The organism is Helicobacter pylori NQ4053 (assembly GCF_000274605.1).
Classification (GTDB): Bacteria; Campylobacterota; Campylobacteria; order Campylobacterales; family Helicobacteraceae; genus Helicobacter; species Helicobacter pylori_CV.
Window position 1 is genome coordinate 1 of record NZ_AKNV01000001.1, and the last position, 115343, is coordinate 115343.

Below are 115343 nucleotides of genomic sequence, written 5' to 3' on the forward strand. Positions count from 1 at the left end.
TGCATAAGCCTCAATAAGATTTTTAGCGTAAAAAGAAGTTTTGAACGCTTCCAGATCCTTTTCTTCTTCAGTGATCGCCCTAAAAGCTTCACTCAAACCATAATACTTATAGGACAGAATGGGTTCAAGGTTGATTAAAGAATACTTTGGGTCTTTGTTTTGGGTAATCTTGGCTAAAAGACCCAGTAAAATCAGGCTTGTAGCCAATCGTTGCTGGCCGTCTATGATTTCAAACGCGCTGCTTTCAAGCTCATTTTCAGTCTCTCTTAAGGTTAAACTATGCATGTAATGGAATTTATCTCCCAGCTTAGAGACATGCTCTAAATCGTTCCAAAAATCCTTCAATTGCCTATCCTGCCATGCATACCCCCTTTGATAGCTGGGGATTTCAAACACGCCTTTTTCAATCACTCCGTCTAAATTTAACAATTCCATTAAAATCCTTTCATAAATTTATGGGTAAAAACCCATAATTCTTTAATTTTTTCGCTCAATCAATTTTGGTTGTCCAAGTCGGGTGCTGTGCGTGAAATGCCAAGTGTTTTTATTGACTAATTCTTCGTATTCTTGGCTCCCTTTTTGAGTGCAAACGCCCTCAACCTTTAGTGCTCCCTCTTCATCAATCCCAATAGTGTAATGGTCAATCTTTAGGGCAAAAACGCTCCGTTGGACTTCAGTCCCTCTAGTCGTTGAATCCTCATTCACAATGCCAATGATATAATCCGCTTTACGCATGAGTTCAAAATGCTTGTGCTGAGCCGCTTTGCCCATTCTTGGACGAAAACCTGTCAAAGTGCATTCATCGCACCACTCTTTAAAATCCTCATTTCCTGGAATGGTTCCTTTATACGCGCCTGAAACCATGCACAACAACAAATTGTATTTTTCATGCGCTTTCAAATCTTCTAACTGAGCCATCGTCTCTCCTTTGAATTTAACTCTGTAAGCCCCACTGGTTTAAAAATGGGGCTTATGGAATCAAATTCTTTAAAAAGATTGCGGTGTGGGTTAATGAAAAGGTTAATAATAGAGGGAATAATAAAAGGTAAAAGATTTTAAATCGGTTTTGGTAAAAGTTATGGTAGCGTTACTTGATTACTTGATTGCTTGGGTGATTGAATGATTGAATGATTGAATGGTTGAATGATTGAATGGTTGAATGATTGAATGCCATTTCTACCCCTTTTTTGAAAAAAAGATGACTTAGAGTGTTGTATCTAGTGGTATTTAATCAATGGTTAATGGTGCGTTTTATCTTATTTTAAATGATGATGCGTTTTATCTTATTTTAAATGGTGATGCATTTGTTTTATTTTATGATGCATTTGTTTTATTTAATGATATGTTTGATTTAATTTAACGATGTGTTTGATTTAATGATGTGTTTATTTTAAAGCTTTATTCTCTACCCCCTTAATTCCAATCACTCCCCAATCATTTCCAATAACTTTTATCCATTCCTTCCAAACTCTAAAATTCCTTCCAAACTCTAAAATTCCTTTCCGACTCTCAATTTTCTTTCAAACTCTAAAATTTCTTTCACATTCCAAAAACTTTAAGCAAACTTTAAGCATTACATGTCTATAATTACATTTCGTTTTTAAAGACAAGCTTTAAAAGTTCTTTAATTTGAAACCACTCAAGCAAGTTCTAAAAGCTAAAAGCTTTAATATAAAGCCCACTAGCTGATTAAACTTGGCGATCAAAAAAGATTAGGGATCAAGCATTTTTAGTCTTCTTAAAGGGTTTAACATTCAAGAGCGATTATAGCAAGTTTTTAAAGAAAAACGAAGTTATTTGATTTAACATTGTTAATAGCCTATGTAAAAGTAAAGTAAAACTACAATAACTCTGTCTTATATTCATTAAGGCAGTGGTAGCGCTGAAGAATATTCGTGCAATTGTCGTTATTCATTATAAAAGGGCGGGTTTTAAAGGATATTTTAAAATTTAAAACAAGCTTTTAAGAGCAGATGGCGGATGCCTTGCCAAAGAGAGGCGATGAAGGACGTACTAGACTGCGATAAGCTATGCGGAGCTGTCAAGGAGCTTTGATGCGTAGATGTCCGAATGGGGCAACCCAACTAATAGAGATATTAGTTACTCTTTAATAGAGAGCGAACCTAGTGAAGTGAAACATCTCAGTAACTAGAGGAAAAGAAATCAACGAGATTCCCTAAGTAGTGGCGAGCGAACGGGGAAAAGGGCAAACCGAGTGCTTGCATTCGGGGTTGAGGACTGCAACATCCAAGAGAACGCTTTAGCAGAGTTACCTGGAAAGGTAAGCCATAGAAAGTGATAGCCTTGTATGCGACAAGGCGTTCTTAGGTAGCAGTATCCAGAGTAGGCCAGGACACGAGGAATCCAGGTTGAAGCCGGGGAGACCACTCTCCAACCCTAAATACTACTCTTTGAGCGATAGCGAACAAGTACCGTGAGGGAAAGGTGAAAAGAACCGCAGTGAGCGGAGTGAAATAGAACCTGAAACCATCTGCTTACAATCATTCAGAGCCCTATGATTTATCAGGGTGATGGACTGCCTTTTGCATAATGATCCTGCGAGTTGTGGTATCTGGCAAGGTTAAGCGAATGCGAAGCCGTAGCGAAAGCGAGTCTTAATAGGGCGAACAAGTCAGATGCTGCAGACCCGAAGCTAAGTGATCTATCCATGGCCAAGTTGAAACGCGTGTAATAGCGCGTGGAGGACTGAACTCGTACCCATTGAAACGGGTTGGGATGAGCTGTGGATAGGGGTGAAAGGCCAAACAAACTTAGTGATAGCTGGTTCTCTTCGAAATATATTTAGGTATAGCCTCAAGTGATAATAAAAGGGGGTAGAGCCCTGATTGGGCTAGGGCTGCTCGCCGCGGTACCAAACCCTATCAAACTTCGAATACCTTTTATCGTATCTTGGGAGTCAGGCGGTGGGTGATAAAATCAATCGTCAAAAGGGGAACAACCCAGACTACCAAATAAGGTCCCTAAGTTCTATTCTGAGTGGAAAAAGATGTGTGGCTACTCAAACAACCAGGAGGTTGGCTTAGAAGCAGCCATCCTTTAAAGAAAGCGTAACAGCTCACTGGTCTAGTGGTCATGCGCTGAAAATATAACGGGGCTAAGATAGACACCGAATTTGTAGATTGTGTTAAACACAGTGGTAGAAGAGCGTTCATACCAGCGTTGAAGGTATACCGGTAAGGAGTGCTGGAGCGGTATGAAGTGAGCATGCAGGAATGAGTAACGATAAGATATATGAGAATTGTATCCGCCGTAAATCTAAGGTTTCCTACGCGATGGTCGTCATCGTAGGGTTAGTCGGGTCCTAAGCCGAGTCCGAAAGGGGTAGGTGATGGCAAATTGGTTAATATTCCAATACCGACTTATGGAGCGTGATGGGGGGACGCATAGGGTTAAGCGAGCTAGCTGATGGAAGCGCTAGTCTAAGGGCGTAGATTGGAGGGAAGGCAAATCCACCTCTGTATTTGAAACCCAAACAGGCTCTTTGAGTCCTTTTAGGACAAAGGGAGAATCGCTGATACCGTCGTGCCAAGAAAAGCCTCTAAGCATATCCATAGTCGTCCGTACCGCAAACCGACACAGGTAGATGAGATGAGTATTCTAAGGCGCGTGAAAGAACTCTGGTTAAGGAACTCTGCAAACTAGCACCGTAAGTTCGCGATAAGGTGTGCCACAGCGATGTGGTCTCAGCAAAGAGTCCCTCCCGACTGTTTACCAAAAACACAGCACTTTGCCAACTCGTAAGAGGAAGTATAAGGTGTGACGCCTGCCCGGTGCTCGAAGGTTAAGAGGATGCGTCAGTCGCAAGATGAAGCGTTGAATTGAAGCCCGAGTAAACGGCGGCCGTAACTATAACGGTCCTAAGGTAGCGAAATTCCTTGTCGGTTAAATACCGACCTGCATGAATGGCGTAACGAGATGGGAGCTGTCTCAACCAGAGATTCAGTGAAATTGTAGTGGAGGTGAAAATTCCTCCTACCCGCGGCAAGACGGAAAGACCCCGTGGACCTTTACTACAACTTAGCACTGCTAATGGGAATATCATGCGCAGGATAGGTGGGAGGCTTTGAAGTAAGGGCTTTGGCTCTTATGGAGCCATCCTTGAGATACCACCCTTGATGTTTCTGTTAGCTAACTGGCCTGTGTTATCCACAGGCAGGACAATGCTTGGTGGGTAGTTTGACTGGGGCGGTCGCCTCCTAAAAAGTAACGGAGGCTTGCAAAGGTTGGCTCATTGCGGTTGGAAATCGCAAGTTGAGTGTAATGGCACAAGCCAGCCTGACTGTAAGACATACAAGTCAAGCAGAGACGAAAGTCGGTCATAGTGATCCGGTGGTTCTGTGTGGAAGGGCCATCGCTCAAAGGATAAAAGGTACCCCGGGGATAACAGGCTGATCTCCCCCAAGAGCTCACATCGACGGGGAGGTTTGGCACCTCGATGTCGGCTCATCGCATCCTGGGGCTGGAGCAGGTCCCAAGGGTATGGCTGTTCGCCATTTAAAGCGGTACGCGAGCTGGGTTCAGAACGTCGTGAGACAGTTCGGTCCCTATCTGCCGTGGGCGTAGGAAAGTTGAGGAGAGCTGTCCCTAGTACGAGAGGACCGGGATGGACGTGTCACTGGTGCACCAGTTGTTCTGCCAAGAGCATCGCTGGGTAGCTACACACGGATGTGATAACTGCTGAAAGCATCTAAGCAGGAAGCCAACTCCAAGATAAACTTTCCCTGAAGCTCGCACAAAGACTATGTGCTTGATAGGGTAGATGTGTAAGCGCAGTAATGCGTTTAGCTGACTACTACTAATAGAGCGTTTGGCTTGTTTTTTGCTTTTTGATAAGATAACGGCAATAAGTGCGAATAAGTTACCACTGCCTTACTGAGTGTAAGAGAGTTGGAGTTTTATGAAGACTTTTATAGGATTGAACTTTAATGAAGAATGAGATACTATCTCAATGGTTTAAAGTTAAAGGCTATTGACGATCTTCTCTGTTGAAAAACAGCTCCCTATAAAGAGAAAGGGGAGTTAAGGGTAAATGCGTTTTTATCTTTAGCTCCCTTTTCCTTGTGCCTTTAGAGAAGAGGAACTACCCAGTTAACCATTCCGAACCTGGAAGTCAAGCTCTTCATCGCTGATAATACTGCTCTTTTCAAGAGTGGGAATGTAGGTCGGTGCAGGGATAGGGAAATGTTTTTTAATCTTGCTTTTTATTTAATTTCATTATTAACTCATTGTTTTGTTTGTTTAGGGGTTATTTAGTTTTTTACGCTAGAGTTTCTCAGTTTCTCGGTTTCTGGAGATGAGAGGTATGGGCAATTAAGAAAATGGGTAGAGAATACCAACAATTAGGAGGTTTTTATGGTCGTAGATGTTTCAAGCATTCCTTTTCAAGAATTTTGGCACATGCAAATCCATCAGCAACATCTGCAAGTAAGATGGGATGTGCATGATGTGTGCCAAATTTTAGAAGAATACCACTTCATTGGTTTAGCGGATTGGGAAGAGAGCAAAGGACAAATTAGAGATTTTTTAGAAGTGATGCGGGTGAATGACATTGTAGCCATCAAGCATGGACAACAACTTGTAGCACTCGCACAAGTCATCGGCGGGGCGTATAACATTCACAAAGATCGGGCATTATGTGTTAGCGAAGAAGAAGACCCTTTAGTGGATTGGATACATTACAGGCGACCCGTTAAGATTTTAGATTGGGCAAAAGAGGGGCAGACGATCCCACAGGGTAGAGGCACTTTAAATAAGTGCGTAAGTCCGGGGACAGAAACCTCGCAAATCATTATGGGGTGGTATGAAAAGGTGCAAGAAGCCTTAAAAGCCAAAGGTGAAAGAGTTGTCTTAGTTTAAAAATCTCACATGTTACCCTTTTCAAGGGTGGGAAAGTAGGTCGGTGCAGGGATAGGGAAATGTTTTTTAGTCTTGCTTTTTATCTTATTTCATTATTGACTCATTGTTTTGTTTGTTTAGGTGGTTTATTGGGGTTTGGTTGTTTTATTCAAAGTTTTTTAGAGATTTAAGAAAACGAGTTTGAAAACAAAATAAAATCTAAAATCATAAAATAAAATCTGAAGCGATAAAATAAAACTTAAAATCATAACATAAGATCTAAAATCCAATTTTTTAGAAAGTTTAATACCTTTGGTGAGAAAAGAGTCCGCATCAATTAAACATGGATTTAAGAAAAAAGTTTTAATCTTTAGAGAATGTAATTATTTATAGAACTCTTATCTAAGCTTCTTTTAAAAGGAAGTTTATGAAGTTTTTTTAAAATCCCTAAACTGCACTTAAATTCTAAAGAGCACCAAGAAAATATTTTTAGAAAGTTTTATTCTCTAAAAAATTATCGCTTTATAACCAAGCTCTTTGGTTTGATTGTAAAAAACGCTTCTAGCGTTTTAGATTTTATTCTTTATTTCGTTAGTGTTGCTTTTTATTTCTTTTATTTTTAAATTGTTAGTTGGGGTGTTGTGGGGTTTGCGTTTAGATTTTTAGAACCGATCTAAAAGAAAACTTTTTCATCAAGTTTCTTTTTTAAAAAAGCCTAAAAATTTCTTAAACACTTCTTTAGGATCGAATGCATCACACACCTTGCACCCATACATGCCAATTAAAATCACAAGCCAGCTCACATACACCCAGCTCATCAAAAACCACAAAATAGAAACGCTCCCATAAAGCTCATGGTAAGTGCGATTATACAACACATAATAAGTGAAAGCCCATTTTAACACATGCCAAGAAACGCTCGTAAAAAACACCCATAAAAACACCCAAAAATAATGTTTAAACACCTTATTCGTGGGAATGGTAAAAAGGATCAAAAAAAATGCGTAAGTGCCTATCCATCTTAAAACATGCAACAGGCTTGAATCTTTATCTTCAAAAAACACTTGGATCTTAATATCAAAAAACACCACCAAAGGCAGAGCGAATAAAAACACTAAAGTCGTGCCAAACCCCCAAAATAAAAAGATTTCTTTACCCTTAAAATGCGCATAATCTCTGGGCTTTGCTTGAAAAATTTTTGATGCGATGGAGCGGTAATTTTCACAAAAAAGCACCAACGCCACCACAATGGACACCTCTTCAAGCGTGCCTAAAGTCATGTCTGTTTTTTTAAAATTTTCTAAAAAATCCTTAATCGCGCCAATGAGTTTAGGAGCGTTAGGGAAAATCAAGGCTTCCATTTCACCGCTGTGCGCTTGCAAATAATGAGACACAAAAAGGCTAAACACAAACAACAAAATAGGCGATAAAGACAAAATCGTATAAAAACTCAAGCTAGAAGCGTAGTAAAACAATTCGCTCAAGCCCAAAAAGGCGTTTTGAAAGCGCTTGGGGAAAATCATTATAAGAAGGCGTAAAAACCCTCTAACGCTTTTAAAAAATTCCCTCATCAATGACAGCTTGTCGCCATTGTCAAGCCATAAGAGAGCAGTTTTTCTATATCTTTTTTAGGGGCTTTGCCTTTGGTGGTCAAATAGTCCCCTAGCACCACCGCATTGATGCCGTATTCAAAAAGCTTGGCTTCCTTTTTGTCGTTATCTTTAAACACCACTTCACGCCCCCCAGCCACCATAAGCCTAGCGTTAGGCAAAAACTCTTTAGCCAAAAGCACGCATTCTAGGGCTTCATCTGCGCTTAAAGTCTCTGCATCAATGGGCAATACCGGGTTTTTAATGAAAAAATTAATGGGTGTGGTGTGCGGGGAGAGCGAAGCTAAGGCTCTAAGCATTTCAATCCGATCTTCCCAGCTCTCATTAAGCCCAAAAATCCCCCCACTGCACAAGCCTAACCCCGCCCTTAAAGCGTTTTCGCATGTGATAAACCTTTCTTCCCATGTGTGCGTGGAACAAATTTTAGGGAAGAAATTTTGCGAAGTCTCTAAATTGTGGTTATAGCTGTGAATGCCCGCATCTCTTAAAAACTCTAATTGCTCCAAATCCGCACGCCCGCAGCATGCGATTAAATGCAAGCCCAATTCTTCTTTGTTGATGGCTTTAGCTAATTTAGCGATGTATTCGCATTTTTCATCGTCTAATTCGCGCCCTGAAGTAACCAGACAAAACCCTAAAGCCCCTAACTCCCTTAAAGCCCTAGCCTCTTGTAAAACCACTTTTTCATCTTTGAATTTATAGCGCTTAATCGCTCCTTGATGGTGTGAGCTTTGCGTGCAATAAGCGCAATCTTCCTTGCAATCCCCACTGCGCACATTGGAAATAGAGCATAAAAAAATCTCTTGCATCGTAATCCTTTGTTTGGTTAAAAATATTGGTTTTTTTAGGTTGATTATAGCAAAGAAAAAGAAGTGCTTTTGATTTTAAGGGCTTTATTCCATTAAATATTAAAACTAAAACTTTATTTGATTTTAATTCAATTGTTCGCTAGCGCCTCTAAAGTCAATCTCAAAACTTTACGCTATAATTTTCTCACTTTTTCATTAAGGGATTTCATGCAAGATTCATCCATTCAAAGTTACCCCCCCCCAATCAGCCATAAAAAATCATGCGTTAAATAACGCGCCCAATAATAAAGAAATAGAGCTACCCACCCACATCACCAGTAATTTAAAAAAAGAGCTTAGAGATTATCAAAAAAAAGCGATATATAATTATTTAGAAAAACGCCAATCCCACCCAACTCAAAAGCATTTCATGTTTGAAATGGCCACCGGTAGCGGCAAAACCTTAGTGATGGCGGGTTTGATTTTAGAATGCTATAAGCAAGGCTATCAAAACTTTATCTTTTTTGTGAACAGCACCAGCATTTTAGAAAAAACGAAATTGAATTTCACAGACAGCGTTTCATCAAAATACCTTTTTAGCGAGAATATCAACATCAATGATGAAAACACAGAAATTAAAAGCATCAATAATTTGAACGAGAGCCATAACAACGCTATCAACATTTATTTTAGCACCATTCAAGGCTTGTTTTCATTATTCACTAGAGCTAAAGAAAACGCTATCACCATAGAGGATTTAAAAGATCAGAAATTGGTTTTTTTAGCGGATGAAGCGCACCATTTAAACACAGAAACTAAAAAGAAATTAAATGATAGTGAGGCTAGTGAAAAACGCAACTGGGAAAGCATGGTGAAATTAGCCCTAGAACAAAATAAAGACAATTTATTGCTGGAATTTAGCGCCACTATCCCTAATGAAAAAAGCGTTGAAGAAAAATATAAAAACTTAAAGGTGGCAACTTACACCTTAAAAGAATTTAGCGAGGATAAATTTTGCAAAAACATCTACTCCCTTTCTTATGAAAATAAAGAATTAGAAACGTGCTTTTTAGGGGCATGCGTTTCCAGTTTGTATAAAGAATTACTAGCCCAACACCACAATATTGAAAACTTTAAACCCTGTATTTTGTTTAAAAGCGAAAGGATTGAAGACAGCAAGGCAAATCAAGAGCACTTCAACGCCTTTTTAGAAAATTTAAGCCCTTTAGATTTAGAAAATTTTTTCCATTACAGCCGCAACGCTTTTTTTAAAGACGCTAAAAACTTTTTTGACAAGCAAAACCACACCCCTAATCTTGTCGCACTTCTACAAAATAAATTCAAAGAAAGCGTTCAAATTAACACCAACAACGAAAAAGAATTAGAAAAAGGCATGCTTTTATTAAACTCCCTAGAAGACAGAGACAACCCTAAAAGAGTGATTTTTAGCGTGGATAAGCTCAATGAAGGCTGGGATGTGTTGAATTTGTTTGACATTGTCAGGCTTAAAAACAAAGCGAATCAAAAAGACACCATTAAAGACGCCCAGCTCATAGGGCGAGGAGCGAGATACTACCCCTTTAGCTATAACGATTTCAAGCCAAGCCGCATAGAGTTTTACCAACGCAAATTTGATCTTTCTAACCCCTTAAGCGCGTTAGAAAGGTTAGACTACCATGCCATTTATGACAGCGAATTTATCACTAAATTAAAAGAAGAATTACGAGAGTTAGGATTAGGATTAATTGAAAAGGAAAAAACAACTATCCCCTTAACACCCACCAAGCGTTTCAAATGCTACTATGCGAGCAACACAAAAGACAAAAATAAATTAAAAGAGCTAGGCAGTGCCTTTACTAAAAAAGTGTTTAATGAAACCATTCAAAGAGTGCGCGCATTAAACGATGAAGCCAACAAGCAACAAAATAAACGCCACGCCCCAAGTAACAATGGTTGGGTAACCATTGAAAAAGGCGTGAGCTTTAAAGCTTGGTAAATCTAAATAAGGAAACGACAATGGGATTTAATGTAAATCAAACAACGACTTACAATGGTCATTTTAATCAGCAAACAAGCATTAAGCCGATAGCGGGCTTTTTGACTTATGAAATGTATTTGAATAACCTAGTAACCGCGCTAAATTCTACTGGCAATGTGTTATTACCAGCCCAGCCAGTAGCGTTACAAATAGGCGCTAAACAAGCGAGCGGATTAGTAGGACTTAACCCAAATGTGTTAAACATTAGCGAAACACCTATTGGAAATAATGGTGTGTTTGGTGGTGTTATCATTCATAACATTACCGACTTTGTAATGCCAGGCGATAAAGCGCCCGCATTAAGACCAACGCAGACAAGCTATGTAGCCGAAATTGGCAGTGGTGTGGAAGTATTCTTGCCATGCGATTTAAGTTTTCTAGGGCAAGCGAGTAGGCAATTAATCAGTTGGAATAAAACCAATCAGTGCTACACTTTAGAAACGACTGGCGTGGAAAATTTTGGCTCTCAAAAAGTATCTTTAAGAAGCAATGTGATCGAGGGCAAGCAGATCGTATTTGATACGAATAACCCCACGCAGACAATCTTTAAAGACTGCTATGTTATCAAAGTAAGATTATAAGCAAAGGACACAACAATGGCTAATTTATTACGAGCAACACCCCATGTAACCATACCAGGTTTATTAGTCCCACAAACGCAAGATGCGATTTGGAAAAAATATTTAGGCACTAATTTAGCTTATGTAGCAAAAGAGGGCAAAACAACAGTGAAGGAGCAACCAATGAAAATTAAAGCGATAATGCTAGGATTAGCAGTGGTATTTAATCTAGGTTTTAGCGGTGAGTATAGCGATATGTTATCAATAAAAGAATACAAAGATAAAAATGGCGTTACGCAATACAAAATGGGTGGGACTATTGATGAAGTAAATAAGGTGGTTGATAGCATCTATTTTGATCCATACGACCCAGCCACACTTCAAAGCATAGTAAAAATGATTAATTACAATAAGAGCATGATAGTGGGATTATTGAATAGGCAGATGAAAGGAGAGGCGTTGATTATTGTATTGAACAAAAAGATTAAAAAGTTACAGCAAGAAGTAGCCAAGCTAAAACAAGCTAAAAAATAACCCACAAAAAAACCCCTATTTATAAGGGGCTTCCTTGCTTTAAAAAACAAACGGTACCGAACTATACCATAATCTTATTTTTTTTAGTATAATCCTAGCATGAGCATGAAAAATAAAAACAACGATGAAGTCAATATCATACAAGAATACAAAAAGATATACGATGATTGCGAAGTCAGCGAAAAGATAAAAGTGCTTGGCAATATCAAAAGTATCAAATGGATATGCTAAATTTTCGCCCCTAATCAAACCCACTTAAACAGCTTTCGTTTAACTGGTCGCTTTTATGATATTTAACAAGCCCTTTGTCCTTTCAAAAAGAGAAAATGGCGGTGGAATCTCTTGGTATCTGGCCTTTGGGGGTCTTTTGATCAAGGTGTTAGCACATTTGGAAAAATCAATCAAATCCATTGTGGTTTTGATGTAGCTGGGCAAGTTTAACAAGCATATTTCAAAGAGTTTATAGCTTGCTAAAGCGTCCGCATAGGCTCTGTGGCTGACTTCTATGCCAAACCCTAAAAGCTCTTTTAAAAAGCTCAAAGAATAACGCATGGACAAAATAGTGCGTTTGGATAAATCCAAAGTGCAAAGCTTTAAATTTAATAAGGGGCAATGCAATTTTTCTACAAAATAACGCCCTAAAAAGTTGTAATCAAAATTAGCGTTATGGGCCACAAACACGCTATTGCCTAAAAAAAGCCGCAATTCTTGCAAAGCTTCATGTGCGCTTGGGGCGTTTAGGGTGTCTTCATAAGTGATGCCTGTAAGCTCAGCGATATAATCAGGCACGCTTTTGACTTTCACAAGGGTTTCAAAACGATTGATAATTTCCCCTCCCTTCACTTGCACGGCCCCAATTTCTAAAATTTCATGTTTTATGGGGCAAGAGCCGGTGGTCTCTAAATCAATAAAAGAAAAAACCTCATCTTTAAGGGGGGTTTTAAGGTTTTTGAGCGTGATTAAATTTTCGCTCGTTTCTACGAAATTAAGCCCGCACGCTTTTAAATATTCCAAATTGATTTCATCATGAATAAGGCGAGAGAGCGATTTTTCTAGCGTGCTTAAGTTTAAATCCTGGCACTTTAAGCGAGCGATTAGGGCTTGGATGTCTTTATGCAAGAGGCTGTCTGACATTCTGTAAGCCTTCAATAGCCAGCTTACGATCTTTGGATTTAAAAATATAACTCCCTGAAACCACCACATCCACGCCCGCTTGTTGGAGTTCAAAGATATTTTTATCATTCACGCCCCCATCCACTTCTAAAAGACAGCCAGGATTGTAGCGCCTAATCAATTCCTTGACTTTCAGGCATTTTTCTAGCACCAGATCTAAAAACTTCTGCCCACCAAAGCCCGGATTCACGCTCATTAAAAGCACTAGCCCCACGCTTTCTAGCAAGTATTTAATACTTTCTTCATGCGTGTGGGGGTTTAGAACAATGCCTGGCGTGATGCCTGAATGTTTAATGAGTTGCAACACCCTGTGGGGGTGCTTTTCATTTTCTGCATGAATGCTGATGATTTGCGGGTTTAAAGGAGAAAATAATTCTACAAAAAAGCTTGCGTTTTCTACCATTAAATGCACATCTAAAGGCACTTGGCTCATTTGAGTAACATTCTCTAAAACCACAGGCCCCATCGTTAAATTAGGCACATAATGCCCATCCATCACATCCACATGCAAAAAATCAGCGTTACTCACGCTCTCTATCTCTTTGGCTAAATGCATAAAATCAGCGCTCAAAAGGCTCGGAGCTACTTTCAAAATACTTCCCTATTTCCAATGTTTTAAAGTAAAATATTAGCATCTTTAATCAAATCATAAAAGGGTTTTTATGGATTACAAACATTTTAAAGGCAAGCATGCGAACATCGTTATAGAAATCATCAGTCTTTTAGAAAAAGGGGTTAAAAAAGCCCAAGAAATTTTAGAAAAGCCGGACGCTGGGAGTTACACTAAGCTAGAAAACAGCAGCGGGGATACGCCTATTAAAGCGGATTTAGCTCTAGATAAATTTTTAGAAGAAAATTTTTTGAGTTTAGAAAACATCAAAAGCGTTTTTAGCGAAGAAAAAGAAACGCCTGTTACTAAAGAAAACGGCTCTTATTTGATCGCTTATGACCCCCTAGACGGGAGTTCAGTCATGGAGGCGAATTTCTTAGTAGGCACGATTATAGGGGTTTATGAAAAGGATTATAAGGCGCAAAATTTAGTTGCAAGCCTTTATGTGGTTTTTGGGCATAAAATTGAATTAGTGGTGGCTTTAGAAGAGGTTTATCGTTACGCTTTTTATCAAAACAAGTTTCATTTTATAGAAACCATCGTTTTAGAAAATAAGGGTAAAATCGTCGCTAGCGGAGGCAATCAAAAGGATTTTTCTTTGGGCTTAAAAAAGGCTTTAGAAGGGTTTTTTGCAGAAAATTACCGCTTACGATACTCAGGATCTATGGTGGCTGATGTCCATCATGTGCTCATTAAAAAAGGCGGAATGTTTTCCTACCCGCAAAAGAAATTGCGAAAGCTTTTTGAAGTCTTTCCTTTGGCCTTGATGGTTGAAAAAGCTAAAGGGGAAGCGTTTTATTTTGATAAGGGGGTTAAAAAGCGTTTGCTAGAGCAAAGCGTGGAAAGCTACCATGAAAAAAGCGAATGCTATTTAGCTAGTCCGCATGAAGCTCAGATTTTAGAAAAATATTTAAAGGGAGAATGATGCAAAATAGCACTAAAAAATTAGAATATGAAGAGCGTTTTAATGACGCTCTTTTGAAATTGCAGGCATGCCAAGAAGAAAAGCAAGTAACGAGTTGCTTGAAATGCGAGAAGGTTTTAAAATGCGAGATCCGCAACAGCTATGTGGATGCGGCTTATGAGAGCATGAGTTTAGGCGAAGCGGGCGGGTTTGATTTCAACTAAAATGGGATTAAAATGGTTAGTAATACTACCTTGCAAAAGAATTTAGACGCTTTTTACACCCACCCCAAAATCGCGCGATTTTGTTTGGATTTATTAAAAGATCTCACTGCTCAAAATCTAGGGCTAGACTTAAACGCATTCCATTTTTTAGAGCCAAGTGCAGGGAGTGGGAGCTTTGTTGATGCGCTAAAAGAATTAGGGATTGCTGATTGGGACGCCCTTGATATTGCCCCTAAAGCTCATGGCATTCAAAAAAAAGATTATCTGTTGGAATTGATTGAGTTTAACAAAAAGCGTATTATTATTGGCAACCCTCCTTTTGGGCATAGAGGGAAATTAGCCCTAGATTTTTTAAACAAATCTTTAAACGAAGCGCCTATTACAGCGTTTATTTTGCCCAATTTATTCAAACGCTATTCTATTCAAAAACACATTGATAAGCGTGCAAAATTGGTTTTAAACGCTGATTTAGAGAAAAACGCTTTTATTTTTAATGAACGACCCTATGATGTGAAATGCGTTTTTCAAATCTATATGCATAAAAATATCGCCCTAAATCTTAAAGACGAACGCATCATTGCACCCCCTAAAATCCGCCATAACGACTTCATTACTTACATTCATAACAACACGCCACACACCCTAAAATATTTCAACAAAGAAAAATACCAATGGGATTTTGCGGTGGTGAGACAAGGCTTTTATGACTACAACGAAAAGATCACCAATGCAAATTTACTGATTAAAAACCGACAATATTTTTTCATTAAAGCCCACTCTAAAGAAGCTTTAAGGATTATCCATAAAATTGATTTTAACAAACTCGCTCATAAAAACACGCAAGTTTTAGGGTTTTCTACTTATGATTTTGTGGAAGAATATTGCAAATTAAAGGAAATGCATGCTTGAAAAAGTGTTCCAAGAAATTACCAATAAAAGAAAGTTTTTTGCAAGTTCTAGCACAGGGGAGCAGTTTGAAAACCAATTTAGGAATGAATTAAAAAAACACTTTAGCGAAATCAATGGCGATTTAACAGAAAAATTAAGCCATATTGAAGAAAAGCCTAATAAGGAAATCAAAACCGCTTTTAACCAACTCAAAAAGCAAGTTTTAGAAAAAAACCACCCACACACTCTTAAAAACCCTTTTTCAAACCTTACAAGCCATTTTTTATACCAGCCTTTTGGCTCACAAAATTACCCTGATTTTTTGGTTTTTATTTTTGATTATGTGGTGGGGATTGAAATCAAGTTTTCTAAAAACGATAAGGGTGAAAAAAACCTTCAAACTTCTCGCCCCATGTGGAATTCAAACCTGCCTAAACCCAATGCGATTTATGTGTATGGAGTCGCTAATGCAAACATCACTTTTTTTAAAGGCTCAGATATTTTGAGTTATGAAACCAGAGAGGTCTTACTCAAGTATTTTGATACTTTAGATAAAGATGAAGAGAGTTTGAAAAACGCCTTAAAGGATTTAGAAAACCCTTTTGGGTTTGCCCCCTACATCAGAAAAGCTTATGAACATAAAAAGGAATTTTCTAACCACCACCAGATTGAAAGTTTCTTTTCGCCCAACCACATTTTAAGAGAGCAGAATGTCTTGGAATTTTTGAAAACGCTCACTCATTAGCATGTTTATTGCCCATTTATCTATTTCTTGTAAAATACAAGCTTATTTTTAATATAAAGAAATTGATGATCAGTCTAATAGAAAAACCTCCTTACATTCCCTCCCCCTTTTTAATTCAATGCACTTCGCTCCAAACTTTTCTTTTCCACGCATAAGCCAAGAACGACAGCACCGCAAAGAAAATCATGATCTTAATCCCTAAGGTATTCCTTTCATGCTTTTTCCTATCGCCTGCTTTTTCCAAATATGCGATGACTTGTTTTTGAGCTTGTTCACTCAATCCCACTCTGGGCATAGCCGTGCCAGGCAAAAGCTTTTGCGGATCGTTGATGAAAATATTCAAGCCATGTTCGCCTTTAGCTCTAATCATCATGGACAAATCAGGCACATGAGAGCCTAAATAATTGGCTAGATCTTTAGGATCGCTAAAGGCCTTATCTTTCGCATAATCCAGGCTATGGCACCTTTGACAGCTTTGGGCAAACACTTCCTTATCGCTCAAACTTTTAGGCAAAATAGAAGTGAGATACGCCACAATATCGCTCAAATCTTGATTGCTAAATTGAGAAAACGCCGGCATAGGATAGGGCCTTTCATCGTTGAATTTATGGCTCAATTTCGCCGTTTTCACGGGGTCTTTGATGAAGTGGGCTAAGAAATTCGCATTCAAAACCCCCGCCACATGGCTTAAATCCGGTGGCACGACCCCAAAAGAGTTGCTCGCGCTAAGGCTGTCCATAGGGGCTGGAATGTTTTGGGATTTAATGCCATGGCAAGCGGTGCAATTTTCGGCTACAAGCTGTTTGCCCTTATTAGCATCGCCATTTTTTAAATCCATCGGCTCTAAATCCTTGAAAGCAAAATCTGCCGGAGCGACTTTAGGGTGCATCACCGAATGCGCATAAGGCTCAACCCCATAATAAATCACGCCTACCACCACAATAAGGATGATTAAAATCTTAAATTCTTTCATCTAACACCCCCTTGTTTCTTGCTCTCAGCGATAGTGATAATGGGCAATACCACAAAGAAAAGGGCTAAAAAAGTGATTGAACCAAATAAACCAATGTATTTACCAATCCCAAGCGGAGGCAATTTACCATAGATCGTTAAAACAATCATATCAATGATTAAAAGCCAAAACCACACCATAAACGCCGGCCGTTTGTGTGCGGGAGCGACGACTGGGCTTCTGTCTAAAAAGGGCAGTAAGAAGAAAATCACTTGCGCCACGCCAAAGGCCATTAGCCCTAAATCAGCGCTAAAGAAAAAGCCTCTTAAGACTTCATAGCTCCATAAGAAATACCATTCAGGGTAAATGTGAGGCGGCGTTTTAAGGCTGTTAGCCCTTTCAAAGTTAATGGGATCCATCGCAAAATCGTAGTGGTAACACACCAAGTAAAAGAAAAAGACCATGAACGCGCAAACCACAAAAATATCTTTAGACAAGAATACCGGCCAAAAAGGAATGACTTTAGATTCTTTTTTCTTGCCTTCAATGAATTTTTTCTCTTCCAATTCAAAGTCAATTTCTTCGCCTTCTTGGTTATTGACATGCGGGATGCGTAAAGAATAAAAATGCACCCCAACAAGTAGAATGATCGCAATGGGCAGTAAAAACACATGGAGCATGAAAAAGCGCGTTAAAGTGGAATCCGCCACAACATAATTACCCCTAATCCACTCCACCACATCAGCCCCAATGAAAGGAATGCCCCCAAATAAATTAGTGATAACTGCTGCAGCCCAATAGCTCATCTGCCCCCAAGGCAGCATATACCCGCTAAAGGCTTCCGCGCTAAAGACCACAAACAAAATCATCCCGCTAATCCAAATCATCTCACGGCCCTTTTTGTAAGAGCCATAATAGATACCGACAAACATGTGGATATAAATGATGACAAAAATCATGCTCGCTGCCGTGGCATGCATGTGGCGCCAAAGCCAGCCATAAGCCACTTCTTGCATGATGGTGAAATTCACGCTATCAAACGCCATTTTCGCATCAGGCTTGTAATACATGAGCAAGAAAATCCCTGAGATCACAAGCACGCCAAAAAGGGTCAATAAAATCACCCCCATGGCCCATAGGAAATTGATGTTTTTAGGGATCCAATATTCTGTCATTAGCACTTTAACAAGCTTGTTAGTGCCAAGACGCATGTCCAGCCATTCGCCTAAATTCTTCGCTTTTTTTATCTCTGCCATTAAACTCTCCTTACGCTTTAGCCATCATTTTCTTGTATTCAGCCCCGGCTTCACCAAAAGTGATCTTAGTGCCTTCAATTTTAAAAGGCGGGATATCAAAAGGGCGCGGAGGGGGAGTGCCGGCAATATTCACGCCATCAGAAGTGAAACGACCCCCATGGCATGGGCATAAAAAGCCTTTTTCTTCATCTTGATAAGTGGGGATACACCCTAAATGCGTGCAAATTTGAATGGCTGTGGTAAAAACGCTCTCGCCAACTTTAAAATCGCGCTTTTCATTAAAGCCCTCTTTTTTAGAACGCTTGAGGATATAGACCGGTTTCCCACGCCATTCCACGGTGGAAAACTGCCCTTCTTGCATGTTCGCCACATCTATGGTTGTAAAACCGGCTGAAACAACGCTTGGAAGCGGATCCCAAGTCTTTTTCATCGCTACCAGACTCGCTATAGCCCCTATAGCTGTAACACTAGCAAGGCTCATCCCTAAAAAATCACGCCTTTGAATATCTGCCATGATTAAAAAACTCCTTAATGATAATTACCTTTTAACGACTAAAGGCATAGCAAATCCCTATTTTACAACAAACTCTCTTAATAATCTTTTTAAAATAACAAATTGAGGCTAAAATCAAACGCTTTTAACGCCGTTTTAAAGAAATTTGAGTGCGCAAATGTTTCAAAAGGGTTTCTAAAATGTCGTTATCGTCTTTGCTTGGGGCTTTTAAGCTCTCCTTATTTTCATCGCTATAAGTAAGGGTGATGTTTTGATTGAAATTAGAAAGTTTGATGATGCCAAGCTGGTTGGCTAAGATTTTAAGCGTAATGATTTGCAAAAATTGAGCGCTCAAATCGTCTATTTTGCCAAACCTGTCTTCTATTTCTTCATGGATTTGCCCCACCTCATCTACATTTTCACACAAACTCAAACGGCGGTATAGATCCAATCTCAAACTATCGCTTGCAATGAGTTCAGGGTTTAAAAAAGCGCTCACGCCAAGTTGGATTTCTACGCTTTTTTCAAGCCTTTTCTTCCCTCCACTCAATTCATAAATCGCGTCTTCAAGCATGCGCGTATAGAGTGCATAACCGATATTTTTAATATGCCCACTCTGATCTTGCCCGAGCAAATTCCCGCCCCCCCTGATTTCTAAATCATGATAAGCGATACTCTCCCCACTGCCTAAATACGAATTTTTTTCTAAAGCGAGCAAGCGTTTTAGAGCCTGTTCATTCAAACTTTTTTGATCTTCTATAAGGAAATAACAAAAGCCTTCTTTTTTGCCTCTCCCCACACGCCCTCTTAATTGATGCAAATCAGCCAGCCCAAAATTTTGCGCATTATCTATAATAATCGTGTTAGCGTTAGGCAAATGAATCCCTGATTCCACAATAGAAGTGCATAATAAAACCTGATAGTTCCCCTTAGCAAACTCTAGCATGATTTCTTCGCTCTTATTAGCGTTAATTTGGGAATGCAAAATAGCGATTTTAAGCTTAGGGATCAACTCTTCTAGCTTGGTTTTGACTTTTGAAATGCTAGCGATGTGGTTATGGATGTAAAAAATTTGCCCGTTACGGCGTAATTCTCTGTAAATAATCTCTTTTAAGAGCTCATCATTTTTTTCTTTCAAAAAAGTGCGGCTGGGTTTTCTGTCTGTGGGCGGGGTTTTTAAAGAGCTAATGCCTTTAATTTGAGAGAGCGCCATATTTAGAGTGCGTGGGATAGGCGTAGCGGACATGCTTAAAAAATGCACGCTTTTACTCAATTCTTTTAAAGCTTCTTTTTGTTTCACGCCAAATTTATGCTCTTCATCCACCACCACCAAGCCCAAGTTTTTAAATTTCGCGCCTAAAATTGCATGCGTGCCTATTAGCGCATCAACTTGCCCTAATTCCACCGCCTTTAAAAGCTTGTTTTTTTCGCTCGCATACCTGTCCAAACGAGCCACTTTAACGCCAAAATTTTCAAAACGCACCTTTAAAATCTCAAAATGCTGGTGCGCTAATAAGGTGGTAGGCACGACTAGCGCGCTTTGAAAGCCGTTCAAAAACGCGCAAAAAATCGCATGCATCGCCACTTCTGTTTTCCCAAAACCCACATCCCCACTCAACAATCTGTCCATCACTCTCTTAGAGCTTAAATCCTTTGAAATTTCAGCGATGGCCTTTTCTTGATCTCTTGTGTATTCAAACCCCGCATGCGATTTAAAGACTTCCAACTCCGCTAAATGCGTGTCCATCTTTTTGCCCAAGATCAAATTGCGTTCAGCCGCTAATTCAATAATCTTGCCCGCAATCTCTAAAAGCTTAGTCCTGACTTTAGCTTTCAGTTTGAGGAAACTCCCTTTCCCTAGCCGGTCTTTAGCTGGCACGCTATCGCTTTGCGCCACATAGCGAGCGATGAGATGCAAGTTTTCTACCGGTAATAGCAGTTTGTCTTCGCCCAAATAAGCGATTTCTAAAAAATCCCTCTTGCTCCCTAAAACGCTGTGTTGGACTAATTGAGAAAACACGCCCACCCCATAATCATCATGCACCACCCATTCGCCCGGATTTAGTTCATTCAAAGCGAGCTTGGATTTTTGGCGTTTTTTCTTCCTTTCAAAGGAATTGAGCGAGATAAAAATCCCATCAGGGGTTTTAAAGTTTAACACAAAGGGGGCGATGACGCATTCAATATTGCTTCTTTCAAGCGCGCTTATCGCATTATCTAAAATCGTTTTATTGGGGGCTAGGAGCGTGATTTTATGATTTGAATGCAAAGCGATAAAGCCTTCTAGGGCATGCGCATGGATTTCTAAATCTTCATAGCCTTGCGCGTTTTCTAAAACCTTTAAAAATTTGAAACGCTCATAATCCAATTCGTTTAAGCTCGCTAATTCTTGAATTTCTTCTAAAGCTTTAGGGCTTATAACGCTTTTATAGGCATGCAACAAATCGTTTGCTTTTTCTCCTAAAAACCACAAACCAAAACTGGTCAAATCTTTAGAAAAGCTATTTAAGGGGCTTTGCTCCACTTTTGTTTTTAGATCCTTATAGGATGGTTCGTCCAAACTAAAAAGCGTGGGGGGGATTTCAATTTCTAACAAATCTTCTTTAAGGCTCATTTGAGTAATGGGGTCAAATTCCTTAATGCTCTCACACTCCGTGTCAAAAAAACTCAAGCGATACGCTTTAGAATTAGGCGTATAAATATCCACAATATCCCCCCTAAAGCTCGCTTCGCCTTCCACTTCCACTAAGTCTAAAATTTCATAACCATAATAAAAGAGCTTGTCTTTCAAATCCTTAAGGTTATATTTTTCTAAAAGAGTGATTTTAAAGCTCTCTAAAAGTTCTTTTTTGGGTAAAGGGTGCAATAACGCGCTAATAGGGGCAATGATGATAGTTTCTTGCTTGTTTTCTAAGGCTTGATAAAACTCCCTCAAACCCCCTAAAAGCTGTAAAAATTCTTCAAAAAACGAACGCAAATCGTCGTTTTTTTTAGCCCTAAACTCCGGGAAAAGAATGGCTTTGGTATTTGGCTTAAAACAGCTTATGACTTCTTTAGCGAGCTTGGATTCTTTAAAATTCTTACAAGCGAGTATTTGATAATCAAAGCCTTTGTTTAAGGCTCTATAAAGACTAGATTGGATCATTCCCTATTTATTTTCAATCTTCTTTTCTTGCTCATTGATCAACAACGCCCCCCCCTGAAGGTTTTTAGGGCGAGTTTCCCCAATCAAAATCCCTTTCCTTTCCACCACAAGCTCTTGGCTAGAGATCTTACCATCAAGGCGCCCTAAAGGCATGATTTCTACCACTTCCGCCTCCACCGTGCCAGTGAACTTGCCACTGACCACTAATTTATTAGCAAAAATCTCACCCACTACCGAGCCGGTTTGCCCGATCACCACCGTGCTTTTAGAATGCACCACCCCTTCTAATTCGCCATCTATGTGCAAATGGTAATCTAAATGAAGCTCACCCTTTATTTTTGTGCCTTGAGCGATGATAGTCGCTGGTCCTGTTTTTGCATTAGCCGATTTATTATTGTTATCAAAGATTGCCATCTGATGCTCCTTTCTTTATTAAAAACTTCTTCAAAATCTTTCATGTTCCATTTGGTGAAACTCATGGGGTTTATGGGTTGATCTAAGAAGCGCACTTCATAATGCAAATGCGGTCCTGTACTCATTCCTGTATTACCACTATACCCAATCAACTGCCCTTTTTTGACAAATTCGCCCGTTTTTACGACGATTTTATTCAAATGGGCGTAGTAGGTTTTAAAACCAAAAGGGTGGAAAACCTTAATCAAATTCCCATACCCCCCATTCCACCCTTTGCTCGCTAACCCCACTACCCCGCTCGCGCTCGCATACACAGGGGTGTTAATAGCGGTGCTTAAATCAAGCCCGGTATGGTTGTGCAACACATGCAAAATAGGGTGGATTCTTTTATTAAAGGCAGCTGAAACGCGCCGATAGGATTCTAGCGGGTAGTCATTAGGGATAAGGCGCATGATAAAGCTTTTTTGAAGCCCGGTAATCCCAGCGACATCCAAGCGGCTGGAAAAATTGCCCTCTTCTTTTTCTTCTTCAGGCCTATTCACTCCCACCACTTCTTCTAAATCGTTGATGCGCTCCCCTGAAAGTTGCAAATCGTCTAAAAATTCATCCATTTGCAAGGAAAGCTTTTCATTCGTCTCTTTTTTTTTCTCAAATTCTTTAGTGATTAAAGCATGCTGCTTTTCAATATTTCTAATTTCTTTATTTAAAACTAATAACGAAATGCCTAAAAACAATAAAGATCCCACAACGCTCAACAGCGCATACAAGCCAATTTGACGGAATAAGATATGAACATTAATATAACGGCTCCCTTTAGAGTCCGTAACCATCACAATCAAACGCCTGTCTAAAAACACTAAAATCCTTACTGGCTTATGAGCGCGTCTTTATCCACATGCTCTTGGAGCTGGACAATGTCTTCTAAAACCCAAAACAAATTCTTCCATTCAATAAATTTATTTTCTTCTAAAGCGCTTTGGAAATGATCTAAATCCCATGCTAGAAATTTTTGCGCGTCTAAAATTTTACCCAAAAAGCGCACTTCATAATGCAATTTTTCACCGCCGCTATTACCGCTCTTCCCGCTATAGCCAATCAACTGCCCTTTTTGGATAAAGCTTTTAGGCTGCACATTGACATGATCTAAATGCGTGTAAATGGAGCTGAAACCAAACGCATGCTCAATGCGTACCAAGTTCCCATACCCCGCATTAGAACGAGTCTTCACAAAATCCACAATCCCATCAGCGCTCGCATAAACAGGCGTGTTCAATGGCGCGATAAAATCGATCCCGGATTCAACGCCCTTAATTTTTTTAATGGGGTGGTTCCTTTCTTTGGTGGGTTTGATCGCACTATAAGTTTTCAAGGGCATGCCATTAGGAATGAGCATGAGTGCTAAATGTTTTTGAGCCAAATTCAAATTGTCTAAATCCACTTCATCATAAAGATGCACGCCCCCATTAGCCCCTCTTTTGACTTCAATCAAGGATTCCAACCCACGGATCTTTTGCCCTACAATAAAAAGCTCTTCTCGCTTGTTTTTAATCTCTTTTGCTAGGGCGTAATTTTTTTGATACAAATCCCTAAAATCCCTTAAAACCGCATTCCTCTCGCTTGTCATCGTATCCATTTTAGCGATTAAAAATTTTAAAAACCCTACGCCAAGCCCCACGATCAATAAAAAAATGACAACAGAAATGATGAGGTTGCGTTTTAAGTTTTTAGAAAATTTGAGCTGTTTAGAGCCTGATTCATCAATGATGGTGATCATGAGCTGGTTTTGTGGCATCAATCCCTCTTCTTTGGATAGCGTTCATAAAAAGCGTTGGCTACCAGAAACGAGCCATACACCAAATAATTTTCATTTTCTTTCACATCTTCAAACAAAGCGTGTTCTAACCCTAAAGTTTCTAAAATCCCTTTAAGTTTTTCTAATTGGATAATTCTTTCATTATGCAATTCTAAAATCAAAACCTTTTTAACCACAGGCTTTAAAATTTCTAGCACCAAAAAAGCGTCTTTATCTTGATAGCAATTATAAATCAAAACGATTGGAGCGTTAAAGATGCGTTTGATTTCTTCTTTTAAGGCTTTAGCGCTATGGGGGTTATGCCCCACATCTATTAAGACATTATGGCTTAAAAGCTCGCAACGGCCGATTAAATTTAGGGGCTTTAGGTTTTTTAAAACTTCTTGTTTATTGCATGGCAATAGCGTTTCAAACGCTTTTAGAGCCACTTCTAAATTCATCGCTAAAAAACGGGCTAAATGGTGGCGTTCAATATAATCCCTCACTCCTTTTGAAATTTCATTTTGAACCACAATCAATTGTGCGTGTTTTTCTTTAGCGATTTTTTGAGCGATATTTAAAACCAGTTCTTGTTGGGGAGCGATGATGCTAAGAGGGCCCATCGCCTTTAATTTAGTAGTCGCAATGCTTTCTAAACTATCCCCTAAAAATTCCTTATGATCATAATCAATGGGGGTGAAAACGCTTAGGGTTTTTTCCAAAGCGTTCGTGCTGTCAAACTCCCCCCCAAGCCCTGCTTCTAAAACCAAATAATCGCAATCTTTAGCGAGCATGACAGCTAGTAAGGTAGTGTATTCAAAATACGAGCAAGCGCTACTGAAAGCATGCGATTGCAATTGCTGGTGGGCGTTTTCTAAAACGCTTTCTTTAACAACAGAACCATTCAAAAAAAAGCGCTCCCTGAATTCAAAAACATGAGGGGAGGTGAAATGCAACACCTTAAAATTTTGATCGGCTAATAAAAGGGTTAAAAACCGCCCCGTGCTGCCCTTGCCATTAGTCCCCACAACATGAATGACTTTCGCTTGAATCTCAAAAAAAGCGTTTTTAAAATCTTTATAAATTTGAATGAAGCGGCTAGGGTCAAACTTATGGTATTCCTTGGGCTTTGTTTCTAAAAACGCGCTCAATCTAGGGCTATTTTTCATTATTGAATTTCCCTTCATAAGCGATTTGAGCCACAAATTTAGTCAAAGTTTGTTCCACAGCCTGATTGATAGCGTAATAGCGGTTCTGGTAGGTGTTAAGGGGGTCTTGCAAATTCACAGCGTAGTTGTAATACCCGCTATTTTGAAAAGTCTTTTGTGTGCCTCTTTTGTTATCGTAAGTGTAGCTTACAGACACGGTCGCGCGATAGAAAGTCGTAAAGCCTTCTTTATTTTGCGTGATACTCGTATCGGTTACATTCGTGATTTCTATAATAATAATGGAATCCGCATCCTTTTCACTCGCTAAGCGGTTTTGGAAGCGTTGCACGACTAAACGATTCATCAAATCCTTAAACTCCACAGAGTTTTCAGGGTTAGGCAAATTCACAATGAGTTTTACATACACGCTATCGCCAAGCGCGTTTTGAGCGTAAGCGGCGATGGGTTTATACCCACAGCCCTTGAACCAAAACAACAAAATAAAAAAAAGTAAAGCCCTCATGCGATAACAAAATTAACGAGCTTATTAGGCACATAAATTTCTTTTTTAACGCTCGCCTTTTCTAAATATTTCTCTAATTCTTTTTTAGCCAAAACAATAATCTCTTCTTTGCTGGCGTTAATATTGACTTTCAATTCCGCGCGCCTTTTGCCGTTAATGGTAAGCCCTAAAGTCATAAAGTCTTCTATTAAAGCGCTTTCATCAATTGCTATAGGCTTGAAATTCTCTCTTTTAAAAAGCCTCTCGCTCAATTCCCATGCGGTGTGTGGGATAATAGGCTCTAAGATTTGCAACAACACAAAATAACCCTCGCATAAAATTTGCTCATTACTTTGCGCACTCAAAGCGTTTAAAGCCTCCATACAACTTGCGATCAAAGTGTTAAACGCATAAGCGCTTTCAGCCTTATTGAAAATTTCATGCGATTTTTTTAACGCCTCATAGACTTTTTTGCGGGCTAATTTTTGCGCTTCATTCAGGCCAACTTCTTTAAATTCAGGCTTAGAAGTAGTAGGGCTAATGGCGTTCGCTTTATCGTATAAGCGCTTGATAAACCGGTGTGCACCTTCTAAAGCGTTGTCATTCCATTCCAATTCTTTAGCCGGCGGGGCAGCAAAAAGGATAAAGAGCCTTGCAGCATCAGCCCCGTATTTTTTAAGTATCTCTTTAGGGCTGACGACATTGCCTTTAGACTTGCTCATTTTAGCGCCATCTTTTAAGACCATGCCTTGAGTGATGAGCTGTTTGAAAGGCTCATCTAAATTAAGATAGCCCAAATCCCTTAAAGCCTTAGTGAAAAAGCGCGCGTATAACAAGTGCAAAATCGCATGTTCAATGCCGCCAATATAAGTGTCCACTGGCATGAAATACTTCAAGTAATTTTGATCAAACGCTTGATTTTCACGCTGATTTTTGGGGGTGGTATAACGCAAGAAATACCAGCTGGATTGGATGAAAGTGTCCATGGTGTCTGTTTCTCTTAAAGCGTCTTTGTGGCATTTAGGGCATTGAGCGAATTTCCAACTTGCATGCTTTTCTAACGGATTGCCCTCCCCATCAATCACAATGTCTTCAGGTAAAGTTACCGGCAGTTGGGTTTCAGGCACAATCCCGCAATGTTTGCAATGAATCATAGGAATGGGCGCTCCCCAATACCTTTGACGGCTCACTCCCCAATCTTGCAAGCGGTAGTTGATCACCCTTTTACCGAGATTTTCTTTTTCAAAATAAGCGATGATTTTTTCTCTGGCCACCGAGCTAGAAAGATCGCTCCACTCCCCGCTATTTTTTAAAACCTCTTCTTTGGTGTGGGGCAAATTTTGAGGGCTTTGAGTGATCACTTTAATAGGGATATGATAAAGATTAGCGAATTCAAAATCCCTTTCATCGCAGGCTGGCACGCCCATTAACGCCCCAGAACCATAATTAGCTAGAGCGAAATTAGCCACCCAAACAGGGATTTTTTGCTTCGTTAAAGGGTGGATAGCATAAATTCCTAAAAACGCCCCTTTTTTCTCTAAAGCTCTTTCTCTTTGAGTCGTGTTTAAAATCGCTTTAATGATCTTTGAATCTTCTTGGCTCACTTGCTTAATGGCATGCTCTACTAAAGGGTGTTCTGGGGCGATTGCAATGTAAGTTACGCCATAAATGGTGTCCGCTCTTGTGGTAAAAACTTCAATTTCTTGAATGCCGTTGCAAGCTTTCAAGCACTCATCAGCGATTTTAAAACCAAATTGCAACCCGCTAGATTTCCCTATCCAGTTTTTTTGCATGATTAGGACTTGAGAAGGCCAATGATTTTCTAAAGTTTCTAAGTCTTTTAGTAATTCTTCAGCGTAGTTTGTGATCTTCAAATAATATTGATAGAGTTCTTTTTGAATCACTTCTGTATCGCAACGCCAACACCTCCCATCAATGACTTGCTCATTAGCTAAAACGGTTTTATCGTTAGGGCACCAATTGAGCATGGCTTTCTTGCGATAAATTAGCCCCTTTTCCCACAAATCAATGAAAAATTGCTGTTCAAATTTCGTGTAATCCGGATCTGAAGTGGCGAATTCCCTATTTTTAGAAAAAGAAAACCCTAAAGCTTCAAACTCTTTTTGCATGGCTTCAATGTTTTCATAAGTCCAGGTTTTAGGGTGGACACCATGCTTAATGGCCGCATTTTCCGCAGGCATCCCAAAAGAATCAAACCCCATAGGGTGTAGCACATTGTAATGGTGCAAACGATAATAGCGTGCCAACGCATCGCCAATGGTGTAGTTGCGCACATGCCCCATGTGGATTTCCCCACTAGGATAAGGCAGCATGCTCAAAATGTATTTTTTAGGGAGACTAAAATCGTCTTTAGGCTCAAAACTCTCATTTTTCCACCAAAATTCTTGCCATTTTTTTTCTATATTGATAAAATCCATCAACTACCCCTTAATCCGTTTCGCTCGTTACAACGCTTTCAATCAACAAAAAGATGAGGCTAAAAGCGTTGCTAATCAACGCCCCGATCATCAGCATGTAAGCGGTAACCAAATTATTCAAAATCTGTAAAAACACAAATGCCGGTATGAGGTGCAACACGGTGGCTAAAGAGCTGGCCAATAGCTCTGAAGCGAAACGCTTGATCACCCCAATTTTAAGCGTAACGGAAATAAGGTTTAAAGCGAGCGCTACAAACAACACCACCGTATTAGGCTCATACAAAAACCCTGCAATGGTGGTTAAAGAAATAAGGCTGAACAGCACATGAACGACCCGACCCCAATCCATAGAAACTCCTTAAACTTGACCGCCCTCATACAAACGGCGCATTTTTTCTTTCTCTTGAGCTTTTTTGATTTTTCTAGCCTCATTCTCATAATATTTATGCATATCAAAGCCTAACAATAACGCTACTTTAGGGGCGATGAAAATAGAACTATAAGTCCCTACAATCGTGCCTATTAGCATGGGCAATGAAAAGCCAATAATAATCTTACTCCCAAACACGCACAAAATCAACACCACAAAAAACACGGTTAAAGAAGTTAAAAGCGTGCGCGTGAGCGTGCTAGAAATGGCTTCATCAATGGCTTGAGTGGCGTTTTTGGTTTTTTGAGAGAGCATTTCTTCTCTGATCCGATCAAAAATAATGATCGTATCATTAATGGAATACCCAATCAAGGTGAGTAAAGCCGCAATCACTTCCAAATTCATATCAATCTTAAAAACAATCACCGAGCTTGCCACTAAAATCACATCATGCACAAGCGCAATGACGCTCGCTAAAGCAAAACGCCATTCATAGCGGAAACTCACATAGACCATGATCGCCATTAACGCTAAAATCAGCGACAAAATGCCCTTTTCTTTCAACTCGCTCCCCACTCTAGGACCCACGGTGTCAAATTTACGGATTTCAAAATCGCCACTGGGTTTTAGAATATTAGCCACGATAGCGTTCAGATCTTCATTTTCAGCCGTTTCCACAAAAGGGAATTTGATTAAAATCTCTTCTTTAGAGCCAAATTCGCTCACTTGCACGCCTTTAAAGCGAGCTTCTTTTTCAAACAGATCGCGCACTTCTTTAATGGGGGCGTTTTGAGCGTAACGCACCTGCACCAAACTCCCCCCCGCAAAATCAATCCCTAAAGAAAACCCTTTGAAAAACAAAAGCCCTAACGCTAGAAGTGCTAAAATAGCTGAAACGATCACCCCATAATTGGAATAACGCATGAAGCTTAAGATTCTAGTTCGTTTGAATAATTCCATAAAACCTCCTAAGCTCTTTTGTTCACGCCAAACCAAAAGTAAAGGCTTTTTGTTTGGGTGAGTTTAGGCAAAAGGGCTTGATAAATCCCTTGCGTGCCCACAATAGCGGTGATAATAGAGGCTAAAATCCCAATGCCTGTGGTTAGGGCAAAGCCTTTAATCGCTCCTGTGCCATAAGCGTATAGCAATACTGAAGCGATCAAGGAAGTGATATTAGAATCAAAAATCGCTCTACTCGCATTGATATAGCCTAAATGGATCGCCTTAGCGATGCCCTCATTCTCTCTTAAGACTTCTCTAATGCGCTCGTTGATAATGATATTAGCATCCACGGCAATCCCCACGGTTAAAACAATCCCCGCCATTCCCGGTAAAGTCAGCGTCGCTCCAAAAATCGCCATGACCGCCACAATCAAAAAAAGATTGACCACTAACGCCATGCAAGCGATCACTCCCGCCATGGAGTAATAAAGCACCATAAAGCCCATCACTAAAATAAAGCCCCCAATGAGGGCGATAATGGAAGTTTTAATGCTGTCTTTCCCTAAACTCGGGCCTATAATCCTTTTTTCTAAAACCTGAATGGGAGCGCTCATCGCCCCACTCCTTAAAGCGATCGCTAAATCGCTCGCTTGAGCCACGCTAAAATTCCCGCTAATCTGCCCGCTCCCCCCACCAATACGCTCCCTAATCACTGGGGCTGAATAAACCTTATTGTCTAAAACGATCGCCATGCGTTTACCCACATTCGCGCCTGAGAAATCCCCAAAAATCTTAGCCCCTTGTGCATCTAAAGTGAAGCTCACCACCGGCTGGTTGTTTTGATCATACACCACCTTCGCATCTGTAAGCATTTCGCCATCTAAAATGGGGATCGCTTTGAGTAAGATTTTACCCCCCATTTCCACATCAGACAACAACACGCTGCCTAATTTTTGAGCCTCTAAATCCGTCATTTTCATCGCATCTTTATTGTGTTCTTCATCCACTGCCATCATCTGCAAATGAGCGGATCTTGAAATCAATTCTTTAGCGCGCCGTTCTTCTTCTAAAGTCTTAATGCCGGGCAATTGCACCGAAATTTCTTCTTTACCTTGCTGGATGACTACAGGCTCTGCCAAACCAAATTGATCCAAGCGGTTACGAATGATCCCTATCACTTGCAAAATCGTGTTTTTACGCAATTCTTCTTGCTCTAAAGGGGTGAGCTTCACGCTATAAAATTCCGCTTCTTTTTTGATTTCAAACTGGCTATGGCCTTGCAATTCCAATAAAAGCACGTCTAATTTTTTCGCTTCATCTTCATCTAAAAGCTCAAAACTGATCCCTTCTAGGCTGGATTTAATGTCTTTAAGCAAGATATTTTGCTTTTTAGCGTTGTATTCTAAAGCGGACGCCAAGCTTAAATACTTGTTTTTTAAAGCCTCATCGGTTTGCACCCCTAAAAGCATGTTTAACCCCCCCCTTAAATCCAAACCTAAAGTGATTTTAGGGCCTTTAGTCTCTAGTAAAGAAGGCACAGAAAACCCTACCCCTAAAAGAAGCGCGCAAATAAAAACGATTAAACGAGAGTTAAAAAGTTTCATTCAGTTGTTGTTGGGTGTTGTTTCTTCGTCTAATTTGAACGCTACATAGTTTTTAGAAAGTTTAGCGGTGGTGTCATCATTGAGCTTCACGCTAAAAAAATTCGCTTCCGCTTTAAGCACCTCAACGATGAGCCCTCCTTGAGTAACGATTTTATCGCCCTTAGTCAAACCCTCTATCATTTCTTTATGCTTTTTTTGTTGCTGGCGTTGCGGGCGAACAATCAAAAAATAAAAAATAAGAAACAACACCACAAGGGGTAAAAGCGTCGTTAGAATGTCTTTAATTTGTCCCATTTAATTTCCTCAAAAGATGTTTTAATCTCAAATTATAGCATTTTTAACTATTTCTTTAAAGCCGCTCTTTTGTCTAGTGCGAATAAATACAAAGCCCCTATGATCCCAGAAATCAAAGATCCGAGCAAAATCGCAATTTTTGCCACTTCCATAGCGTCTTTATGTTCGCTCGTGAAGGCCAGATTAGAAATAAACATAGACATGGTAAAGCCAATCCCTGCTAAAAGCCCAGCCCCTAAAATATGCCACCAGCTGATGCCTTTAGGGCGCGCGGTGATTTTAAGCTTTTCGCTTATAAAAGTGATTAAGAAAATCCCCAAAGGCTTACCCAAACAAAGCCCTAAAATAACCCCTAAAAGCACCTTATCCACTTCTAAATTGATGCTAGAATCAACGCTCACCCCAGCGTTTGCAAACGCGAATAAGGGCATGATGAAATACCCGCTGATGGGGGCTAAAAAATGCTCCAATCTTTCTAAGGGGCTTTGTAAAGCGCTCGCTTTTTCTTCAATAGAATGCAAGATTTCTTGCTGCTCTTTGGTCAAAAGCGCTCCTGAACTCGTTTCTGCGTATCGCTTGCCCAATTCCAAAAGCTCTCCATTTTTAGAATCTTTAGGGATTTTCACCGGTATCATAAAAGCTAGAACCACTGCAGCGATTGTCGCATGGATACCGCTTTGATGCACGCAAAACCAAAGCAACACCCCTAAAAGCAAGTAAGGGATAAGCGAGCGCATATTCAAACGATTTAATACAGCTAAAACAAAAACCACCCCTAAAGCCCCTAAAAGCCATGCGAATTTTAAATTCGTGGTATAAAAGAGCGCGATTACCACAATAGCCCCCAAGTCATCAGCCACCGCTAGAGTGATTAAAAAAACCTTTAAGGCGGTTGGCACCCTCTTGCCTAAAAGCATGATCACGCCTAAAGCGAACGCAATATCCGTCGCCATAGGGATCCCAAAACCATGCTGAGAAGGCGTGTTAGCGTTAAGAAAAAAATAAATCAATCCTGGAGCTATCATGCCCCCAAGAGCCGCAATCACAGGGAAAGAAGCTTTTTTAAAACTGGATAATTCCCCAAATAACAACTCTCGCTTGATCTCTAAGCCTATCATTAAAAAGAATAACGCCATTAAGACATCATCAATCCAATTATGCAAACTAAAGCCGATAAAAAAATCCCCTACTTGAAACCCAAAAGGGGTGTGCCATAGCGCAAAATAACCTTCTTTTAAAAACGAATTAGCCACCACCATCGCTAAAACAGCGTTTAAAAAGAGGAAAATCCCCCCAAAAGACTCGCTTTTAATGAAGTTCTTAAGCGTCAAACTGAGCGCGTTTTCTGTTTTTTTGAGATTCATAGACAACCTTAAAATTTTTATTTTCAAACCCATAATTTTTCAAGCAGTCTTTTATGAGCGTAAATAATGCCCGCTTGTATCTTAAAATGGGGGGCTTGAGTTCGCAAAAACTCAGCGTAATGAGACACTTGCGCTTTATGGCTTTGCTGGTAATTTTGAGAGCTTTTGTAATCTAAAACATACAAATTTTGCCCCCTATCCCACAATAAAACATCAATCCTAGACACAACCCCTTCAAATAAAAAAGCCGCTTCGCCCTTTAAGGCATGATTTTTAAAAAGAGCTTGTATTTCTGCATCGTTTTCAAAAAGCTCTAAACTCTCTTCTAACGCTTGATGATCCAAACCATAAAAACCATGATGGTAGTTTAAATATTCTAAAACGCTTTTTTTAGGAATGTTATAAGCGTATTGGTATTCTAATCCCTTGTGCAAGGCGATACCAAAGTTGATCGCTTCCTGGTCGTTATTCTTTTCATAATCGCTATCTGGCTCTTCTTCTATTTCTTGGACTTGCTCGCCATAGGCATGGGGCTTGATGAGAGCACTTGTAATTAAAGGCTCTTTTTGTGGAGAAATAACCGGCATAATTTCTCCCTCTTCTAAAGGCAAAAGATCCAATTTTTCGTGCATTGTTTTGTTTTTGCTTTCTTTTTTGCTTTCTTTTTTGTCTTTGGCCACGACAATCAGCCCTAACTCAGCCCTAGTGAATGCGACATAATACACATTAATTTCTTCATGATCTTTAGCCGCTTCTTCTTTATTTAAAGCCCTAGCGTAATCTTTATCCACGACCTCACGATTTTTCATTCTGTAATAAAGGCGAAGAAGCTCTGCGCCGTCATATTCTTCAAGGAGTTGATTGGAATGGCTTGAATTAGGCTTGCCCAAGCGTTCGCACACGATCACATAAGGGAATTGCATGCCTTTAGATTTGTGAATGGTCATGATTTGAGCACCTTTTAAATTGAAAGAAGCGATCGCTTTAGCTTCTAATTTTTCTAAAAATCCATCGGCGTCTTCGCACCCAATGGCTAATTCCAAGCAGATTTGTGCAGGCTCTTCATAAAGCTCAAACAATTCCATAATTTTCCACACAAAGCTTGCCACGCTCTCTTTTTTGGGGTTAAAACTGGGTAGAACGATCGCATCATCATGCAAGTATCCGGCGAGTTTTAAAACGCTGTGCTTATAAAAGGGCTTGTAAGGTTCTTCCGCTAAAGCGTATTTTAAAGCGTTCTTAATGATTTTAGACTCTACAAATTGAGACAATCTCGCGCTAGATTCCGTGCTTGGGCAAATTGCGCTCAAATACTCTTGCAAATAATTTTTGATTTCTAAAGCGTCGTCATTAGTGGCGCATAAAATGGTAATGTCTTTAGGATCAATACGATGATCTAAAAGGTTTTGAGCTTCTTGTAAGATTTGTTCTAATAACAATTCTCTTTCATCAGCCACTAAAGAGACTTTAACATAGCCGTCTGTAACATGTTTATTGTTGGAAGCTTTAGGGTATTTTTGCTCCAAATAAGCGGTGGGGGAATTTTGATAAGCTTTTTTAAAAATGGTGTTCACGTAATTAATGATTAAAGGCGCACTGCGGTGGTTGAATTGTAAATTATCGTGGTAAAAATCCTTAGAAACGCTTTCAAATAAGGAGCTAAAACTCCCCCTAAAGGCATAAATGCTCTGCTTGACATCGCCCACAAAAAACACGCTCCTGTGCCATTTAGCTTGCCCTATCCCGGCTTTAATCTCATCAATAAAAGGGGCTAAAATCTTATAATCGTTCAAGCTCGTGTCTTGAAATTCATCAATCAAAATGTGCGCGATCTTGCTGTCCAACCTGAAATAAAAAAACTCCGCCGGCATTTCTTCATAACCATTCAATAAGACATGAACCTTATCTTTAATCGCATCAAAATCTAAGGCTTGGATTTTAGAAGTGGCGTTATCATAAAGCTGGATGAATTTAGGGAATTTTTTAAATATTGCGGTTTCTTTGGCTTCATAATAGCGTTTTAAATCGTTTTCAATCTCTTTGCATTCGCTCTCTAAAGTGGGGATTTCACTTTTAAGTTTTTTGAAAGATTGATATTCGCTCTTTTTTTCAAGCCAGGTTAAAGAGCTGTTTAAAAATCCCCTAAAACTATCGCATTTAATGGCTGTTTTAGCCCTATCTGACGCTGTTTCTATGCTTTGAATTTGTTCGTTTAAGCTCCTTAGTTTTTCTAAAAAACCCTCTTCATCAAATGCAGGCTCTCTCTTATTAGGATCAAATAAATAGAGCTTGTTTTTTAAAAAACGCAACCGCTCTAAAATGGAATCGCTTGTGTAATTATCATAACTTAAGCATTGAGCGATAAAAACGCTCAATTCTTCAAGCTGTTCGTTATTTAAAGCGCTCAAAAAACCCTCATTAAGTTGTCGTTGGTGTGCTTCTGTGTCTTCATTGACTTCAAAATTCGCGCTCAACCCCACAAACCAGCAAAATTTCCTTAAAATGCTTTGAAAAAACGCATCAATGGTGCTGATTCTGATTTCAGCGTTTAAAAAGCGTTGGTAGATTTTTTGAGCGCTATTTCGCACCAAGCTAGGGTCTAAATGGTATTTTTCTTCTAATTCTTTTAGGATATTTTGGGATTTTTCTTTTTCGCTCTCAAGGTTTTCTTGTTGCAAAATTTTTAAATAGTCTAAAATGCGCTCTTTCATTTCGGCGGTGGCTTTTTTAGTGAAAGTGAGCGTTAAAATCTCGCTAGGATTAGCCCCCTTAAACAATAGGGCTAAAAACCGCACGCTCAAAGCGAAAGTCTTCCCGCTCCCTGCTGAAGCCTTTAAAGCCATGCATTGTCTTTTTGTATCCATTAGAGCTACCCCAAATTTCTATTTTGTCTTTATTATAACCTAAAAGCCTTTTTTACTTAAGCTAAAAAACCCTAATCTTTTGCTATAATCATGGGGTTTTGTCGTTTTTCTATCATTTTTATAGGAACAAGGCAAAGACAGCGTCAAATTCACACATGCTAATCCTTGTATTTAGGTGTTCTTAAGAAATTTAAGAATCAAATGAGCATGGAGGAAGAGAACCAAAATAACTTTAAGGAGAATATTCTCATGGTAACCATGAAAGATTTATTAGAATGCGGTGTGCATTTTGGACACCAAACAAGGCGTTGGAACCCTAAAACCAAAAAATTCATTTTTGGCGTTAGGAAAAATATCCATATTATTGATTTGCAAAAAACCTTGCGCTACTTTAGATACACCTATAATATCGTGCGCGATGCGAGCGCTCAAGGCAAGAGCATCATGTTTGTAGGCACTAAAAAACAAGCCAATGAGACTTTGAAAGAATTTGCTGAAAGCATTCAAGTCCCTTATGTCAATTACCGCTGGCTTGGTGGCATGCTGACTAATTTTAGCACCATTAGAAAATCGGTGAGAAAATTAGAAATCATTGAAGAAATGGAAAATAGCGGTCAAATTGATCTATTGACTAAAAAAGAAAAACTCATGATCTTAAGGAAAAAAGAAAAGTTGGATAAATATCTTGGCGGGGTGCGCCACATGAAAAAAATCCCTGATATGATTTTTGTGATTGATGTGGCTAAAGAAAAAATCGCTGTCGCTGAAGCAAGGAAACTCCATATCCCTATCGTGGCTCCCTTAGACACTAACTGCGACCCTGATTTAGTGGATTACCCCATTCCTGGAAATGACGATGCGATCCGCTCTATTAGGCTATTTTGTAAAGAAATGAGCGAAGCGATTTTAGAGGGGCGAGAACTCATGCAAGAAGAAATTGTCCATGCGGATGAAAATAGCGAAGAGATAGAGTTCGTGAGCAATGAAGAAAAAGAAGAAATGCTCGCTGAAATCCAAAAAGAAATCACTCAAGGAGCCGAATAATGTCAGGAATTAGCGCTCAATTAGTTAAAAAATTAAGGGACTTAACCGATGCGGGCATGATGGATTGCAAAAAAGCCCTTGTAGAAGTGGCTGGGGATTTGCAAAAGGCCATTGATTTCTTGCGCGAAAAAGGCTTGAGTAAAGCCGCTAAAAAAGCCGATAGGATCGCTGCTGAGGGCGTGGTCGCTTTAGAAGTAGCGCCTGATTTTAAAAGCGCAATGATGGTAGAAATCAATAGCGAAACGGATTTTGTGGCTAAAAATGAGGGCTTTAAGGAATTGGTTAAAAAAACTTTAGAAACGATCAAAGCCCATAATATCCATACCACAGAAGAACTGCTTAAAAGCCCGTTAGACAACAAGCCTTTTGAAGAATATTTGCACTCTCAAATCGCTGTGATTGGTGAAAACATTTTAGTGAGAAAAATCGCTCATTTAAAAGCCCCCAGCTCTCATATCATCAATGGTTATGCGCATTCTAACGCCAGAGTGGGCGTGTTAATCGGTATAAAATACGATAATGAGAAAAACGCTCCAAAAGTGGTGGAATTAGCCCGAAACATCGCTATGCATGCCGCAGCGATGAAACCTCAAGTGCTAGATTGCAAAGACTTTAGCCTTGATTTTGTCAAAAAAGAAACTTTAGCCTTGATCGCTGAAATTGAAAAAGACAATGAAGAGGCTAAACGCTTGGGCAAACCTTTGAAAAACATCCCCACTTTTGGGAGCCGCATTGAATTGAGCGATGAAGTTTTAGCCCATCAAAAAAAGGCTTTTGAAAATGAATTAAAAGAGCAGGGCAAGCCTGAAAAAATCTGGGATAAAATCGTTCCTGGAAAAATGGAAAGGTTTATCGCTGATAACACCCTTATTGATCAACGCCTAACCCTTTTAGGGCAATTCTATGTCATGGACGATAAAAAAACTATCGCTCAAGTCATCGCTGATTGTTCCAAAGAGTGGGATGATGATTTAACAATCACTGAGTATGTGCGTTTTGAATTGGGCGAAGGCATTGAGAAAAAGACAGAGAATTTCGCTGAAGAAGTGGCTTTGCAAATGAAGTGAGATTTTAGAAAACAACCTTTAAAGGTTGTTTCTTCTAACTTTTCAACTTTCTTTATTTAAAATTTTCCATTTTAAGGTGCTTAAAATTTTTGTAATTTTCAATCTCTATGCTTTTAATCATTTAAATTCGCCTTTTAGTTAGCTTGAATTGATGCCACTAGACATCGGTATAATTGCTCTAATTTTACATTATTTTGATTAAATTTTGAACACTCGCCTATTGTAAACCTTGCGTTTAAATTGCAATAACAAGTTAATCCGCATTTTTTTTTGATTTAAGGGTTAGTTTTGATTGTCTTTCTAGGGATCATGCAAGTCTCATTTTATTTAATTGGGTTCAATCTAACTCAAACAGATTTTTTCTAATCTATTCTCTAAATTTGGCCTTAATACCACAGAGCCGGCAACTTAAGACTCCTTTTTTGGAGTTTGGGTTGAAAAGAGCCTTTTATTTTATTTTAAAGCGGTTTTTCTCCAACGCATTTTGAATCGCAATAGAGGGCGATAGATAATTGTAACGCACTAAAATTTCGGTGATTTCTTTAAAAATAGGGGCTGCAATCTTGCTGGCGTAATATTCTTCCTTGCCATGCGAACCTAAGATAACCACGCCGATGGTAAAAACCTGCCTTTCATCTTCAGCGAACCCAAAAAAAGAGCTGTTGTAGGACTGCACGCTATAACTCCCGTTTTTAGCAACCCTAGCCGTGCCCGTTTTGCCCCCTATGTATAGCCCTTCAAATTGAGCGTTTTTGCCTGTGCCATAACGAACCACTTTGATTAAGGTTTCTTTCATTTTCCTAGCGCTTTTGGGGCTAATGACTTGAAAAGTGGGTTTGGGGCTAGGGATGTAAATATCGCCATTAGGGGCGGTTTCTCGTTGCACTAAATAAGGGGTAGTCAATTTGCCTTCATTAGAAAACACCGCATAAGCCCTTAAAAGCTGCAAAAAAGTCGCGTTCAACCCATAGCCATAAGAGACGCTCCCCTTTAACACTTCACGCTTGAAAGCGGACAAAGGAGGGATCTTTCCTGTGGCTTCTAAGGATAAGTCAATGCCCGTTTTTTGAGAAAATCCATAGCCTAAAAGCCCGTTATAGAAATCCTCTGGGTTTAAGTTTTTACTGATTTTTATCATGCCCACATTGCTAGATTGGATCAAAATGTCTTCCACAACGGCTTTTTTACTGGGGATAAAGTCGTCTTTAATGGTGTATTTTCCTAATTGGTAATAGCCATGGTTTAAATCAATGCGTTCTTTAGGGTTGATTAAATTCTTGTCTAACAGCAAGGAATAAACAATGGGTTTGATCGTGCTGCCTGGCTCAAAAACCTTTTCGGCAACGCTCAAATTCAAGCTTTCATAATCGCTGGTTTTAATGGCGTTAGGATTGAAGCGCTTGCTTGAAGCTAGCGATAAGATTTCCCCACTTTTAGGGTTAATGATACCCACTAGGATTTCTTTAGCCTTGAGTTTGTCTTTAGTTTTATCTAATAGGGTTTCAATTTCTCTTTGGAGTTTTAAAGGAACGCTCAAATACACCTCATAGCCATCAAGCCTTTCAACCTCTGTGTAAGAGTGGTTTTGGATAAAGTTAAAACTCACATCTCTTTTGCCTGTTCTTATGCCATTTTGTTGGGCTTTAAGCAAGTGATCTTGAGATTTTTCAACGCCTTTTTTACCGGTAGTTAAAGTGAGTTTGTCTTCTTCTTGTTTTTGCACATAACCAATGATTGGCTCTAGGCTATTTTGATAAGGGTAATGCCTAGAAACGCCGCTCACTTCAATGTTTAGCCCTTGTTTTTGCCACACTTTATCGTGCGCGTCTTTGAAATTTTGAAAAACCCCAAAGGTTAAAAATTTCTTATTCAAGTCCCTAATATTAGCGGCCATATTGGGCGTGAGATCATAGGCTAGAATAATATAACCTTTCGTATTGATGGCGTCTTTTAAGGACTTTTTAGGGATATTGCTATAAATAGAGAGGAAATCAATGAAAAAATCTTCTTTATCCGGGTTTAAAAACCTCGTGTCAAAGCCCAGTTTGAAAAGGGTTTGCGAAGCGGCCAGGCTGTAGTTGTCTTGACTATAGATAGTCCCCCTAGTCGCAGTGTCTTGTTTGCTCATCACTAGAGTGGGCATGTTGGCTTGGGCAAAAAAAGCTTTTTTAAAAGCCACCATTAAAAAAATAAAAAAAAGCAATAAAAAGATTAAGGCCGTAACCATGCCCTTGTATTTTTGGGTTTCTAAAAATTGCTCTGGATTGAAGTTGGGATCAATGTTTTTATTATCCATGAACGCTTACTTGAAAATGGCGTGGCGTTGGATTTTCACAACGCATGAGAGCATGAATTTTTGATGGCAAAATCTGTTAAAATGGGGTGTAGCAACAACAAACCCTCTCTTTAAAAAGGACCAAGCGATCATTTAAAGAGAAGCCACTTAAGAGACTAGATCTGCGTTCTTAAAAGCTCTTTATAAGCGCTAATCGCTTTGTTGCGCACTTCAAGCATGAGTTTCATGCTCGTTTCAGCCTTCCCTATGGCGATAGCCGCTTGGTGCAAGTCTTTGATTTGCCCTGTCGCCATGTCGGCTAAAGCTTTATCAGATTGCTCTTGAGTGTTGTTAAGCTCATTGATAGATTGTTTCAAGAGTTTAGAAAACTCCCCACCTTTTTGTTCTTTAAAGGTGCTACCTGATTCTTCTCTTTTAGTCCTGTTGTCCGTGTTAAGCTCAGAGAAAGGACTCAATAAGCTTTTATCATTGTGTATGGCTTGCATAGAACCTCCTTAAGCTCTTTTTTAAAAATTTAACTTTATTAAATATCTTATTCATTTTGTATTCTACTGATCTTTGGCTAATACTACCTAAATTTCCTTATACTACCATAAATTGTTGAAAATCGTTCATGTTTGTAACATGCCAATCGCGTTTTGCGCCATGTTTTTAGCGCTTTGAAAGGCTGCAACATTGGCCTGATAGGCTCTAGTCGCTTCCACTAAGTCCGCCATTTCAACCACCGCATTCACATTGGGGTAAGCCACATAGCCTTGAGCGTTAGCGTCAGGGTGGCTGGGATCGTATTTCATCAACGGCTCGCTATCATCGCGCACAATCTTATCCACCACCACGCTTGTAATGGGGATTAAGGGGTTATCATCGCCTTCATCTAAGGGGTCTTCATAGGGGGTAATTTGATTGTTTTGGGCGATTTTTTGGTTTAAAACCTCGTTGAAATCAAAAGCCCTAAACACCGCTTCTTGCCTCCTATAAGGGCCTCCTTCGCTCGTGCGTGTGGTGTTAGCGTTAGCGATATTAGAAGAAATCAAATTAGCCCTTAAGCGTTGGGCGGACAAGCCATAACCGCTAATATCAAAAGAAGATAAAAACATGCTTTCCCTTAACTATAAATTCTTACTAGAATCAATGGCGTAATTGATCACGCCTCGATACTTTTTTAAGGCCGAACTCAAGGCTAAATACATGGTAGAGTTCTTGCCCATTTCACTCGTTTCAATGTCCAAATCCACGCTGTTGCCATCATTTTTAGCCAAATGCCCATCCCTAAAAAAAAGGCTCGCCCCATTTTTAGCGCTATTTTCAAAGTCTAAATGCCTAGGATTAGTGTGGGCTAAAGGCAAAACTTTACTGGATTGGTTTTCAAAAATTTCCGCTTTTTTCTCCGCTAAAACGCTTTCAAAATCCAAATCCTTTGGCCTGTAAAAAGGGGTGTCCACATTAGCGATGTTAGAAGCGATCATATCCTGCCTTAAAGCCCTATAATCCAACGCTTTATAAACCAATCCAAACGCTTTAGAAAAATCCATCAAAACCCCTTTTTTAAACCCTTGCAAATTGTAGCATGCAAAAAACATTCCTAAAATAGCTCATTTCCTCATCAAAGAATGCGATCAATTTCAAAGCATGCTTAAGCTTGAGCGATAAGCCAATTCAGAGCCATTATAGTGTAAAATACCCCTAAAATACCTTAAGAGAACGCCTATTCAAAAACCAAAATAAGGAAATCCTAATGACTACAGACAGAAACCTGTTTTTTTGCGCTTCGCTATTGATTTTTTTGGGGGTATTGATGAGCTATTCGCTCTCAACTTACACCACAGTGGTGCTGTATCATTATGGGGAATTCCATTTTTTCATACGCCAGCTTGTGAGTGCGATCATAGGGATTGTTATCATGTGGGGGTTGTCTAGGGTTGATCCTAGCAAGTGGTTTAGCCGTTTGGGGTTTTTTCTCCTTTTTGTCCCATCATTACTCATTATTGGCATGTTTTTTTTGCCAGAAAGTCTTTCTAGTAGTGCTGGGGGGGCGAAGCGCTGGATTCGTTTGGGGTTTTTCTCTCTAGCGCCTTTGGAGTTTTTAAAGATTGGTTTCACCTTTTTTCTTGCGTGGAGTTTGTCTCGCACCTTTGTGGCAAAAGAAAAGGCTAATGTCAAAGAAGAACTCATCACTTTTGTGCCTTATTCGGTGGTGTTTGTAGCCTTAGCGATTGGGGTGGGGGTTTTGCAAAACGATTTGGGGCAGATTGTTCTTTTGGGGGCGGTTTTAGCGGTGTTATTGGTCTTTTCTGGGGGGAGTGCGCATTTATTTGGCTTGATTGTTTCAGGGGCACTTGCGATTAGCGTTTTAGCGATTGTTACAAGCGAACATAGGATTTTACGCCTAAAATTGTGGTGGTCTAATTTGCAAAATTCGCTTTTCACGCTCTTGCCGGATAGATTAGCGAACGCTCTTAGAATAAGCGACTTGCCCGAATCCTATCAAGTCTTTCATGCAGGCAATGCCATGCATAATGGGGGGTTATTGGGGCAAGGGCTTGGGCTAGGGCAAATCAAGCTTGGGTTTTTGAGCGAAGTGCATACGGACATGGTCTTAGCTGGGATCGCCGAAGAATGGGGTTTTTTGGGGTTATGCGTTTGTTTTATTTTGTTTTCTGTTTTGATTGTTTTGATTTTTAGGATCGCTAACCGCTTGAAAGAGCCAAAATATTCGCTATTTTGCGTGGGCGTGGTGTTACTAATAGGGTTTTCTTTGGTGATCAACGCCTTTGGGGTGGGTGGGATTTTTCCGGTTAAGGGCCTAGCGGTGCCGTTTTTGAGCTATGGAGGGAGTTCGCTTTTAGCGAATTGCATCGCTATAGGGCTTGTTCTAAGCCTAGCGCGATACATTAAGGGCTAAATTAGCCCCTTTCAAAAATCAGTGCCACAAAAAGGGTTCAACTTCTGCGTCATTCAAATCAAAAACCACTTTATAGTAATCTTTGATTATCGCATTAATATCCACGCCCTTAAACGCTTCAGGGTGGGCTTTTAAAGCGATAAAAAGACTAATGAGCGGGGCTCTAGGCCCGCCAATATCCATTGTGGGGAGCTTATAGACTTGCTTGTTTTTGATAGCTTTGATAGTGGAAAACTTGGGGTTGTTTAACACGTCTTCAGGAGTGAGTGGGCTTATCCACCAAATGAAAATGATTTCAGGGTTTTCTTTAACGATTTTTTCCACGCTAATGTCAGCACGCCCAAACTTAACGTATTTCAAGCCAAAATTGTCTATGCCTCCTTTTTTTAAAATGTCTGAATCAAGGGCTTGATGGCCGCTAATCTTATTGGCTTTGTGGAAAAGCTCCACGCCCTTTTTCTTTTTAACGCCTTTCAAACGCTCAGCAATGAAATCCAAAGTTTCTTGCATTTTGGCTAGTTTTTTAGAAGCATCAACTTCTAAGGCTTTAGCTTGAGCGTCAATATCTTCCATGACCTCTGCAATGGTTTTTTCTTGGAAAGAAAGAAATAATATACCAAATTTTTTCGCATGCTCTACCGCTTTAGGGTTACCCACAAAGGTTACCACAAGATCGGGGCTAAGTTTTTTTAAAAGCTCCACATTCAACGCCGCCACATGATCGCTGCTCATGGATTTAATGCGTTTAGGATCTTTGAGAGTGGCTTTAACAATATCAGATTTAAAAGCGTAATCCGAAATGCCCACGACCCTATCCCAAGTATGGAACATAGCAGGCACTTCTGCAAAGCTACCCAAGTAGATTATTTTAGAAACAGGAAGCTTGATGGCTTGATCCCCGAAATAATCTTTGACTTGGACTTCTTGATTGGAAGCGTTAGCCACGCCTAATAACGATGAAACAAGAAGAACCCCTAAAGAACAAGAAATTAAGGCTTTTAAAGCGAGCGATTAGCATGACAATTCCTTTCGTATGATTTATGAAGCGATTATAACACTATTAAGGAAATACAAGCAGTAAAAATGAAACTATTTTTCACAAAATCCTAAAATTTAAAAGGAAATATCTTTTCATTAACTTTTTAAGAATATACTCCACCATGTTTCCGCTGATTGAGTGGAAAGCATAATAAAATTAAATCTATTTTAGGTTTAATTTTGATCCAACAAAATTTTAATAACACTAAGGAGTTGTATATGTTAGTTACAAAACTTGCCCCAGACTTTAAAGCACCTGCCGTTTTAGGAAACAATGAGGTTGATGAACACTTTGAGCTTTCTAAAAATTTAGGCAAAAATGGTGCGATTCTTTTCTTTTGGCCAAAAGATTTTACCTTTGTATGCCCTACAGAAATCATTGCGTTTGACAAAAGAGTGAAAGACTTCCACGAAAAAGGCTTTAATGTGATTGGCGTGTCTATTGACAGCGAACAAGTGCATTTTGCATGGAAAAACACCCCTGTAGATAAAGGCGGTATTGGTCAAGTAACTTTCCCTATGGTAGCTGATATTACCAAAAGCATTTCTAGAGACTATGATGTGCTGTTTGAAGAAGCGATCGCTTTGAGAGGAGCTTTTTTGATTGACAAAAACATGAAAGTAAGGCATGCAGTGATCAATGACTTACCATTAGGTAGGAATGCAGATGAAATGCTTCGCATGGTAGACGCTCTCTTGCACTTTGAAGAACATGGTGAAGTGTGCCCAGCAGGCTGGAGAAAAGGCGATAAAGGCATGAAAGCAACTCACCAAGGCGTTGCAGAGTATCTTAAAGAAAATTCCATTAAGCTTTAATGGTTTAGTTCGCTGTTTGATCAAGAGAAACTTCGTTTTTCTTGATTGAATCCTTTTCTTTTTATTCTTTGCCAGTTTCTAAAATTTTCGTATCGTTTTATCTTTTTATCATTTTTGAATTAATTTTTTAATAAAGGGTTTTTTATGAATATATTCAAGCGTATTATTTGCGTAACCGCTATTGTTTTAGGTTTTTTTAACCTTTTGGACGCCAAACACCACAAAGAAAAAAAAGAAAACCACAAAATCACTCGTGAGCTTAAAGTGGGCGCTAACCCTGTGCCGCATGCACAAATCTTGCAATCAGTCGTGGACGATTTGAAAGAGAAAGGGATCAAATTAGTGATCGTGTCTTTTACCGATTATGTGTTGCCTAATTTAGCGCTCAATGACGGCTCTTTAGACGCAAATTACTTCCAGCACCGCCCTTATTTGGACAGGTTTAATTTGGACAGAAAAATGCACCTTGTTGGTTTGGCCAATATCCATGTGGAGCCTTTGAGATTTTATTCTCAAAAAATCACAGACATTAAAAACCTTAAAAAAGGCTCAGTGATTGCCGTGCCAAATGATCCGGCCAATCAAGGCAGGGCGTTGATTTTACTCCATAAACAAGGCCTTATCGCTCTCAAAGATCCAAGCAATCTATACGCTACGGAGTTTGATATTGTCAAAAATCCTTACAACATCAAAATCAAGCCTTTAGAAGCCGCATTATTGCCTAAAGTTTTAGGGGATGTGGATGGGGCTATTGTAACAGGGAATTACGCCTTGCAAGCAAAACTCACTGGAGCCTTATTTTCAGAAGACAAGGACTCGCCTTATGCCAATCTAATAGCCACTCGTGAGGATAACGCGCAAGATGAAGCCATAAAAGCGCTGATTGAAGCTTTGCAGAGTGAAAAGACCAGGAAATTTATTTTGGATACCTATAAAGGGGCGATTATCCCGGCTTTTTGAGCCATTTGAATAACATTCGTCTTTAAGATGAATGGAGGGGGGTGCTTTTAGGCACTAATAAAAAAACTCTTTTCTCATTGAGCATTAAAAACGCTAAAAGTATTTTTAAAATAAAACTATAAAAGAGCTTGCGCTAATCAAGTAGCAATTTCTTAAAAGCGTTATTTCTTAAGGGGGAAATGGCACAAAATAACCCTCTCTATCCCTTTAAGAAAATCATGATAAAATCTAAAACGATGAAGCCAAATAACTAAAACCCCATTTTTTAAAAACATTAAACAAGACTTCAGCTGTCAATATGCGATTAAAACAAAGCCAAAAATACAGCAAGCCTAAATCTGATTAAAGTTACGCTTTTAGAATGTTCTTTAATAAAGACCAGTTTTAAACCACCCGTTAGACTGAGTTATAGAGCGCTGAAACAAGTTTGGAAACAGGTTGGCTAATGGTCTTTAGCGTTTAAAAGGTTGCGTTTTTGAAAAGATTTAGAATTTTATTAAAGATAGCCAAGCTCATAGAGTTTATTGCTCATTTTCACTAACAAGCCCCCTAGTTTTGACCCCCCTTCCCCATGTTCTACTAAAATAGTGATAGCGTATTTGGGTTTTTCATAAGGCAAGAATGCGGTAATCCACGCATGGGATCGATGGAAATATTCCATATCCTTTTCTTTCATGCGATTGACGATGTTTTGAGCGATTTCCACGACTTGCGCGGTGCCGGTTTTACACGCTAAAGTAACCTTAGAACCCCTTGTGGAATGATAAGCGGTGCCGTCTTTATGGTTACACACTTCATACATGCCCACGCGCAAGGCTTGGAGCTTCTTTTTTTGAAAACTATTTAGGGGGTCTTTGAGCGGTTGTTTATTATTGATAGCAAAATGAGGCGTTGCCAGTTTGCCTGTCGCAATGAGTCCCGTATAGGCTAGAACCTGCAAGGGTGTGGCTAAAAAAGAGCCTTGCCCGATAGCAGTAATGAGCGTGTCCCCAACGCGCCAGTCTTGATTGAAGCGTTTGAGTTTCCATAAATTATCCGGCACGATCCCCACAAATTCATTCGGCAAATCAACGCCCGTTTTTTCCCCAAAGCCCACTTCCCTTAAGGTTTTAGAGAGTTTTTCTATAGAGATTTCAAGCCCAAACTTATAAAAATACACATCCACGGACTCCCTAATCGCTTTATACAAATTAGAATTGCCATGCCCTGTTTTTTTCCAGTCCCTGAATTTGCGCTTACCCACTTCAATAAAAGGGGGGGTGGGTATGGTGGTGTTCTCTGTGATATGAAGGTTTTCTAAAAAGCTTAACCCCACGCCCATTTTAACCACAGATCCCGGCGGATACAAGGCGTTAGCGAAGCGGTTTAATAAGGGGTTATAAATATCATCTTGGAGTTTTTGCCATTTGTCTTGACTGATCCCGCCCACAAAATCGTTCAAATTGTATTCAGGGTAACTTCCTGCAACGAGCAATTCCCCATTTTCTGCGTTCATCACTAAAATAGCCCCCCTTTTATTTTCAAAGAGCTTGTCCGCTTCTTTTTGCAAGCGTTTGTCTAAACTCAATTGCAAGTGGTTATTGGCGCTTGGTGGCACGACTTCTAAGGTGGCTAATTCCTGATTGAGCGCATTGACATGCATGATTTTATAACCCACCTTGCCTTGTAAAAGCTTGTTGTATTCTTTTTCAATGCCGGTTTTGCCTACAATCTGGCTGTATTGATTCTCTTCATCGTCTTTCAAGTCTTGCAAACTTGCCACCCCCACATAGCCTAAAACATGCGAAGCTAAAGCGTTATTAGGGTAGTAACGCTTGTCTAAGGGAAGAGCAAAAATGCCTTGAGTTTGGATGAGTTTGGCATAAAGAGGTTGCATGGCGGTATAAGGAATGAATCCCACCACTTTAATGAGGTTATGGTTATAAAGCGAATTTTCTTTTTGGTAATTGTTTAAAAGCGTTTCTTTGGAAAAATTAGGGAAAAATTTTTGGATCACCTCAATTTTTTCTAAAAGCTCTTTTTGTTTCAATCCACTAGGCAAAAACACGCCAAACACCAATTCATTAATGGCTAAAAACTCATCATTTCTGTCTGTAATATTGCCCCTTGTAGGGATTAAAAATTCTTTTTTAGTCATGTTTCGTTCGGCCAGTTTTTCATAGTATTCTTGATTTTTAACGCTTAGAATAAATAGATTTAAGATTAATAACCCCCAAAACCCTATAAAAACAAAGAGCAAAAGCTTATAGCGAAGATTTTTCATACAAACCCCACAAAGCGCTCTCTATTAAAGCAAAAAGAGCGAGAAAACCGATCGTTTTCAAATCCAAAGACACCGAAAAAAAGCGCGATAAATAAAGGTAATAAACCAAAAAAACATGCAAAGTTTTGAATAAAAAGCCGTCATTAAAAAGCTTTAAAGAGTTTTTATAGACGATTTGGTGGTAGATTAAAAACAATAAAGCCAAAACGCCTAAAGTCTTTAAATGCATGCTCTCAAACCAAAACAAACAACCAAACACGCTCAAATTGGGTAAAAAACGATCGTATTTTTTCGCATAAAACAAGAATAAAAACCCAATCATTGGGGGTAAAAAAGGCATTAAGTCTCTCAAAAGGCTATAAAAATAAAAACCAAAGATTCCTAAGCATAAGAAAAAAAAGGAATCTTGTTTTAAAGAGAGCATGGTTTTGTGGCTTATAAGGGGTTAGTGAGCAAGTATTTTAAAAGGGTTTGGCGCACTATTTCAAGGGTTGGGTATTTTGAAGAAAGAGCGTTAAAATGGGTGGTATTGATTAAAAAAGGTTTAGGAGCGTTTAAAAAAAGGCGGTGTTGCTCGTTTTTATTCAACTTGTCAAATTTCGTAAAAAGAGAAAGGTAGGCTTGATCGGGCCTTAAAAGGGCTTGAATGTTTTCTTTAGCGTTTTTATCAATTTCTAAATCCAAATGGCGCGCATCCACTAAATGGATAAAAAGCTTGATTGAAGTCCTAACGCTCAACAATTCCCATAAAAACCCCTCCCATTCTTTTTTCAAGCTTTTAGAAACTTTAGCGTAGCCAAACCCGGGCAAATCAATCACATTAAAAGTGGTCGTTAAAGCGTTTTCTTTATCTTCCCAAGTGGTGGAAAAAAAATTCGCTAAACGGGTTTTTCCCGGCGTTGCTGAACTTTTGGCGAGATTTTTCCCCAACAAGGTATTAATAAAGGTGCTTTTGCCTACATTGCTGCGCCCTAAAATGACCATCTCAGAAGTCAAGCTTGCGGGGCATTGAAAAAGTTGGCTAGAAGAAGTGAGAAAATGAGCGTCTTTAATGGCGATCATGGTTTTTCGCCTTTCTTCTTCAATTTAGCCTTACGATTTTCTTCATTAATATCTTCCATATCAAACACAAACTTAGCGGGCCGCTTCGCGCTCCCCAACACATCAGCATAACCCTTAGTTTTGTTTAAAATGATTTCATCACCGGTGATGACATTGGATTTCCCCACTTCTCTAACCACCGCATTTTGCAATAATTTGTATTCCCCATTCAGCGCGTTATAAATGAGCTTGTCAGCGCTCCCGCTGATTTCACGATTATCCTCTGTAAAGATATTAAAGTGCGTGTTCCCTGTGGCTTCATAGCGCTCTGGCTTTCGTTTGTCGTTTAAAAACACGCTCACTTTATCCGCAAACAACCGGTCTTTACCTTTTTTGATCTGCACATTGCCTTGAATAACGGCGGTTTTGGTTTTGTCGTTCGCTACAAATTTATTGCCGGTAATCTCTAAAAGCTCTCTTTCTTTTTTCAAGCCTTTATTCTCTAATTTTTGAGCGCTCATCACGCTTAAAATGCCAAAACAACACACCAAAAAACACCACCAACGCATTAAAAACCTCCTTTGAAAGTGGGGAATTTTTTCTTTTCTTTCTGGCTTTGTTTGATTTCATCTAAGAATAAATACGCTTGAATGCTTTGAGCTTCAATAACGGCTAAAGCATGCGAATAAGAAATGTCAAGCCCTTCAACCTTGCTATCTTTTGAAGTGAGAATGAAACGGCCCTTGCCTTTAAAATTTTGCTCCTTGTGGTTGTAAATCCCTGTTTCACTCCAAAAACTGGAATCATCGCTTCTTTTATAAGTAACCCCATTAGGGAAGAAATACAAATCCTGCTGCCGCCTGGCTTTAGGGGATTCAACGCTTTCAATAGTGTCTTCATCATAGCGCTTGATTTTGGAATCAAAAAAGATCTCGTAACCATCGTATTGTAAAGCTTTTTTGCCCTCTATGGACAGATCAAGGATTTTATCGTTGATTTGAAACGCTTTAAAATTTTCTAATTCAATTTTAGGGATATTTTCTTTAGAGATAACGCTAGTGGGTTGGGAACGCAAAAAGAAAAAGACTAGCCCTATCGTGATGAAAGATAAAACCACAAAAAAGTTTAAAACGCTATTAGAGGTAAAACTTGAGCGCTTCATCTTGCAAGCCTTCTAATGTTAAAAGATAATCAATCGCTTCCCTAACAGCCCCCTTGCCCCCTGAATTTTGCAACACTTTATAAGCTTTGCTTTTAAGCAAGGGGTGCGCATCAAAAGGAGCGAAACTCCAAGCGCATGCCTTAAACATGCCTAAATCGTTATAATCATCGCCTACGCATGCGATTTCTTGCGCGCTCAATTGCAAGTCTTTTTTGAGCCGCTCCACAACCACGCTTTTATTTTCAACGCCCATAAAAACAAACTGAACGCCCAAACTCTCCATGCGTTTTTTCACCATGATTGAAGTTCTTCCTGTAATGATAGCGATTTTTTTGCCTAATTTTTGCCATAGCGTCATGCCAAGCCCGTCTTTGACATTGAAAGCCTTGAACTCGTGAAAATTTTTATCAAAATACAACGACCCGTCTGTGAGCGTGCCATCCACATCTAAAAGCAATAACTTAATCATTCTCTCGTTAAAACCGCATTCTGGTTATATTTTTTCATAAAATCCCTAGCCTCTTCTTCACTTTGAAACCCTTGAACTAAAACTTTATACAAATCGTCTTTAAAAGCAACCTTGACGCTGTAATCTGGATTTTCTGCTTGCAATTTATCCGCTAAAGTTTGAGCGCCTATTTGGTTTCTAAAAGCCCCCATTTGCAAAGAAAATTTCCCTCCGCTCACGCTTTTTTCGCTCTCGCCGACTTTAAATTCCTTGTGTAAGATCTTTGAATAGTTAGCGTTAAAGGATTGTTCGTATTGATTAGAGATAACCCCACCAAAACCCAAAACAATAAGACGCACGCTGGCTGTGCCTTTTTTAACCATGTCAATATCCCTAGCGGCCGCATTAGACAGATCAATGATGCGATCGCTCACAAAAGGCCCTCTATCATTAATGCGCACAATGGTGCTTAAGTTATTATCAACATTGATGACTTTCACCACGGTGTTCATGGGTAAAGTCTTGTGCGCGGCGGTGTGGGCATACATGTTATAAATTTCCCCATTACTGGTTTTTTTGGCATGGAAGTTAGGGCCATACCAACTCGCAACGCCATCAAATTTTTCGCCTAAATCCACTTTAGTGGGGTAATACCACTTGCCCCCCACTTGATAAGGGCGCATGGTGGCTCTTTGGATCGCGCTAGAATCGCGCATACCGTTATCCATAGCTTGCGTTTTGGTGCTGTCATTTTGCAAATTGGAGTGGTGTTTGAAATGGCGTTCAAAAAAATTGCGTTTATAGGTGGCTTTTTTGGTTGTCGGGTCATAGTCTTTAGCGTTTTCATAAGCACGCAAACTTTCATGCTTGTAAGACAAATTCCTTACCCCCTCTTTTTTAACCGCACAAGCGCTAATCAAAAAAATAACGCCTAAAAAACAAACTTGTTTCAACGCCAAACCCATTAAAATTCCCTTGTAGCGAGTAATTTTTTGTTGGTGGGGATGATTAAGCGTTGGTGGATAAAAATATTAGAATCTTTGAGGTTATTGGCTAATTGGATACTAGAGATGCTGACTTGATAGCGTTTAGCGATAGAAGATAGGGTTTCTTTAGGCAAGACCACATGGGTGATGAAAGGGCTTTTTGAACTGGCTTGAATGCTTTTATTTTGTTTGAGTTGGCGTTGTTTGAAAAGGGCGAGTTTTTCATAAGGGATATAAATGGTATAAGTGGGGTCTTTAGAAGGCAGAATGTTATAGCGGAATTGGTGGTTGTAGGATTTTAGGGTTTCCAAACTCAAATTCAAATTTTTGGCCACTTGGATTAAAGAAGTGTGCCTTTTAAACGGAACGCCCACTAAACTCACTCTCGCCCCACGATTGAGCAGATATTCTTTATCTTTGAGGTTGTCTAGGCTGTTGAATTTCAACGCCAGGCTTAGAATGGAGCGGATATACTCTCGTGTCTCTTTAGGGAGGTATTTTTTATCTTCATCTAACAAAATCTTAATGTCTGAAGTGCCGGCGGCTTTAATAGCGTTTTGAACCTTGCGTAAGCCGTAATTATACGCCATAGCGACCAAATACCACTCTCCGGTTTGCTTGTAGAGCCGTTTCAAATAAGTGATTGCCGCTTGAGTGCTTTTAATGGGGTCTCTTCTTTCGTCAATGTAATGATTGACCTTAAGCCCTAATTCTTTAGCCGTGCTTGGCATGAATTGCCAAATCCCTACCGCTTTTTTCCTGCTATAAGCCCTTGATGAAAATTTAGACTCGGCCATGGCTAAAAATAAAAATTCTTGCGGCACGCTCGCTTCTATGAGCATGTTTTTAATGATGGGGATGAACTGGTAATTCACATCAAATCTTTTGACTAACTTTTTCCATTCCTCTTCTTTATTCATTTTCTTTAAAGCGTTTGGCATTTGGGATAAAAACCCTGCATTAACCCCAAAAGCCTCTAACGCTTTGGTGTCAATATTAGATTCAAAAGCCATTTTTGCATGGCCTAAAGAAGTCAGTAAGAACCAATGAGTCATTAAAAAAAACAACCATTTGGTATTAAAATATTTCATTCTTTTTTAAAATCCTGATCATTTGATAAGTTCAATAATGGCTCTAATTATAACTAAACTTGAATAATACTTTTTTAAATATAGCCCCATTTTCAGGGGAAACTAAAGAGCGTGTGAGCGTTATGCGTGCTTAAAGAAGCGAGCTCTTCAGTCTCTATGTTGATGATTTCGGCAATTTTTTGAGCGATTAAAGGGATATAAGTAGGGCTATTCCTAGTACCTCTAAAAGGGTGTGGGGTCAAATAAGGCGAATCCGTTTCTAAAAGAAGCCTGTTTTTAGGGATTTTAGGGAGAATCTCTACCAGTCTTTTAGCGTTTTTAAAGGTGCTAACCCCCCCTATCCCATAATAAAAACGATCGCTTAATTCCAAAAGCATGTTATCAGCGTTAAAGCAATGCAACACCCCAAAAGCCTTAGGATAGCTTTTTAAAAGATTCAAGCTATCAAAACTCGCCTCTCTAATGTGGATAATCAAGGGCTTATTGTGTTGGATAGAAAACTCAATCTGTTTGGTAAAAATTTCTTTTTGCTTGCTTTTATAACTCTCTCTTTCATTCAATTCAGGCAAGCGGTAGTAATCCAGTCCGCATTCGCCTATCGCCACGCATTTTTGATGCCCAACAAATTTTTCAAACAGGCTTTCATCAAAACTCTCCACATCATAAGGGTGAGCGCCTATGGCAAAAAACACGCCTTCAAATTTTTCGCTAATTTCTATTGCTCTATTCAGATCCTTCATGTCCGCGCCCGGAATCACGCATTGCGTAACGCCTTTTTCTAGGCTTTCTTTTAACACTTCTTCTAAATCGTTTTCATAATCCTTGTGATCCAAATGGCAATGCGTATCAATAAACATGCTTCTATCCTGTGGTTTTATTTAGTATGTTACAATAGTCAAACATTCTAACATAAGGAGAATAACAATCAATTATGTTTAGCGGGTTAATCCATAAAATAGCTAAAGTGAAAAGTTTCCACAACAATATTTTAAGCATAGAGAGCGATCTCAATCCCAAGCTTGGTGACAGCATTGCGATTAATGGAGCGTGTTTGACCGCCATAGAAAGTTCAAAAACGCATTTTAGCGTGGAATTGAGCCAAAAAACCCAAAACAGCGTGGCGTTAGAAAATTACAAGGATTTAGTCCATATTGAGCCAGCCCTAAAAGCGAACGCTAGTTTAGACGGGCATTTTGTGCAAGGGCATATTGACGCTATCGGGGTCATTGAAAAAATCATTCACAACTCTAATCAAGTGGATTTTTTCATCAGCGCTTCTAAAGAAACGCTTTTATTGTGCGTTGAGCAAGGCTCTATTGCGATTGATGGGGTGAGTTTGACTTTAAGCAAGGTAGAAGAAAAGGGGTTTTGGCTAACGATTATCCCTTACACTTTAGAAAACACCCTTTTTAAGACTTATAAACTCAAACGGCACGTGAATATTGAAACGGACATGTTGGTTCGTAGCGTTGTGTCTATTTTGAAAAAAACAAAAGGGTTTGAAAAAAAATTCTCTTGGAATGACGCCGATGCTTTGACTTTAGGGTATTAGATGAATAAAACCATAAAAGCTGCCGCTCTAGCCTATAACATGGGGCAAGATCATGCCCCAAAAGTGATCGCAAGCGGGGTGGGCGAAGTGGCTAAAAGGATCATTCAAAAAGCTAAGGAATACGATATAGCACTCTTTTCTAACCCCATGCTAGTGGATTCGCTTTTAAAGGTGGAATTAGACTGCGCGATACCTGAAGAATTGTATGAAAGCGTGGTGCAAGTGTTTTTATGGCTCAATAGCGTGGAAAATAACGCGCAAATGTCCAAGTAAGTCAAAAAGTCAAATAACATGGTAGTAGAATTAAAAAACATTGAAAAGATTTATGAAAACGGATTCCATGCTCTAAAAGGCGTGAATTTGGAATTGAAAAAAGGCGATATTTTGGGCGTGATAGGCTATTCAGGGGCTGGGAAATCCACGCTCATCCGCCTGATTAATTGTTTAGAGCGCCCCAATTCTGGCGAAGTGTTAGTCAATGGGGTCAATCTGTTAAACTTAAAGCCTAAAGAATTGCAAAAAGCGCGCCAAAAAATAGGCATGATTTTCCAGCATTTCAATTTATTGAGTGCTAAAAATGTGTTTGAAAATGTCGCTTTCGCTCTAGAAATCGCCCGATGGGAAAAAAATAAGATCCAATCCAGGGTGCATGAATTGTTGGAATTAGTGGGGCTAGAAGATAAAATGCATTTTTATCCTAAACAGCTCAGCGGTGGGCAAAAACAACGAGTGGCGATCGCTAGGAGTTTAGCGAATTGCCCTGATTTATTGCTTTGCGATGAAGCCACATCCGCACTGGATTCTAAAACCACGCATTCTATTTTAACGCTTTTAAGCGGCATTCAAAAAAAGCTTGATTTGAGTATCGTTTTCATCACGCATGAAATTGAAGTGGTTAAAGAATTGTGCAATCAAATGTGTGTGATCAGCAGCGGCGAAATCGTGGAAAGAGGCTCGGTAGAAGAAATTTTTGCTAACCCTAAACATGCCGTTACTAAAGAATTGCTTGGCATCAAAAACGAGCATGGGGATCAAAAATCGCAAGACGTTTATCGCATTGTGTTTTTAGGGGAGCATTTAGACGAGCCGATCATTTCTAATTTGATCAGGCGTTTTAAAATAGATGTGAGTATCATTTCAGGCAACATTGAAGAGCTTACGACTAAAGATATAGGGTATTTAGTGGTGCGGTTTTTAGGCAGCACCACAGAGACTCAAAGGGCTTTAGAGTATCTAAACGCTTTAGGCTTACAAGTGGAAAAATTAAAGGATTAAAATGATTTCTCAAATGCTCATTCAAGCCACGCTAGAAACGCTTTATATGGTGTTTGTAGCGAGCTTTTTGGCGGTTGTTTTTGGCTTGCCTTTGGGGGTTTTATTGTTAGTGAGTAAAAAAGGGCATTTGTTAAACAAACCCCTTTTGCATAAAATTTTAGACACTTCTATCAACATGACTCGCTCTTTCCCTTTTATCATTTTGATTATTTTGCTCCTGCCTTTATCGCGCTTTTTGATTGGCACGAGCATTGGATCTAGCGCAAGCATTATCCCGCTAGCCATTTCAGCCATTCCTTTTGTCGCAAAGCTTTTTGAAAATTCTTTAATGGAAGTAGAGCATGGCAAGATTGAAACCACTTTAAGTTTGGGAGCGTCTCATTTGGAAGTCATTAAAATGATGCTTTTAGAGAGCCTGCCCTCTTTAGTGAACAATATCACCATCACCTTAATTTCTTTAATAGGCTATTCGGCTATGGCGGGAGCGTTAGGGGCTGGGGGCTTGGGGGATTTAGCCATTAGGATTGGCTATCAAAGTTATAGGGGCGATGTGCTTTTTTATGCTGTGGTTGTGATCATCGTTTTAGTGCAAATCATTCAAAGCGCGGGGGATTATGTGGTGAAACGCCTAAGAAAGCATAAGTATTAGGGATTTGGTTTCGCCTTGTGATTCCAACAAATTAGAACTTTTTTTGAAAAAATTTTTTTGAAAGAAAGTTTTTATCGGTTTAGACCATCGTTCTTTAACCACTAAATTATAGTAATGAGATGCAAAAACCTTTTAGTGCAAATCATTCAAAGCGCGGGGGATTATGTGGTGAAACGCCTAAGAAAGCATAAGTATTAGGGATTTGGTTTCGCCTTGTGATTCCAACAAATTAGAACTTTTTTTGAAAAAATTTTTTTTGAAAGAAAGTTTTTATCGGTTTAGACCATCGTTCTTTAACCACTAAATTATAGTAATGAGATGCAAAAACCTTTTAGTGCAAATCATTCAAAGCGCGGGGGATTATGTGGTGAAACGCCTAAGAAAGCATAAGTATTAGGGATTTGGTTTCGCCTTGTGATTCCAACAAATTAGAACTTTTTTTGAAAAAATTTTTTTTGAAAGAAAGTTTTTATCGGTTTAGACCATCGTTCTTTAACCACTAAATTATAGTAATGAGATGCAAAAACCTTAATGGAGCGTATGCTCACTTCATAAAGACGCTTATCTTGAGAAAAATAATGGATTTTTTGAGCAATATCTCGGTATTCTATGCGTTTTTTTTGCATTTCTAGAGTGAAGTCTTTCCAAAATGGAGTGTGTGCAAGCATCTCTAACCACAGGTGGTATTGGTTCCCCAAAGGGAACTCCCAAGGTTTGCCATTGTAGATTCCAAGAGCATCTTTATCAGATTCATAGTGCATGATAATAGGGTTTGAAAGAATGTCTTGAATTTGAGAGATCTCATAGGGGATTTGCTGGCGATAGATAAATTCATTGGGTTTGTCTTGGTGGATGATTTCAAACCGAATGGGTAAGGAAGCTTTATGCCTCAAATCATTAAGTTCTTCTTGATAATAATAAGGTAAAACACAATAGTATAAGGGAAGTTCTTTAATATAAGCATGCAAATGGTGTATTAATGTAGGTTCTTTAAAATATGGACGCATTACTTGAATTTTAAATTTTTCTAAGACCTGTTGGGTGAAAGAGTGCTCTCGCATGTAATCCAAATTGCAAAACCAAAACCCCTCTGTAACTGATTGTGATACTAAACTTATCACACCACTCAAATGAAAAGATTCGCTTGTGTCTAAAGCGATAAAATCATCAGCGAAAGCTCTGCAAAAGACCACATCCACATCAGACCAAATCATTTTGCTGTATTGGGGGAATAAACTAGGGAGAAGGTATTTGACCAGAATCATTCTAGAATAGCGATTAACCCATGCACTATCCGTGATGGTGGGCAAAGAATCAAGAGTGGCGCTAATATCTTGGCATTTTAAAGCGGCAAAATGCTTGAAAGGCTTGATAGTTTCTTGGAGTCTGTTTAAATCATCTTCATTCAAACCGCTATAGAATACATAGATACTGAAAAATACCCCTTCAACTGCATGATGGGCATGCAATAAAGAGTAGAGAGCCACAGCCCCTGTTTTTAGGTAGTTTTTATCAAAGGCAAAGGCAATAGGGATTTCATGTTGCATCAATTTTCCTTGGAGATTTTGTGAAAATAAACTATATCATAGCTTATGTTAGTTTTTATCGATAAATTTATCCATCTGTTTTTCTAAGTCTATGATTTGCGTTATCGCTCCCTCTAAAATTTCAAAATTTTTAGCGTTTTTTGGGGCAATGCATGCAAGCTTGTTGGAAGACTTTTCTAATGATTGGATGTCTTTAAGCAAGGTTTTTAAAACTTCTATGCTTTTAAAATCCTTTTCAAAATAATCATCAAATTGTTGCTCTGTTTGAGACAAATTCTCTAAAAAATCGTTTTGAAGACGCATTTGGGTGCGATCATGCCCGGTTTCAATACAGGTTTTATAGGTTTTATTGATCGCAGTCAAAACCTCTTTGGCTTTCAAAAAAGCCTTGGAAAGTTCAGCGATGATTTCATAATGTTCGCCCTCTGCTCTTAAAAACCCTAAAAATAGTGAAATGAGCAATAACTTTTTTAGCATTTTATCCCTTTACCATTGATAAGAAAAGCTCACCCCATAGCGGCTACTGCCTTTAAAGTCGCTAGAGATTTCAGGATAGAGCATCCATCGCTTGGGTTTGTAGCGTGAAGTGAATAAATAGGCAAACCCCCATGCGATAAGACTGCCGATCGTAACTTGCAAGATCGTGTGTTGTCCTGCCACCACTCTGCTAGCATCAGTGAGGATTGCAAGAGCGATCACAGGAAGAGCTGGTTTCCACCCATAGCGGTAATACACAAACCCAGCCGCGCTAAACACCCCCCCAGCATGCCCGCTTGGCATGCCTCTCCAAGAATTACAGCATGGGCGTTTAGCAAATCCCACTCTAGCCCCATCTTTATGGGCGTTGCTAAAAGCTCCTTTAAGGCCATAAATCACCCCTTGAGTAACCAAAGTGCCGACCGCTAATTCCCCTAATCCTCTATAATCGCGCATCGCTAAACTGACCGTACCTACAAAAATAGGCAAAAACCTGAGCACATCGCCGATCTCTTCTAAAATGTATGCCCCCTCATTGATCGGCTCACTCCTTAAAGGATAGACCCATAAGAGCAGGCTCAAAAAAAGACCTTTGAGCTTTTTCATTAAAACGCTCGCTTTTCTAAAGTGCAAACTTGCCTATTCAAATAAACATAGCCTATTAAATAGCATGCAATAAAGACTAGGCCAATGACAATGAGCGCGTAAGGATTTAAGCGGAATAAGACGCTGATTAAAATAAAAGGCAGGTTGCACAGAATAAGGATAAACGCGCATAAAGGGTTGGGGTAATTGAAAGAGCGTTGTTGCAAGAATTTAAATAAAAGGGTGTGCAAATGCAAATTATCTGGCATGGTGGCTTTCTGGCGTTTTATTTTGCGTCTAAGGATACTAAAAAGCACCTCTATGACCGGATAAAGCATTAAATTGAGCCCAAAAAACACGCTGATTTTTTGCTCCAAACTCAAATGTAAAAGGGAAATCCCGCACACCAAACCCAAAAAATACGCCCCCCCATCGCCTAAAAAAATCTTTCCTGAAGGGAAATTTAACACCATAAACCCAAGCACCATGTAAGCTAATAGGCACGCCAAACTGCTAGGCTCTATATAATGGATGACTAAAAGCGTAATCGTGCAAATCCCTGATGCCAGTCCGTTAAACCCGTCAATGATATTAATAGCGTTACTGATGCCAACTAGCATAAAAATTGCGAATAAAAAAGCGATAAAATAAGGCAAGCTAAAAAGGGGCGAAAAATCGCTCACCACTAAAGGCGTTGATGAGATGATGCAAACAACCCCTACGGCTTGCAAAATAAGGCGTATTTTGGGGCTGAGTGAAAGGTTAATGTCTTCTAAAAAACCGCTCAAAAACACTAGCGATAGCCCCAAAAAAACAAAAAACCCCTTAAAAGGTGCTTCAAAAGGTTCAAAATAACAAGCCAACGCAAAAGAAAGAAAGATCCCAAGCCCCCCGGCTCGTGGGGTTCTTGCATGATGGAAGCCTTGGATTTTATTAGCGTTATCCACAAAGAGCATGGATTTTTTAGACCACAGAACAATCAAAGAGCAAATAAATAAACTGGTTAAAAAATATAGCACCCACAACACTTTTTATTGGATTTAATTGGTATTTTGTTTTGGGTATTATAGCAAAAGATAGCTTGATGATAAAATCTTATAGGTATAAGAGGTGGGTTTTATGTTACAATTCCAAAAATCATTATTATAAAATAAAGGATAGTCATGCGTTTTGGATTGAATATTGATCACATTGTTACTTTAAGAGAAATAAGAAAGACTTATGAGCCTGAGATTTTAGAAGCCTTATTCATCGCTAAAAACACCCATAAAGTGGATTTAATCACCATCCATTTGAGAGAAGACAAACGACACATTCAAAATGAAGATGTTTTGAGGCTTCTTGAAATAAGCCCCTTGCCTATCAACATTGAATGCTCTATCAACGCTGAAATCACTGATTTTTTATGCTCTTTAAAAAATAAGCCCAGTAAGGTTACGATCGTGCCTGAAAACAGAAATGAGGTTACGACAGAGGGGGGGTTGGATTGCTCACTAAAGGGTTTAGGAGAGGTGATTAGAGCGTATCACAATAAAGGCATTGAAGTGTCTTTGTTTATTGATCCTTTAAAAGACTCTTTGCATTTTGCAAGGGAGCATCAAGTCAAGCAAGTGGAGTTCCACACTGGGGTGTATGCGAATTTGCACAACGCTTTATATTCTAACGCTAACAATCAAATCCATGCCATTAGCGCGCTCAAAGACAAAAGCCCTAAAGAATTGAAAGAAGAATTGCACAACGCCTTTTTACAATTAAGAAAAATGAGTAAAGAAGCGTTTTTTATGGGCATTGTGGCATGCGCTGGGCATGGGTTGAATTATACTAACGTGAAAGAATTGTTAAAAATCCCTTCTTTAAGAGAGCTTAATATCGGTCATAGCGTGGTTTCAAAAGCGGTTTTAGTGGGCTTAGAAAAAGCGATTTTAGAAATGGCGCAACTTATTAAGCGATAAAATGGCTAAAAAGAAAATTGCGATCAGTTGCGGGGATATTCAAGGCGTAGGCTTAGAGTTGATTTTAAAAAGCCATAAGGAAGTGAGCGCGATTTGTGAGCCGTTGTATCTCGTTCATGGCGAACTTTTAGAGCGGGCCAATCAATTGCTTGATAACGCTTATGAAACTAAAACGCTTAACACACTCGCTATTGATGCCCCCTTACCTTTATTAAACTCTAGCACGATAGGCAAAGTTAGCGCTCAAAGCGGGGCGTATAGTTTTGAGAGTTTTAAAAAGGCTTGCGAGTTGGCGGATAGTAAAGAAGTGGATGGCATTTGCACTTTGCCTATCAACAAACTCGCATGGCAACAAGCTCAAATCCCTTTTGTGGGGCATACCGATTTTTTGAAACAACGCTATAAAGATCATCAAATCATCATGATGCTTGGGTGTTCTAAACTCTTTGTAGGGCTATTTAGCGACCATGTACCTTTAGGGGCGGTTTCTCAACTCATTCAAGTGGAATCGTTGGTCCGGTTTTTGTTAGCGTTTCAAAAAAGCACTCAAGCTAAAATCGTTCAAGTGTGTGGTTTTAACCCCCATGCGGGCGAAGAGGGATTGTTTGGAAAAGAAGATGAAAGGATTTTAAAAGCTATTCAAGAGAGCAACCAAACGCTAGGCTTTGAATGCTTTTTGGGGCCCTTGCCTGCAGATAGCGCTTTTGCCCCAAATAAACGCAAAATAACCCCCTTTTATGTGAGCATGAGCCATGATGTGGGGCTAGCCCCTTTAAAAGCGCTCTATTTTGATGAAAGCATTAATGTGAGTTTGAACGCCCCCATTTTACGCGCTTCCACTGACCACGGCACGGCGTTTGATATCGCTTATCAAAATAAAGCGAACCATAAAAGCTATTTGAACGCGATCAAATATTTAGCTTAAAGATTTTTTCTAAAAAGGGGGCTTATTTTATTCAAAGCTTTAATTTTAGATTTTATTTCTTTATTCTTTATGCTCAATGTTTAGTTCTAGCTTTCTATTCATTGGTATTTTTGTCATTGGTATTTTTGTAAATTCACTTTTTAGTTTTGGTTTAAAGGTTTTAGAATGCCGCTAACAAGGTATAATTCAAGCAAAAACACCATTCAAAGATAAAGATAATGATTTTAAGCATTGAAAGTTCTTGCGATGACAGCTCTTTAGCCCTTACAAGAATAAAGGACGCTCAACTCATCGCTCATTTTAAAATCTCTCAAGAAAAGCACCACAGCTCTTATGGAGGCGTTGTGCCTGAGCTTGCATCACGCTTGCATGCTGAGAATTTGCCGCTCTTATTAGAACGCATTAAAATCAGCTTGAATAGGGATTTTTCCAAGCTCAAAGCCATCGCTATCACTAACCAGCCAGGTTTGAGCGTTACCTTAATAGAAGGTTTGATGATGGCGAAAGCCTTGAGCTTGTCTTTGAATTTGCCCTTGATTTTAGAAGATCATTTGAGAGGGCATGTGTATTCGCTCTTTATCAATGAAAAACAAACCTGCATGCCTTTAAGCGTGCTGTTAGTCTCTGGGGGGCATTCTTTGATTTTAGAGGCTAGAGATTATGAAGACATTAAAATCGTTGCCACGAGTTTAGACGATAGCTTTGGGGAGAGTTTTGATAAGGTTTCCAAAATGCTTGATTTAGGCTATCCAGGAGGCCCTATAGTGGAAAAATTAGCCCTTGATTACGCGCATCAAAACGAGCCTTTAATGTTCCCTATCCCTTTAAAAAACAGCCCGAATCTGGCTTTTAGTTTTTCAGGTTTAAAAAATGCGGTGCGTTTGGAGGTTGAAAAAAACGCTCCCAATTTGAATGAAGCGATCAAACAAAAGATTGCCTATCATTTTCAAAGCGCAGCGATTGAGCATTTAATCCAGCAGACTACACGCTATTTTAAAATCAAACGCCCTAAAATTTTTGGCATTGTGGGAGGAGCGAGCCAGAATCTGGCTTTAAGAAAGGCGTTTGAAAACCTGTGTGCTGAGTTTGATTGCAAGCTTGTTTTAGCCCCTTTAGAATTTTGCAGCGACAATGCCGCTATGATAGGGCGATCCAGCCTAGAAGCCTATCAAAAAAAGCGCTTTGTCCCTTTAGAGAAGGCCAACATTTCGCCAAGAACGCTGTTAAAAAATTTTGAGTGAATGGATACAAAAAGAAAGCGCTAAAACGCCCTAAAATTCATCAATAGCGTCAAGTATCGGTTATTTTGAGGCAAGAGCTTAAAAAAGAGGGTGTTAAAAAAGCGCGTTTAGTCAAATTTAATCTTATTTTTGTTAGAATTTTGGGTGATTAAGTTTTAGTTTAAAGGGAAAAAATGCTTCGTTCTCTCTATAGTGCCACTTCAGGGATGCTCGCCCAACAAACGCACATTGACACCACTTCAAACAATATCGCTAATGTCAATACCACCGGGTTTAAAAAATCTCGCGCAGATTTTAACGACTTGTTTTACCAAGCGATGCAATACGCTGGCACCAACACAAGCAACACGACTTTATCGCCAGATGGCATGGAAGTGGGCTTAGGAGTGCGCCCTAGCGCGATCACTAAAATGTTTTCGCAAGGCAGCCCTAAAGAAACGGAAAACAATTTAGATGTCGCCATTACGGGCAAAGGCTTTTTTCAAGTCCAATTGCCTGATGGCACCACCGCTTATACAAGAAGCGGGAATTTTAAGCTAGACGAACAGGGCAATCTTGTAACGAGCGAGGGCTATCTCCTCATCCCTCAAATCACTTTGCCTGAAGACACCACGCAAGTAAACATCGGTGTGGATGGCACGGTGAGCGTGACTCAAGGCTTGCAAACGACTTCTAATGTGATCGGGCAAATCACTTTGGCTAATTTTGTCAATCCAGCGGGGCTTCACTCTATGGGGGATAATTTGTTTTCCATCACCAATGCTAGCGGTGATGCGATTGTGGGCAATCCGGATTCTCAAGGCTTAGGCAAGTTAAGACAAGGCTTTTTGGAGCTTAGCAATGTGAGATTGGTAGAAGAAATGACGGATCTAATCACCGCTCAAAGGGCTTATGAAGCCAATTCTAAAAGCATTCAAACCGCTGATGCCATGCTCCAAACCGTCAATTCTCTCAAACGCTAATTGGAGCGGTTGCTACCATTCTTTAATTCTTGTGGCTAGGGTTTTTAAGGTTTTCAACACCGCTTTTTGGGTTATTGCTTGGGTTATTGCTTGATTGGTGCTTTCCTTTTATGAAAAAAAACAGCCAAAATAACTAGACCAATGAGAATACAAAAAACAATAACCAGATACCATGTTTTTTTAGTTTTATTTGCTTCTCGTTCCGCTTTCAGTCTCGCTTCTTGTTCCGCTTTCAGTTTTGCTTCTTATTTCGCTTTTAATTTTAGGCGTAAGGTGGCGATCAAAACGCATGCAGGAACGGTTACCCTATAAGCCGGCCCTGCAAGATTGATGCTCACTAATGCACCTGTAATGACCCAACCAATAGGGCCAGCCAAAACGCCCAAAGTTTTTTAAGCGCTACTTTACCCACCACAGATGATAAACCATGCCCTAGAGTTTTTTTACCATTGCATCTGCAACAGCTATAGCCAACGCATAAGAATGAGAGCCACTCGCTTGAAACAGCGTTAAAACAGATGCGATTAGGATTTGTTTGTTTTCACCAATCATTTTATTAATATTTGTCATGCCCAATTCATGGAGAAGTTCTTCAAGATCTTTTTTACTCATTTGTTCTAAACTATCTTTCAAGAGTTTAGCAAGCATGTTTTGCTCAATCAAAGAGGTGCTAGAAGACTTGTTATAACTAACTTTCAAATGATCGCACGCATCGCACAAAATCTCTTTGTATAAGACCCCTTCATCTCTAAAAAAATTAATAAAACTATTGCCCCCGTAACGCTGCAATTCTTCAGCAATCCTTTTGGGGTATTTGGCGTAATCGCTACCATACCTTCTGTATTCTGTTGAACTTGTCAATTCTTCATTCATTCTTAGTGCACCATCTTCATCATAAACAAGCACATCAAACAAATCTTTCAAATCATTAGAGCTTAATCGCTTTAAAAATTCCAAGTCGCTATTTGTATGCCATGCAATCCCTTTAATTTACTTCTGCCGCTCACTCAAATCCCACCAACCCCCTCTTTTAGTGAAGTGATTAGTGATTAGTGATTAGTGATTAGTGATTAGTGATTAGAGCATCATTTTTTAAAATCATGTTTAACGCCCTAAAAAGCTCAAGCACACCCGCTAACTGCGCACAAAGATAGTGCTACAGATGCTAACGGGCTTTATTGATTTTACAACCAAAGAATGATGATAATAGTTAAAATATTTTGATACGCTTATCATTTTGGATACGATAAATCTGATTTGAAAGTAGGAAACTATTGATTTTTCTTTAGGTATAATTTAATGAAACGCTATTTTGATTTTTGACACAAGGAAACCCCCTCCTTTAACCCTCTAACCCTTACTTTTTATCGTTTTTATGTTCGTGGTTAGCGTTGCATTGATTGGCTTGGTTTTGGCTATTTTTTTGACAACTTTCGTTGTTTTGATTTTTAGCATCACCTTTTTGATTGTGGTTTTGATTACTGCAACTGTTACTCATTTTGTCTCCCTTTTAAATTAAAATAAAAACCAGATGCATTTTCGCACCTAGGTTTCCATTCTATACCCTTTTCCCTAAAAAAAAGCTTAAATGGATTCTATTTGTAACGACTTCTTATCTTCACTGGCTTGCTGTGTTTTTAGGCGTAAAGTGGCAACCACAATGCATGCCGGTATGGTTACCCTATAAGCCGGCCCTGCAATATCAATCGCTGTCCATACGCCTGTAATGATCCAGCCAACAGGGCCTGTTAAAAAGCTCAGAGTTCTTGTAAGCACTTGATCGCCCGCAAGCGATAAACCACGCCCTAGAATGGTTTTTGCGACCGCATTCGCAACAATGACAGCTAATTGATAAGATTTAAAGCCTCCCATTTTAAACAGCGTTAAAGTCGCCGCGCTTAAGGCTTGTCTGTTCAAATTGTCCGTGTTTTTTATGGACAATTCATCGCACATTTCTTTCACTTCTTCATCATCCATTTCTTCCAAACTTCTTTCTAAGATTTTAGAAAGCATGTTTTGTTCAATTAAAGTCGTTTCAGTTTTCTTGTTGTAATTGACCTTCAATTTATCGCACACATCGCATAAAATCTCTTTGTATAAGACTCCTTCGCCTTTAATGAAACTCGCAAAACTATTGCTCCCATAGTATTGCAACTCTTCAGCGATTCTTTCTGCGTATTTAGCGTAATCATCGCCATGCCTTTTGTATTCTATGGAGCTTGTGAGTTTTTCATTGTGTCTTTTTTCGCCGTCTTTACCAAAAACAAGCACCTCAAACAAATCCAATAAATCACCAGATTCCAGTTGCTTTAAAAATTCCAAGTCTCTATCATATTTGTATGCCATATTATTCCTTTATATTGTTTTATCACTTATTAAAAACAAACGACTTTTCACGCTCCATCGCTGTTTTTCTAAAGTGATTACTGATTTTAATATCATTTGTCTAAAACTACACTTAATATTCTAAAAAGGCTTAAACTCAAAAGCCCAACGCTATTAGTTCTATAGATTTCATGCTTTAAAACACCAATTTTTTGGTTATTGCCTGAATAATGTTTGTTTATAAAAAACAACTAATAAAATAATGATTAAAAAGAAAATAAAGCGGTTATAGCATCATTTTTTAAATTTAGGCATAAAACGCCCTCAATTCAAGGGTTTTTGAGTGAGCTTTCTGCTCAAAGAATCCAAGATAGCGTTTAAAAATTTAGGGGTGTTAGGCTCAGCGTAGAGTTTGCCAAGCTCTATGCATTCGTTGATGATGATAGGGTTTTGCGTGGGCGTGAAGCCAATTTCATACGCCCCTAAGCGTAAAATCGCCTTCTCCATGCTCCCTAGTCGTTTGAAATCCCAGTCTTTCAAATGCGGTTCAATGAGGGCGTCAATTTCATTGATTCTTTCTAACACGCCATTAAAAAGGCTTAAGGCAAAAGCCAGCTGGTTGTTTTTAATTTTTTTTTCTTCTAGCATGCTGGAAGCGATTTTTTTAATTTCTTCATTACCGCTTTCAAACGCATACAACAATTCAACCACAGCCCCCCTAGCTTGAGTTCGTGTCGCCATTTTAACCCTTGAGAGTTTGGCACAAGCTCAACAATTCAATGAGAGTGCTCATCGCTTCAAAGCCCTTATTGCCGGCTTTACTGCCCGCTCTTTCAATCGCTTGTTCAATATTGTCCGTGGTAAGCACGCCAAAGCTTACCGGCATGCTGTATTTTAACATCGCACTAGCAATGCCTTTAGTCGCTTCCGCGCTCACGTAGTCAAAATGCGGAGTCCCCCCTCTAATGATCGCTCCTAAAACGCACACGCCATCGTATTTTTCACTCCCTAACAACCTCTCTAAAATGAAAGGCAATTCATAAGCCCCAGGCACCAGCACGAGATCTAAAAGATTCTCATCGCCCCCATGCCTTTTAAAGCAATCCATCGCCCCTTCTTTTAATCTGTCTGTGATGATATGGTTGAAGCGCGAGGTTAAAATAGCGACTTTTTCATTCCCTTGTAATTGCAATTTCCCTTCTATGATTTGCATGAAATTCCTTTAAAATAAATTTTGGATTTTTAACATGTCGGTTACTAAGTGTTCTAACTCATCAGGTTTGAGCATGTTCGCCCCATCGCTTAGGGCGTTTTTAGGATCAATGTGCGTTTCAGCGAATAGTCCATCAATCCCCACCGCCGCCGCCGCTCTGGCTAAAATAGGGGCAAAAGAGCTGTCGCCTGAACTTTTCCCATTCGCACCCCCTGGCATTTGCACGCTATGGGTAGCGTCAAAAATCACAGGGGCAAACTCTCGCATGATTTTTAAAGAGCGCATATCCACCACTAAATTCCCATACCCAAAGCTGCTCCCCCTTTCACACAACCACACGCCATTTTTCAACGCTGTTTCATAAGTGGGGCTTTGAATGCTTTTATCCCTTGTTTTAAGGGCTTTTAAGACAGAATATTGCATGTCTTTTGGGTTCATGAATTGCCCTTTTTTGATATTGATAATAGCGTTAGTCTGGCTCACTGCTACAATCAGATCCGTTTGGCGGCACAAAAACGCCGGGATTTGTAAAATATCCGCTACTTTGGCTGCCACGCTTGCTTGATAGCTCTCATGCACATCGGTTAAAATCTTATAACCAAATTCCTCTTTGATAATTTGCAACATTTCTAAGCCTTTTTCTAAACCAGGCCCTCTGTAACTCTCCAAACTCGTGCGGTTAGCCTTATCAAAACTCGCTTTAAAATAAAAATCCAACCGCTCGTTGTTGGCTAGGGGTTGCAATTTAGTAGCGATACTTCTTAGATTTTCTAAGCTCTCAATGACGCATGGCCCAGCGATTAAAACGGGTTTAGGGGTTTTTGTTTTAGAAGTTTTCATGACTTTTCCTTTGTTTAATGGTTTCTTCAATCGGCTCAAAAAAATGGCTTTCAAAATTATAATTATAAATCCTGCCTGTTTCTATGATATAGTGCCAACCAAAAATTTTTAATTCGTTATTTATCACTCTTTCTTGAATGAAATCATAGCTTAAGAGGTTGTTGAGTTGCAAGCGCACATTCAAACGCTCTGTAAGCCATGAACGCTTGGCGGAATGGTTGCTGAATTGCGGGTGATCTTTTAATTCTTCTTTAATAGGCTCTAAAAATTGTATCCAGTTTGCAATGTAAGGGGTTTTAGCTTTGGTGGTTTCATCATGGATTAAATGAATGCTCCCGCAAGCCCCACAATCGCTATGCCCGCAAATGATTAAGTTTTGAATGCCCACATGCGCAATAGCGTATTCAATGCTCGCAATGGTAGAAAGGGATTCTTTATAACTTGTTTTAGGGGGGATCACATTGCCCATATTGCGGATCACATACAATTCGCCCGGTTTGGTGCCGGTGATTAAATTAGGCACGACTCGTGAATCCACGCAAGAAATGAACAAAGTGTGGGGCTTTTGCTTGGTTTTTAAGCTCTCATAAAGCTCTTTAAGCTCTTCATATTCATTCTCTTGAAACTCTAACGCTCCTAAAAACGCTTTCACTCTTTAACCCTTAAATCTCATTTTCTTAAACTTGGTTTTCATTTTAAAACGCTTATCATAGCTAAAAATCTTGCATTTCTTTTTGTTATAATGGCGTTATTTTACACTTTAAAGGGCTTTCATGCAATTGTGTATCGCATTGGATTTAGAAAAAAAAGAGGACAACCTTTTTTTATTACAAGAATTAAAGGGCTTAGAGTTATGGGCTAAAGTGGGGCTTAGATCTTTTATAAGAGATGGGGCTGTTTTTTTAGATGAAATCAGAAAGATTGATGAAAATTTTAAGATCTTTTTAGATTTGAAACTCTATGATATCCCTTATACGATGGCAAATGCCGCGCTAGAATGCGCGAAATTAGAAATTGACATGCTCACCGTGCATTTAAGTAGTGGCAAAAGCGCGCTAACAGCTTTAATGCAACGCCTGAACGCTCTCAAAAAACGCCCCTTAATCATGGGCGTGAGCGCTTTAACCAGCTTTAGCGAAGAGGAATTTTTGATGGTGTATAACGCTCCTTTAAAAACGCAAGCGATCACATTAAGCGCTATGGGTAAAGAGAGCGGGATTGATGGGGTGGTGTGTTCGGTGTTTGAAAGTTTAGCAATCAAAGAGGCTTTAGGTCAAGGCTTTTTGACTTTAACCCCTGGCATAAGGCTCAATAAAAGCGATAAAGAGGATCAAGAAAGGGTGGCGAACGCTAAAGAAGCCAAACAAAATTTAAGCGATTTTATCGTGGTGGGCCGCCCCATTTATCAGGCTAAAGAGCCTAGAGAAGTGGTTTTAGAGCTTTTAAAGGATTGTTAAATGCGCGTGTTAGAAACGATTGCCACTTTAAGAGAATATCGTAAAAATTTGAAAGAAAGCGTGGGGTTTGTGCCGACTATGGGGGCTTTACACAAAGGGCATCAAAGCTTGATAGAAAGGAGTTTGAAAGAAAATTCCCACACGATTGTAAGCGTTTTTGTCAATCCCACGCAATTTGGGGCTAACGAAGATTTTAGCGCTTACCCACGCCCTTTAGAAAAGGATTTGGCTTTGTGTGAAGGATTGGGCGTTAATGCGGTATTTTTGCCTAAAATTGACGAAATGTATCCCTATGAAGCAGAGCAACGCCTGAAACTCTACGCCCCTACATTTTTATCTAGCTCTTTAGAGGGAGCGGTGCGTAAGGGGCATTTTGATGGGGTGGTTCAGATCGTGTTAAGATTGTTCCATCTTGTTAATCCTACTAGAGCGTATTTTGGCAAAAAGGACGCCCAACAGCTTTTAATCATCCAGCATTTAGTCCAAGATTTGCTTTTAGACATTGAAATAGCGCCATGCGAGATCGTGCGCGATGACGATAATTTGGCTTTAAGCTCTAGGAATGTGTATTTGAATGCAACAGAAAGAAAACAAGCCCTAGCTATTCCAAAAGCTTTAGAAAACATCCAGCAGGCCATAGATAGGGGCGAAAAAGCGTGCGAAAAACTGAAAAAACTAGGGCTTGAAATTTTAGAAACCTTGGAAGTGGATTATTTGGAATGTTGCAACCACAAGCTAGAGCCTTTAAAAACCATAGAGCCAACTAACACGCTCATTTTAGTGGCGGCTCGTGTGGGTAAAACCAGGCTTTTAGATAATTTATGGGTGTAGTTTGGAATTTTTGTGGCGACCCTTGAAAGATTTGAACTTCCGTTTCCACCGTGAAAGGGTGGTATCCTTGGCCACTAGATGAAAGGGTCATTTTTAACGATTGACTATTGTATTGGAAATAAAGCGTAGAAAATGATTTAAAAAGTTCTTGGTGGCGGAGCGGACGGGACTCGAACCCGCGACCCCCTGCGTGACAGGCAGATATTCTAACCAGCTGAACTACCGCTCCCTATCCAAACCCCATAGCCTAAAAACGCATGCTTGAAGCTAAGTCAAAAATGGTGGTCGCTATAAGACTCGAACTTATGACATCTACCTTGTAAGGGTAGCGCTCTACCAACTGAGCTAAGCGACCACAATATTGAGATAAAATCCAACTAAATCTATATTAAAAGAGTGGTGACTCCTAGGGGATTTGAACCCCTGTAACCACCGTGAAAGGGTGGTATCCTAACCACTAGATGAAGGAGCCACTACGCTCAAATGGTGACCCGTGTTGGATTTGAACCAACGGCCCATTCCTTAAAAGGGAATTGCTCTACCAGCTGAGCTAACGGGTCTCACAAAAAGATAATGATACAATTTTTTTTAACGCTTGTCAAGAATAATTGAAAAATATTGCGGTTTTCATAGAAACGACACGCTCTCAAAACGGCATGGGTAACAAATATTACGCTTAAAACTTTGGCTGCGCTTAATAGCATAAAGATTAAACGCTAATTCATGCGTTTTAATGTTGGTTAGCGTTAGCTTTGGGGTTTTAAAAAGGCTTTGTTCCTCCCAAGCACTAATAAATCTTATTAGGATTTCATGCTTTTTTGTTTAAAAAATTTCATTTTTAAAAAATGGGGTTTTGTTTTATTGTTTTAGATCTTATTTTGTTGTAAAACGCATTTTCTTAAGTTTTATTTTATTTTCTTAAAGGGATAGGGGGGAATTTTACGCTTGACCCCCAAAAAAAAAGGGTTCAAAAAAAAGGGTTCAAAAAAAAGGGTTCAAAAAAAAGGGTTCAAAAAAAGAGAGTTTAAAAGAAATCCCCTAAAAAGGGAGTTTCACAAAGGGTTTTAACGCTTTAATAAGCAAACACATAATTCAAATACACGCTATAAAGCCTGCGGTATTGGAGTTGAGTGCCTAGCAAAGAATAGTAATTCGTGTTAATAGTAGGGATCTTCACGCCTAATTCCACGCCATGCTGAGCCGCATGATCGCTCGCTTTCTTTTTGTTTTTAGCGAGGTTCATCCTCAAGCCTAAATTGAATAAAAACTGGAAATTCGCCACATTCATTTTAGCGCTATAGAAATTATTGAATGTCGCTAAATTCACGTATTGGGAATTAAGCCACGAAGTTCCGGCTAACGCAATCCCCCCAAACACCCCAAAAGAAATCTTGCTGTTTTTAGTGGCTTTGTCATTGATGAAGTTATAAAGGACATCTGTTCCTACCCCATAAGTGAACACATCAGAGGCGGAGTTGAAAAAGCTGGATTTGATATAGGCATGGTTATAGTCAAAAAAGCCGTAATACCTTAATCCCCACCTTCTTTTTTCACCAAAGAATTGCTTATAGCCCACTTGCACGCCGATCCCATTCATCGCGCCGTTGTTGGTTTGAGAGCTGATTAATCCAACGCGTCTGAAAGGGTTATGCCCTAATTCTTGCGTGGCGCTTAATAATTGCGAATAAGCGCTTTGGTTGACTTGATAAACGGCCTGTAAGCCCCCGGGGTTATTAGGGTTAGTGGATTGGCTTATCAAATTTTTAAGGAATGGGGAATTGGGCGTGTTTGAAGCGGTCGTGGTGATGCTGTTATAAGTGTTGTTTAAAGTGCTAAGGCTGCCTCTAAAATCAAGTATCGTGCGCGCCAACAACTCAGATTGCTTGATTTGCTCGGCTTGAGTGCCAAAATGCGCAAGGCTGTTGTTTAAAGCCGTTATGGTCTCTTCCACATAGGCGCAGCCGGCCCCCCAAGTGTTAGAAGTAACCCCTGCATTAGGTAATGTCCCACCCCCATTTCTGCAAGCTGCTAAGTAATTTGATACAAATTGGCTTGGGATAGTGTTAAGGTCTTTTTTGATTTGATCGGCTAGTTCAAGCATCTTGGCTTGCGCTTGCGCGTGATTGAGCATGTTTTGAGCGAAAGCCCTATCAGCAGAGGTGTAAGGATTGAAATCTTGCGGCGCGCTTTGGTTGTTTTGCTGGTTAAGGCTTTGAGCTTGTGCGACGATTTCTTGGGCGTTTTTGATCATGCTAGTAACGGCGCTAAATTCAGTGGCAAAGATTTGGCACGCATTCCCGCCTGTATTGATGCCCCATGGGCTACCATTACCCGGAGCGTTTTCATCATGCGTGGATCGCACTAAGGGGCATTGGGTGTTAAGGACATTCATGATCGCGCTCGCTTGTTCCAAAAGGTTTTGAGCGGTATTGGTGAAGGTAAAGCTTTGCGTTTCTTTGTTGTTACTACCATTGCTAGTTACACCATTACTGCTGCCATTTTTTTGACAGAATTGATTCACACCACCATTAATATCAGCAGTTTGTTTGCATTCGTAGGTGTATGTTACTGTCACTTCTGTGCCTTTCCCGTCCAAGACAGGAAACCCACTCCCATTCTTTAAAGCCTGTTGGATGGCTTGATAGGCTTTATTGAGTTTTTCAAATTCTTGGATAGACATGGATTTACCAGGACCAGTCGCTTCATACCGGTTGCAAGTGATGCTTGTTGAATAGCTTCCTGGTTGGTCATTGAAAACAACGCTGCCAGGCCCACTCCCTGTGCCATTGCCATTCCCGCACATTATCGCATAGCCTATCACGTTCCACAAGCCCACCGCCGCATTGAGCGCCAAAGAGACGGCTTGATAGGCGGGGGAATTGGTTTTTTCGCCGGTCAACCCTTGCGTGTTGGCTTTTAAATTATCGATCGCCGCATTGATTTGTGAAGGGCTGCTCGCGTTCGTTACCGCCTGATTGAGGTTGTTAAAATTGCTTAAAAGGTTGCTCAAATTCTCATAAGTGTCTGAGAGCTTTTTCAATTCGCCGGTGTTTTTCACCATTTGAGCGGCTTCACCGATCTGATAGCCCGCGCTGATAAAAAAGCCGTTGTCTTCAGCGTTTAAAAGCGATGAAGCGAGAGAGAGAGAGTAAAAGGGTTTTTTTCATAAATTTTCTCCTTGGAATTAAATTGAGTGATTGAGATTTGATACATTAAGAATGTATTTGAAGCATTGTAGCATAAAATCGTTTTTTTTTTTTTGTCATTTGGAGAAAATTTAGAATTTTTGCACTTTTTGCGCGTTTGTTTGGGTGGCATTGGAAAGGGTTTTTAGGTTTTATTTTAATGGAACGCTAATGATAAAAGCCTGATTTTAATGGGGATTTTTTGTTGCGCGTTTTTCAAAACGAGCGGTTTTGTCAAAGCACCCCCCCAAAAGAGAGGGTTTTAGAAAAAGGGGGATTTTAGAAGCGGATTATACTAAAAAGCAAGGGGGCTTACATCATGCCGCCCATGCCTCCCATTCCGCCCATGCCACCCATATCAGGCATTGCTGGGGCCGCTTTTTCTTCTTTGATTTCATGCACGGTGGCTTCTGTGGTTAAAAGCAGGCTTGAAACCGAAACCGCATTTTGTAAAGCGATCCTTTCTACTTTTAAGGGGTCAATAATGCCTTCTTTAAACATATCCACATACTTGCCATTGCTAGCGTTAAAACCAAAATGCCCTTCGTGTTTTTCTACTTCATTCACGACCACACCGCCATCATAACCGGCATTGATAGCGATTTGAGCTAATGGGGCTTTAATGGCGCGCATGATGATTTCATAGCCCACTTTTTCATCATCGTGTAAATTCAAATGCACTTTTTGAGCCGCACGAATGAGAGCCGCACCGCCGCCAATCACAATGCCTTCTTCAACAGCCGCTTTAGTCGCGCTCAACGCATCATCCACCCGGTCTTTTTTCTCTTTCATTTCCACTTCACTCGCAGCGCCCACTTTAATCACAGCCACACCGCCAGAGAGTTTAGCCAACCTTTCTTGCAATTTTTCTTTGTCATAATCGCTTGTCGTGCTTGCAATTTGGGTTTTGATTTGCGCGACTCTGTCTTTAACGTCATCGCTATGGCCTTTGCCATCCACGATCGTGGTGTTGTCTTTGTCAATCACAATCCTTCCGGCTTTGCCTAAAAACTCCACTTCAGCGTTTTCTAGACTCAAGCCCAATTCTTCGCTAATAACTTGACCGCCGGTTAAAATAGCGATGTCTTTGAGCATTTCTTTTCTCCTATCCCCAAAGCCCGGAGCCTTAACCGCTGCGATATTCAACACGCCTCTTAATTTATTCACCACTAGAGTCGTTAAAGCTTCGCCCTCAATGTCTTCAGCGATGATTAAAAGCGGTTTACCCTCTTTCATGGTTTTTTCCAATAGCGGAAGAATGTCTTTCATGCTAGAGATTTTTTTATCCGTTAAAAGGATGTAAGCGTTATCCAATTGAGCGGTCATTTTCTCAGCGTTGGTTACAAAATAAGGGGAGAGATAGCCTCTATCAAATTGCATGCCTTCTACGACATCTAGTTCGTCTTCAATGCCCTTAGCTTCTTCAACGGTGATCACGCCGTCTTTGCCCACTTTTTCCATAGCGTCAGCGATGAGTTTCCCGATATTGTGATCGGAGTTTGCAGAAATGGTCGCTACTTGGGTGATTTCTTCTTTACCGCCTACTTTTTTGCTCGCTTTTTTAAGCTCATTAATGATCGCTTCAGCGGCTTTATCCATGCCTCTTTTCACTTCAATAGGGTTAGCCCCAGCCGTGATATTCCTCAAGCCTTCTTTAAAAATGCTATAAGCCAGCACGGTCGCTGTGGTCGTGCCATCGCCGGCAGCATCAGCGGTTTTGCTCGCTACTTCTTTAACGAGTTGAGCGCCCATGTTAGCTACTGGGCAACTTAATTCAATCTCTTTAGCCACGCTCACGCCGTCTTTGGTGATGCTTGGAGCGCCATAGCTTTTTTGGATCAACACGTTCCTGCCTCTTGGCCCCATGGTTACTTTGACAGCGTCATGGAGTTGTCTCACGCCTTCAAATAGAAGGTTTCTTGCACTATCTGAAAATTTAATTTCTTTTGCCATTGTGTATCCTTAATAATAATGTTTTTTAGTGTTTTTTGTGATCATGACAGCAAGCTTCATGCTCTTTAGCATGTTTATGGTCATGATTACCTGTATGACAACAAGATCCCGCACCCACAATGCCCAGAATGTCTTCTAATTCTAACACCATGTATTCGGTGCCGTCTAAAACGATTTCTGCGCCTTTGTATTTGCCAAAAGCGATCACATCGCCTTCTTTAACGCATTTGCAACCCTCACTGATTTTATGGCTAACGGCTTTAACCACACCCATTAAAGGCTTTTCTTTAGCGTTATCAGGGATGATGATGCCTGAACTGGTTTTGTTCTCTTCTTCAAGTCTTTCTACTAAGACCCTTTCTCCTAATGGTTGAAACTTCATTTCAGTTCTCCTAAGTTTTGATAAATAAAATAGAAATTTAGCGCTTATTGTTATTAAGCGACACAACTATAGCGCATTTTTAGGGATAAGTCAAGCCATAAAACCAAAGCTAAGATTAAATTATAAGGATTATTAAGTCTATTTGTATCAAGTTTCATTAGTTTAAAAATATAAGGATTAGAAAAAGGGGCGTTATTAACAAACCTTTTTGAAGATTTTATTTATTGAGTATAATCCCTTTTGAGAAAGTCAAACCAAAAAAGCCCATTTAAAGAAAGCATGAAAAATGATTCTTAAAAGTTCCATTGATCGCCTTTTACAAACGATAGACATTGTAGAAGTCATTAGCTCTTATGTGGATTTGAGGAAATCAGGCTCTAGCTACATGGCTTGTTGCCCGTTTCATGAAGAAAGGAGCGCGAGTTTTAGCGTCAATCAAATTAAAGGGTTTTACCATTGCTTTGGGTGTGGGGCGAGCGGGGATAGCATTAAATTTGTGATGAAGTTTGAAAAGCTTTCGTTTGTGGAAGCGCTTGAGAAATTAGCCCACCGATTCAATATAGCTTTAGAGCATGACAAAGGCGTTTATTACGATCATAAAGAAGATTACCACCTTTTAGAAATGGTGAGCTCGTTGTATCAAGAAGAGCTTTTTAACGCCCCGTTTTTTTTGAATTATTTGCAAAAAAGAGGGCTTAGCCTAGAGAGCATCAAAGCGTTTAAATTAGGCTTATGCACGAATAGAATTGATTACGGCATTGAAAATAAAGGCCTGAATAAGGACAAGCTCATTGAATTAGGCGTGTTAGGCAAGAGCGATAAAGAGGATAAAACCTATTTGCGTTTTTTAGATCGCATCATGTTCCCTATTTATAGCCCTAGCGCTCAAGTGGTGGGTTTTGGAGGGCGCACCTTAAAAGAAAAAGCGGCTAAGTATATCAATTCGCCCCAAAATAAGCTTTTTGATAAATCCAGTTTGCTCTATGGCTATCATTTGGCTAAAGAACACATCTATAAACAAAAGCAAGTCATTGTAACAGAGGGGTATTTGGATGTGATTTTATTGCACCAGGCGGGTTTTAAAAACGCCACAGCCACGCTTGGGACAGCTTTAACGCCATCGCATTTGCCCTTGCTTAAAAAAGGCGAGCCAGAAATCCTTTTAAGCTATGATGGGGATAAGGCAGGGCGGAATGCGGCTTATAAAGCGAGCTTGATGTTGGCTAAAGAGCAAAGAAAGGGGGGGGTGATTTTGTTTGAAAACAACCTAGACCCTGCGGATATGATCGCTAATAACCAGATTGAAACCTTAAAAGACTTGTTATCGCGCCCCATAGCTTTTATTGAGTTTGTTTTAAGGCGCATGGCGGATTCCTATCTTTTAGACGATCCTTTAGAAAAAGATAAGGCCCTTAAAGAAATGTTAGGGTTTTTAAAAAACTTTTCCCTGCTTTTACAAAGCGAATACAAGCCCTTAATCGCTGCACTTTTGCAAGCGCCTTTGCATGTTTTAGGGGTTAGAGAGCGAGCCTCTTTTCAACCTTTTTACCCCAAAACAGAAAAACCCAATCTTGCTCAAAAGTTCGCCCATGTTCCTAACACGATGAGTTTGGAATTTTTAGAAAAATTAGTGATCCGCTATCTTTTAGAAGACAGAAGCTTGTTGGATTTGGCGGTGGGTTATATCCATAGTGGGGTATTCTTGCATAAAAAACAAGAATTTGACGCTTTGTGTCAAGAAAAATTAGACGACCCTAAATTAGTTGCGTTATTATTAGATGCGAATTTACCCCTAAAAAAAGGGGGTTTTGAAAAGGAATTGCGTTTGTTGATTTTGCGCTATTTTGAGCGGCAACTCAAGGAAATCCCTAAAAGTTCGCTCCCTTTTAGCGAAAAAATGATCTATTTAAAAAAGGCCCGCCAGGCCATTATGAAATTAAAACAAGGAGAATTAGTCGCCATATGAAAAAGATTAAAGCTTTAGCCCTATTTAGTGGGGGGTTGGATAGTTTGTTGTCTATGAAATTACTCATTGATCAAGGCATTGAAGTAACCGCTTTGCACTTTAATATAGGGTTTGGAGGGAATAAAGATAAAAGAGAGTATTTTGAAAACGCCACCGCGCAAATTGGGGCTAAGCTCCTAGTGTGCGATATTAGAGAGCAGTTCTTTAACGATGTGTTATTCAAGCCCAAATACGGCTATGGGAAGTATTTCAACCCTTGCATTGACTGCCATGCCAACATGTTTAGGAACGCTTTTTATAAAATGCTTGAATTGAACGCGGATTTTGTTTTGAGTGGGGAAGTGCTAGGGCAACGCCCTAAATCCCAAAGGAAAGAAGCGCTCAATCAGGTGAGGAAATTAGTCAGAGAAGTGGGCGAAGAAGCGCGTTTTGATCCCATTTTAGACCGAACGCAAGCAGGCGGTGAAAAACCGCAATTTTTAGATGAATTGCTCTTAAGGCCCATGAGCGCTAAACTCTTAGAGCCTACTTTTATGGAAAAAAAGGGTTTTGTTGATAGAGACAAGCTTTTAGATGTGAGTGGTAGGGGGCGCACTAGGCAATTGCAAATGATCAAAGATTACGGCTTGAAATATTATGAAAAGCCAGGTGGGGGGTGCTTGCTTACAGACATTCAAGTGAGCAATAAGATTAAGAATTTGAAAGAATACAGAGAAATGGTGTTTGAAGATGGCGTGATTGTCAAAAACGGGCGTTATTTTGTCTTACCCCATAACGCTCGTTTGGTGGTGGCAAGGAATGAAGAAGAAAACCATAAATTAGACATTGAGCACCCCTTAATGGATAAGATTGAATTATTAAGCTGTAAAGGCCCTTTGAGTTTAGTGGATAAAAACGCCAGCAAAGAAGATAAAGAATTAGCCGGTCGTATCGCTTTAGGCTATGCTAAGACTTTAAAAAATCAAGCTTATCTCATTCAAATAGGGAATGAAAAGCGCGAGCTTTACCCTTTGGATAAAGAGAACGCTAGGGAGTATTTGTTCGCTTAAAAGGGAGTTTTTTTGAGGGTTTTAGGGGTTTTCTTTTTATGCTATAATGGAAAAAGCTCTAATCATTAAGCTATTTGCTAGGAGGTTTGCATGCAAGAGTTTTTAGGTTTTGGTGTGGTGGGGAATTTTGCAGGGCATTTGGAGCAAGCAGGAGAGAGTCATAGTTTTATTAACATGAAAAGCGAAGAAAAGGACGCCCCTAAGGGACTATTCCCTTTTTATATCCCCTATGAAAATTGTTATTTGGGGCGTTGTTGCATTGATAACCATAAGATTATTTTGCCTAATGATTTGGATTTGAAGGTGCAAGCAGAGCCAGAAATCGCTTTAGAATGCGATGTTAAGTATGATGAAAAACATTTAGTAACCAAGCTTGTGCCTAATTTTTTCATGGCGTTTAATGACGCTTCTGTACGCAACTTAGAAGCCACAAAACTTTCCCAAAAAAAGAATTTTTCACCAGCTTCTAAAGGTATAGGGCAGAAATTGCCCATTGACAGGTTTGTTTATGGGGGGGTGTGCAATAATTTTTCTATCGCGTCTTTTTTGAAATACGACAATGTTTGGCACATCTATGGGGAAAACAGCAAATTGCTCAAATACGAGTTTTTTTATCAAAAGCTTTTAGATTGGATCAAAGACAGATTGAACCACCAACAAGATGGCGATTCTTTAGAAGCTTTAAGGCCTTTTTTAGAGCGCCATAATTTCCCTACTAAAATGATTTTTGCGATCGGGGCTACCCCTTATATGCCTTTTGCGCAAGAGCATTTCTTACAAAAAGGCGATGAGGTGGTGATTATTGCTTACAACCATTTACAATATAGTTTTGAAAAGATTCAAAACCTCTTAGAAGAAGACACCCTACAAACCAAAGAACACGCTAATCTTTCTTATGTCTATCAAATCGTAGAGTAGTAAGGCTTTTTCTCTTTAGCTTTGCTTTTTTACCCCTTTTAAAGATAAAAACCACCCCTTTTGACCCCCTTTTAGAGGATTTTTATGGTTTTTTTGAGATAATTAAACCTTAGAAAGTTAATTAAAATTAAACAAAAGGGTTATGATGTCCGCTCATTTTTTAAAAATCGTTTTTTTAGTAGGCATGTGCGTTTCAAGTTTGTTCGCTGAAGGTTTAGAGGGGTTTTTTAACGCTCTAGAAGCCCAGCTCAAAAGCCCCATCGCTAAGGGGATTTTAATGGTGATTTTCATAGGGATCGCTATTTATGTGTGGAGGAATTTGGACCGGTGGAAAGAGATTTTATTTACGATCCTTGGCGTGGTGTTTGGGATTTTTTTGTTCTTTAAGGCCCCGAGTTTGGCGAATTGGTTTATGGGAATTTTTTAATGATTATCTTATCAGCGAGCGTGAAGAATTTGCGTGAAATTTCGGTTAAAGAAAAATTTTTATGGCTGAACGCTAAATCTTATTTGATTTCTGTTTTTGCGCCTTTTATTTTGCTCCCTTGGATTGATTTGTTGAGCGCTTTTTTATTGTATTTAGGGTTTTTAGCGCTCTTTAGCGTGCTGGAATTTTTTGATGAAGACATTGCAGATATTATTGTGGCTAAAAGCAAAATAAAGACCAAAACCAAATGTTATAGAGCGTAGGATGTTAGAAAAGCTTTTAAGCGCTATCAAACAAAAAATTTCAAACTATTTTTTAGGGGTTTTGCCTAAAAGCTATTCTATGAGCGAAGAAAACAACATTTTAGGCTTGTATGATGAGCATTTTTTACTCACTAAAAACGAAAATTTAGTGGGCATCCTCCGTTTAGAAGGGGTTAGCTACACCCATTTAAGCACAGAGCAATTGCAAGATCTTTTCACCGAGCGCCAGATGGCGTTGGATTCTTTGGAAAAAGTCGTGGCGCGCCTCGTGGTTAAAAGGCGTAAAATTGATCACCAACAAAACATTCAATCTGATTCTCAATACTTGCAAGCGATCTTGAATCAATTTGAAAACAAAGAAGTGTATGAAAACCAGTATTTTTTAGTTTTAGAAAGCACTCACTCTTTGCATGGCGTTTTAGAGCATAAGAAAAAATCTTTCATGCATGCCAATAGGGAAAATTTTAAGGATATTCTCTCTTATAAAGCGCATTTTTTGCAAGAAACTTTAAAAAGCCTAGAAATCCAGCTCAAAAATTATGCCCCCAAACTCTTAAGCTCTAAAGAGGTTTTGAATTTTTATGCGGAATACATCAATGGGTTTGATCTCCCTTTAAAGCCCCTAGTAGGGGGGTATTTGAGCGATAGTTATATCGCTAGTTCTACCACTTTTGAAAAAGATTATTTCATTCAAGAAAGTTTTAACCAAAAAACCTACAACCGCTTGATTGGCATTAAAGCTTATGAGAGCGAACGCATCACTTCTATAGCGGTGGGAGCGCTTTTATACCAAGAAACGCCTTTAGATATTATCTTTTCTATAGAGCCTATGAGTGCGCATAAAACGCTGGGTTTTTTAAAAGAGAGAGCCAAGTTTAGCATGTCTAATCTTGTTAAAAACGAGCTACTAGAATACCAAGAATTAGTCAAAACCAAACGCCTATCCATGCAAAAATTCGCCCTAAACATTCTTATCAAAGCCCCCAGTTTAGAGGATTTAGACGCTCAAACCAGCTTAGTTTTAGGGCTTTTATTTAAAGAAAACTTAGTGGGCGTTATAGAAACTTTTGGCTTGAAAGGGGGGTATTTTTCCTTTTTCCCTGAACGCATCCATTTAAACCACCGCTTGCGTTTTTTAACCTCTAAAGCCCTAGCGTGTTTAATGGTGTTTGAAAGGCAAAATTTAGGCTTTAAGGCTAATTCATGGGGGAATAGCCCTTTGAGCGTGTTTAAAAATTTGGATTATTCCCCTTTTTTATTCAATTTCCACAACCAAGAAGTGAGCCACAAGAACGCTAAAGAAATCGCCAGAGTGAACGGGCATACTCTAATCATAGGGGCTACCGGGAGCGGTAAAAGCACGCTGATTAGCTTTTTAATGATGAGCGCTTTGAAATACCAAAACATGCGCCTTTTAGCCTTTGACAGGATGCAAGGGTTGTATTCTTTCACCAAATTTTTTAAAGGGCATTACCATGACGGCCAATCTTTTAGTATTAACCCCTTTTGTTTAGAGCCTAATTTGCAGAATTTGGAATTTTTGCAATCCTTCTTTTTGAGCATGTTTGATCTTGCCCCTTCAAGGGATAAAGAAGCCTTGGAAGATATGAATGCGATTTCTAGCGCGATTAAGAGCCTTTATGAGACCTTATACCCTAAAGCCTTTAGTTTGCTAGACTTTAAAGAAACGCTTAAAAGAACCTCATCTAACCAACTGGGCTTGAGCTTGGAGCCGTATTTGAATAACCCCCTTTTTAACGCTTTGAATGACGCGTTCAATTCCAACGCTTTTTTAAATGTAATCAACTTAGACGCTATCACCCAAAACCCTAAAGACTTAGGGCTTTTAGCCTATTATTTGTTTTATAAAATCTTAGAAGAATCCAGGAAAAACGACAGCGGTTTTTTGGTTTTTTTAGACGAGTTTAAATCCTATGTGGAAAACGATTTACTGAACACCAAAATCAACGCTTTAATCACGCAAGCCAGGAAAGCTAATGGCGTGGTGGTGTTGGCTTTGCAAGACATTTACCAATTAAGCGGGGTTAAAAACGCCCATAGTTTTTTAAGCAACATGGGGACTCTCATTTTGTATCCGCAAAAAAACGCTAGGGAATTGAAACACCATTTCAATGTGCCTTTGAGCGAGACTGAAATTTCTTTTTTAGAAAACACCCCTTTGTATGCCAGACAGGTTTTAGTCAAAAATCTGGGTAATGGGAGTTCTAACATGATTGATGTGAGTTTGGAGGGCTTGGGGCGTTATTTGAAAATCTTTAATTCAGATTCTAGCCATGTCAATAAAGTGAAAGCGTTACAAAAAGACTACCCTACAGAGTGGCGTGAGAAACTTTTGAAGAGTTAGTTTTAAAAGTCAGTTTCAATATCGTGTGAAACACTCCTATTCAGATGGCTAAGGCACACAAGAAATTAGGGGACTCTGCTGTATTCCTACCCTGAAGCGTTACCCTAAATTCCTATTGCATAGGTCTAAATAAGAGCTTAGGGATCATTTTAGCCATAAAAAGCTTATGTTTTCATTAAAAATGTTATGATACGCTCAAATAGTCAAGCAAAAAATGTCAATTAAAAGGGTTAGATTGAAAATATTCGTTCTGTTGATGTCGGTAATTTTAGGAATATCATTAACAGGTTGCATAGGCTATCGTATGGACTTAGAACATTTTAACACGCTCTATTATGAAGAAAGCCCCAAACAAGCTTATGAATATTCCAAACAATTCACTAAGAAAAAAAAGAACGCTCTTTTATGGGACTTGCAAAACGGCTTGAGTGCTTTATACGCCAGAGATTACGAGACTTCTTTAGGGGTATTAGATCAAGCCGAGCAACGCTTTGATAAAACCCAAAGCGCTTTCACAAGAGGGGCTGGTTATGTGGGCGCTACCATGATTAATGATAACGTGCGCGCTTATGGGGGGAATATTTATGAGGGCGTTTTAATCAATTATTACAAAGCGATAGACTACATGCTTTTAAACGATAGCGCGAAAGCTAGGGTGCAATTCAACCGCGCGAACGAACGCCAGCGCAGGGCTAAAGAATTTTATTATGAGGAAGTGCAAAAAGCCATTAAAGAGATCGATTCTAGCAAAAAGCACAATATTAATATGGAACGCTCTAGGGTAGAAGTGAGCGAGATTTTAAACAACACCTATTCTAATTTAGACAAATACGAAGCTTATCAAGGCTTGCTTAACCCGGCGGTTTCGTATCTTTCAGGGTTGTTTTACGCTTTAGATGGGGATAAAAATAAGGGGTTAGGCTATCTTAATGAAGCCTATGGGATCAGTCAAAGCCCTTTCGTGGCTAAAGACTTGGTTTTTTTCAAAAACCCTAACAGAAGCCATTTCACTTGGATCATCATTGAAGATGGTAAAGAGCCGCAAAAAAGCGAATTTAAAATTGATGTGCCTATTTTTATGATTGATTCGGTTTATAACGTGAGTATAGCCTTGCCCAAGCTAGAAAAAGGGGAAGCGTTTTATCAAAATTTCACCTTAAAAGATGGAGAAAAAGTAACGCCCTTTGACACTTTAGCCTCAATAGATGCGGTGGTCGCCAGCGAATTCAGGAAGCAATTGCCCTACATTATCACTAGGGCTATTTTATCGGCCACTTTTAAAGTGGGCATGCAAGCGGTGGCGAACTATTATTTGGGGTTTGTTGGAGGGTTAGTAACTTCGTTGTATTCAGGTGTTAGCACCTTTGCAGACACCAGAAACACGAGCATTTTTGCCCATAAAATCTATCTTATGCGTATCAAAAATAAAGCTTTTGAAAATTATGAAGTTCGAGCTGATTCTATTGACGCTTTTTCGTTTTCATTAAGGCCTTGTAAAAGATCGCTTGAAAGCCCCAAAGTCATTGATGCTAGGGAATTGCTTTCTGGGTTTGTAACAGCCCCACAAATCCTTTGCTCTAACCGCCATAATATTTTATATGTGCGCAGCTTTAAAAACGGGTTTGTTTTGAGTCATTTAAAATGATTCCAAAACACCCAAAGAAATTTTTAGTTTTTAAGTGTCGTTGGCATTAAACACAAACACGATATAATTATAAAACGATACGAAAACCTAAATTAAGGGGAAGTCATGGCTGATAGTTTAGCGGGCATTGATCAAGTTACGAGTTTGCATAAAAATAACGAGTTGCAATTATTGTGTTTCAGGCTGGGTAAAAACAAGGATTTGTATGCGGTCAATGTCTTTAAGATCCGTGAAGTGGTGAAATACCATGGCAATCTCACCATCATCAGCCACGAAAACAATTCGCTCGTTGAGGGCTTGATCATTATAAGAGAGCTCACCATTCCTTTGATTGACATGAAAAAATGGTTTTATTATGACAGCCAGAACAAGAGCAAGGATTTACGCCCTTACAGGATAGAAAAAGAAAAAGGCGAAGACGATATTGTCATGATTTGTGAGTTTTCTCGCTGGACCATAGGGGTCAGGATCTATGAAGCGGATAGGATTTTGAGCAAGAAATGGACTGAAATGGAGCAAAGCGCTGGGCTAGGGGGATCTGCAGGCAATAACAAGCTCGTGAGCCGCACGCGCTATTTTGATGGGCGCTTGGTGCAAGTGGTGGATATTGAAAAAATGCTTATAGACGTGTTCCCTTGGATTGAAGATGAAAAACACAACGATTTAGAGACGCTTTCTAAAATCCATTCTAACCAATGCGTTTTGCTCGCTGATGACTCCCCAAGCGTTTTAAAAACCATGCAAATGATTTTAGACAAGCTGGGCGTCAAGCATATAGATTTTATCAATGGTAAAACCTTACTAGAGCATTTATTCAACCCAACAACCGATGTGGGCAATATTGGCCTGATTATTACCGATTTAGAAATGCCAGAAGCGAGCGGTTTTGAAGTGATCAAACAGGTTAAAAACGATCCTTTGACTTCAAAAATCCCTATCGTGGTCAATTCTTCTATGAGCGGGAGCTCTAATGAAGACATGGCTAGGAGTTTGAAGGCCGATGATTTCATCTCCAAGTCTAACCCTAAAGACATCCAGCGAGTGGTTAAGCAATTTTTGGAATTAGCATGAAAAAATACAGCGCTATCCCCACCCCTTGCTATGTGCTAGAGAGCGAACGCTTAGAAAAAAACGCCAAGATTTTAGAAATCGTGCACCAACAAAGCGGGGCAAAGGTTTTGCTCGCTTTAAAAGGGTATGCGTTTTGGCGTGAGTTTGGGATTTTGAGGCAAAGATTGAACGGGTGTTGCGCGAGCGGTCTTTATGAGGCTAGGCTCGCTTTTGAAGAATTTGGAGGGCGAGAGAGCCACAAAGAAATTTGCGTTTATAGCCCGGCTTTCAAAGAGGCTGAAATGAGCGCGATTTTACCCTTAGCGACAAGCATTATTTTTAACTCTTTTCACCAATACGCCACCTATAAAGATAGGATTTTGGATAAAAACAAGCAATTAGAAAACTTGGGCTTAAGCCCCATTAAAATGGGCTTAAGGATCAACCCTCTCTATAGCGAAGTAACCCCAGCGATCTATAACCCATGCTCTAAAGTGAGCCGGTTAGGGATTACGCCTAGCGGATTTGAAAAGGGGGTGAAAGAGCATGGCTTAGAGGGGGTGAGCGGGTTGCATTTCCATACGCATTGCGAGCAAAACGCTGACGCTTTGTGCCGGACTTTAGAGCATGTAGAAAAGCATTTCAAGCCCTATTTAGAAAACATGGCGTGGGTGAATTTTGGTGGGGGGCATCATATCACTAAGAGCGATTATGATGTGAATTTGCTCATCCAAACGATTAAGGATTTTAAAGAGCGTTATCATAATATAGAAGTGATCTTAGAGCCTGGGGAAGCCATAGGGTGGCAATGCGGGTTTTTAATCGCAAGCGTGATAGACATCGTTCAAAACGATCAAGAAATTGCGATTTTAGACGCTTCTTTTAGCGCTCACATGCCTGATTGCTTAGAAATGCCTTATCGCCCTAGTATCCTTAAAATTTCCGTAGAAAATGATGAAGAGCTTGTTGAAGTTGAAAAGGGCGAAAATCAAGGGGCGTTTTCTTATTTTTTAGGCGGTCCTACTTGTTTAGCGGGGGATTTTATGGGGAGCTTTAGTTTTGATACGCCTTTAAAAAGGGGCGATAAAATCGTGTTTCAAGACATGCTCCATTATACGATTGTCAAAAGCAACTCGTTTAATGGCGTGCCGCTCCCAAGCCTGGCTAAAATAGACTCGCAAGGTTTTAAAATCCTCAAAAACTTTTCTTATGAAGATTATAAAAACAGGAATTAAAGCTTTTAATTAAGTTTTTTTAATTAAGTTTTTTTAATTAAGTTTTTTGGGGCTTGTAAAAAGGCTTACGCATAACATTCCAGTGCCAAGCCCAGCCAACACCGCGCCAATGGTGTGCATGTCTAAATAAATGCGAGCGAGCATGGTTAAAGGGACTAGGGGCAAGAGCCACAAGTATTTTTTAAAAGAATAACGGCGCATTAAAAACGCCACCGCCAAACCCACCATAGACGAATGCCCGCTTGGCATGTTGAAATTACCCCCATAAGGGCGCTCGCCCAAACGCTGCTCATTGATTGTTACATGGTTTAAGGCTCTTTTGGTGGCATGCGTGAGAAAAGTTGTAGCGATAGAAGCGTTAGCGACTTGAAAAAGCCCTATCGCATCTCTTTGAATCAAGGGAATCGCCACAGATAAAATCGTGGGGATAAAGCGCGCGTAATGCTCGGTGAAATGAAACACCAAAGGCACGCTTTGGTGTTTAGGGACTTTAGGGAAAGGCACAAAAACACCCAGCAAAATCAAGCCCAAACTGAGCGCTAACAAAGTTTTAGAAAAGCTTTTGGGCAGGCTTTCACAAAATTTTTGTTTAAATAAGAATTTTTTCATGAGTGTTATTTTACTCTTTTTTGTGTTTAAATAAATCTAAAGAAGGGCGATAAACAACGCTTGGGTTTTTAAAATCTTCAAACACCCCTAAAACGCTATGGAAAATCACGTTTTGATTAATGGGGGTTTGGGTTTGAATGATGGAATGCTTCTCTTTAAAAAGATCATTGGCATAAACGATAAAGGGGATCTCGTATTGCTCTTTGGGGGCGATGCTTTTAGGAATGCCATGCAAATAGAACGCTTCTTCGCCCAAACTTTCGCCATGATCGCTTAAATAAATCATTAGGGCGGGCTGTTTGGCTTTTTCAAGCATGCTAATGATTTTGTCTAACAGATAGTCGTTGTAAAAAATGGTGTTGTCATAGGCGTTAATCAGGCTTTCTTTGGAGCAAGAAGATAAATCAGCGCTTGAGCAATAGGGCTTAAACACCCTAAAATTTAAAGGCACTTTGTTGTCATAGTTGGGGCCATGCGAGCCGGCAAGGTGTAAGATGAGCAAGACATTTTCATTAGAGTGTTCTTTTAAAAGGTCAGGCAAATTATAGAGTAAGGATTCATCATAAGGAGCGATCGCTTCGCAATTGGGGCATTTTTGAATCAATTCGTAGTTTTTACGATAGCTGGTAACCTTAACGTTCTTTTCGCCGTCATTCGCGCTATACCAAAAGACTTTGATACCCGCTTTAGTCAAGTAAGTTGGCAAATTTTCATAAACGCCCAAGCTGTTTTTAAAAGAAGAATCTAAAATGCATTCCAAACTCGCTGTCGTGTAAGTGGCGCAAGAAGTGGCGTTAAAAAGGGTGAGTTCATGATTTTCTAAGCGTTTGCTTAATCTTGGGGTGGTGGGTTTTTGATAGCCATAAAGGGCGTAATTGCGCTTCCTAGCGCTTTCGCCAATGACTAGCACCACAAACGAATGAGAATGGTTGGGCGAAAAGAGAGGGAGCGGCTTGATAGTGGGGGCGAAAAATTTAAGAGCGCTCACTCTAAAGGCGTTCACGCTATAAGCGAAGGGCAGGATTAAGCCCCCTATGAATTTCGCATGCTTGTCAAACCACAGCCAATTTTTAGCGTTCATAAAAGCGCTAGCGATAAAGATAAACACTAACGCCAAGATCGCTAAGAATGGCGCTTTTTTAGAAGAATTTTTAAGGGGGATTTTATAGATGATATAGCCAGGCAACACCCCAAAAACAACGATAAAAAGGAATAATTTAACGCTCAAAAAGCCTAAAACTTCATGCGTGTTGGTGTTTAAGACATTGCCCATCATGCTCTTATTTAAAAACACCTTATAAGCGCTAATGAAATAGAAAGCGACAGAATTGAGCCAACTAAAAACTATCGCGCTCCAACGCATCAAAGAAGCAGAGATCAAGCCTAACGCCAAAAAAAGAGCGCCATTGACGCAAAAAAGCACGATAACCATCATGGCTATAAAACTAACCTGGTTGCTTTCTTTATAAATGTAAGCGAACAAAGGGAAATGGTATAAAACGCCAAAAATAAGGCTATAGAGCAAACCGGCTTGCAGACAACTTAGGGGCTTTAAAAACTTCAGATGGAATAATGATGTCAAACACGCCCCTTAAAATCAATCAATCTTAGGATTATATCGTAGGTATGGGGATTTTATGGTTTATTTTAAAGTGGAAAGTGCGTTTTTTAGGGTGGTTGCATTTAAGGGCTTTAAAGCGCGTTGGTTGTAGGATTTCATCACGCCCCATAGTTAGGATATGGGGCAAATCCAAATAAGGAGCATGCCATGAAGCGTAAAAATGGCAAACGCTCTTGGAAACTATTATACCTTGAAATTTCTTTTTCTTGGTTTAAGGTAGTGTTTTTGATGAAACGCTAATTTCTAAGAGCGTTCCATAAGCCTAAAAAGCTTAGGGGTTTCCTTGTGGGTGGTTTGTCCTTGACTTTGGGGCGTTTTCATTGGGTTATAAAAATGATCGCTTGAATAACGCTAATTTTTATTTAGATTGTAAAAAACGCCTTTGAGTATTTTTTGTGATTAACGCTTGAAGTCAAAAAACTTTGTTTGGTGGAAAAATTAAAAAAGTTTAGAAAAATAAAAACTTTATGAAAAGATTAAAAAGCGAGTGGGAAGTCAGCGTAAAAAGATTAACCCCCTAAAAAAGAGAGGGTTCAAAAAAGAAATCCCTTAAAAAGGGAGTTTTAAGTTTTTAGTAAGCGAACACATAGTTGAGATACACGCTATAAAGCCTTCTGTATTGCAAGGTAGTGCCTAGCAAAGAATAGTAATTCGTGTTGATCGTGGGGATCTTCACGCCTAATTCCATGCCATGTTGCGCACTATGATCAGCGCCTCTTCTCTTATTCCTGGCGAGATTGGTCCTTAAGCCCAGATTGAATAAGAATTGGAAATTCGCCGTGTTGATTTTGGCCTTATAGTAATTGTTCACGTTCGCTAAATTCACATACTGAGAATTAAGCCATGAAGTCCCGGCTAAGGCGATACCGCCAAACGCGCCAAAAGAAATCTTATTGTGTTTAGTGGCTTTATCGTTGATGAAATTCACTAACAAATCGCTCCCCACGCCATAAGTCCAAACATCAGAATCGGAGTTGAAAAATTGGGATTTGTTATAGGTGTGGTTGTAATCCACAAAGCCGTAGTATCTCGCGCCCCATCGTTTGTTTTTCCCAAAGAATTGCTTATAGCCCACTTGAAAGCCGATCCCGTTCATCGCGCCGTTATTGGTGGTAGAAGCGGCGATTAGCCCAGCGCGTCTGAAAGGGTTGCTGCCGAGTTCTTGGCTCCTAGATTGCACTTGAGAATGGATGTTGGAGTCAATGTAGTAGTTATCCTGTATGCCTTGCGGGCTGTTAGGGTTAGTCTTTTTGCTCACCACATTTTGTAAAGATTGCGCATCAGGCAAGCTTGAGAGCGCTGCTGTGATGCTGTCATAGTGTTCGCCTAGTTTTTTGTATTGGCCGCTGAAGTTCGCTAAAGTGTAGGCGAGGTTTCGCGCGTTATGGATTTGCTCCGCTTGGTCGCCAAAATGAGCGATGCTGTTTTTTAGATTCGTTACGGTCTCTCCCACATACGCGCAACCGGCTCCCCAAGTGTTAGAAGTAACCGTGCCAGATGGCGTGCCACGGAGATTGCCGTCGCTACCCTTTTCATGGCACACCCCTAAAGAGTCTTTCACGAATTCTGCAGGGATTCTTTCAAAGTCTTTCACCACTGCTTGAGCGCGATTTAAAATCTCCGCTTGCGCTTTGGCGTTAGCGAACATGCTTTGGGCGAAGTTGGCGTCTTTATAGGGGTTGAATGTCTTCCCGGTGTCTAGGTTGTGCTGGTTTTGCGCGTTGGCAGCAACGATCTTGGATTGCTCTACGGCTATTTCAGCGTTTTTGATCATGTCTTGAATCGCGCTGATTTCATTTTTAAAAATCCCGCACGCGCTCCCATCGCCTTTATCTATCCCAGCCCATAAGCTATTGCCACCGCCCACATTACCTGCACCGCCATTACTCAACCGTGGGCATGCTTCATTAAGAGTGGTTAAAATAGTGCTAGCCTGTTTTAAAAGCTCTTGAGCGTTATTTGACACTTTGATGTCTTCTTTAATTTCTTTATACTCCCCATTTACCCACTTGACTGAAACAAATCCATTAGTCCATGGGAATTTCCATCTTTCTCCTGGCTGGACGCTATCATTTTTTTTCCCTTTAATTTCAAAATTAAGTTCTTTGGTGTCGCTTAAGGCAGGAATATCTTGCCCACTGCTCCCAAAAGCCTTTTGGATGATTTGATAGGCTTTATTGATTTTTGCGTAATTTTCAGTGGATATAGCGCTCCATTTTCCTGGTTCATAAAATGAATCGCAAGTAATGGTAGTCCCCCATGCTGTTGGCACATTTTCAAAAGTTTGAACGCCCCCATTTTTGTCTTTGTTAGAGCCGGGGCCACAAACGCTGATCGCATAGCTCATGACTTGCCACAACCCCGCTGCTGCATTCAGTGCTAAAAGCACCGCTTGATACGCCGGGGAATTCTTTTTATCATTGATTAAATTCTTCGCACTAGCGTTCAAATTGCCCCTTGCGTTGTTGATAGCGTTGGGGTCGGCGGACTGCCTGATGAGAGTGTTTAGGACGCTATAATTCGTTAAAAGATTGTTCAATCTTTCATAGCTGTCTGAGAGTTCTTGAATGCCTTTAGTGTTTTTCACCATTTGAGAGGATTCACCGATTTGATAGCCGGCGCTCACAAAAAAGCCGTTGTCTTCAGCACTTAAAGCGGAAACTAAAAGCGAACCTAAGGTTAATGACAGAAATTTTTTCTTCATGTTTTCTCCTTTTCTTTTTAAAATAAGATTGAAATTGTTAGTAAATCTTGCGGAAGTGTGTCTTTAAGTAAGACCATACCGCAAGCTTTCGTTAATTATAGTATAAATTAATGGGATTTTGATATTAATGAGGCGTTTTTGCCCTTTCAAAAAAAAAAAAAGGTTTTTGTAGCGTTTCTAAACAAATATTAAACCAATAAAGGTCATTTTAAAAGAAATGAGGTTGTTTGAATAGGGGTAGTGATAAAAAGGGGGGGTTTTTAACTTTGGTTGTTTGGTGTGGTTGTTTGAGATTTGTTTGTAATAAAGCGGTTTTAAAAGAAATGAGGTTGTTTGAATAGGGGTAACTATAAAAAAAGGAGGTTTAACTTTGGTTGTTTGGTGTGGTTGCTTTAGATTTGTTGTAAAAAGGATTTTTTCTAAAAAATAAGATTTGATTGCTTGAGATTTGTTATAAAAATGATTTTCTTAAGGAGATAAAAAGGTTTTGCAATCATTTTTCTCAAAAACTCAAGGGTTTGCTTTAAAAAGCGGGGTTGTCCTTGAGTTTTGGTTGCATGCGGTTAGTAAAAAATTACCGCTTGCTTGGTGCGAGATCCTCACTTTTTTAAACGAGTTCCTCACTCTTTTAAAAAGGCTTTGAGCGTTCCTTAAAACTATCACCAACGCTTTATTAAAAAGCCTAGCTTAAGATTAATCCCCTACATAGACTTGTCTTGGGCGCGTGATCCTAGCTTGCGGGCTTTTGACATGCTCTAATAATTGAGCACACCAACCCACGGTTCGGCCAATGACAAACACCGGCGTGAAAAAACGCACCGGGATTTTTAAAGCCCTTAAAATCGTGCCGGAGTAGAAATCCACATTAGGGTAGAGATTCCTTTCAATGAAATACTCGTCTTTTAGCGCGATTTCTTCCACTTTCGCAGCGATTTCGCTCAATCTCTCGTCCATTTTAACGCCTTTTTGGTGCAGTTCGTCTTTCAGGCCTTTTAAGATTTTAGCGCGCGGATCGTAGCTCTTATACACCCTATGCCCAAAGCCCATGAGTTTGAAACTGTCGTTTTTGTCTTTCACTCGCGCAATATATTTATCCACATTTTTCACATCGCCGATTTCTTCTAATTGGATAAGCACTTTTTCATTCGCTCCGCCATGCAAATGCCCCCACAAAGCGCTAATGCCAGCGCTTATAGCTGCATAAGGATGCACGCCGGTGCTAGCGACATTCCTTACCGTGGTAGAAGAGGCGTTTTGGCTGTGATCAGCGTGTAAGGTTAGGATTTTATCAAAGGCTTCTATTTCTAGGGGTGTGATTTCTACTTCGCCTTGAGTGGTGTGTTTCAAGCGGCTGTAAGGATACCCTCTCAGCATGAAAAGGATATTTTCCACATAAGAGCGCGCGATGTCCGGATAAATAATGGGTGCTCCCACTTCATTACGATAGCAAATAGCCGCAAGCGTGGGGATTTTAGCGACAATTCTTCTGGCCATAGTCTGGTAATCTTCTTCAGTGTGCATGTTTTGGTGCGTGGAATAAAGGGTGGATAAGATAGACACCCCGCTAGAGAGCTTCGCCATAGGGTGGGCGTTACTAGGGAAAGCTGAAAACATGTTCAACAAGCTCTCATGCACAAAGCTTCTGTGGCGTAGTTCCAATTCAAACTCTAGGCTTTCATCTTGATTTTTGGGTAATTCCCCTGTGAGGAGCAATTTGCACACATCTACATATTTGTATTTGGCGACTAAATCTTCTATTCTATGCCCTCTGTAATACAATTCGCCTTGCTTGCCATTGACATAGCTGATCTTAGATTGGCACCCAGCGGTAGAAGAATACCCTGGATCGTAAGAAAAAAACCCGGTCGTTTCAAAAAGCTTGGAAAAATCCACCGCTTTAGGCCCACGAGTGCTTTCAATCGTTTCAAATTCATAGCGTTCATTATTTTCATTATTGATTAAAGTAACAGACATTCAATTTCCTTAAGTTTTGATAGTATCCAACTCCTAATTATAAGCCAAAAAATTAAATGGTTTCTTTTTAAAAACATTCCGTTTTTTCAAGTTATTTCCAACCGCTACTTTTAAACACGCATTCAAAAAAAGATTTTTAGGGGTTATATAGTATTTTTGCGCTAGTATAGTTACTTAAATTTTACAAAAAGGATAAACAATGGCTTACAACCCTAAAATTCTACAAAAGCCTAAAGAGGGCGAAGAGATTACGATTAAAGACAACAAATTGCATGTGCCAAACCACCCCATTATCCCTTTCATTGAGGGCGATGGCATTGGATCAGATATTACCCCGGCGATGATTAAAGTGGTGGATAGCGCAGTTCAAAAAGCGTATAAGGGCGAGAAAAAAATCGCATGGTATGAAGTGTTTGTGGGCGAAAAATGCTATCAAAAATTTAAAGATCATAAGGAATTAAGCCCTGAAGAGCAATGGTTACTACCGGACACTATTGAAGCGATTAACCATTATAAAGTTTCCATTAAAGGGCCTTTGACCACGCCTATTGGTGAGGGGTTTAGATCTTTGAATGTAGCGTTACGCCAAAAAATGGACTTGTATGTTTGCTTGAGGCCGGTAAGGTGGTATGGGAGTCCTAGCCCGGTGAAAGAACCACAAAAAGTGGATATGGTGATTTTTAGAGAAAATTCTGAAGACATTTATGCGGGCATTGAATGGCAAGAAGGCAGTGCGGAAGCGAAAAAACTCATCCGTTTTTTACAAAATGAACTAAAGGTTAAAAAAATCCGCTTCCCTGAAAGCAGCGGCGTAGGGATAAAACCCATCAGTAAAGAAGGCACAGAGAGGTTAGTGAGAAAAGCGATTGAATACGCTATTGATAACGACAAGCCAAGCGTAACTTTTGTGCATAAAGGCAATATCATGAAATACACTGAGGGAGCGTTCATGAAATGGGGCTATGCGCTCGCTCAAAAAGAATTTAACGCTCAAGTCATTGATAAAGGCCCATGGTGTTCTTTGAAAAACCCTAAAACCGGTAAAGAAATCATCATTAAAGACATGATCGCTGACGCGTTCTTGCAACAAATCTTATTGCGCCCTAGCGAATACAGCGTCATTGCGACCATGAATTTGAACGGGGATTATATCTCTGATGCGTTAGCGGCGATGGTGGGGGGTATTGGTATCGCTCCTGGGGCTAATCTCAATGACACGGTGGGCATGTTTGAAGCCACCCATGGCACCGCTCCTAAATACGCTGGGCTGGATAAAGTCAATCCGGGGTCTATTATTTTGAGCGCGGAAATGATGTTAAGGCATATGGGTTGGGTGGAGGCGGCTGATTTGATCGTCTCTGCTATGGAAAAAGCGATTAAGAGCAAGAAAGTCACTTATGATTTCGCTCGTTTAATGGATGGGGCTAAAGAAGTGAAATGCTCTGAATTTGCTAGCGTGATGATTGAAAACATGTGAAAGAGCGTTTTTTAAGCTCTGGTGTTTGAATGCGATTATAGGCTAATACTATCATTAAGGAATAAAGTTGATAAAATTTGTGCGTAATGTGGTTTTATTCATTCTAACGGCGATCTTTTTAGCGCTCATGCTTTTAGTGAGCTATTGCATGCCCCATTATAGTGCGGCTGTTATTAGCGGGGTGGAAGTCAAAAGAATGAATGAAAATGAAAACACGCCCAATAATAAGGAAGTAAAAACCCTTGCTAGAGATGTCTATTTTGTGCAAACTTACGACCCTAAGGATAAAAAAAGCGTGACCGTCTATCGTAACGAAGACACGCGCTTTGGCTTCCCTTTTTATTTTAAGTTTAATTCGGCTGATATTTCAGCCCTCGCTCAAAGTTTAGTCAACCAGCAAGTGGAAGTGCAATACTATGGCTGGCGGATCAATTTGTTTAATATGTTCCCTAATGTGATTTTTTTAAAGCCCTTAAAAGAGAGTGCTGAGATGTCAAAACCCATTTTTAGCTGGATTTTATACGCCTTGCTACTAGTGGGCTTTTTTATCAGCGTGCGTTCTGTTTGTGCTTTATTTAAGGGCAAAGCTCATTAATTCTTTCAGGCTTTGTTGGAAAATCACAATGGGGTTATTGGAGCGTGTATTAAAAAGCTCAATATAGGGCAAACTGATGCTGTGAAAAGCGGTGTTGTTTTCCCTCAAATTGATAGCGATTTTATAGTCTAGTTGGTGGGATTTCAATAAAAAATCATTCAGCAAACAATCATTAATCAAGCCCAAATTATCATGGCTAATCAAAAGCATTTTGGCTTTTAATTTTAGGGCCAAATCCAGCATGTTTTCTTCTAAAGTGATAGGCACGCATAGCCCCCCAGCCCCTTCAACGATGACTAAATCATAAGTTTTGGTGAAATTTTGGAGGCGTTGGGTCAAATTGTCCGTGTCAATGGGGGCGTTTGGATCTTCTTCTTGTTGGGCGATGAGGGGGGCTGAAGCTTTATGATAACGATAGAATGAGATGTCTTTTAAGGTTAAAGAGCGATCCAAAAGGCGGTTATCTTGCAAGAACAAATGCGCATCGCTAGAGTGGTTAATGGCGTCATTAACGCCTGTTTCAATGGGTTTTAACAAGATCGTTTTAACGCCACAAGCGTTGCAATATTGGGATAAGAGCCTAGTGCATGTGGTTTTTCCGGCATTGGTGTTAGTCGCGCTGATAAAGAGCATGGTTTAACCTTTAAATTTATAGCCATTATCTCTAAAGTGGTAAGCGCCCTCAAAGATTTGAGCGGTCAATACATTTTTAATTTGTGGTAACTTCACATTTTTTAGTGCTTCTCTTGGGACTTCAATGACTAGTCTCTCAAACGCTTGGTCGCTTAAAGGGTTATCAATATCAAAAACGAAACTTAAGATATTGTGGAGCGAATTATATGTGATTTTGTCAATTAACGCATAATTCAGTCTAACGCCCTCTGCTTGCTCTATGGCGGTAACGATGCTTTTAGATAGTCTAGGGCTGATGTTACCAAGCTGTGTCGCTAAATCTGTTGGCGAGATAAAGCAATAACCCGCATCGGTGTCTATGGTGTTAGCAAGCACTTTAGCAATCAATGTCCTACTCACTTTTTTACCTTGTCGCATAGCTTTGACAAGGTTATTGACTTGAATGTTTCGTTTCATACCTTGTTTGAAGTCATCACTTACCGCACATTTTCGTGCTTCTATGCGTTTAATCGCATTTTCCTGTCTTTTTATCATTTCGTCTAAAAAGAACTCTTTAGGGTGTCCATACCCACGAGTGATTTTCTGTAATGCCTTAATATTGCTTCTAATGTCCTCGCCAATAGTCCCTATACCCAATTTAGAGTAATCATAGGGCATACAAGTCGCTTTTAATTCTGTCTTAACGACTTTATTGAGAGCGAGTTTATTAAGACCGATACCCTCTTTATACCTAGAGAGAAAAGTATAAACGCTGTCATTTATGCGTGTGAGAGCTTGTGGTAAGTCGCTAGGAACTGAAAATTTAATCCCTGTGAATTTAGCCCATACCTTACCAAAACTATTAGGGCTAGAGCTTATCAAATCTATCCTATAAGTCTTATTCTTATTAGCAAGCATTTGTCCGCCATAGCAAATCGCTGCTTGTTTGAATTGTTTTCCCCATATCAATAAGTGGTTTTTCAAATCAAATGTGCTACTAGGTTCGTTTTGAAATACAAAAAAGCTAACCTCTTTGTCTGGTAAAATATTGTCTTTAGGGTTGTCTTTCCAATATCCTAACACTTCAATGTAACCAATGAAATCTCTGTCAATATTCATTATGTCTTTTAATGCTTGTGTCCTTGCCATATTTTCTTTTCTAGTGTAGCGATACCTCTCAACAAATTTATCACTAGACATAAGGTCTCTCATTGTGGCGTTTTTCTTAAAGAATTTGTCTGCATAAAAATTGCCTAATTTGTTATAGAGTTTCGCATAAATGTTCTCAATCATATCTTTGTAATTTTTAAATTTTGTGGTCTCTTTACCATTTTCAGGTTGTGGGTGAAAGAAATCTACAACTTTAATAGGGTCGTATGGGTCTAAATCCACAGATTGACTTAACCAATATTTGGCTATTATGTCCGCATTTTTAGGGTCTGCTCCGCTCTTATAAGCATAGATTAGAGCGTTTTGTTCTTTTTCGGTAAAGTCTTTATAAAAAGCGTCTTTAAAAGGTCTAAACGCAGAGATAGTCCCAAAAGGTAGTCCGCTCGCAATCTTTTTATAAATGCTGATAAGATTAGCGCTCTCAATTGTAGAGCCTTTAATAGTCTTGTGGCTCATATCATATTTAAGTCGTGAGATTTCATCGCCAACAGCATCTAAAAACTTGCTTAAGGGCATTGCCTTACCAAGCACCCTAACGCTAGGTTTATTTTGTCTAGCTAATTTCTTGTCCGCTAACGCTTTATCAATAGATGCTGTCAAAGATAAAGAAGTGTTTCTTTGTGGTTCATCAACAAATTCTAAAAAATCGTAATTCAATAGCATTATCGTGTCCTTTTCTTTAAGCGAGATTGTAGCGCTTTATCTTTGAGCTTTCAGCGGGTCATTAGGGTTTATTTGGTATAATATCAAAACTCCATTTAAGGTTGGTTCTTATGAATATTTTATTTGGGATTAGCGACACGCAAGAATGTTATAACGCTATTAAATTCGCTGTCAAATTAGCCCATTCGCTTAAAGAGGTCCGTTTCACCTTGTTGCATGTGAGCATGGAAGTGTTTATTTATAGCGAAAGCGGGATGATGGATTACGGCCAAACAGAAGCCTTAGAAGAAGAAAAAGCTAAGGCTTTGTTAAAGCAGTTTGAAGACGCTTTCAAAAAAGAAAATATAGAGTGCGAGAGCGTTCTAAAAAGCGGCGATTTGATTGATGTGGTTTTAGAAATGGCTAAGGATTATGATTTGTTATTGATCGGGGCGAGCGAGTCTAATTTGTTGTATCGTTTGTTCATTTCGCACCAAAATAGCTTGGTTGAACAATCCAGTATCCCTGTTGTGATCGCCAAGTAGCATGGATAAGCAACATGAAAGCATGGATAAGCGGCATGAAAATGTATAACATACCCACCCCCACCATGGCACAAGTGATCATGGTTGATGACCCCATTACGACAGCGGAATTTGTCATCTCTGCTTTGAGGGATTTTTTTGACAAGTCTTTAGAAGAGGCCAAAGCCCTCACATCAAGCATCCATCGTGATGGTGAGGGGGTTTGTGGCGTCTATCCTTATGATATTGCTAGGCATAGGGCAGCATGGGTTAGGGACAAAGCCAGAGCGTTAGAATTCCCTTTAAAATTATTGGTAGAAGAGATAAAATAATGGCTAAATTCAATCAAGATCTCAATGAAGTTCTCAACCAAGCTTTAAATTTAGCCCTAGATCTTAACCACGCCCTTTGCACCACAGAGCATGTGCTACTAGTCATTTTAGAACATGAGAGCGGGGAAAAGATTATTGGCGCTTTAGAAAGAGATGACTATGATAAATTAAAACAAATCCTTAAAGACTATTTGTTGCAATATGTGCCTTTAAAGAGCGATCCAGCCAAAATGCCTGCTAGGAGTTTTGTGCTATTAAGAATGCTTAAAAGAATGTATGCGAGTTGTTTTGAGAGCGTGGGCGTGGAAGAATTGCTTATTTTAATGCTGGATCACCCCGATTGTTACGCTTCAAAACTCATGGATAGTTTTGGCATCGCTCGTTTGTATTCTAATCCTGCTTTATTGGATTTGGATAACCATGGTATTCCTAATGACATTAATGATAATGAAGAAGCACCCAAAAGCACTCCCCTAAAAAAATACGCTAAAAATTTGAGCGCTTTAGCCCAAGACAACGCTTTAGATCCAGTCATTGGCAGAGAAGAAGAGATTTTAAGAGTGATAGAAATTTTAGGGCGCAGGAAAAAGAATAACCCGCTTTTAATTGGCGAAGCGGGCGTAGGAAAAACCTCCATCGCTGAAGCTTTGGCTTTAAAAATCGCTCAAAAAGAAGTGCCGGAGTTTTTGCAAGAATATGAAGTTTATTCTTTGGATTTGGCTTTAATGGTGGCTGGGGCAAAATACAGAGGGGATTTTGAAAAACGCTTGAAAAAAACGCTTAAAGAGATCCAACAAAACGGCCGTATCATTTTATTCATTGATGAAATCCACACCCTTTTAGGCGCAGGGAGCAGTAATGCTGGGAGCTTGGATGCGGCGAATATATTAAAACCGGTTTTAACGGATGGGAGCTTGAAATGTTTAGGAGCGACCACTTTTGAAGAATACCGTAGCGTGTTTGAAAAAGACAAGGCTTTTAATAGGCGCTTTTCAGTCATAAAAGTTGAAGAGCCTTCTAAAGAGGCGTGTTACTTGATTTTAAAAAAGATCGCTCCCCTTTATGAAGAACACCACCAGGTGCGTTATGATGAGAGCGTGTTTAAGGCATGCGTGGATTTAACGAGTGATTACATGCATGATAAATTCTTGCCGGATAAAGCGATTGAATTATTAGATGAGGTGGGATCGAGGAAAAAAATCAACCCTAAAAAGGGCAAAAAAATCAGCGTTGATGACGTGAAAGAAACGCTCGCTCTCAAGCTTAAAATCCCTAAAATGCGTTTGAGCAGCGATAAAAAAGCCCTTTTAAGGAATTTAGAAAAATCGCTAAAAAATAAGATTTTTGCCCAAACCGAGGCGATTAGTCTTGTCAGCAATGCGATTAAAATCCAGCATTGCGGGCTTTCTGCAAAAAATAAGCCTGTGGGGAGCTTTTTATTCGTGGGGCCTAGTGGGGTGGGGAAAACGGAGTTGGCTAAAGAATTGGCTTTGAATTTGAATTTGCATTTTGAACGCTTTGACATGAGCGAATACAAAGAGGCCCATAGCGTGGCAAAACTCATCGGGAGTCCTAGCGGTTATGTGGGGTTTGAGCAAGGGGGGCTGTTGGTGAATGCGATTAAAAAACACCCGCATTGTTTGCTGCTTTTAGATGAAATAGAAAAAGCCCATTCTAATGTGTATGATTTGTTGTTGCAAGTGATGGATAACGCCACTTTGAGCGATAATTTAGGCAATCAGGCGAGTTTTAAGCATGTGATTTTGATTATGACTTCAAATGTGGGGAGTAAGGATAAGGATACGCTAGGGTTTTTTAGCGCTAAAAACGCCAAGTATGATAGAGCCGTTAAAGAGCTTTTGACCCCTGAATTACGCTCTAGGATTGATGCGATCGTGCCGTTTAACGCGCTCAGTTTGGAGGATTTTGAACGCATTGTTTCTGTGGAATTAGACAAATTAAAAGCCCTAGCGTTAGAGCAAGGCGTGATCTTAAAATTCCATAAAGAAGTTGTGAAATGCATCGCGCAAAAGAGCTACCAAACGACTTTAGGAGCGAGAGAAATTAAAAAAATTATTCATAATGAAATCAAAACCCAATTAAGCGATATACTGCTCTTGCAATCGCTTAAAAAACCTTGTAAGATCGCTTGCTTATTGGAAAAAAACCAATTGGTTCTAAAAGAAATCAAGCACGCGCAAAAGGTGAAAGAAAATGACTTTTGAAATGCTTTATAGTAAAATCCATAGGGCTACTATCACAGACGCTAATCTCAACTATATAGGCTCGATCACCATAGATGAGGATTTAGCCAAGCTCGCTAAGCTCAGAGAGGGCATGAAAGTGGAAATCGTGGATGTCAATAACGGCGAACGCTTCAGCACCTATGTGATTTTAGGGAAAAAAAGGGGTGAAATTTGCGTCAATGGCGCAGCAGCCAGAAAGGTGGCCATAGGCGATGTGGTGATCATTTTAGCTTATGCGAGCATGAACGAAGATGAAATCAATACGCACAAGCCAAGCATCGTGCTAGTGGATGAAAAAAACGAAATTTTAGAAAAGGGTTAGAGATGGATTTTAGTCAATTGGGCGGGTTAAGCGGGTTGTTAGACGGCATGAAAAAAGAGTTTTCCCAACTAGAAGAAAAGAATAAAGACACGATCCACACTTCCAAAAGCGGTGGGGGAATGGTGAGCGTGAGTTTTAATGGGTTGGGGGAATTAGTGGATTTGCAAATTGATGACAGCCTGTTAGAAGATAAAGAAGCGATGCAAATCTATTTGATGAGCGCTTTGAATGACGGGTATAAAGCCGTAGAAGAAAACCGAAAGAATTTAGCCTTTAACATGCTAGGGAATTTTGCCAAGTTGTGATGCTTTATAAAGCCCTTATCGTTTTTATCGCTCTGTTGGGTTTTTTGAATGGTTTAGGGGCTTATGATTTCAAGCATTGTCAGGCTTTTTTTAAAGAAGCGAGCCTTAAAAATGGGGGCGTGGCTTTAAAGGAATTGCCTAAAGGCGTGTATTTATATTATTCTAAAACTTACCCTAAACACGCTAAAGTCATCAAATCCGATCCTTTTATAGGGCTGTATTTGTTGCAAAGCACGCCAAGCGAGTATGTTTATACATTAAGGGATTTAGACAAAGACGCCCTTATAAGACCCATGGCCAGTATAGGGACTAATCAAGCCACAGAAGCGCGATTATTGGTAGGGCAAAAAGGCTATGACCGCTACGCTCAAATTTCACAAAAAACCCAAAAAAATGGCGTTATCAGCAATATTTGCTATCAAATGCTAGGGCTAGGGGTAGGGGGGAACGGCTTTATAGAAACGAAATTTATCAAGCGCTTTTTAAACCAAAAAGAGCCTTATTATGGGGATATTGGGGTGCGTTTAGAAGAATATCATAAGCGTTTAGTGGTAGCGCAATTCGATCCCTTTTTCCCTAAAAACCCTTTTTTAAAAAATGATGAAATCCTAGCGATCAATGATTACAAGATCCGCTCGTTAGCGGAGTTTGAATGGATGGTGAGCAATCTTTCATACCAAAGCCTTGCTAAAGTGAAAATCAAACGAAACCATCAAATCAAAGAAGTAACGCTTAAAGTCAATAAGCGTTATGGGGGGTTTTTACTCAAAGACACTTTTTTAGAGCGCTATGGCATCGCTTTAGACGAGCGTTTTATCATCACTAAAATAGGCAATCATTTGCCCAAAGGCTTGGATTTTTTAAAGCTTGGGGATAGGATTTTATGGGTGAATCATAAAAGCGTTTCGTTCAACCCGAAGGCTTTAAGAGAAGCGTTAAGCGCGCCTAAAATTGAATTATTAGTCTGGCGTCAAGGCTTTGAATTTTACATTAAAGTCCGTTGAAACATTGATGAAACATGACGCTTATGAAATCATTCTTTCTTGGTTTATCACGCCTCTCACGGCGATTTTAGGGCGTTTCGCTGAATTTTTTCTCTACACCTTGCATGCGCAATTGGTGTTTAATAGTGCGGTCGCTTTGGCGTTCATGCTCTTTGCTTATAGGAGTTTGAAAGAGCAGAATTTTTTCAGCGCTAGCGCGCTTTTAGAGGCGTTATTGTTTGTGGGGTTTTTTGCGCTGTTTAATTACGCTTTAAAAAACCCTTCGCGCTTTTATGAATTGTTTCAAAACGCTATTTTTATTGCGCCTAACATGATCACGCAAAGCCTTTCTCAAAGCTTGAGTAACTTTTCTAACCACGCGCTTTCTTTAGATTTTATCTTCAATCATGGTTTTTATGCCCTTAGTTTTATCAGCGATTTGAGCCACAATGAAATGTCTGTGTGGCTTTTTTTAAGTATTTTGCAAGGGCTTTTTTTGAGCGTGCTGTTTGCGATCATCATTTTAGTGTATTTAGAAGTGCATGTGTGGTGCTCTTTAGGGGTGCTGTTTTTAGCGTTTGGGTTTTTTAAAACCTGGAGGAGCGTTGTGGTTATATGCCTAAAAAAATGCTTCGCTCTTGGGTTTTACAAGCCTCTTTTGTTGTTGGTGGGGTTTTTGAATGTGTCGGTTACTAAGGCTTTAATAGACGCTCATATGCAAGAAAAACAAGACTTAAGCCTTTTATTGGTGGTAGCGTTATTTTTGTGTTGCGTTTTTATCATAGGCGTGCCTTTTTTCATCAACGCTTTGTTTAGGGTGCAAAACAGCCTTAAAGAAACTTACAAACTCGCCACCAATTTGAGCGCCAACCTCAGCCAAAACGCCCTTACTTCCTTACAATATATCACGACCTCGCCCGCTCCCTCTAGCGTTTCTACTTCTACAAGCGGTAGCGTTTCTAAAGAAAAAGAAACGCATTCCCCCACATTTAAGGTAGAAACCACTCAATTAGATGTAAAAATCCCAAATTTCAAGCAAAAAAAGGTTAAAAAGGATACAATAAATACAAAAAATGAAATTTAAATAAATAGGAATTTAATGAGAATTTTTTTTGTTATTATGGGACTTGTGTTTTTTGGTTGCACCAGTAAGGTGCATGAGATGAAAAAAAGCCCTTGCACCTTGTATGAAAACAGGTTAAATCTCGCATGAGAGAAAAGCCTTTCAACAGCGAGCAGTTGATCTATTTAGAAGAGCTTTTAAGCCACCAAGAAAAGCATTTAGAAAACAAGCTTTCTGGTTTTTCGGTGAATGATTTGGACATGCAAAGCGTGTTTCGGTTGGAAAGAAACCGCTTGAAAATCGCTTACAAGCTCTTAGGCTTGATGAGTTTTATCGCTCTTGTTTTAGCGATCGTGTTGATCAGTATTCTGCCCTTACAAAAAACCGAACACCATTTCGTGGATTTTTTAAACCAGGACAAGCATTACGCTATTATCCAAAGAGCGGATAAAAGCATTTCCAGTAATGAAGCGTTGGCTCGTTCGCTCATTGGGGCGTATGTGTTAAACCGAGAGAGCATTAACCGCATTGACGATAAATCGCGCTATGAACTGGTGCGCTTGCAAAGCAGTTCTAAAGTGTGGCAACGCTTTGAAGATTTGATTAAAACCCAAAACAGCATTTATGCGCAAAGCCATTTAGAAAGAGAAGTCCATATCGTCAATATTGCGATCTATCAGCAAGACAATAACCCCATTGCGAGCGTTTCCATTGCGGCTAAACTTTTGAATGAAAACAAGCTCGTGTATGAAAAGCGTTATAAAATCGTATTGAGCTATTTGTTTGACACCCCGGATTTTGATTACGCTTCCATGCCTAAAAACCCTACCGGCTTTAAAATCACTCGCTACAGCATCACTGAAATCGCACCGACTAATAGGGGCGATTGATGCGTAAGGTTTTATATGCCCTCATGGGCTTTTTGTTGGCTTTTAGCGTTTTAAAAGCCGATGATTTTTTAGAAGAAGCGAATGAAACAGCCCCGGCGCATTTAAACCACCCCATGCAGGATTTAAACGCCATTCAAGGGAGCTTTTTTGATAAAAACCGCTCCAAAATGTCCAACACTTTGAACATTGATTACTTTCAAGGGCAAACCTATAAAATCCGCTTGCGTTATGCGATGGCGACCTTATTGTTTTTTTCAAAACCCATTAGCGATTTTGTTTTAGGGGATAAGGTGGGTTTTGATGCGAAAATCTTAGAAAGTAACGATCGTATTTTGCTCATCAAACCCCTACAAATTGGCGTGGATTCCAATATCAGCGTGATTGATAATGAGGGCAAGATTTTTTCTTTCTATGTGTTTTCTACCACTTTCACCAGCTCCAAACACCCTAATTTGCAGGTTTTCATAGAAGATAAAAACTACTACACTAACGCTTTTATCAAGCCCCAAAAAGAAAATCAAGAAAATATGGCTGAAAATGCCCCTAAAGATGCCCCAAAAAATAACCACAAGCCCCTAAAAGAAGAAAAAGAAGAAACTAAAGAAAAAGAAGAAGAGGTGATAATTATTGGCGATAACACCAATGCGATGAAAATTATTAAAAAAGACATCCAAAAAGGCTATAAGGCTTTAAAAAGCTCTCAAAGGAAATGGTATTGTTTAGGGATTTGTTCTAAAAAATCCAAACTCTCTTTGATGCCTAAAGAAATTTTTAACGACAAACAATTCACTTATTTCAAATTTGACAAAAGATTAGCGCTCTCTAAATTCCCAGTGATTTATAAGGTCGTTGATGGCTATGATAACCCGGTGAATACTAGGATTGTAGGCGATTACATTATCGCTGAAGACGTTTCTACTAAATGGACTTTAAGGCTGGGTAAGGACTATTTGTGCATCCGTTTTGTCAAAAGGAGCAAAGGTGAATAAGTGGATTAAAGGGGCGGTTGTTTTTGTAGGGGGTTTTGCAACGATTATGACCATTTCTTTAATCTACCACCAAAAGCCAAAAGCCCCCCTAAATAACCAACCTAGCCTTTTGAATGACGATGAGGTGAAATACCCCTTACAAGACTACACCTTCACTCAAAACCCACAGCCAACTAACACGGAAAGCTCTAAAGACGCTACCATCAAAGCCTTACAAGAACAGCTCAAAGCCGCTTTAAAAGCCCTAAACTCCAAAGAAATGAACCATGCCAAAGAGGAAACTTTTACTAGCCCTCCCATGAATCCAAAAACAACCCCCCCTAAAAAAGATTTTTCTCCAAAACAATTAGATTTACTAGCCGCTCGCATCACCCCTTTCAAGCAAAGCCCTAAAAATTACGAAGAAAACCTGATTTTCCCTGTGGATAACCCTAATGGCATTGATAGTTTCACTAACCTTAAAGAAAAAGACACCGCCACTAATGAAAACAAGCTTTTACGCACCATTACAGCTGACAAAATGATACCCGCTTTTTTGATCACGCCCATTTCTAGCCAGATCGCTGGTAAAGTGATTGCGCAAGTGGAAAGCGATATTTTCGCTCACATGGGCAAAGCCGTCTTAATCCCCAAAGGCTCTAAAGTCATAGGCTATTACAGCAACAATAACAAAATGGGCGAATACCGCTTGGATATTGTATGGAGTCGGATCATCACTCCCCATGGCATTAATATCATGCTCACTAACGCTAAAGGGGCGGACATTAAAGGCTACAACGGCTTAGTGGGGGAATTGATTGAAAGGAATTTCCAACGCTATGGCGTGCCGTTACTGCTTTCTACGCTCACTAACGGCTTATTGATTGGGATCACTTCGGCTTTAAACAATAGAGGTAATAAAGAAGAGGTGACTAATTTCTTTGGGGATTATCTTTTATTGCAATTGATGAGGCAAAGCGGCATGGGGATCAATCAAGTGGTCAATCAAATTTTAAGAGACAAAAGCAAGATCGCCCCCATTGTGGTGATTAGAGAGGGGAGTAGGGTCTTCATTTCGCCCAATACTGATATCTTCTTCCCTATACCCAGAGAGAATGAAGTCATCGCTGAGTTTTTGAAGTGACTCAAAAATGCCAGATTAAAAACGCTATAATAACCCTAAAAAACAAAAGAGAGCCTAGCAAGAAAGCCCATGAAAATTAAAAATGTCTTATTGAGTGGGGGGAGCGGCAAACGCTTATGGCCTTTAAGCCGTAGCCTATACCCTAAGCAATTTTTAAAGCTTTTTGATCATAAAAGCTTGTTTGAGTTGAGTTTTAAAAGAAACGCTTCCTTAGTAGATGAAACGCTCATCGTGTGCAATGAAAAGCATTATTTTTTAGCCCTAGAAGAAATAAAAAACGAAATCCAAAACAAGAGCGTGGGTTTTTTACTAGAGAGTTTGAGTAAAAACACCGCTAACGCCATTGCTTTGAGCGCTTTAATGAGCGATAAAGAAGATTTGCTCATCGTTACGCCAAGCGATCATTTGATTAAAGACCTTCAAGCGTATGAAAATGCGATAAAAAAAGCGATTGGTTTAGCCCAAGAAGGCTTTTTAGTCACTTTTGGGATTAGCATTGAAAAACCCAACACCGAGTTTGGGTATATTGAAAGCCCTAACGCTCTAGATGTCAAGCGATTCATTGAAAAGCCAAGCCTAGAAAAAGCGATAGAGTTTCAAAAAAGCGGAGGGTTTTATTTCAATAGTGGCATGTTTGTTTTCCAAGCGGGCGTTTTTTTAGACGAACTAAAAAAGCATGCCCCTACTATTTTAAAGGGGTGCGAAAGAGCGTTTGAATCGTTAGAAAACGTGCATTTTTTTGAACAAAAGATCGCTCGTTTGAGCGAAAAGAGCATGCAAGATTTAGAAGACATGAGCGTGGATATTGCTTTAATGCAGCAAAGCCACAAAATCAAAATGGTAGGATTAAACGCCAAGTGGAGCGATTTAGGGAATTTTAACGCTCTTTTTGAAGAAGCGGCTAACGGCACTAAAGAAAATGTCAGCCTGAATCAAACGCCCGTTTTTGCCAAAGAGAGCGAGAATAATTTAGTGTTTTCTCATAAAGTGAGCGCTCTTTTAGGCGTTGAGGATTTAGCGGTTATTGACACTAAAGACGCTCTTTTAGTCGCTCATAAAGACAAAGCTAAGGATTTAAAAGCCCTAGTGAGCGAGATAGAAACACACAACCAAGAATTATTACAAACGCACACTAAAGTCTATCGCCCTTGGGGGAGCTATGAAGTCTTGCATGAGAGCGGTTGTTACAAGGTTAAGATTTTAGAAGTCAAACCTAACGCTAGGCTTTCTTTACAAAAGCATTTCCACAGGAGCGAACACTGGGTGGTGATTAGCGGGATGGCGAGCGTGGAATTGGATCACCAATCGTTTGAATTGCAAGCTAACCAATCCACTTATATCCCTAAAAACACCTTACACCGCCTGGCTAATTATGGCAAAATCCCTTTAATCATCATAGAGGTCCAAGTGGGCGAGTATGTCGGCGAAGACGATATTGTGAGGGTTGATGACGATTTTAACAGACAAAATCAAAAAAATTTAATATGAGGAAAAATAATGAAAGAAAAAATCGCTTTAATCACTGGGGTTACTGGGCAAGACGGGAGCTATCTGGCCGAATACTTGCTGAATTTGGGTTATGAAGTGCATGGGTTAAAAAGGCGCTCTTCTAGCATCAACACTTCTAGGATCGATCATTTGTATGAGGATTTGCACAGCGAACACAAAAGGCGTTTTTTCTTGCACTATGGGGATATGACCGATAGCTCCAACCTCATCCATCTAATCGCTACCACTAAGCCCACAGAGATTTATAATTTAGCCGCTCAAAGCCATGTGAAAGTCTCTTTTGAAACCCCAGAATACACCGCTAACGCTGATGGTATTGGCACGCTAAGGATTTTAGAGGCCATGCGGATTTTAGGCTTAGAAAATAAAACGCGCTTTTATCAAGCCAGCACGAGCGAATTGTATGGCGAAGTCTTAGAAACCCCGCAAAATGAAAACACCCCCTTTAACCCACGAAGCCCCTACGCGGTCGCTAAAATGTATGCCTTTTACATCACCAAAAATTACAGAGAAGCTTATAACTTGTTTGCGGTTAATGGTATCCTTTTTAACCATGAGAGCAAAGTAAGGGGCGAAACTTTTGTAACCCGTAAAATCACACGAGCCGCTAGCGCGATAGCGTATAACTTAACGGATTGCTTGTATTTAGGGAATTTAGACGCTAAAAGAGATTGGGGGCATGCCAAAGATTACGTGAAAATGATGCATTTAATGCTCCAAGCGCCCACTCCACAAGATTATGTGATCGCCACAGGAAAGACCACAAGTGTGCGCGATTTTGTGAAAATGAGCTTTGAATCTATCGGCATTGATCTAGAATTTCAAAATACAGGGATTAAAGAAATCGGTTTGATTAAAAGCGTTGATGAAAAAAGAGCGAACGCTTTACAATTGAATTTAAGCCATTTAAAAGCAGGCAAAATCGTGGTGCGTATAGATGAACGCTATTTCAGGCCTACTGAAGTGGATTTGCTCTTAGGTGATCCCACTAAGGCTGAAAAAGAGCTGGGCTGGGTTAGGGAATACGATTTAAAAGAGTTGGTTAAGGACATGTTAGAATACGATTTAAAAGAATGCCAGAAAAACCTTTACTTGCAAGATGGGGGCTATACTTTAAGGAATTTTTATGAATGAGATTGTTTTAATCACCGGCGCTTATGGCATGGTGGGGCAGAACACGGCGTTGTATTTTAAAAAAAATAAGCCTGATGTTACTTTACTCACCCCTAAAAAGAGCGAATTGTATTTATTGGATAAAGACAACGTTCAAGCTTATTTGAAAGAATACAAACCTACAGGCATTATCCATTGCGCCGGGAGAGTGGGGGGTATTATCGCTAACATGAACGATCTTTCAACTTACATGGTTGAAAACCTGCTGATGGGCTTGTACCTCTTTTCTAGCGCTTTAGATTTGGGCGTGAAAAAAGCCATTAATCTGGCGAGCTCTTGCACTTATCCTAAATACGCCCCTAACCCTTTAAAAGAGAGCGATTTATTGAACGGCTCTTTAGAGCCAACGAATGAAGGCTACGCTTTAGCCAAACTCTCTGTGATGAAGTATTGCGAATACGTGAGCGCTGAAAAGGGCGTTTTTTATAAAACTCTAGTGCCTTGCAACCTTTATGGCGAGTTTGACAAGTTTGAAGAAAAGATAGCGCACATGATACCAGGGCTTATTGCTAGGATGCACACCGCTAAATTAAAGGGTGAAAAAAATTTTGCGATGTGGGGCGATGGCACGGCCAGAAGAGAGTATTTAAACGCTAAAGATTTAGCCAGATTCATCGCTCTCGCTTATGAGAATATCGCTCAAATGCCTAGTGTGATGAATGTCGGCTCTGGAGTGGATTACAGCATTGAAGAGTATTACGAAAAAGTCGCTCAGGTTTTAGACTATAAGGGCGTGTTTGTGAAAGATTTATCCAAACCAGTGGGCATGCAACAAAAGCTTATGGATATTTCCAAACAAAAGGCTTTAAAATGGGAATTGGAAATCCCTTTAGAGCAGGGCATTAAAGAAGCTTATGAGTATTATTTGAAGCTTTTAGAGGTTTGATCTAAAATCAAGGCTCTTATAGAGCTATAAAAACGCTTTGCTATTAGGCGTCAGGCTAGCGGTAGTTGCGATATTGTGATCATTTAGCTTCAAACAAACTTTGATCCATTAAAAGGGGTTTGGTGTGCGGCTTCGCTCTCAATTCCAAGCGCTTTTTTATCATCAATATCAAGCCCGCTTTTTTTTGTAACACCCACTATTAAAACGCTCTCTTATTGTAAGTTTTCTCTCAAATAGCTTGAGTGTAGTAGGCTTAGACTTAGGCGATCTCTAAAAAATTTTAGAGATCAAAGGCGGTAGGGTTTTAAAAAGCGCCTTAGTTTTAGCAAATCCTAGGCAATAATTCGCCCTCTGGCATCTCTAAAATCCTTTCAAAACCCCATGCGTTCTTTAAAACCACGCTAGGATAAGGGTTTTCAAACACTTTGCCGATCACGCAAGCGTTTTTCGCTTTCTCATTACTTTTTAAAATTTCTAAGGCTTTTGGGGCGTCCTTTTGATTGAGCGCTAACACAAACACCCCCTCATTAGCCAGCGTATAGGGTTCTAGCCCTAAAATCTCACAAATCCCTTTAGTTTCTTCTTTTAAGGGGATTTTTTCTTCTTCTATGACGATTTTCACTCTGGAGCTGTTCGCCCATTCGTTCAGCACGCTCGCTAACCCGCCCCTAGTCGCATCTCTTAAAGCATCAATTTTGAGATCGCTTAAAAATAGGGGTTTTAATAAGGGATAGAGTAGTTGGCAATCGCTTTCTAGATTCGTTTTAAGCTTGATTTCATGACGCATCGCAAACAAGCTTGCCCCATGATTGGCGATCGTGTCGCTTAGGATAATGGCTTGCCCTTGTTGTAAATGGCGCGAAGAAATCCCTGGCTTGATGATTTTACCAATACAAGTTGTGTTGATAAAAAGCTTATCCACGCTCCCTTTTGGCACGACTTTAGTGTCTAGGGAAAGGAGTTTTAGGTTGGCTTTAAACAATTCTTTTTGTATGGATTGTAAGATTTGCTTTAAAAGAGGGATTTCTAAGCCTTCTTCTAAAATAAAACCCATATTCAAAAACAGAGGTTCGCCCCCTTGCACGCTCACGTCATTTGCGCTCCCGCAAACGCAAAGCTTGCCTATATCGCCCCCATTAAAAATTAAGGGCGTGATGACAAAACTATCCGTGCTTACGCAATATTCCCCACTAGCTTCAAATGTAGGGGCGTCTTCATCAAACGCAACAATCCATTCTTTTAAATAAGGCATGAAGACTCGCTCAATTAAAGCGTTTGTTTCTTTCCCTCCGTTCCCGCATGCTAGAGTTACGCTATCCATTTTTATCCTTTTTTGATGATTATAGGGTTGAAATACGCCATTAAGGCTTGACCGACAGGGATACTGCTGTCATTAGGGGGGAAATGCTTGTGGAAAAAATACTCCCTTTGAAGCTTTTTGAATCGCTTGGCTAATTGTTCGCACAACAATTGGTTGCAAAACACGCCCCCACTGCACACCACGACATGCTCTTTAAAAGGCGCAATCAAAGCGGTAATGATTTCTACTAAGCTGTTAAAAAATTTCTTAGCGATGCGATTGGGTTCTAAAACGCCCAAATCCTTTTCAAACGCTTGATAAAATTCCTTCAAACGCACCACGCTGTTTTTGATTTCAAAAGGGTAAAAGGCGATCTCATCGCTTTGTAGGGCTAAATTTTCTAAAACCTGCCCGCTTTCTGCTTCAAAACTGATCGTTCCCACTAAATCCAAACTAAACGCCACTATATCAAACAAACGCCCTATGGAATTGGTGGCGACGCTTTGAATTTTTTTGTCATGCATTTGTTTAAAAATTTCTAATTCGTCTTCTTTGAAATGCTTTTGAACGCGTTTTAAAAGCTTGTTGAGCTGGTGTTTTAAAGCGATTTCTAAAACCAATCTTCTAGGCTCTTTGATCGCTTTTTGCCCCCCTAAAAGCCAAAATTCTTCAAACCTGGCGGTTTCTTCAATGCGTTCCAAATCCCCCACAAAACACTCCGCCCCATAAACCTTATTTTCATAAGCCCCACTCCCATCCCAAACAATACCTATAAAGGGGTGATTTAAATGCGGATCTTGTAATAATGCATCTAAAACGCTCGCTAAAAAGTGGGCATGGTGGTGCTGGACTTGCAATAAGGGCGCATTAAAATCAAAAGCCATTTGAGTGGTGGTGTAGTTTTGATGCTTGTCGCAAGCTAAGAGCGTGGGCTTGAAATCATAGGTTTTTAAGAAAAAATTCAAAGTTTCTTTAAAGTGCTTTTCATTTTCTAAAACGCTCAAATCCCCACAAAAAGGCGAGAGTAAAAGAACAGAAGTTTCGCTATCCAATAAGCTAAAATGCCCTTTTTGCTCCGCTCCAAGCGCTAAAATCTTTTGTTGCGAACCATTAGAGCGTTTGGGCAAAGCAAGGTAAAGGGGGGCAAACCCCCTAGCCAAACGCATGGGGCGAATGATATTATCCACACGCTGCACGATACTGTCATCAATCCTGTGGATGATGGCGCGGTTGTGCGTGAGCTTAAAATCAAAAATAAAATGAAGCGAATCGATCTCTTTTTCATCGCTCGCTAAAGGGAGGGAGCTGAAATTTGCGCTCGTGAATACAATAGGGAAATCCAATAAATCCAGTAATAAAGCATGCAAAGGGGTATAGGGCAAAATCACGCCATAAAAGGGGGAGTTTTTGGCGATATTGGGGGCTAATTGGGTGTCAGGTTTTTTACGCACTAAAAGAATGGGGGCGCTTACCGAATTTAAGCTTTCGCATTCTAATGCGTTCAAAAACGCATGCTGTTTGGCTGAATTTAGGTCTTTAAACATGAGTGCGAAAGGCTTTAAGGGGCGGTTTTTTAAAAGCCGTAACCTCTCTATGGTTTTAAAATTCCTCGCATCGCACAAGAGAGCAAAGCCCCCCAAACCTTTAAGAGCGATGATTTTACCCTTTTGAATGTCTTTAGCGCATTCTAAAAGTGCGTCATCATTTTTGAATCGCTTATAATTGAGCGCAATACCGCACTTTTTGCAGCTGATGCCTTGAATGTGGAATCGTTTGTTATGAGCGTCTTTATAAACGGATGCGCAAAATCCGCAGAGTTTGAAAGGTTTTAAGGCGGAGTTTTCTCTGTCATAGGGCAGGGCGTTTAAAAGGCTGTATCTCGCCCCGCACTTCGCGCAAGAATTGAAAGCGTAATGAAAATAGGGGGAGTTTTTATCTCTGATTTCGCGCAAGCAATCCTCACACACGCCTAAATCTTTAGGGATTTGACTGAGTAAATTCAAGGGGTGGTTCTTGCTTTCTAAAATCCTAAAATCATTGAAATGAAGCGCCTTATCATAAGGGCTAATAATGATTTTTTCCACCAACGCTAAGGGGGGCAATCCTTTTTTTAGGGCGTTTAAAAAAGACTCTGTTTTATGAGCGGGTAAGACAATCTCTAAAGCCGCTTGGGCGTTACGCGCAAAGCCTACAAGCCCTAATTTTTGAGCCAGGGTATAAACAAAAGGGCGCATGCCCACGCCCTGAACTACGCCAAAAAGCGTGATCTTATTCAATAAAGCTGCATCGTTACACAATGCAAACTCCCATGCTGTTTGATTAGAGTATTACAATCAACCCCTATCACTTCTAAGGGCGTGTGTTGTTTTAAGGTTTCTAAAATGAGCGCGTCTTTATGGTCGTTGTAAGTGGGGACAATCAGAGCGTTATTGCACAATAAAAAATTCACATAAGTCGCCGGCAAGCGTTGTTGGTTTGCATCATAAATGGCTTTGGGGATTTCTAGGGGGATGAGTTTATAAGGCGTGCCGTCTAGTTTTTTAAAGGTTTTTAATTCTTCTTGCATTTTTTTTAAGGCTGTGTAATGCTCATCGTTTTCATCCTCGCATGCGCTATAAACAATGGTGTCTTTATTTAAAAAACGAGCGAGCGTGTCGGTATGGCTATCGGTATCATCGCCCTTTAAATAGCCATAAGAATACCACAGCACTTGTTTAGCCCCTAATTCCTTTTTAAGCATGTTTTCTATTCCATTTTGATTCAAATGGGGGTTACGATTTTTTTCTAGCAGGCATTGGGTGTTGGTTAAAACGCTCCCGGCCCCATCGCTTTCTATGCTCCCGCCCTCTAAAATATAGGGCATCGTTTTTAAAGGGTGTTTTAAAAACCCTAAATGTTTGAGCTTGAAATTCACCTGATTGTCTAAATTGGACGGGTATTTTAACCCCCAGCCATTAAAGCCAAAATCCAAGCACTCCAAAACGCCCTGATTTTCAACGCTGATCGCTCCAAAATCCCTAGCCCATGTGTCGTTGGTGTCAATCCTTGCGATCTCTACACCGGGTAAGTTTTTAAGCGTTTCATAACCGATAATATCGTTAGTATGGACGCACACTAACACTTTAGCGTGTTGGGCTATGGTTTGAATGATGTGTAAAAAGCTCTCTCTGGCCTCTTCAATGCAATACGCCCAGTCGCCAAACTCATGGGGGAACGCCATTAAAATCGCTTGGATTTTTTCAAACTCCGCTAACATTCTTTTCATTAAAAATATCCTTTTAAGCAACTATAACACAATCTCATTCAAATAGCGTTTTTAAAAGCTAGCTCAAACGCTTTTGCGCGATTTGAAAATATTCTTTTTCTGATTCTATACCGATAAAATTTCGTTTTAAATTTTTGC

General features: G+C 39.8%; 105 protein-coding genes, 5 tRNA genes, 2 rRNA genes, 1 other RNA gene and 6 pseudogenes (1 of these 119 running past the window's edge). 51 read left to right on the forward strand and 68 right to left on the reverse strand.

Annotation, left to right across the window (positions count from 1 at the left end; translation table 11 throughout):
* Both AYS37_RS00005 and AYS37_RS00010 read right to left on the reverse strand, forming a co-directional pair.
* On the reverse strand, positions 1 to 435 hold a 435-nt coding region (locus AYS37_RS00005; protein WP_000421832.1), incomplete at its 3' end, for a DUF262 domain-containing protein.
* 42 nt (positions 436 to 477) lie between these two features.
* Positions 478 to 918: a hypothetical protein gene (locus AYS37_RS00010; protein ID WP_000057817.1), complete on the reverse strand. Its 441-nt coding sequence runs from the start codon at positions 916 to 918 to the stop codon at positions 478 to 480.
* Between the two features lie 1035 nt (positions 919 to 1953).
* Between AYS37_RS00010 and AYS37_RS00015 the strand changes: the two genes are divergently transcribed.
* The 3 genes from AYS37_RS00015 (at position 1954) to AYS37_RS00025 (ending at position 5877) form a co-directional block, all read left to right on the forward strand.
* Positions 1954 to 4841, forward strand: a 23S ribosomal RNA gene (locus AYS37_RS00015).
* A 236-nt stretch (positions 4842 to 5077) separates the two neighbouring features.
* Positions 5078 to 5195: ribosomal RNA gene (gene rrf / locus AYS37_RS00020) — 5S ribosomal RNA — on the forward strand.
* A gap of 178 nt (positions 5196 to 5373) precedes the next feature.
* Positions 5374 to 5877 carry a hypothetical protein gene (locus AYS37_RS00025; RefSeq protein ID WP_000259663.1) on the forward strand — a complete coding sequence of 168 codons (504 nt, stop codon included), beginning with the start codon at positions 5374 to 5376 and terminating at the stop codon, positions 5875 to 5877.
* Between the two features lie 671 nt (positions 5878 to 6548).
* On the opposite strand, the gene AYS37_RS00030 is transcribed toward AYS37_RS00025, so the two are convergent.
* Entirely contained in the window at positions 6549 to 7427 is an 879-nt protein-coding gene (locus AYS37_RS00030; protein WP_001206567.1) for a YihY/virulence factor BrkB family protein, read from the reverse strand.
* Entirely contained in the window at positions 7427 to 8275 is an 849-nt protein-coding gene (locus tag AYS37_RS00035) for a biotin synthase (RefSeq protein WP_001155604.1), read from the reverse strand. The genes AYS37_RS00030 and AYS37_RS00035 overlap by 1 nt, the downstream gene beginning before the upstream one ends.
* A gap of 250 nt (positions 8276 to 8525) precedes the next feature.
* Here AYS37_RS00035 and AYS37_RS00040 point away from each other — a divergent pair.
* The 4 genes and pseudogenes from AYS37_RS00040 to AYS37_RS08865 form a co-directional block, all read left to right on the forward strand.
* Positions 8526 to 10082: pseudogene (locus tag AYS37_RS00040) on the forward strand (DEAD/DEAH box helicase family protein); the annotation flags it as partial.
* A gap of 188 nt (positions 10083 to 10270) precedes the next feature.
* Positions 10271 to 10873: a hypothetical protein gene (locus AYS37_RS00045; protein WP_000506613.1), complete on the forward strand. Its 603-nt coding sequence runs from the start codon at positions 10271 to 10273 to the stop codon at positions 10871 to 10873.
* A gap of 15 nt (positions 10874 to 10888) precedes the next feature.
* Positions 10889 to 11386 carry a hypothetical protein gene (locus AYS37_RS00050; RefSeq protein WP_000002007.1) on the forward strand — a complete coding sequence of 166 codons (498 nt, stop codon included), beginning with the start codon at positions 10889 to 10891 and terminating at the stop codon, positions 11384 to 11386.
* A gap of 105 nt (positions 11387 to 11491) precedes the next feature.
* Positions 11492 to 11617, forward strand: a complete 126-nt coding sequence (locus AYS37_RS08865) for a hypothetical protein (RefSeq protein WP_001874403.1) — start codon at positions 11492 to 11494, stop codon at positions 11615 to 11617.
* Between the two features lie 39 nt (positions 11618 to 11656).
* Here AYS37_RS08865 and AYS37_RS00060 read toward each other — a convergent pair whose 3' ends face one another.
* On the reverse strand, positions 11657 to 12520 hold the full coding sequence (locus AYS37_RS00060; protein WP_001874404.1) for a 3'-5' exonuclease: 864 nt from the start codon (positions 12518 to 12520) through the stop codon (positions 11657 to 11659).
* Positions 12498 to 13151 (reverse strand): ribulose-phosphate 3-epimerase, encoded by a 654-nt coding sequence (gene rpe / locus AYS37_RS00065; protein ID WP_000861491.1) that lies wholly within the window; start codon positions 13149 to 13151, stop codon positions 12498 to 12500. Before rpe ends, AYS37_RS00060 begins: the two co-directional genes overlap by 23 nt.
* A 70-nt stretch (positions 13152 to 13221) precedes the next feature.
* On the opposite strand from rpe, the gene AYS37_RS00070 reads away from it, so the two are divergent.
* Genes AYS37_RS00070 through AYS37_RS00085 form a run of 4 tightly spaced genes read left to right on the forward strand, consistent with a single transcriptional unit; the run spans position 13222 to position 15930 of the window.
* Entirely contained in the window at positions 13222 to 14094 is an 873-nt protein-coding gene (locus tag AYS37_RS00070) for a class 1 fructose-bisphosphatase (RefSeq protein ID WP_000384757.1), read from the forward strand.
* Complete coding sequence (locus tag AYS37_RS00075) at positions 14094 to 14297, forward strand: hypothetical protein (RefSeq protein WP_001874405.1); 204 nt, start codon at positions 14094 to 14096, stop codon at positions 14295 to 14297. Before AYS37_RS00070 ends, AYS37_RS00075 begins: the two co-directional genes overlap by 1 nt.
* 12 nt (positions 14298 to 14309) lie before the next feature.
* Entirely contained in the window at positions 14310 to 15206 is an 897-nt protein-coding gene (locus AYS37_RS08545) for a hypothetical protein (protein WP_000254504.1), read from the forward strand.
* Positions 15199 to 15930, forward strand: a complete 732-nt coding sequence (locus tag AYS37_RS00085) for a hypothetical protein (RefSeq protein WP_000891104.1) — start codon at positions 15199 to 15201, stop codon at positions 15928 to 15930. The genes AYS37_RS08545 and AYS37_RS00085 overlap by 8 nt, the downstream gene beginning before the upstream one ends.
* Positions 15931 to 16045: 115 nt before the next feature.
* On the opposite strand, the gene AYS37_RS00090 is transcribed toward AYS37_RS00085, so the two are convergent.
* The 16 genes from AYS37_RS00090 to AYS37_RS00165 all read right to left on the reverse strand — a co-directional run bounded on the left by AYS37_RS00090 (position 16046) and on the right by AYS37_RS00165 (position 35508).
* Positions 16046 to 16903 carry a cytochrome c1 gene (locus tag AYS37_RS00090; protein WP_000657628.1) on the reverse strand — a complete coding sequence of 286 codons (858 nt, stop codon included), beginning with the start codon at positions 16901 to 16903 and terminating at the stop codon, positions 16046 to 16048.
* Positions 16900 to 18138 carry a cytochrome b gene (locus AYS37_RS00095; RefSeq protein ID WP_000807866.1) on the reverse strand — a complete coding sequence of 413 codons (1239 nt, stop codon included), beginning with the start codon at positions 18136 to 18138 and terminating at the stop codon, positions 16900 to 16902. Before AYS37_RS00095 ends, AYS37_RS00090 begins: the two co-directional genes overlap by 4 nt.
* 10 nt (positions 18139 to 18148) lie before the next feature.
* Positions 18149 to 18652 (reverse strand): ubiquinol-cytochrome c reductase iron-sulfur subunit, encoded by a 504-nt coding sequence (locus AYS37_RS00100; protein ID WP_000763654.1) that lies wholly within the window; start codon positions 18650 to 18652, stop codon positions 18149 to 18151.
* A gap of 124 nt (positions 18653 to 18776) precedes the next feature.
* Positions 18777 to 21776 carry a transcription-repair coupling factor gene (gene mfd, locus AYS37_RS00105; protein ID WP_000616380.1) on the reverse strand — a complete coding sequence of 1000 codons (3000 nt, stop codon included), beginning with the start codon at positions 21774 to 21776 and terminating at the stop codon, positions 18777 to 18779.
* 3 nt (positions 21777 to 21779) lie between these two features.
* A complete protein-coding gene (locus AYS37_RS00110) occupies positions 21780 to 22190 on the reverse strand; it encodes a bactofilin family protein (RefSeq protein ID WP_000963937.1) in 411 nt (136 codons plus the stop codon).
* Positions 22109 to 23047, reverse strand: coding sequence for a peptidoglycan DD-metalloendopeptidase Csd1 (gene csd1, locus AYS37_RS00115; protein WP_000478074.1), 939 nt, complete (start codon positions 23045 to 23047; stop codon positions 22109 to 22111). Before csd1 ends, AYS37_RS00110 begins: the two co-directional genes overlap by 82 nt.
* An 8-nt stretch (positions 23048 to 23055) precedes the next feature.
* Positions 23056 to 23982 (reverse strand): M23B family cell shape-determining DD-metalloendopeptidase Csd2, encoded by a 927-nt coding sequence (gene csd2, locus AYS37_RS00120; protein WP_001135973.1) that lies wholly within the window; start codon positions 23980 to 23982, stop codon positions 23056 to 23058.
* Positions 23982 to 25151 carry a bifunctional folylpolyglutamate synthase/dihydrofolate synthase gene (locus AYS37_RS00125; protein ID WP_000798468.1) on the reverse strand — a complete coding sequence of 390 codons (1170 nt, stop codon included), beginning with the start codon at positions 25149 to 25151 and terminating at the stop codon, positions 23982 to 23984. Before AYS37_RS00125 ends, csd2 begins: the two co-directional genes overlap by 1 nt.
* Positions 25141 to 25653, reverse strand: coding sequence for an LPS assembly lipoprotein LptE (lptE, locus tag AYS37_RS00130; RefSeq protein ID WP_001202105.1), 513 nt, complete (start codon positions 25651 to 25653; stop codon positions 25141 to 25143). Before lptE ends, AYS37_RS00125 begins: the two co-directional genes overlap by 11 nt.
* On the reverse strand, positions 25650 to 28070 hold the full coding sequence (gene leuS / locus AYS37_RS00135; protein ID WP_000345630.1) for a leucine--tRNA ligase: 2421 nt from the start codon (positions 28068 to 28070) through the stop codon (positions 25650 to 25652). The genes lptE and leuS overlap by 4 nt, the downstream gene beginning before the upstream one ends.
* 10 nt (positions 28071 to 28080) lie before the next feature.
* Positions 28081 to 28419 (reverse strand): DUF6394 family protein, encoded by a 339-nt coding sequence (locus tag AYS37_RS00140; RefSeq protein ID WP_000383778.1) that lies wholly within the window; start codon positions 28417 to 28419, stop codon positions 28081 to 28083.
* Positions 28420 to 28428: 9 nt separating this feature from the next.
* A complete protein-coding gene (gene secF, locus AYS37_RS00145; RefSeq protein WP_000418662.1) occupies positions 28429 to 29400 on the reverse strand; it encodes a protein translocase subunit SecF in 972 nt (323 codons plus the stop codon).
* An 8-nt stretch (positions 29401 to 29408) separates the two neighbouring features.
* Positions 29409 to 30986 (reverse strand): protein translocase subunit SecD, encoded by a 1578-nt coding sequence (secD, locus tag AYS37_RS00150; RefSeq protein ID WP_000765487.1) that lies wholly within the window; start codon positions 30984 to 30986, stop codon positions 29409 to 29411.
* Positions 30987 to 31280, reverse strand: a complete 294-nt coding sequence (gene yajC / locus AYS37_RS00155) for a preprotein translocase subunit YajC (protein WP_000529770.1) — start codon at positions 31278 to 31280, stop codon at positions 30987 to 30989. It abuts the gene before it with no gap.
* Positions 31281 to 31327: 47 nt separating this feature from the next.
* Positions 31328 to 32644, reverse strand: coding sequence for a sodium/proton antiporter NhaA (nhaA, locus tag AYS37_RS00160; RefSeq protein WP_001049633.1), 1317 nt, complete (start codon positions 32642 to 32644; stop codon positions 31328 to 31330).
* A 23-nt stretch (positions 32645 to 32667) separates the two neighbouring features.
* Positions 32668 to 35508, reverse strand: coding sequence for a RecB-like helicase (locus tag AYS37_RS00165; RefSeq protein WP_025445959.1), 2841 nt, complete (start codon positions 35506 to 35508; stop codon positions 32668 to 32670).
* Between the two features lie 249 nt (positions 35509 to 35757).
* Between AYS37_RS00165 and rpsB the strand changes: the two genes are divergently transcribed.
* On the forward strand, positions 35758 to 36552 hold the full coding sequence (rpsB, locus tag AYS37_RS00170; RefSeq protein ID WP_000258276.1) for a 30S ribosomal protein S2: 795 nt from the start codon (positions 35758 to 35760) through the stop codon (positions 36550 to 36552).
* Positions 36552 to 37619, forward strand: coding sequence for a translation elongation factor Ts (tsf, locus tag AYS37_RS00175; protein WP_000014442.1), 1068 nt, complete (start codon positions 36552 to 36554; stop codon positions 37617 to 37619). The genes rpsB and tsf overlap by 1 nt, the downstream gene beginning before the upstream one ends.
* Before the next feature lie 55 nt (positions 37620 to 37674).
* Here the strand turns inward: tsf and AYS37_RS09085 are convergent.
* The 6 genes and pseudogenes from AYS37_RS09085 to flgB all read right to left on the reverse strand — a co-directional run.
* Positions 37675 to 37740, reverse strand: a pseudogene (locus tag AYS37_RS09085) (AAA family ATPase); the annotation flags it as partial.
* Between the two features lie 327 nt (positions 37741 to 38067).
* Positions 38068 to 39915: a peptidoglycan D,D-transpeptidase FtsI family protein gene (locus tag AYS37_RS00180; RefSeq protein WP_000369052.1), complete on the reverse strand. Its 1848-nt coding sequence runs from the start codon at positions 39913 to 39915 to the stop codon at positions 38068 to 38070.
* 6 nt (positions 39916 to 39921) lie between these two features.
* Positions 39922 to 40047 carry a hypothetical protein gene (locus AYS37_RS07915; protein WP_001874409.1) on the reverse strand — a complete coding sequence of 42 codons (126 nt, stop codon included), beginning with the start codon at positions 40045 to 40047 and terminating at the stop codon, positions 39922 to 39924.
* Positions 40048 to 40070: 23 nt separating this feature from the next.
* Positions 40071 to 40400 carry a flagellar hook-basal body complex protein FliE gene (gene fliE / locus AYS37_RS00185; RefSeq protein WP_001147918.1) on the reverse strand — a complete coding sequence of 110 codons (330 nt, stop codon included), beginning with the start codon at positions 40398 to 40400 and terminating at the stop codon, positions 40071 to 40073.
* A 126-nt stretch (positions 40401 to 40526) separates the two neighbouring features.
* On the reverse strand, positions 40527 to 41012 hold the full coding sequence (flgC, locus tag AYS37_RS00190) for a flagellar basal body rod protein FlgC (protein ID WP_000480122.1): 486 nt from the start codon (positions 41010 to 41012) through the stop codon (positions 40527 to 40529).
* A 12-nt stretch (positions 41013 to 41024) separates the two neighbouring features.
* Positions 41025 to 41511: pseudogene (gene flgB, locus AYS37_RS00195) on the reverse strand (flagellar basal body rod protein FlgB).
* Between the two features lie 139 nt (positions 41512 to 41650).
* Here flgB and AYS37_RS00200 point away from each other — a divergent pair.
* Positions 41651 to 42817 (forward strand): FtsW/RodA/SpoVE family cell cycle protein, encoded by a 1167-nt coding sequence (locus AYS37_RS00200; RefSeq protein WP_000205899.1) that lies wholly within the window; start codon positions 41651 to 41653, stop codon positions 42815 to 42817.
* Positions 42818 to 42835: 18 nt separating this feature from the next.
* Here AYS37_RS00200 and AYS37_RS00205 read toward each other — a convergent pair.
* Positions 42836 to 43835, reverse strand: a pseudogene (locus tag AYS37_RS00205) (ABC transporter substrate-binding protein).
* A 239-nt stretch (positions 43836 to 44074) separates the two neighbouring features.
* Here AYS37_RS00205 and AYS37_RS00210 point away from each other — a divergent pair.
* Complete coding sequence (locus AYS37_RS00210) at positions 44075 to 44671, forward strand: peroxiredoxin (RefSeq protein ID WP_000961629.1); 597 nt, start codon at positions 44075 to 44077, stop codon at positions 44669 to 44671.
* A gap of 144 nt (positions 44672 to 44815) precedes the next feature.
* Entirely contained in the window at positions 44816 to 45631 is an 816-nt protein-coding gene (locus AYS37_RS00215) for a MetQ/NlpA family ABC transporter substrate-binding protein (protein ID WP_001020054.1), read from the forward strand.
* Positions 45632 to 46127: 496 nt separating this feature from the next.
* Here the strand turns inward: AYS37_RS00215 and mrdA are convergent, their stop codons facing one another.
* The 9 genes from mrdA to AYS37_RS00260 form a co-directional block, all read right to left on the reverse strand.
* Positions 46128 to 47894, reverse strand: a complete 1767-nt coding sequence (gene mrdA, locus AYS37_RS00220; protein WP_000793651.1) for a penicillin-binding protein 2 — start codon at positions 47892 to 47894, stop codon at positions 46128 to 46130.
* The gene (locus tag AYS37_RS00225) at positions 47875 to 48318 is read right to left on the reverse strand and encodes a hypothetical protein (protein ID WP_000949839.1); all 444 of its coding nucleotides are present in this window, start codon (positions 48316 to 48318) and stop codon (positions 47875 to 47877) included. Before AYS37_RS00225 ends, mrdA begins: the two co-directional genes overlap by 20 nt.
* A gap of 11 nt (positions 48319 to 48329) precedes the next feature.
* Positions 48330 to 48956, reverse strand: a complete 627-nt coding sequence (gene yihA, locus AYS37_RS00230; protein WP_000560424.1) for a ribosome biogenesis GTP-binding protein YihA/YsxC — start codon at positions 48954 to 48956, stop codon at positions 48330 to 48332.
* Entirely contained in the window at positions 48953 to 49504 is a 552-nt protein-coding gene (lptA, locus tag AYS37_RS00235) for a lipopolysaccharide transport periplasmic protein LptA (protein WP_001267780.1), read from the reverse strand. The genes yihA and lptA overlap by 4 nt, the downstream gene beginning before the upstream one ends.
* On the reverse strand, positions 49504 to 50097 hold the full coding sequence (locus AYS37_RS00240) for a hypothetical protein (protein ID WP_000830998.1): 594 nt from the start codon (positions 50095 to 50097) through the stop codon (positions 49504 to 49506). The genes lptA and AYS37_RS00240 overlap by 1 nt, the downstream gene beginning before the upstream one ends.
* A complete protein-coding gene (locus tag AYS37_RS00245) occupies positions 50072 to 50566 on the reverse strand; it encodes a KdsC family phosphatase (RefSeq protein ID WP_000593774.1) in 495 nt (164 codons plus the stop codon). Before AYS37_RS00245 ends, AYS37_RS00240 begins: the two co-directional genes overlap by 26 nt.
* The gene (locus AYS37_RS00250) at positions 50563 to 51510 is read right to left on the reverse strand and encodes a septal ring lytic transglycosylase RlpA family protein (protein ID WP_000521891.1); all 948 of its coding nucleotides are present in this window, start codon (positions 51508 to 51510) and stop codon (positions 50563 to 50565) included. The genes AYS37_RS00245 and AYS37_RS00250 overlap by 4 nt, the downstream gene beginning before the upstream one ends.
* Entirely contained in the window at positions 51510 to 52622 is a 1113-nt protein-coding gene (locus AYS37_RS00255; protein WP_000873353.1) for a lytic transglycosylase domain-containing protein, read from the reverse strand. The genes AYS37_RS00250 and AYS37_RS00255 overlap by 1 nt, the downstream gene beginning before the upstream one ends.
* Positions 52623 to 52714: 92 nt before the next feature.
* Positions 52715 to 53479, reverse strand: a complete 765-nt coding sequence (locus tag AYS37_RS00260; protein WP_000469352.1) for a TatD family hydrolase — start codon at positions 53477 to 53479, stop codon at positions 52715 to 52717.
* A gap of 74 nt (positions 53480 to 53553) precedes the next feature.
* Between AYS37_RS00260 and ribE the strand changes: the two genes are divergently transcribed.
* Genes ribE through metI form a run of 4 tightly spaced genes read left to right on the forward strand, consistent with a single transcriptional unit; the run spans position 53554 to position 56098 of the window.
* On the forward strand, positions 53554 to 54174 hold the full coding sequence (gene ribE / locus AYS37_RS00265) for a riboflavin synthase (protein WP_000491007.1): 621 nt from the start codon (positions 53554 to 53556) through the stop codon (positions 54172 to 54174).
* Positions 54175 to 54447, forward strand: coding sequence for a FlhB-like flagellar biosynthesis protein (locus AYS37_RS00270; protein WP_001044047.1), 273 nt, complete (start codon positions 54175 to 54177; stop codon positions 54445 to 54447).
* Between the two features lie 18 nt (positions 54448 to 54465).
* Positions 54466 to 55449 (forward strand): methionine ABC transporter ATP-binding protein, encoded by a 984-nt coding sequence (locus AYS37_RS00275; RefSeq protein ID WP_000259742.1) that lies wholly within the window; start codon positions 54466 to 54468, stop codon positions 55447 to 55449.
* 1 nt (position 55450) lies between these two features.
* Positions 55451 to 56098 (forward strand): methionine ABC transporter permease, encoded by a 648-nt coding sequence (gene metI / locus AYS37_RS00280; protein ID WP_000625450.1) that lies wholly within the window; start codon positions 55451 to 55453, stop codon positions 56096 to 56098.
* 428 nt (positions 56099 to 56526) lie between these two features.
* Here the strand turns inward: metI and AYS37_RS00285 are convergent, their stop codons facing one another.
* From AYS37_RS00285 to wecA, 4 genes are read right to left on the reverse strand one after another with little or no spacing between them, the layout of a single operon-like run.
* Positions 56527 to 57645: a glycosyltransferase family 8 protein gene (locus tag AYS37_RS00285; protein ID WP_001163404.1), complete on the reverse strand. Its 1119-nt coding sequence runs from the start codon at positions 57643 to 57645 to the stop codon at positions 56527 to 56529.
* 48 nt (positions 57646 to 57693) lie between these two features.
* On the reverse strand, positions 57694 to 58122 hold the full coding sequence (locus AYS37_RS00290; RefSeq protein ID WP_000914361.1) for a hypothetical protein: 429 nt from the start codon (positions 58120 to 58122) through the stop codon (positions 57694 to 57696).
* A 9-nt stretch (positions 58123 to 58131) separates the two neighbouring features.
* Positions 58132 to 58728, reverse strand: a complete 597-nt coding sequence (gene lpxF, locus AYS37_RS00295; RefSeq protein ID WP_000734131.1) for a lipid A 4'-phosphatase — start codon at positions 58726 to 58728, stop codon at positions 58132 to 58134.
* The gene (gene wecA, locus AYS37_RS00300; protein WP_001874413.1) at positions 58728 to 59735 is read right to left on the reverse strand and encodes an undecaprenylphosphate N-acetylglucosaminyl transferase WecA; all 1008 of its coding nucleotides are present in this window, start codon (positions 59733 to 59735) and stop codon (positions 58728 to 58730) included. Before wecA ends, lpxF begins: the two co-directional genes overlap by 1 nt.
* Positions 59736 to 59870: 135 nt before the next feature.
* Here wecA and pdxJ point away from each other — a divergent pair, with 135 nt between their 5' ends.
* The 4 genes from pdxJ to flgG all read left to right on the forward strand — a co-directional run bounded on the left by pdxJ (position 59871) and on the right by flgG (position 63787).
* On the forward strand, positions 59871 to 60659 hold the full coding sequence (gene pdxJ, locus AYS37_RS00305) for a pyridoxine 5'-phosphate synthase (RefSeq protein ID WP_001210829.1): 789 nt from the start codon (positions 59871 to 59873) through the stop codon (positions 60657 to 60659).
* Between the two features lies 1 nt (position 60660).
* The gene (pdxA, locus tag AYS37_RS00310; RefSeq protein WP_001074997.1) at positions 60661 to 61584 is read left to right on the forward strand and encodes a 4-hydroxythreonine-4-phosphate dehydrogenase; all 924 of its coding nucleotides are present in this window, start codon (positions 60661 to 60663) and stop codon (positions 61582 to 61584) included.
* Between the two features lie 218 nt (positions 61585 to 61802).
* Complete coding sequence (gene tsaD, locus AYS37_RS00315; RefSeq protein ID WP_000603741.1) at positions 61803 to 62825, forward strand: tRNA (adenosine(37)-N6)-threonylcarbamoyltransferase complex transferase subunit TsaD; 1023 nt, start codon at positions 61803 to 61805, stop codon at positions 62823 to 62825.
* A gap of 173 nt (positions 62826 to 62998) precedes the next feature.
* A complete protein-coding gene (gene flgG, locus AYS37_RS00320; RefSeq protein ID WP_000946437.1) occupies positions 62999 to 63787 on the forward strand; it encodes a flagellar basal-body rod protein FlgG in 789 nt (262 codons plus the stop codon).
* A gap of 22 nt (positions 63788 to 63809) precedes the next feature.
* Here flgG and AYS37_RS08930 read toward each other — a convergent pair.
* The 7 genes and pseudogenes from AYS37_RS08930 to AYS37_RS00350 all read right to left on the reverse strand — a co-directional run bounded on the left by AYS37_RS08930 (position 63810) and on the right by AYS37_RS00350 (position 68817).
* Positions 63810 to 64744, reverse strand: a pseudogene (locus AYS37_RS08930) (YaaW family protein).
* Positions 64745 to 65144: 400 nt separating this feature from the next.
* Positions 65145 to 65285: a hypothetical protein gene (locus AYS37_RS08550; protein ID WP_000071328.1), complete on the reverse strand. Its 141-nt coding sequence runs from the start codon at positions 65283 to 65285 to the stop codon at positions 65145 to 65147.
* A gap of 86 nt (positions 65286 to 65371) precedes the next feature.
* Positions 65372 to 66133 carry a YaaW family protein gene (locus AYS37_RS00330; protein WP_000323673.1) on the reverse strand — a complete coding sequence of 254 codons (762 nt, stop codon included), beginning with the start codon at positions 66131 to 66133 and terminating at the stop codon, positions 65372 to 65374.
* A gap of 303 nt (positions 66134 to 66436) precedes the next feature.
* Entirely contained in the window at positions 66437 to 66853 is a 417-nt protein-coding gene (gene nusB / locus AYS37_RS00335) for a transcription antitermination factor NusB (protein ID WP_000235753.1), read from the reverse strand.
* A 1-nt stretch (position 66854) separates the two neighbouring features.
* Positions 66855 to 67325 (reverse strand): 6,7-dimethyl-8-ribityllumazine synthase, encoded by a 471-nt coding sequence (gene ribH / locus AYS37_RS00340; RefSeq protein ID WP_001165607.1) that lies wholly within the window; start codon positions 67323 to 67325, stop codon positions 66855 to 66857.
* Positions 67326 to 67334: 9 nt separating this feature from the next.
* Positions 67335 to 68165 carry a 3-deoxy-8-phosphooctulonate synthase gene (kdsA, locus tag AYS37_RS00345; protein WP_000858139.1) on the reverse strand — a complete coding sequence of 277 codons (831 nt, stop codon included), beginning with the start codon at positions 68163 to 68165 and terminating at the stop codon, positions 67335 to 67337.
* Positions 68152 to 68817: a carbonic anhydrase gene (locus AYS37_RS00350; protein ID WP_000642993.1), complete on the reverse strand. Its 666-nt coding sequence runs from the start codon at positions 68815 to 68817 to the stop codon at positions 68152 to 68154. Before AYS37_RS00350 ends, kdsA begins: the two co-directional genes overlap by 14 nt.
* Before the next feature lie 121 nt (positions 68818 to 68938).
* Here AYS37_RS00350 and pyrF point away from each other — a divergent pair, with 121 nt between their 5' ends.
* Both pyrF and panC read left to right on the forward strand, forming a co-directional pair.
* Positions 68939 to 69622, forward strand: a complete 684-nt coding sequence (gene pyrF / locus AYS37_RS00355) for an orotidine-5'-phosphate decarboxylase (RefSeq protein WP_001175246.1) — start codon at positions 68939 to 68941, stop codon at positions 69620 to 69622.
* Positions 69623 to 70453, forward strand: coding sequence for a pantoate--beta-alanine ligase (panC, locus tag AYS37_RS00360; RefSeq protein WP_001264305.1), 831 nt, complete (start codon positions 69623 to 69625; stop codon positions 70451 to 70453). It begins immediately after the preceding gene.
* Positions 70454 to 70466: 13 nt separating this feature from the next.
* Here panC and AYS37_RS00365 read toward each other — a convergent pair.
* The 8 genes and pseudogenes from AYS37_RS00365 to groES all read right to left on the reverse strand — a co-directional run bounded on the left by AYS37_RS00365 (position 70467) and on the right by groES (position 75973).
* Positions 70467 to 70542: transfer RNA gene (locus AYS37_RS00365), tRNA-Glu, on the reverse strand.
* A gap of 63 nt (positions 70543 to 70605) precedes the next feature.
* Positions 70606 to 70682: transfer RNA gene (locus AYS37_RS00370), tRNA-Asp, on the reverse strand.
* A 50-nt stretch (positions 70683 to 70732) separates the two neighbouring features.
* Positions 70733 to 70808: transfer RNA gene (locus tag AYS37_RS00375), tRNA-Val, on the reverse strand.
* Between the two features lie 42 nt (positions 70809 to 70850).
* Positions 70851 to 70925 (reverse strand) — tRNA-Glu (locus AYS37_RS00380).
* A 12-nt stretch (positions 70926 to 70937) separates the two neighbouring features.
* Positions 70938 to 71013 (reverse strand) — tRNA-Lys (locus AYS37_RS00385).
* Positions 71014 to 71525: 512 nt separating this feature from the next.
* A pseudogene (gene sabA / locus AYS37_RS08555) lies at positions 71526 to 73620 on the reverse strand (Hop family adhesin SabA/HopD).
* Positions 73621 to 73950: 330 nt separating this feature from the next.
* Positions 73951 to 75591 carry a chaperonin GroEL gene (groL, locus tag AYS37_RS00400; protein ID WP_001040278.1) on the reverse strand — a complete coding sequence of 547 codons (1641 nt, stop codon included), beginning with the start codon at positions 75589 to 75591 and terminating at the stop codon, positions 73951 to 73953.
* A gap of 25 nt (positions 75592 to 75616) precedes the next feature.
* On the reverse strand, positions 75617 to 75973 hold the full coding sequence (groES, locus tag AYS37_RS00405; RefSeq protein ID WP_000671927.1) for a co-chaperone GroES: 357 nt from the start codon (positions 75971 to 75973) through the stop codon (positions 75617 to 75619).
* A gap of 286 nt (positions 75974 to 76259) precedes the next feature.
* On the opposite strand from groES, the gene dnaG reads away from it, so the two are divergent.
* The 6 genes from dnaG to AYS37_RS00435 all read left to right on the forward strand — a co-directional run bounded on the left by dnaG (position 76260) and on the right by AYS37_RS00435 (position 82961).
* Complete coding sequence (gene dnaG / locus AYS37_RS00410) at positions 76260 to 77939, forward strand: DNA primase (protein ID WP_000601617.1); 1680 nt, start codon at positions 76260 to 76262, stop codon at positions 77937 to 77939.
* A complete protein-coding gene (locus AYS37_RS00415) occupies positions 77936 to 78988 on the forward strand; it encodes an MnmA/TRMU family protein (protein WP_000721192.1) in 1053 nt (350 codons plus the stop codon). Before dnaG ends, AYS37_RS00415 begins: the two co-directional genes overlap by 4 nt.
* 90 nt (positions 78989 to 79078) lie before the next feature.
* Complete coding sequence (locus AYS37_RS00420) at positions 79079 to 79906, forward strand: DUF5718 family protein (protein WP_001154860.1); 828 nt, start codon at positions 79079 to 79081, stop codon at positions 79904 to 79906.
* A gap of 145 nt (positions 79907 to 80051) precedes the next feature.
* Positions 80052 to 80333, forward strand: a complete 282-nt coding sequence (locus tag AYS37_RS00425; RefSeq protein WP_001272690.1) for a TrbC/VirB2 family protein — start codon at positions 80052 to 80054, stop codon at positions 80331 to 80333.
* The gene (locus AYS37_RS00430) at positions 80333 to 80596 is read left to right on the forward strand and encodes a hypothetical protein (protein WP_000584956.1); all 264 of its coding nucleotides are present in this window, start codon (positions 80333 to 80335) and stop codon (positions 80594 to 80596) included. Before AYS37_RS00425 ends, AYS37_RS00430 begins: the two co-directional genes overlap by 1 nt.
* Position 80597: 1 nt before the next feature.
* Positions 80598 to 82961: a VirB4 family type IV secretion/conjugal transfer ATPase gene (locus AYS37_RS00435; protein ID WP_000890496.1), complete on the forward strand. Its 2364-nt coding sequence runs from the start codon at positions 80598 to 80600 to the stop codon at positions 82959 to 82961.
* A 34-nt stretch (positions 82962 to 82995) separates the two neighbouring features.
* Here the strand turns inward: AYS37_RS00435 and ffs are convergent.
* An RNA gene (gene ffs / locus AYS37_RS00440) (signal recognition particle sRNA small type) lies at positions 82996 to 83093 on the reverse strand.
* A 172-nt stretch (positions 83094 to 83265) separates the two neighbouring features.
* Between ffs and AYS37_RS00445 the strand changes: the two genes are divergently transcribed.
* The 3 genes from AYS37_RS00445 to nspC all read left to right on the forward strand — a co-directional run bounded on the left by AYS37_RS00445 (position 83266) and on the right by nspC (position 86891).
* Positions 83266 to 84606 (forward strand): COG3014 family protein, encoded by a 1341-nt coding sequence (locus AYS37_RS00445; RefSeq protein WP_001874427.1) that lies wholly within the window; start codon positions 83266 to 83268, stop codon positions 84604 to 84606.
* Positions 84607 to 84711: 105 nt separating this feature from the next.
* Positions 84712 to 85677 carry a chemotaxis protein CheV1 gene (gene cheV1 / locus AYS37_RS00450; protein ID WP_000785486.1) on the forward strand — a complete coding sequence of 322 codons (966 nt, stop codon included), beginning with the start codon at positions 84712 to 84714 and terminating at the stop codon, positions 85675 to 85677.
* Positions 85674 to 86891, forward strand: coding sequence for a carboxynorspermidine decarboxylase (nspC, locus tag AYS37_RS00455; RefSeq protein WP_000760836.1), 1218 nt, complete (start codon positions 85674 to 85676; stop codon positions 86889 to 86891). The genes cheV1 and nspC overlap by 4 nt, the downstream gene beginning before the upstream one ends.
* 33 nt (positions 86892 to 86924) lie before the next feature.
* Here nspC and lpxE read toward each other — a convergent pair whose 3' ends face one another.
* The 4 genes from lpxE to AYS37_RS00485 all read right to left on the reverse strand — a co-directional run bounded on the left by lpxE (position 86925) and on the right by AYS37_RS00485 (position 93799).
* Entirely contained in the window at positions 86925 to 87461 is a 537-nt protein-coding gene (gene lpxE / locus AYS37_RS00460) for a lipid A 1-phosphatase LpxE (protein ID WP_241209031.1), read from the reverse strand.
* 49 nt (positions 87462 to 87510) lie between these two features.
* Positions 87511 to 89082, reverse strand: a complete 1572-nt coding sequence (gene eptA, locus AYS37_RS00465) for a phosphoethanolamine--lipid A transferase EptA (RefSeq protein ID WP_000202297.1) — start codon at positions 89080 to 89082, stop codon at positions 87511 to 87513.
* A gap of 610 nt (positions 89083 to 89692) precedes the next feature.
* Positions 89693 to 91825: a Hop family adhesin LabA gene (labA, locus tag AYS37_RS00480; RefSeq protein WP_000726332.1), complete on the reverse strand. Its 2133-nt coding sequence runs from the start codon at positions 91823 to 91825 to the stop codon at positions 89693 to 89695.
* Between the two features lie 693 nt (positions 91826 to 92518).
* On the reverse strand, positions 92519 to 93799 hold the full coding sequence (locus AYS37_RS00485; protein WP_000117445.1) for a citrate synthase: 1281 nt from the start codon (positions 93797 to 93799) through the stop codon (positions 92519 to 92521).
* 199 nt (positions 93800 to 93998) lie between these two features.
* Between AYS37_RS00485 and icd the strand changes: the two genes are divergently transcribed.
* Together icd and AYS37_RS00495 are read left to right on the forward strand one after the other, a co-directional pair.
* Positions 93999 to 95276 carry an isocitrate dehydrogenase (NADP(+)) gene (gene icd, locus AYS37_RS00490; RefSeq protein ID WP_000323976.1) on the forward strand — a complete coding sequence of 426 codons (1278 nt, stop codon included), beginning with the start codon at positions 93999 to 94001 and terminating at the stop codon, positions 95274 to 95276.
* A 67-nt stretch (positions 95277 to 95343) separates the two neighbouring features.
* On the forward strand, positions 95344 to 95871 hold the full coding sequence (locus AYS37_RS00495) for a DUF1523 family protein (RefSeq protein WP_000589517.1): 528 nt from the start codon (positions 95344 to 95346) through the stop codon (positions 95869 to 95871).
* Here AYS37_RS00495 and bioD read toward each other — a convergent pair.
* Positions 95848 to 96504, reverse strand: a complete 657-nt coding sequence (gene bioD / locus AYS37_RS00500; RefSeq protein ID WP_000897580.1) for a dethiobiotin synthase — start codon at positions 96502 to 96504, stop codon at positions 95848 to 95850. The genes AYS37_RS00495 and bioD overlap by 24 nt on opposite strands.
* A 3-nt stretch (positions 96505 to 96507) precedes the next feature.
* A complete protein-coding gene (locus AYS37_RS00505; protein ID WP_000926173.1) occupies positions 96508 to 98316 on the reverse strand; it encodes a hypothetical protein in 1809 nt (602 codons plus the stop codon).
* Between the two features lie 110 nt (positions 98317 to 98426).
* Between AYS37_RS00505 and AYS37_RS00510 the strand changes: the two genes are divergently transcribed.
* The 14 genes from AYS37_RS00510 to AYS37_RS00575 all read left to right on the forward strand — a co-directional run bounded on the left by AYS37_RS00510 (position 98427) and on the right by AYS37_RS00575 (position 110640).
* Positions 98427 to 98840: a universal stress protein gene (locus AYS37_RS00510; protein WP_001023008.1), complete on the forward strand. Its 414-nt coding sequence runs from the start codon at positions 98427 to 98429 to the stop codon at positions 98838 to 98840.
* 35 nt (positions 98841 to 98875) lie between these two features.
* On the forward strand, positions 98876 to 99151 hold the full coding sequence (locus tag AYS37_RS00515; RefSeq protein WP_000784906.1) for an ATP-dependent Clp protease adaptor ClpS: 276 nt from the start codon (positions 98876 to 98878) through the stop codon (positions 99149 to 99151).
* On the forward strand, positions 99151 to 101376 hold the full coding sequence (locus AYS37_RS00520) for an AAA family ATPase (RefSeq protein ID WP_001051504.1): 2226 nt from the start codon (positions 99151 to 99153) through the stop codon (positions 101374 to 101376). Before AYS37_RS00515 ends, AYS37_RS00520 begins: the two co-directional genes overlap by 1 nt.
* A complete protein-coding gene (panD, locus tag AYS37_RS00525) occupies positions 101366 to 101719 on the forward strand; it encodes an aspartate 1-decarboxylase (RefSeq protein ID WP_000142254.1) in 354 nt (117 codons plus the stop codon). Before AYS37_RS00520 ends, panD begins: the two co-directional genes overlap by 11 nt.
* A 2-nt stretch (positions 101720 to 101721) precedes the next feature.
* Complete coding sequence (locus AYS37_RS00530) at positions 101722 to 102024, forward strand: YbaB/EbfC family nucleoid-associated protein (protein WP_000347926.1); 303 nt, start codon at positions 101722 to 101724, stop codon at positions 102022 to 102024.
* Positions 102024 to 103028 (forward strand): PDZ domain-containing protein, encoded by a 1005-nt coding sequence (locus AYS37_RS00535; protein ID WP_000965837.1) that lies wholly within the window; start codon positions 102024 to 102026, stop codon positions 103026 to 103028. Before AYS37_RS00530 ends, AYS37_RS00535 begins: the two co-directional genes overlap by 1 nt.
* 7 nt (positions 103029 to 103035) lie before the next feature.
* Positions 103036 to 104091: a type IV secretion system protein gene (locus AYS37_RS00540; protein ID WP_000679711.1), complete on the forward strand. Its 1056-nt coding sequence runs from the start codon at positions 103036 to 103038 to the stop codon at positions 104089 to 104091.
* 15 nt (positions 104092 to 104106) lie between these two features.
* Positions 104107 to 104220 carry a hypothetical protein gene (locus tag AYS37_RS00545; protein ID WP_001217873.1) on the forward strand — a complete coding sequence of 38 codons (114 nt, stop codon included), beginning with the start codon at positions 104107 to 104109 and terminating at the stop codon, positions 104218 to 104220.
* Entirely contained in the window at positions 104217 to 104960 is a 744-nt protein-coding gene (locus AYS37_RS00550; RefSeq protein ID WP_001208395.1) for a VirB8 family type IV secretion system protein, read from the forward strand. The genes AYS37_RS00545 and AYS37_RS00550 overlap by 4 nt, the downstream gene beginning before the upstream one ends.
* Positions 104960 to 105949: a TrbG/VirB9 family P-type conjugative transfer protein gene (locus AYS37_RS00555; protein WP_001874430.1), complete on the forward strand. Its 990-nt coding sequence runs from the start codon at positions 104960 to 104962 to the stop codon at positions 105947 to 105949. The genes AYS37_RS00550 and AYS37_RS00555 overlap by 1 nt, the downstream gene beginning before the upstream one ends.
* Entirely contained in the window at positions 105942 to 107072 is a 1131-nt protein-coding gene (locus tag AYS37_RS00560; RefSeq protein ID WP_001045757.1) for a DNA type IV secretion system protein ComB10, read from the forward strand. Before AYS37_RS00555 ends, AYS37_RS00560 begins: the two co-directional genes overlap by 8 nt.
* Positions 107073 to 107141: 69 nt before the next feature.
* Positions 107142 to 108560 (forward strand): mannose-1-phosphate guanylyltransferase/mannose-6-phosphate isomerase, encoded by a 1419-nt coding sequence (locus tag AYS37_RS00565; RefSeq protein WP_000694985.1) that lies wholly within the window; start codon positions 107142 to 107144, stop codon positions 108558 to 108560.
* 9 nt (positions 108561 to 108569) lie between these two features.
* Positions 108570 to 109715: a GDP-mannose 4,6-dehydratase gene (gene gmd, locus AYS37_RS00570; RefSeq protein WP_000659889.1), complete on the forward strand. Its 1146-nt coding sequence runs from the start codon at positions 108570 to 108572 to the stop codon at positions 109713 to 109715.
* A complete protein-coding gene (locus AYS37_RS00575; RefSeq protein WP_001002915.1) occupies positions 109708 to 110640 on the forward strand; it encodes a GDP-L-fucose synthase family protein in 933 nt (310 codons plus the stop codon). Before gmd ends, AYS37_RS00575 begins: the two co-directional genes overlap by 8 nt.
* A 322-nt stretch (positions 110641 to 110962) precedes the next feature.
* Here AYS37_RS00575 and hypE read toward each other — a convergent pair whose 3' ends face one another.
* The 4 genes in view from hypE to AYS37_RS00595 are tightly spaced (at most 58 nt apart) and all read right to left on the reverse strand, a layout consistent with a single transcriptional unit that may run on beyond the window.
* Positions 110963 to 111961, reverse strand: a complete 999-nt coding sequence (gene hypE, locus AYS37_RS00580) for a hydrogenase expression/formation protein HypE (protein ID WP_000378859.1) — start codon at positions 111959 to 111961, stop codon at positions 110963 to 110965.
* 2 nt (positions 111962 to 111963) lie between these two features.
* Entirely contained in the window at positions 111964 to 114216 is a 2253-nt protein-coding gene (gene hypF, locus AYS37_RS00585) for a carbamoyltransferase HypF (protein WP_001874432.1), read from the reverse strand.
* Positions 114213 to 115205, reverse strand: a complete 993-nt coding sequence (locus AYS37_RS00590) for an agmatine deiminase family protein (protein WP_000827175.1) — start codon at positions 115203 to 115205, stop codon at positions 114213 to 114215. Before AYS37_RS00590 ends, hypF begins: the two co-directional genes overlap by 4 nt.
* Positions 115206 to 115263: 58 nt before the next feature.
* On the reverse strand, positions 115264 to 115343 hold the final stretch of the coding sequence (locus AYS37_RS00595) for a DNA-methyltransferase (RefSeq protein ID WP_000614901.1). It continues 613 nt past the right edge of the window; only the last 80 of its 693 coding nucleotides appear in the window; the start codon falls outside the window, past its right edge — the gene reads right to left on this strand; the stop codon is at positions 115264 to 115266.

Coding starts and splice junctions, on each gene's coding strand:
- AYS37_RS00060 (WP_001874404.1), bottom strand. CDS start 12,520: ATGTCAGACAGCCTCTTGCATAAAGACATCCAAGCCCTAATCGCTCGC.
- pdxA (WP_001074997.1), top strand. CDS start 60,661: ATGGCTAAAAAGAAAATTGCGATCAGTTGCGGGGATATTCAAGGCGTA.
- lpxF (WP_000734131.1), bottom strand. CDS start 58,728: ATGAAAAAGCTCAAAGGTCTTTTTTTGAGCCTGCTCTTATGGGTCTAT.
- AYS37_RS00215 (WP_001020054.1), top strand. CDS start 44,816: ATGAATATATTCAAGCGTATTATTTGCGTAACCGCTATTGTTTTAGGT.
- tsf (WP_000014442.1), top strand. CDS start 36,552: ATGTCAGGAATTAGCGCTCAATTAGTTAAAAAATTAAGGGACTTAACC.
- gmd (WP_000659889.1), top strand. CDS start 108,570: ATGAAAGAAAAAATCGCTTTAATCACTGGGGTTACTGGGCAAGACGGG.
- AYS37_RS00245 (WP_000593774.1), bottom strand. CDS start 50,566: ATGATTAAGTTATTGCTTTTAGATGTGGATGGCACGCTCACAGACGGG.
- AYS37_RS00270 (WP_001044047.1), top strand. CDS start 54,175: ATGAATAAAACCATAAAAGCTGCCGCTCTAGCCTATAACATGGGGCAA.
- fliE (WP_001147918.1), bottom strand. CDS start 40,400: ATGCAAGCCATACACAATGATAAAAGCTTATTGAGTCCTTTCTCTGAG.
- AYS37_RS00255 (WP_000873353.1), bottom strand. CDS start 52,622: ATGAAATATTTTAATACCAAATGGTTGTTTTTTTTAATGACTCATTGG.
- secD (WP_000765487.1), bottom strand. CDS start 30,986: ATGAAACTTTTTAACTCTCGTTTAATCGTTTTTATTTGCGCGCTTCTT.
- AYS37_RS00575 (WP_001002915.1), top strand. CDS start 109,708: ATGAATGAGATTGTTTTAATCACCGGCGCTTATGGCATGGTGGGGCAG.
- AYS37_RS00485 (WP_000117445.1), bottom strand. CDS start 93,799: ATGTCTGTTACTTTAATCAATAATGAAAATAATGAACGCTATGAATTT.
- AYS37_RS00140 (WP_000383778.1), bottom strand. CDS start 28,419: ATGGATTGGGGTCGGGTCGTTCATGTGCTGTTCAGCCTTATTTCTTTA.
- AYS37_RS00225 (WP_000949839.1), bottom strand. CDS start 48,318: ATGCTCTCTTTAAAACAAGATTCCTTTTTTTTCTTATGCTTAGGAATC.
- bioD (WP_000897580.1), bottom strand. CDS start 96,504: ATGCTCTTTATCAGCGCGACTAACACCAATGCCGGAAAAACCACATGC.
- groES (WP_000671927.1), bottom strand. CDS start 75,973: ATGAAGTTTCAACCATTAGGAGAAAGGGTCTTAGTAGAAAGACTTGAA.
- panC (WP_001264305.1), top strand. CDS start 69,623: ATGCGCGTGTTAGAAACGATTGCCACTTTAAGAGAATATCGTAAAAAT.
- AYS37_RS00535 (WP_000965837.1), top strand. CDS start 102,024: ATGCTTTATAAAGCCCTTATCGTTTTTATCGCTCTGTTGGGTTTTTTG.
- AYS37_RS00275 (WP_000259742.1), top strand. CDS start 54,466: ATGGTAGTAGAATTAAAAAACATTGAAAAGATTTATGAAAACGGATTC.
- panD (WP_000142254.1), top strand. CDS start 101,366: ATGACTTTTGAAATGCTTTATAGTAAAATCCATAGGGCTACTATCACA.
- metI (WP_000625450.1), top strand. CDS start 55,451: ATGATTTCTCAAATGCTCATTCAAGCCACGCTAGAAACGCTTTATATG.
- AYS37_RS00415 (WP_000721192.1), top strand. CDS start 77,936: ATGAAAAAGATTAAAGCTTTAGCCCTATTTAGTGGGGGGTTGGATAGT.
- AYS37_RS00505 (WP_000926173.1), bottom strand. CDS start 98,316: ATGCTATTGAATTACGATTTTTTAGAATTTGTTGATGAACCACAAAGA.
- leuS (WP_000345630.1), bottom strand. CDS start 28,070: ATGGATTTTATCAATATAGAAAAAAAATGGCAAGAATTTTGGTGGAAA.
- AYS37_RS00555 (WP_001874430.1), top strand. CDS start 104,960: ATGCGTAAGGTTTTATATGCCCTCATGGGCTTTTTGTTGGCTTTTAGC.
- AYS37_RS00285 (WP_001163404.1), bottom strand. CDS start 57,645: ATGCAACATGAAATCCCTATTGCCTTTGCCTTTGATAAAAACTACCTA.
- AYS37_RS00045 (WP_000506613.1), top strand. CDS start 10,271: ATGGGATTTAATGTAAATCAAACAACGACTTACAATGGTCATTTTAAT.
- csd2 (WP_001135973.1), bottom strand. CDS start 23,982: ATGCCACAAAACCAGCTCATGATCACCATCATTGATGAATCAGGCTCT.
- AYS37_RS00110 (WP_000963937.1), bottom strand. CDS start 22,190: ATGGCAATCTTTGATAACAATAATAAATCGGCTAATGCAAAAACAGGA.
- pyrF (WP_001175246.1), top strand. CDS start 68,939: ATGCAATTGTGTATCGCATTGGATTTAGAAAAAAAAGAGGACAACCTT.
- AYS37_RS00210 (WP_000961629.1), top strand. CDS start 44,075: ATGTTAGTTACAAAACTTGCCCCAGACTTTAAAGCACCTGCCGTTTTA.
- mfd (WP_000616380.1), bottom strand. CDS start 21,776: ATGATCCAATCTAGTCTTTATAGAGCCTTAAACAAAGGCTTTGATTAT.
- icd (WP_000323976.1), top strand. CDS start 93,999: ATGGCTTACAACCCTAAAATTCTACAAAAGCCTAAAGAGGGCGAAGAG.
- AYS37_RS00435 (WP_000890496.1), top strand. CDS start 80,598: ATGTTAGAAAAGCTTTTAAGCGCTATCAAACAAAAAATTTCAAACTAT.
- groL (WP_001040278.1), bottom strand. CDS start 75,591: ATGGCAAAAGAAATTAAATTTTCAGATAGTGCAAGAAACCTTCTATTT.
- tsaD (WP_000603741.1), top strand. CDS start 61,803: ATGATTTTAAGCATTGAAAGTTCTTGCGATGACAGCTCTTTAGCCCTT.
- kdsA (WP_000858139.1), bottom strand. CDS start 68,165: ATGAAAACTTCTAAAACAAAAACCCCTAAACCCGTTTTAATCGCTGGG.
- AYS37_RS00425 (WP_001272690.1), top strand. CDS start 80,052: ATGTCCGCTCATTTTTTAAAAATCGTTTTTTTAGTAGGCATGTGCGTT.
- AYS37_RS00200 (WP_000205899.1), top strand. CDS start 41,651: ATGACTACAGACAGAAACCTGTTTTTTTGCGCTTCGCTATTGATTTTT.
- AYS37_RS00250 (WP_000521891.1), bottom strand. CDS start 51,510: ATGGGTTTGGCGTTGAAACAAGTTTGTTTTTTAGGCGTTATTTTTTTG.
- hypE (WP_000378859.1), bottom strand. CDS start 111,961: ATGGATAGCGTAACTCTAGCATGCGGGAACGGAGGGAAAGAAACAAAC.
- labA (WP_000726332.1), bottom strand. CDS start 91,825: ATGAAGAAAAAATTTCTGTCATTAACCTTAGGTTCGCTTTTAGTTTCC.
- AYS37_RS00025 (WP_000259663.1), top strand. CDS start 5,374: ATGGTCGTAGATGTTTCAAGCATTCCTTTTCAAGAATTTTGGCACATG.
- AYS37_RS00445 (WP_001874427.1), top strand. CDS start 83,266: ATGGACTTAGAACATTTTAACACGCTCTATTATGAAGAAAGCCCCAAA.
- AYS37_RS00290 (WP_000914361.1), bottom strand. CDS start 58,122: ATGCTAAAAAAGTTATTGCTCATTTCACTATTTTTAGGGTTTTTAAGA.
- AYS37_RS00420 (WP_001154860.1), top strand. CDS start 79,079: ATGCAAGAGTTTTTAGGTTTTGGTGTGGTGGGGAATTTTGCAGGGCAT.
- ribE (WP_000491007.1), top strand. CDS start 53,554: ATGTTTAGCGGGTTAATCCATAAAATAGCTAAAGTGAAAAGTTTCCAC.
- AYS37_RS00075 (WP_001874405.1), top strand. CDS start 14,094: ATGCAAAATAGCACTAAAAAATTAGAATATGAAGAGCGTTTTAATGAC.
- AYS37_RS00260 (WP_000469352.1), bottom strand. CDS start 53,479: ATGTTTATTGATACGCATTGCCATTTGGATCACAAGGATTATGAAAAC.
- AYS37_RS00070 (WP_000384757.1), top strand. CDS start 13,222: ATGGATTACAAACATTTTAAAGGCAAGCATGCGAACATCGTTATAGAA.
- AYS37_RS00330 (WP_000323673.1), bottom strand. CDS start 66,133: ATGGCATACAAATATGATAGAGACTTGGAATTTTTAAAGCAACTGGAA.
- AYS37_RS08545 (WP_000254504.1), top strand. CDS start 14,310: ATGGTTAGTAATACTACCTTGCAAAAGAATTTAGACGCTTTTTACACC.
- AYS37_RS00035 (WP_001155604.1), bottom strand. CDS start 8,275: ATGCAAGAGATTTTTTTATGCTCTATTTCCAATGTGCGCAGTGGGGAT.
- flgG (WP_000946437.1), top strand. CDS start 62,999: ATGCTTCGTTCTCTCTATAGTGCCACTTCAGGGATGCTCGCCCAACAA.
- AYS37_RS07915 (WP_001874409.1), bottom strand. CDS start 40,047: ATGATCGCTTGGTCCTTTTTAAAGAGAGGGTTTGTTGTTGCTACACCC.
- AYS37_RS00030 (WP_001206567.1), bottom strand. CDS start 7,427: ATGAGGGAATTTTTTAAAAGCGTTAGAGGGTTTTTACGCCTTCTTATA.
- lptA (WP_001267780.1), bottom strand. CDS start 49,504: ATGCGTTGGTGGTGTTTTTTGGTGTGTTGTTTTGGCATTTTAAGCGTG.
- flgC (WP_000480122.1), bottom strand. CDS start 41,012: ATGTTTTTATCTTCTTTTGATATTAGCGGTTATGGCTTGTCCGCCCAA.
- nhaA (WP_001049633.1), bottom strand. CDS start 32,644: ATGAATCTCAAAAAAACAGAAAACGCGCTCAGTTTGACGCTTAAGAAC.
- AYS37_RS00180 (WP_000369052.1), bottom strand. CDS start 39,915: ATGGATAATAAAAACATTGATCCCAACTTCAATCCAGAGCAATTTTTA.
- AYS37_RS00565 (WP_000694985.1), top strand. CDS start 107,142: ATGAAAATTAAAAATGTCTTATTGAGTGGGGGGAGCGGCAAACGCTTA.
- AYS37_RS00540 (WP_000679711.1), top strand. CDS start 103,036: ATGAAACATGACGCTTATGAAATCATTCTTTCTTGGTTTATCACGCCT.
- nspC (WP_000760836.1), top strand. CDS start 85,674: ATGAAAAAATACAGCGCTATCCCCACCCCTTGCTATGTGCTAGAGAGC.
- AYS37_RS00510 (WP_001023008.1), top strand. CDS start 98,427: ATGAATATTTTATTTGGGATTAGCGACACGCAAGAATGTTATAACGCT.
- AYS37_RS08550 (WP_000071328.1), bottom strand. CDS start 65,285: ATGAGTAACAGTTGCAGTAATCAAAACCACAATCAAAAAGGTGATGCT.
- nusB (WP_000235753.1), bottom strand. CDS start 66,853: ATGGCGACACGAACTCAAGCTAGGGGGGCTGTGGTTGAATTGTTGTAT.
- mrdA (WP_000793651.1), bottom strand. CDS start 47,894: ATGAAAAATCTTCGCTATAAGCTTTTGCTCTTTGTTTTTATAGGGTTT.
- rpsB (WP_000258276.1), top strand. CDS start 35,758: ATGGTAACCATGAAAGATTTATTAGAATGCGGTGTGCATTTTGGACAC.
- AYS37_RS00240 (WP_000830998.1), bottom strand. CDS start 50,097: ATGAAGCGCTCAAGTTTTACCTCTAATAGCGTTTTAAACTTTTTTGTG.
- AYS37_RS00515 (WP_000784906.1), top strand. CDS start 98,876: ATGAAAATGTATAACATACCCACCCCCACCATGGCACAAGTGATCATG.
- cheV1 (WP_000785486.1), top strand. CDS start 84,712: ATGGCTGATAGTTTAGCGGGCATTGATCAAGTTACGAGTTTGCATAAA.
- AYS37_RS00520 (WP_001051504.1), top strand. CDS start 99,151: ATGGCTAAATTCAATCAAGATCTCAATGAAGTTCTCAACCAAGCTTTA.
- yajC (WP_000529770.1), bottom strand. CDS start 31,280: ATGGGACAAATTAAAGACATTCTAACGACGCTTTTACCCCTTGTGGTG.
- lptE (WP_001202105.1), bottom strand. CDS start 25,653: ATGAGGGCTTTACTTTTTTTTATTTTGTTGTTTTGGTTCAAGGGCTGT.
- ribH (WP_001165607.1), bottom strand. CDS start 67,325: ATGCAAATCATAGAAGGGAAATTGCAATTACAAGGGAATGAAAAAGTC.
- yihA (WP_000560424.1), bottom strand. CDS start 48,956: ATGATCGCCATTAAAGACGCTCATTTTCTCACTTCTTCTAGCCAACTT.
- AYS37_RS00085 (WP_000891104.1), top strand. CDS start 15,199: ATGCTTGAAAAAGTGTTCCAAGAAATTACCAATAAAAGAAAGTTTTTT.
- AYS37_RS00590 (WP_000827175.1), bottom strand. CDS start 115,205: ATGAAAAGAATGTTAGCGGAGTTTGAAAAAATCCAAGCGATTTTAATG.
- AYS37_RS00050 (WP_000002007.1), top strand. CDS start 10,889: ATGGCTAATTTATTACGAGCAACACCCCATGTAACCATACCAGGTTTA.
- AYS37_RS00530 (WP_000347926.1), top strand. CDS start 101,722: ATGGATTTTAGTCAATTGGGCGGGTTAAGCGGGTTGTTAGACGGCATG.
- AYS37_RS00010 (WP_000057817.1), bottom strand. CDS start 918: ATGGCTCAGTTAGAAGATTTGAAAGCGCATGAAAAATACAATTTGTTG.
- secF (WP_000418662.1), bottom strand. CDS start 29,400: ATGGAATTATTCAAACGAACTAGAATCTTAAGCTTCATGCGTTATTCC.
- AYS37_RS00100 (WP_000763654.1), bottom strand. CDS start 18,652: ATGGCAGATATTCAAAGGCGTGATTTTTTAGGGATGAGCCTTGCTAGT.
- AYS37_RS00545 (WP_001217873.1), top strand. CDS start 104,107: ATGAGAATTTTTTTTGTTATTATGGGACTTGTGTTTTTTGGTTGCACC.
- AYS37_RS00430 (WP_000584956.1), top strand. CDS start 80,333: ATGATTATCTTATCAGCGAGCGTGAAGAATTTGCGTGAAATTTCGGTT.
- AYS37_RS00095 (WP_000807866.1), bottom strand. CDS start 18,138: ATGGCAGAGATAAAAAAAGCGAAGAATTTAGGCGAATGGCTGGACATG.
- dnaG (WP_000601617.1), top strand. CDS start 76,260: ATGATTCTTAAAAGTTCCATTGATCGCCTTTTACAAACGATAGACATT.
- pdxJ (WP_001210829.1), top strand. CDS start 59,871: ATGCGTTTTGGATTGAATATTGATCACATTGTTACTTTAAGAGAAATA.
- AYS37_RS00165 (WP_025445959.1), bottom strand. CDS start 35,508: ATGGATACAAAAAGACAATGCATGGCTTTAAAGGCTTCAGCAGGGAGC.
- AYS37_RS00550 (WP_001208395.1), top strand. CDS start 104,217: ATGAGAGAAAAGCCTTTCAACAGCGAGCAGTTGATCTATTTAGAAGAG.
- AYS37_RS00125 (WP_000798468.1), bottom strand. CDS start 25,151: ATGAAAAATAGCCCTAGATTGAGCGCGTTTTTAGAAACAAAGCCCAAG.
- AYS37_RS08865 (WP_001874403.1), top strand. CDS start 11,492: ATGAAAAATAAAAACAACGATGAAGTCAATATCATACAAGAATACAAA.
- AYS37_RS00090 (WP_000657628.1), bottom strand. CDS start 16,903: ATGAAAGAATTTAAGATTTTAATCATCCTTATTGTGGTGGTAGGCGTG.